This is a genomic window from Nocardia testacea NBRC 100365 (assembly GCF_000308775.1).
Classification (GTDB): Bacteria; Actinomycetota; Actinomycetes; order Mycobacteriales; family Mycobacteriaceae; genus Nocardia; species Nocardia testacea.
Genome location: NZ_BAGJ01000011.1, coordinates 1 through 113,339 on the forward strand (window position 1 = coordinate 1; position 113,339 = coordinate 113,339).

The following is a 113,339-nucleotide window of genomic DNA, read 5'->3' on the forward strand; positions in this document are numbered from 1 at the left end:
TCGCCGAGATACTGGAACTGCCGCTGCTGGCGGCGGTCCGGGCACAACCCGGCCTGGCCGCCCGGCTCGAACGCCGCGGTCTGCGGCTGCGGCGCGGCCCACTGCGGGATGCCTGCGACGCGGTACTGGCAGTGCTGAGCCCGCCCGACCCGCGGCGGGCCGGATGAGCGCCGAACACCCGGGTGTGGTCACGACCGAACTGCTGGAACGGGTGCGGGAACGGCTGGCCGGAGATCGCGCGGAGCCCGAGCCCGCGCGGGTCGCGGCGGCCATCCGGGCCGAAGCCGGCGGGATGCTGGGGGATACGGATCTGCTGCGCGCCCTACGGTTGCTGCAGACCGAACTCACCGGAGCGGGTGTGCTCGAACCGCTGTTGCACGATCCCGCGGTGGCCGACGTGCTGGTCACCGGCCCGGACGCGGTATGGATCGATCGGGGTCGCGGGGTCGAGCGGACCGCGACGACCTTTCCCGACGAAGCCGCCGTCCGGCGGCTCGCGCAGCGCCTGGCCCTTTCGGCGGGCCGTCGTCTCGACGATGCCCAGCCGTGGGTCGACGGGCAACTGTCCGGCCGGGAACTGGTGCTGGGACAGAGCTTCGGCGTCCGGCTGCACGCGGTGCTCGCTCCCATCTCTCGCGGTGGAACCTGTCTGTCGCTCCGGATCCTGCGTCCGGCGACCCAGGGCCTGGACGCGCTCGCCCGGTCCGGCGCGGTGGCCCCCGGTGCGAACGATCTTCTGCAGCAGATCGTTCGTGCGCGCCTGGCATTCCTCGTGGTCGGGGGTACCGGGGCGGGAAAGACCACATTGCTCTCCGCGTTGCTCGCCGAGGTGGACGAAGGGGAGCGCATCATCTGTGTCGAGGACGCGGCCGAACTCGCGCCGCCGCATCCGCATGTGGTCCGGCTGGTGGCGCGGCCGCCCAATATCGAAGGGGCGGGCGAGATCACCTTACGTGATCTGGTCCGGCAGGCGTTGCGGATGCGCCCCGACCGCATCGTGGTGGGCGAAGTACGCGGCGCGGAGGTTGTCGACCTGCTCACCGCATTGAACACCGGTCACGACGGCGGTGCCGGAACGATCCACGCCAACTCGATCCGGGAGGTGACCGCGCGGCTCGAGGCATTGGCGGGGCTGGGCGGAATGGACCGGCCGGCGCTACACAGCCAATTGGCCGCTGCCGTTCAGGTGGTCCTGCACGTCCGGCGGCGTGCCGACGGGTTTCGGTATCTCGCGGAAATCGGTGTGGTGCAGCGGGACAGCGCCGGTTGGGTCGAGATCCGGCCGGCATGGCGGGCGGCCGGCCCGGCGCCCGCCGCCGGGGTTCTGCAGGCTGTTCTCGCGGAACGGGCCGGATGATGTCCCCGGTCCCCACGGCGGTCGGCACTGTCGCGGCGGCACTGGGATGTACTGCTGCGGCGCTGCTGCTCACGCCGGAGCCCGCAGGCAGACGGCGATTCGGCAGGGTGTTCGAAGTCCGTACCGCGCGCGCCTTTCCGATGCGGTGGACGATACGAGGGGTTGCGGGTATCGGATGTGCGCTGGCGTTCACGCTGGGTAGCGGCAGTCTGATGGCCGCGCTGCTCGTCGCGGCCACTGTCGCGGTGCGGCTGCGCCGCTCCCGCCGGGCTCGTCTGCACCGCACCGAATGCGCTCACCTCCTCGACGGGCTCGAGGCCGTCATCTCCGAACTCCGAGTGGGCGCGCACCCGAGTGCCGCGGCCGCGGTCGCCGCCCGGGAGAGCGGCGGTATCGCGGCCGCGGCCTTCGCGGTCGGTTCGGCACGCAGCAGGCTGGGCGGGTCGGGCGCGGAGGGGTTGCTCCGTCCCGACTCGGTGATCGCCGCCGAGCTGGGCCGTGTGGCCGATGCCTGGCAGGTCGCCGAGCGACACGGTCTGGCTCTGGCCGAACTCCTGGCGGCGGCCCGCGCCGACCTCGTCGCGCGAATCAGGTTCCGGACCCGGACCGACGCTTCGCTGGCCGGTGCGCGCGCCACCGCGGCGATCTTGGCGGTACTCCCGTTGCTGGGTGTCGGGCTGGGGCAGTTGATGGGCGCCCGGCCGCTGCATGTGCTGTTCGTCTCCTCCGCCGGCCGGTTCCTCCTGCCGCTCGGCGCCGGCCTGGCTTGCGCAGGGTTGCTCTGGGCGGACGAGATCACCCGCCGGGTGGCCCCGCGGTGAACCCGAACACGCCCGCCGACCCGCTCCGATATGCCGTGCGCCTTCTGCCGGCGAACGCGGTATGCCCGGCGCCACCTCGGGCCGGCCGCCGGTCCCGGCACGCCGGCCGTGCGCCGGATCGGAATCGACCCGAGCGGCCCCCTCGACGAACGCCGAAAGGAAAATCGATGGTTGCTTACGCATGGCCGTTCGTTCTGCTGTCGGCAGCGATTCTGCTGGCCCCGGCCTCGGTGCCGGTGCTGGCCCGGTTACGCCCGAGCCCGGCTCACCGGCGGGTGGGGTCCCGGAAACCCGTCGCGGCCGCCGACCCGGTCGCGAGCGCGACGCTGTTCGATCTGCTGGCCGCCTGTCTGCGGGCCGGTTTGCCGACTGCTGCCGCACTGAGGGCCGTCGCGCCGGCCGCGACCGATTCGCTGTCGGATCGGCTGCTGCGGGTGGCCGATCTGCTCGCCCTGGGCGCCGATCCGGCCGTGGCCTGGGCTCCCACCGAATCCGGCGCCCGAGCGGCGCCGGAATTCGACGCGCTGGCCCGGCTGGCGCGGCGTTCGGCACGTTCGGGTTCGTCACTGGCCGCGGCCATCGGCGAACTCGCCGAGGAGCGTCGCACCCAGGTGGAGGAAGCGGCGACCGCGCGGGCCGAACGGGCCGGTGTCCTGATCGGCGGACCTCTGGGCCTGTGTTTCCTACCGGCGTTCCTCTGCCTCGGCATAGTGCCGGTGATCATCGGCCTGGCCGGCGGGGCCCTCGGCGGGGGACTGCTGTGACACCGCGGGTGGCGGATACCGAGATGTGCTCGTACGGAACGGCTGTACGAGCCGAGGAGAGAGGGGGTCGGGGTGCTGAAGAGCCGAACGATGACGTGGAGCGCACCGGAACCGCTGCGGGAAGTACAGCGAAGGGCGAACGCTCGGTTCTGGCGCGTGGTGTCGGAGGAAAAGGGGATGAGCACGGTCGAGTACGCGATCGGGACCATAGCCGCGGCCGCTTTCGGCGCGGTGCTGTACACCGTGGTGACCGGCGAGAGCATCCCCGATGCGCTGACCGGGATCATCGAGAAGGCGCTGAACACCGGCGTCTGAGGTGTATGGGCGGGTCGCCGGGCACCGGAGCCGCTGACGGCCGCGGAGCTGTCGGCGCGTTCCGGCGCCCGGTCACCGACGAGACCGGGTCGGTGACCGTCGAAGCGGCGATTGCACTCGCCGCGCTCGCCGCTACCGCCGCGTTGTGTGTGGGGGCGGTGCTGGCGGCGGTGACCCAGGTGCGGTGTGTGGATGCCGCCCGTGAGGCGGCTCGGCTGGCGGCCCGGGGTGATCGCGGGGCGGCGGAGGTCGCCGCGCGCCGGGTGGCACCGGAAGGAGCGGAGATCTCGGTGCGCTACGAGGGCGATCGGGTGATCGCTGTCGTGGCGTCCGATACCCCGCTGTTACCCGTTCTCCGGCTGCACGCCGAAGCGGTGGCGGCACCAGAGCCGGAGGTGAGCCCGTGAGAGGCCGCGGCAGGACGTCGCCTGCGGGTAGTCGCTGTCGGCGTGTGGTCCGTGCGGCTCGGCCCACCGGTCCGACCGGGCACCGGTCGCGGTATTCGGCGGGAGAGAAGGGCTCGGCGACGGTCGCCGCCTGTCTGGCGGCGGTGGGTTTGATCGTGGTGACGGTTCTGGTAGTCCAGTTCGGCGGAGTGGTCGTGGCGCGGCACCGGGCCCAGTCCGCGGCGGATCTCGCCGCCTTGGCGGCCGCGGGTGAACTGTGGAACGGCGCGGAAGCCGGATGTGCGGCAGCCGAAGCACTCGGACGTCGCATGGCGGCTCATGTCGCGCGGTGCGAGATAGACGGCTGGGATGCCGTGATCTCGATCGAAGAAAAAGTACCGTTGGGTCCGTTCGGGGCGCGGAGTATACGAGCGATTGCGCGAGCCGGGCCGGTCGGAGAAGCGCGGTGATCGCGCTATGCCGAATTTTGTTAACGACGAATACTGCATTCACTTAGCGACGGCAATTAATGGTCCGTTACTCGAATTAGCAATATGTTCGAAAATTGATACAAAGGCACCCTCTGTAGCTACCGACCGGTCCTTTAGCAACAATTCAGTTAATATGATGCTTATCCTCTTAAATCTGCCGACTGTGCGGCGTAGTGTGCCCGCTCCGGCTCACCCGGAAACGCCGCGACCACCGGATTGCTCCATAGCCGTGGGGTAGCGATGTGCCGGGCCGGTCAGCTCGGCGAGAATCGCGGACAACAACCGGATCGCCCCGGCTTTTTCGAGGGGATCGTTGCCGTTACCGCACTTGGGCGACTGCACGCATGACGGGCACCCGCTATGGCAGGAACATGCCTCGACCGCCGCGAGGGTGGCGGCGAGCCAGCGCCGCAACATCGTGTAGCCGCGCTCGGCGAACCCCGCCCCTCCGGGCTGCCCGTCGTACACGAAGACCGTGGGCAGGCCGGTGTCGGCGTGCTGAGCTGTGGAAACCCCGCCGATGTCCCATCGGTCGCAGGTCGCCACCAGCGGCAGCAGGCCGATCGCCGCGTGTTCGGCGGCATGCAGGGCACCGGGCACCGCGGCGACATCGATGCCGGCTCGTTCCAGCAGTTCCGGTGTCACGGTGTAGAGCACGGCGGTGGTGGGCAGGGTCTGCTCGGGCAGGTCGAGTTCGACCAGGTCGAGGACCTCCCCGGTGACCAGGGTGCGAAGGTAGCCCACCACCTGGCTGCGCACGGTCACGTCTGCGAAAGCCGCGGTGACTTCGCCGAAGGTCGTGCTTTCGCGCACCGTGTCCAGCGTGAGGGAGGTGATCTGCCGGGCACTTGTGGTCCACCCGGGCGCATCGGCACGGACCAGTGCGACACCGCCCTCGAGGTCCAGCTCATCTACCAGATAGCTCTCGCCCTGGTGCAGGTGGACCGCGCCTTCGTGCAGGGTCGCCGGAGCTCGCCCGGCGTCCGCCGTGCCCAGTAACCGCCCCGTCTCGGCGACCACGATCGCGACCTGGGTGCCGATACCGCCGCGGACATCGACATCGTCGTGCGGCTGCTCGGCGCCCGTATAGAACCAACTGCTGCCGCCCAGGGCTCCTCGGCGCCGAACCAGTCCCTGACCTGCTAATTCCCTGAGTATCCGAGGGGCGCCGAGGGTTTGTACCTCCGCCTCCGTGAGGGGTAGTTCCATGGCCGCGCAGAGCAGCTGCGGCCCGAGTACGTACGGGTTCGAGGGATCGATGATGCTGGCTTCCACCGGGCGGTCCAGCAATGCCTCGGGGTGGTGCACGAGATAGGTGTCCAGCGGGTCGTCGCGGGCCACCAGCAGGGCCAACGCTCCTTGTGTCCGGCGGCCGGCCCGGCCGATCTGCTGGCGGAACGAGGCGACCGTGCCGGGAAAGCCGGCCAGGACCACGGCGTCCAGCCCGGCGATGTCCACCCCGAGCTCCAGGGCATTCGTGGTCGCCGCGGCCAGTAGGGACCCGTTCGAGAGCCCGGCCTCCAGCGCCCGCCGGTCCTCGGGCAGGTAGCCGCCGCGGTAGGCGGCGACGCGTTCTGCCAGTTCGGGGTCGATTTCGGTGAGGCGCTGCCGGGCGTGGACGGCGATCAGCTCGGCCGCGCGGCGCGACCGCGCGAAGGTCAGCGTCCGCGCCCCCTCCACGACCAGGTCGGCGGTGATGCGGGCCGCCTCGGTGGTGGCGCCGAGCCGGACGGGCGCACCGTTCTCCCCGGTCACCGCGGTGAGCAGCGGCGGCTCCCAGAACGCGACCGTACGCGGCCCTTGCGGCGACCCGTCCTCGGTCACGGCCACGCAATCGGCGCCGATCAGCCTGGACGCCGCCGCGGCCGGATCGGCCGCCGTCGCGGAACAGAGAACGAATACCGGATCGGCGCCGTAGTGGGCCGCCAGCCGGCGCAGTCGGCGCAGGACCAGCGCCACATGGGAACCGAACAGTCCCCGATAGGCATGGCATTCGTCGACCACCACGTAGCGCAGCCGACGAAAGAACCGTGACCAGCTTCGATGCGAGCGCAGCAGGCTCAGATGCAACATATCCGGGTTGGTGAACAGCCAGCGGGTCTCCGCGCGCACCCACTGCCGGACCTCGGTGGGGGTGTCGCCGTCATAGGCGGCGACGGGGATCCGGCGGAGGGCGCCGTGCCGGGTCAGGTCACCGACCATGCGGAGCTGATCGGCGCCTAGCGCCTTGGTCGGGGCGAGGTACAGCGCGGTCGCTCGCTGGTCCTCGTGCAGCGCGGTGAGCACGGGAAGCTGGTAGCCGAGCGATTTTCCCGACGCCGTCCCGGTCGCCACCACCACGTGCCGGCCGCGGGCGGCGTGGTCGGCGGTGGCCGCCTGATGGCTCCACGGTGCTTCGATACCTTCCGCACGCAGCGCGTCCACTACCTCCGGAGCCGACCAGGACGGCCAATCGGTGGGTGCTGCGGGCCGGCCGGGTACTTCGGCGATATGGGTCAGGCGCGAATCAGTGCCCGGAATGCCGTCGAGGACACGATTCAGCAACGATCGCCCATAGGACTGATCGGGCCGGATCTCTCGAGTCATGGCTGGACGCCTTCCGGGTCTCCCAACAATGTGAAACACCGACGTCCGCCTCGTTCCACCTGCGGGTTCGATACCCAATAGCGATCTGGGTCACAGCTGGGTACGCGGTCCGGGCGCTGGTTATCGGAAGGCAAACATACCGGAAGTTCAGATTCGGGCGGACTATCCCTTACCCCTGCATTCGCGAGATCATTTTTTTTGCAAATTGTCGGTAACTCCGCTGTTGAATTTCCCAAAGACATGGTTCACTGGGTCTCGGTCGAAAGCTTCTGTGTTCGAGGGGCGGATGCAAAGTCCAAACCCTGGCAGGATCGATGTTGCGAACGGCATACGTTGGCCCCCATGGGAGTCAGAGTAGCGCCGACCGCAACAGGCCCGGTGGACGAAACCCAGTTGTCCGCCGTTCCCAGTAAGAAAAGAGAAGGAACAGAATGGCACAGGGAACTGTGAAGTGGTTCAACGCGGAGAAGGGCTTCGGCTTCATCGCGCCCGAGGACGGCTCTGCGGACGTCTTCGTCCACTATTCCGAGATCCAGGGTTCGGGTTTCCGTACCCTCGAAGAAAATCAGAAGGTCGAGTTCGAGGTTGGCCAGGGCACCAAGGGCCCCCAGGCCACCGGAGTTCGCGCGCTCAGCTGAGCGAGTCCACCTCCCAGTCCGTCCCTCGCGTCCCGTAACGGGAGCGAGGGACGAACTATATGTGGAGTATGCGAACCTCCGCATCCGCTCCGGCCATGCGTACTGCGCGTAACCGGGCGTCCGCCCCGGCGGTGTGCTCCGCGCGCACTCCGGCGCCTACACAGACCGTGCATACCCGGGTGTTCGCTTCGGCCGGTCGTTGCGGGCACAGCCCGGCATCTGATCCGGCCCCTTGCTCCCGGTCCGATCGGGTCGGTCCAGCCGGCATCGCACGGTCGACCCGGGTACGCGTGCCGGCCGCGCCCGCCGGGTTCGACCGGGCGTCCACCCCCGCCGTGCGCGCTGGGCGTAGCTCGAAGCGAGCGGTCCCGGCGTGCCGAGCCGGCCACCTCGCATGGGGGCTCGTGGGCATCTGCTCGCGCCGTGCGCTCGCGCGGCTCCGGGACAGACACCCCCGTCGAGAGTTCGGCCGCCTCCGGAGTGGACGCTTCGCAGGTGCGTCCATCGTATGGCGGTAGGCCCGCCATACGATCTCGGCATATCAGCGCGACCGGGCCGGCGAGATATCCGCACGGCGGACGCTCCGCCGAAATCACGCTTTCGCGCGCAGTGGTGCACGTGCTGTGGGCCGTCCGCGGAGCTCCGCAGCCCCTGCGGACGCGTGCTTTCCGGAATCGGCGCCCCCCGTGTGGTCGCCGGGTGTTCAGGAGGCGCCCGAGACCGGAGGATGGTGCGCGGCTCGGTGGCAGGGCGCCGCGATTACGTGTCGCTCGTCTCCGTCGAACGTGCTCCGCGCCACGCGCGGGCCGGAGGCGGATCGGCCTTCACGCACACCGGTCAGGTCGATACTGCGTGGATTCGTGACGCACCGTGCGTGCCGGCTGTCGGCGCGGCACTGCATACTGAACGGCATCGACGCGCTATCGCCCGATGGTCGCAACCGTCCGACCACGCGCGGCGTCGAGGTATAAACGTGACTGGTGGTGATGTAAGGCGTCACCATCTGCTCAATCAGCCGCGTCCTGCGTACCGAGCAGTGTTCAGCGGGTCGAGAAGGAAAGGGATTCGCCGGTGGCAACACGAGACCGAAACGCAGCCGAGGCGGGTCGTCCCGTGCGTCGTCTCGTCATCGTCGAATCCCCGACGAAGGCCCGCAAAATCGCGCCCTACCTGGGGCGGGACTATACGGTCGAGGCATCGGTCGGCCATATCCGGGATCTGCCGCGCGGTGCGGCCGATGTCCCGGCCAAGTACAAGGGCCAGGACTGGGCGCGGCTCGGGGTGGACGTCAACAACGACTTCGAGCCCATCTACGTCGTCAGCCCGGAGAAGAAGGGGAAGGTCACCGAACTCAAGGGTCTGCTGGCCGACGCCGACGAGTTGTATCTGGCCACCGACCCCGACCGCGAGGGCGAGGCCATCGCCTGGCATCTGCTGGAGACGCTGAAGCCGAAGGTCCCGGTCCGGCGGATGGTCTTCCACGAGATCACCGAGCCGGCGATCCGCGCGGCCGCCGCCGACACCCGCGACCTGGACAACGACCTGGTCGACGCACAGGAAACCCGGCGCATCCTGGACCGGCTGTACGGCTACGAGGTCAGTCCGGTGCTGTGGAAGAAGGTCATGCCGCGGTTGTCGGCGGGCCGGGTGCAGTCGGTGGCGACCCGCGTGATCGTGCAGCGCGAGCGGGAGCGGATGGCGTTCCGGTCGGCGGAGTACTGGGATATCGCCGCGAAACTCGATGCCGGCGGCGAGACCGACTCCGCCAATCCGCGGGTGTTCTCCGCCCGTCTCGTCGATGTGGACGGGTCCCGGGTCGCCACCGGGCGCGATTTCGGGTCCGACGGTCGGCTCAAGGCCGATTCCCGGGCGCTGGTCCTGGACGAGGCCCGGGCCCGCCGGCTGGCCGAAGCCCTGCACGGCGCGGATCTGGTGGTGACCTCCGCCGAGTCCAAGCCCTACACCCGCAAACCGTATGCGCCGTTCATGACCTCCACGTTGCAGCAGGAGGCCGGCCGCAAACTGCGGTTCACCTCGGAACGCACCATGCGTACCGCGCAGCGGCTGTACGAGAACGGTTACATCACCTATATGCGTACCGACTCGACCACGCTGTCGGAGTCGGCGATCAATGCCGCGCGCACCCAGGCCACCCAGCTCTACGGTGCCGAGTTCGTGCACCCCACCGCCCGGCAGTACACCCGGAAGGTGAAGAACGCGCAGGAAGCGCACGAGGCCATCCGTCCCGCGGGCGATACCTTCGCCACGCCGGGCCAGTTGCACGCGCGGCTGGACAACGACGAGTTCCGGCTCTACGAGCTGATCTGGCAGCGCACCGTCGCCTCGCAGATGGCGGACGCCAGGGGCACCACCCTCACCCTGCGGATCACCGGCACCGCCGGCACCGGCGAGGAATGTGTGTTCTCCGCCTCCGGCCGCACCATCACCTTTCCGGGCTTCCTGAAGGCCTATGTGGAAAGTGTCGACGAGGAGGCCGGCGGTCAGTCCGACGACGCCGAGACCCGGTTGCCGCAGCTCGCCGAGGGCGAAGGCGTCACCGCGGTCGAGTTGAACCCCGACGGGCACAGCACCAACCCGCCTGCCCGCTACACCGAAGCGTCGCTGATCAAAACGCTCGAGGAGCTCGGCATCGGGCGCCCCTCGACCTATTCGTCCATCATCAAAACCATTCTCGACCGCGGCTACATCTACAAACGCGGTAGCGCCCTGGTGCCGTCCTGGGTCGCCTTCTCGGTGACCGGGCTGCTGGAGCAATACTTCGGTCGCCTGGTCGATTTCGATTTCACCGCTGCCATGGAAGACGATCTGGATGCCATCGCCGGTGGCCGGGCGCAGCGCGGAAATTGGTTGTCCAGCTTCTATTTCGGTGGCGACGACGGCGCCGAGGGTTCGGTCGCGCGGTCCGGCGGCTTGAAGCGGATGGTCGGGGAGCGGCTCGACGATATCGACGCCCGCGTGATCAACTCCATCAAACTCTTCAGCGACGACGCGGGGCGCGATGTGGTGGTGCGGGTCGGCCGGTACGGGCCGTATCTGGAACGCATGGTCACCGACCCCGACAAGCCGGATGCCGAACCGACCTCCCAGCGCGCCAATCTTCCCGATGACCTGCCGCCCGACGAGCTCACCCCGGAGGTGGCGGAGAAACTCTTCTCCACTCCGCAGGAGGGCCGCACGCTGGGCAGCGACCCGGACACCGGTCACGAAATCGTCGTCAAGGAAGGGCGTTTCGGCCCCTACGTCACCGAGATCCTGCCGGAGACCGACGAGGATCAGGCGGCCAAGAAACCCGCGAAGAAGAACGCTCCGAAACCGCGGACCGGGTCGCTGTTCAAGTCGATGGACCCGGCCACGGTCACCCTCGAGGACGCGTTGAAGCTGCTGTCGTTGCCGCGTGTGGTCGGCGCCGACCCGGCCTCCGGGGAGGAGATCACCGCGCAGAACGGCCGGTACGGACCCTATCTGAAGAAGGGCACCGATTCGCGGTCGCTGGCCACCGAGGACCAGATCTTCACGGTGACCCTCGACGAGGCCCTCAAGCTCTATGCCGAACCCAAACGTAGAGGTAGACAGGCCGCGGCAGCCGCGCCGCTCCGGGAACTCGGCAACGATTCCGCCACCGGTAAGCCGATGGTCATCAAGGACGGGCGCTTCGGACCCTACGTGACCGACGGCGAGACCAACGCCAGCCTGCGCAAGGGCGACGAAGTGGAGTCCATCACCGACGAACGCGCCTCCGAACTGCTGGCCGACCGGCGGGCACGCGGCCCGGTGAAGAAGGCCGCCAAGAAGACCGTCAAGAAGGCTCCGGCCAAGAAGGCCGCCGCCAAGAAGACCACCACCGCCGCGAAAAAGACGACCACCGCGAAAGCGGCCGCGAAGAAGACGGCGGCCAAGAAGGCTCCCGCCAAGAAGGCCCCGGCGAAGCAGTCCGCGGGCCGGTCGTCTTCCCAGAACGAAGACTAGCGGGCGGTTGTCTGTCGGATCGTCGCAGTAATGTCGCGCGCGAAACCGTCCGACGACAAGGAGCGCCGATGCCCGGTAGCCGGGAACGCGAGGATCTCGTCCAACTGCTCGACGAACAGCGTGAGATGTTCCGGATAACGCTGCGGGGTATCGACGACGCGCAGGCGCGGCAGCGCACCACCGCCAGCGAACTGACTCTCGGCGGCCTGCTGCACCACATCGTCCGCTGTGAACGTGATTGGACGAAGGTACTGGTCGAGCGGGACGAGAACGCCGAAACGAAACTCGAGGACTACGAGGGCGAGTACCTCATCGCCGACGACGAGACGGTCGCCGGACTGCTCGCCGAATGGGAGCGTGTCGCCGCGAACACCGCCGAACTCGTGCGCTCGGTGGACGACCTGGACGCTTCGATTCCCACCCCCACCAACCCGTGGGTACCGGGCCGCGTGTGGTGGTCCGCGCGTTTCCTGATCCTGCACATCCTCCGTGAGATCGCCCACCACAGCGGGCACGCCGATATCATCCGCGAGCAGTTGGACGGAGCGAACACCACCGCGCAGCGCGCCGGGTAGCGCGGCCGGCGAGTTCCGGCGGTGGAAGCAAGACGGCGACGAACCGTACCGGGGGAATCTTCGTATCCGTTACGGCAGCGCCTCGGCCGGCACAGCTCGGCGATTCGCTCGCCTCGGCGCCGGTGGATCGTGTCCGGCGTCGGCCGTATCCGTCAGCGGGGCGCACCGGGGAGCATTCGGAATGGCGTGGGTCCCGGCGGCCGGTTGTGGTCGGTCGAGCGTATTAGGGTGTGAGCGTGGTGGGTGTCTTCGAGCGTCTCGTGGGTCAAGGGCCGGTGACCGCCGATCTGACCGCTGCCGCGGTCGCCGGCCGCTCCGGTGTCGCCGAGGGCGCCATGACGCATTCATGGCTGTTCACCGGCCCGCCGGGGTCCGGTCGCGAGGTGGCTGCGCTGTGCTTCGCGGCCGCCCTGCAGTGCACCGATTCCGAACAGCCCGGATGCGGCCGCTGCCACGCCTGCACCACGACGATGGCCGGCACCCACGGTGATGTGCGCCGGGTGATCCCCGAAGGCCTGAGCATCTCGACCAAGGAGATGCGCGGGATCGTGCAGATCGCGGCCCGGCGCCCCAGCACCGGTCGCTGGCAGGTGGTGGTGATCGAGGATGCCGATCGGCTCACCGAGGCCGCGGGCAACGTACTTCTCAAGGTGGTGGAAGAGCCGCCCGAGCGCACCGTGTTCCTGCTGTGCGCGCCCTCGGTGGATCCGGAGGACATCTCAGTCACCCTGCGCTCCCGCTGCCGGCACATCCACCTGACCACCCCGTCCGCTCCCGCGATAGCCCAGGTCCTGCGCGAACACGACGGCCTCGATCCGGAAACCGCCGACTGGGCGGCCGCTGTGAGCGGCGGCCATATCGGCCGCGCCCGCCGCCTCGCCACCGACGACGAGGCTCGCGCCCGCCGCCGCCGAGCCCTCGATGTGGTGACCGCGGTAGCCCGCGGCACCGCCTACCTCGCCGCCGACGAACTGGTGAAGGCCGCCGAAGACGAGGCGAAACAGCTCAGCACCGAACGTGACGAACGCGAACGCGAAGAACTCGCCACCGCCCTCGGCGCCGGCGGCACCGGCAAGGGAGCCGCGAGCGCCACCCGTGGCTCCGCCGGCGTCCTCAAGGATCTCGAACGCCGCCAGAAATCCCGCGCCACCCGCACCGGCCGCGACGCCCTCGACCGCGCCCTCCTCGATATAGCCGGCCTATACCGCGATGCCCTCGCCATCGCCTTCGGCGGCCCCGCCGGCCTCACCATGACCCACCCCGATATGGCCGACCGCGCCCGCGACCTGGCCGAGCGCGTCCGCCCCGAAGGCCTGCTCCGCTCCATCGACGCCGTCCTGGCCTGCCGCGAAGCCCTCGACCAGAACGTCAAGCCGCGTTTCGCGGTGGCCGCCATGGCCGCCACTCTCATCGCGCAAACCTCCTGACCAGCCGTTTTCGCGTTCCCAGGGCGGAGACGATAGACTCGCCACGCCGAAAGGCACGCCGCCTTAGCTCAGTCGGTAGAGCGCTTCACTCGTAATGAAAAGGTCAGGAGTTCGATTCTCCTAGGCGGCTCCAGGTCAGAGGACATTTCCGCTCTCCGCGAGGCGGTCCGGGCAAGTCAACTTGCCTAGAACTTGCCAACACGCGGGGAGCGGTTCTTATCTCAGCTGCACAGAGCGGTCCCCGCCGCCTTCAGGTCCTCCGGCTGCGCGTCGCTATAGATGGACAGTGATACCGCCGGGTCGTGGCCGTTCCAGGCCGCGACGATATGCACGGGGATACCGAGCGCGAGCATGAGGGACATCGAGGTGTTCCGCAACCCTTTCAACGGGATACGCCGCAGCCCGGCCCGCTTGCTGATCCGCTGAAACTCGTCGGAGTGCCACTCCGACCGGACTGCGTCGCTTCTCATCCACTGTGGTCAGCCGGTCGTCGGACCACGGGATACCCAGTGACAGAGCCTCAGCTTTCTGCGCGGTCTTCAGCGAGCGCAGCGCTTCGGCCAGATCGGCAGGCGGCGGGAGGGTGCGGCGGCTGCGCCGGGACTTCGGCAAGTTCTCCTTGGTCTCCGACCCGATCGCCACCCGGCCCCGGCGGACTCGCAACGCGGCGTCGTCGAACCGGGTCCACCGCGTTTCCTGCACTTCCGAGCGGCGCATGCCGTAGGTGGACATGAGCCGGCACGCATGGAGGCGGTGCGCCGCCGCAGCCTGCCGGAACTGCTGGACTTCGGCCACCGTCCAGGACTTCGCCGCTTCTGCTGCGTCATCGTCTTCGGGGATCTCGTCACCGGGCCGCTCCACCAGAGCGATTACGTTCCGGGGGAGCGCACCCTGGTCCACGTAGGACTGAACCATCGCGCTCAGCGCGGTCAGGGTGGAGCGGACCATGACCGGCTTGACTCCGGCGGTGACCGTGGCCAGCTCGCACGCGGTGCACACCGCCGGCCGGTCCGGGCGATCCGTCCGGCGCGCACCAGGGCCGACAGGGGAGTGTGAATCTGGGTGCCTGGGAACTCCGCCGCGATGTCGCGCGTCGAGATGCCCTCGGGGTGCTGCGCGATGAACTCCGCGATCCGGGAGGAGAGCGAATCAGGGCGGGTCGCGCGCCGCTGGTCCACACGGCCCTCGGTCAGCATCCACGCCACCAGGGCGTCACCATCGGCCTTCGTCACCTGCGCCAGCTTCTTGCCGCCCATGTAGCGCCAGACCGGCGCCGATATCCGAGGAGCTTGTGCAAGTGGACTTTCAGGCTGCGTAACGAGGTCAGCCAGCGGAGCGCTTCACAGAGGTGATCGAGTTCCTGAAGTCCAATGCCGGGCTCTACTCGCTGGCCTCCGTAGCGCTCGCGTTTCAACTATTGGGCGTCTATTTGGTGATCCGAGACCTGTTCAAGCACTACCGCATGGCCGGTCAGTTTGCGAAGAACATGACCGTCTCCGGGACACCCACAAGAAGCTGCAAGACGAGTCGTTCGACTTCTCATGAACGAACTCACCGATGGAACCGACGAGGGCTTTGCCCGTCTGATCCAACCAGGTGTGGAGACGAATTTTCTGGCATCGAAGGCCGATCTGGTCTCGACCCAGATCGCGTCTTACCTGCTCGCGACAGTCGCTGTTCCGACTCGGTGGAAAACCTGGTTCGGGCCCATCTAGCTCGGGCTGGGAATCGTGCTCGCCTACCTGGTGACGTTGTTCTCTATCCGGTGACTGCCCGCCTCAGCAGTCCCATCTCCGGACCGGCTGGGTTGCGGCCAGAACACTGCCCATAGCAGTACGGCCACGGGCAGACCGATCACGATGATGAACCCCAGCGCGATCACCGGCGGCGGTCCATATCGACCACCGGCCACCGGTACCCGCGCGGATACACCTGCATCGGGGTCGCCAGCGCTGCCCGCTCGGTGATCATGTTTCGCACCGGGTCTGCGTGCTCGAACGAGGGCACGATCACGGCCGTGGCGTTGTGCTCCAGCAGGGCGCCGGTCAGGATGAGAGCGGTCGCCAGCGGCCCGCAGTCCGCATAGACCGTCCACACCAGTCGATATCCGTAGCGCTGCGCTACCTGGTGGATATCCACTCCGTTGCCGTGCGCATCCTTGCGTACCAGGCCGATGGCCTTCGGTGAATCGCTCTGCATCGTGGGTCCCCTGCCGTATCCCCGGTTGGTGCGCACCCGCCGCCGGGGGCTCGACCTCCCGGCGGCGGGGCTATGCAGAGCGTCACACCGTGGCGAGTGAACCTTGTTCCGCTGGGGAACATCTGGGCCTGCTTCCGGTCGCCGCTCCGCCGCCCGAGACTTGAGGGACAATGCACGTAAGGCGTGGGTACTCGACAGGGAAAGCGCAGGTGCGCGGCATGACCGACGAACCGGATACCTTCATCGGGGAGCGGGTGCGCCAGATCCGCGCCCGGCGCGGCATCTCTCAGCAGGTCCTCGCAGACCGGGCAGGGCTGAGCAGGTCCGTGATTGCCAAGTACGAGACCGGGCTACGGCCGGTCGATTCTCGGCGCACGCTGCTCGCGCTGGCCGGTGCGCTCGGTTGCACCCTCGCGGACCTCACCGGCAGCGATGACCGGATAGACCCGGCCACCAGCGCGTTTCACCGATCGGTAGCCGATATCGAAACCGCGCTGTGGACACAGGGCAATGTCACCGACACCCGGCCGCGGCGCACCCTGGACGAATTGGCAGTGACCGTTGTACACGCATCCCGGCTGCGTCATGCCGGAGATTATGCGGCTCTGGGGCCCCTGCTGCCGGACCTGCTAACCGATGCCTACCGGCTTACCGAAGATGGCAGCGTGCAGTCGTGGGATCTGCTGGCAACCGCCGCCTACGGTGTGGCGTCAGCGCTGCGCCAGCGTGGCCACGACGCTCTGGCGTGGACGGCCGTGCAGGAGTCCGAGCGGGCGGCGGACCGGGCGGACTCACTCGCCCCGGTCGCTGCCGCCCAGTTCCTGAAGTCCCAGATTCTGGCCGCCCGTCCCGGTGCGCTCACGGCCGCGCTGAGCACAGCGACCGGGGCGGCTGACCGGCTGGCCTCCGACGCACGCACGCGCGGCGAGTTGGAGACGGTCGGTATGGCACGTCTACAGGCGGGCTTCGCGGAGACCCTGGCCGGAGGGGACGCGGCACCCCACATTGCGGAGGCGGCGGAACTGGCGGATCGGCTGTCGGAGGCACCGGTCGGGCACAGCTCCGCTCGCAACCGGACATTCGGACCGGCGAACGTGGCCCTCTGGCAGATGAGTTCAGCCGTGGAGCGGCGCGAGCCCGGTGAGGCGTTGCGGATCGCGGAGACACTGGACCCGACCGCCCTCCCGAACGGGGTGCGGCACGCCCAGTTCTTCGTCGAGCTGGGCCGCGCGCACGCGATGAAGCGTGACCACCGGGCGGCGCTGTACGCCCTGCTGCGCGGTGAGCACGCCGCACCTCAGCATGTGCGCGGGATGGCTCCGGTGCGCGAGCTGGTGGGCTCGATGCTGCGGCAGGCGCAGCGTGACCTCACGACGGGGGAGCTGGGACGGTTGGCGCAGCGGGTAGGCGTGGTGCCGTGAGCTTGGGCTGCGCGCAGAGGATCAGTCCCAGGGCGTGGTTTTGAAGCCTGCGGCTTTCATGTCCCGTTTCGCCTCTTCCATGTAGGCATCGACCTGCTGGCTCAGGGTGTCCATGAAGCTCATCGCATCGCGCTCAGCGTTGGACTGCTCATAGCGGCCTCGACCACACTCTTCGCGGAACTCGTTGGTGAAGGCGTTCAGCTCATCACCAGCCGCCTTCAGAGCCACAGGTTTCGCGAATGGCTCAGTGGTGGTGCGGAGCACGGTCAACACAGCCGCGCTCACCCCGTGTAGCTATTCGCTCATTGCTTCGAATCCCTTTTTTTATCTCTTCCGTATCGTGGTAATACTTTCGCAATTTCTTCGGTCAGGAAAGCGTCGAGTTCGGTATCGGAAAGTTCGCCAGTCCCGTCCATCCACCATCCCCCGATGCATTGAACGGCCGGGTAGGGTAGGTTGAATGCATTCTGCATCAATTCCATCAAGTCGAGCGTCGAAACATCTGGGTACAGTGTCAACATCTCTCGGAGTATCCGAGAGGGAACCCATCCTTCTCGATATTTTGAGGCCACCAGCGCGGCGGCGCCTTCGTCGAACTTCGGCTCGTAATAGTTCATCGGGTAAACTCCACCATTACCCTGGTGTACTCTCCGGGGCTACCCTCGACATTCACAATTTCCACCCTTTCGAACCCCGCTTTAGCAGCTTGTTTTCCAGTCCATGTCCTCGCTGCCGCGGCCTCCAGCGACAATCCCTTAGCAGTGAGCTCGTTCAAGCCGGCAAGGTTCGATCCGAATTGCCAATTTCCTGATATCGAGGTGAACTTGCCTTCGAAGAATTTCAGAATTGTTTGGAACTGTTCCGCACCGCTCAGCAGAGTCGACCGTTGTCCGTTTTCCAGTTTAGTTCTGAGGCTCACGAAGAGAGTGCTACCCAAAACCTTACCCTCGGCGTGGAGCCGTGGGTTCGCCGTATCCTGTTTGTAGTATCGCTGACCTGGGATGGACCGATCGATCAGGCGCGGTGGTGAATGGACATTATCTTCGTGTGGGGTCGCTCCCGTGTGTTCGGGGCTCCGTCCCTCGCTTGCTTTTTCGATCTCGCGGGCGCCGTGCTCGGAGGCACCGCCAATTGTTCTGCGCGCCGCGCGGACCTCATCGGCCACGTCGCCCAACGTGTCGTGCAGGTGGGGACCGGTCCGGCGGCTGAGCAGTTCGATCATGTCGTCCGCCATCCGCTGCAACTGTTGCCTTAGCTCACCGGGCACGTCCTTCATCGTTTGCCGCCGCCGCTGACGCGCGCATCGGGCCTGGTCGCGGATCTCATCTGTTGATCACCGGCCTGCTCGCCGCCGTGCGGCGGGGTCGCTGTCGGCTTGATACCGCCGTAGCCCGTCGTCGGAGACCCGCGCGTATTTGGCGAGGCTGCGTACGGAGGTATGCCCCGACAGTTTCATCAGCACCGGTGTCGAGGCCCCTTCCTCGGCGGCGTGGGTCAGCCGCGAATGCCGCAACTGGTACAGCGTGTACGGGCCGTTGTCGAAACGTTCGGTGTAAGTCTCGAACAACTCCGCCGCACGCCGATACGACAGGCGCGCCCGCCCGGTCGACGGGTCGATATCGTTGCGGGCCACCGAAGGCCGCGCTCTGCGGTCGGTCAGAAACAACGGACCGGATTTGCGGCCGGCCAGCATCCGCGGCAACAACCGCGCCGCGCCGGTCTGCCACGCGATGACCTCCCGCGCCCCGCCCTTACGGGTCACCACCGCGCATCGGTTCGCCGTATCCAGGTCGGGTACATCGAGCATCAGCACCTCCTCGGCACGCGCCGATGACTCGTACAGCATGTGCCACAACACCCGTTCCCGCAGCGCCGCATCCGATCCCAGGATCTCGGCGACGCGCTCCCGGCTCAGTGCCTTACTGGTATCCGGTGGTGCGGGCCGGGCCCGCAACCGCACCAACGGATCACCGGCCAGCCACTGCTGTTCGCGCCAATACCCGCACGCCGCCGCGAGCGCGGTCAACCGGATGTTGAACGTCTTGGGGGCCTTGCTGCCCCACACGAAGGTGAACCAGCCACTGACCCGGTCCGGTTCCTGATCCAGCAGCGCCACATTCGTGTCCGCGCCGAAATCTGCCACCAACTTCTCCAGCGCCGCCGCATAGGTTGCACGCGTGTTGGACACCGTGATCGTGGCCAGGTAGATCCGCACCGCGTCGGCCAATCGCACATCATTCACCGGCGTCGGCAGCATCCGAACCCGTCCCATCGACCAACCTCCCACCAGTACCGCAGATAGTTTCCCGAGCCGCCGCCGCGTGAAAAGGACATCGCGCAGGACGACTGCGACACTACCGCACATAGTGAGCTGCTATGTGCGGTAACTGCTAAGCGCCGGATTTCTCAACGATATTCCTCGACCCTCGAGAAGAAATCGCCCTTCGACTCGGCGGGAACGCGCTGCTCGCGGCACGTCGGCACGGAACCTGGATAGGAGACAACGCCGACACACTCCGGTATCTGATCGATCGCGAAATTGCCGCCGATCGAACCTCCATCACTGGCGGAACAGCATCGTTCACGAGCCGCCTACCGATCTACCGGCCAAACAGTAAGAGATTCCCGCAGTATGTGCCGGATCCAGGCGAAATGGAAGTCGCCGGCCACCGCTTGGTGCGTAACCACGAACTGACGGATCAACTGCCACGATCCTCCAACGATGTGCTCGTGATGGTCGACGACCAAGAGCGCCTGCATATCGTCAAGCCGATCGCCGGGGAGAACCTCACCCGGGAATGGTTCACCGAGCGGCCGGGTGAGCTCGCAGTACGCGAACTCGGCGGTTATCGAATCATCAACGGCATGTTCCCTGCCATGGAACTCGTACCGCCCAGCGCCCTGACGGTAGTCGACCAGCAGGGGCCTGCATTCGTGCAGCAGTTCCTCGATCTCAAACCTGACGTCCCAGTCGGCGAGTACCGGCCGAAACAGCAGCAAGCCGCCGCCGCCGGACATTTCGTCATCGGCAGCTACGACGGGCATTACAAGAACGCACGACCCCGCATCATGGCCAGGCCGAGTGACGAGCCCGGGGCAGATATGGCTCTTTTCGACAACGGCTTCAGTTTCCCGACCAGGTCCGATGATCCCAGCGACCAGACAAGAGAATTCCGCATTATTTCATCATTTACCAAAGAGTGGTCAGGGCAGCGCATGGACGACGATATCCTGCAATCGGTCGAATCGTTCGGAAGCGCGAGGATCGGCAGTGCCCTCCAGGACCTACTGGGTGATGACGCGATCGAGTTGACACTGGCGCGACGCGAGCAATTGCTGAACCATGAGGGAATCCCCCCGAGTATGCTACATCCGAAACATCGATAGTCGCGCAAAGGTCCACACCGCTGACAGCGAACTCTCGATTTCAGCCGATCTGTTCGGCCAGTCCGACGATGATGTTCTCGGGGCCACGGATGTAGCAGAGCCGGTAGATGTTCTCGTACTGCACCACCTCGCCGACGAGTTCGGCGCCGTGGCCGCGCAGGCGGGCGATGGCATCGTCGATATCGTCGACGGCGAACATGACGCGACGAATGCCCAGCGTATTCGCCGGTGCGTCTTTCGGTTCGGGGGTGATGGCCTTCGGCCTGTGGAACTTCGCCAGCTCGATCCGGCCGTGGCCGTCCGGGATTCGCAGCATGGCGACATCCTGGCGGACGTCGTCGAGGCCGATGACGCGCTCGGCTCCAGGCCAGTCGAGTGGCCCTTTACCCTCCAGCTCCATACCCAGTTCGACGAAGAACGCGATAACAGCGTCCAGGTCGTCGACGACGATCAGGACATTGTCCATCCGTTGAATTGCCATGTCGGGTCTCCTTCGGTGAAGTACGGCCACGTTGTCCGCATCTGCAGGGAGACGGAGCCGACATGCCATTATCGACATCCCGGGCCGCACCACTTCGGTAATGACGAGTTTTGCCGTCGGCACGGTGGAGCGGGCCAGTACGACGACGCGTACCCACGCCGTGGTGATCGGGTGTGGATGTTCCGCCTGGCACTGAAGCGACCCGGTGACACCCGGCCGGTATCAGGCGGGGTGTCACCGGGCCGTGGACTCTCTTCACTCGGCGAGGCGGAAACCTGCTTTCTCGACGGCTTCGGCGACCGCGTCTCGCGGGATCGGCCGCGTGGCGGTGATGGTGAGCAGGCCGGCGGTCACATCCACGTCGATGGTTCGGACGTCCGCGATCGCGCCGACGTGGTCGCGAACCTTGCCGGCGCAGCAGCCGCAGGTCATCCCGGTGACATCGAACGTTGTCGTGTTCATCTCGTTCGTCCCTCTGTTCTTCGGTGTTCGGTGGTCGTGCCGGAGCGGTCAGCTCGCCTGATCGGTCCGGCGTATGGTCGCCGCGGCGATGCCGGCTCCGGCGAGAGCGATGACGGCCGCGCCGACGAATGCCGCCGAGAATCCGTTGGTGAGATCCGGCTGGCTGTCGGTGCGGTCGGCGCCGAAGGAGGCGGCGACCGCGGTCATGGCCGCCAGTCCCAGCGCGGAGCCGACCTGGTAGCTCACGTTGACGATGCCGGAGGCCAGTCCGCCCTCTTCGGGGCGTGCCGCGGAGATGGCGGTGCCCAGCGAGGGCACGAAGGCCAGTGACATCCCGGCGGCCGCGACCAAGGAGGCCGGCAGGACATCGACCCAGAAGTTCCCGGTCGGACGCACCAGCGACATGATCGCCAAGCCGAGCCCGAGCACGGTCAGCCCGGCCACGATCATCGGCCGGGCGCCGAACCGTTGCATGGCGCGGGGCGCCAGCACGATCATGCCGAGCATGATCAGGGTGGTCATCGGCAGCAGGGCCGAACCGGCGGGGAAGGCGCTGTAGCCGAGTACCTGCTGCAGGTACAGGTTCAGGAAGAACCACATCGGCACCCAGGCCGCGCCGAGCAACAGCTGAGCGATATTGGCCGCGGCGAGATTCGGTGCGGCGAAGATGCCGAGCCGCATCAGCGGCTGCCGGCGCCGAGCCTGGATCACTACGAAGGCGGCCAGCAGTGCGGCGGCGGCGCCCAGGGCAGCCCACGTCGGACCCGATGTCCAGCCCGCCTCGGGAGCCCGGACGATGCCGTATACGGCCGCGGCGAGGCCGGCGGTGACGGTCACCGAGCCGAGCAGATCGACGGAGCCGGAACGGGCCGGGGCGGCGGGCATGAGCGCGGGGACCGCGAGCAAGGCCAGGAGCGCGATCGGGATATTGATGTAGAAGACCCAGGGCCAGCTGATGTATTCGGTGATGACGCCACCGAGGAAGACACCTGCGGTGCCACCCGCGGGGGCGGCCGCGCCGTAGACGGCCAGCGCTTTGGTCAGTTCGCCCGGCGTCGAGCCGAATAGCGTCATCAGCAGGGTCAGCGCCGCGGGGGCGATGAGGGCGGCACCGCCACCCTGGATCGCGCGCCCGGTCAGTTCGATCGCGACATTGCCCGCGGCGCCCGCGATGACCGAACCCGCGAGCAGGATCGCCCATCCGGCGGCGAACACCCGCCGTGCCCCGAGCAGGTCCGACAATCGTCCGCCGAGCAGCAGCAACCCGCCGAAGGCGATGACATAGGCATTGAACACCCAGGTGAGATTCTCCTGGGAGAACCCGAGGTCGGTCTGCATCTTCGGCAGAGCGATTCCGATGATCGATGTGTCCATGATGACCATGAACTGGGCGGCGGCGATGACCGCCAGTGCCCACCACTTCCGCGTGGCGGGCCGCGTCTGCGTACTCATGACATTTCCGTCCTCTCGAAAGCCAACGAGGCGGCTACCATACCCCCCTACGGTATGCATTGGTCAACAGGCGATTTCGGCCGGCGGGTGTATTCGGCCACCGTTCTGGACCGAATTGCAGTGCGTAGCAGGGGTGGGCATCAACTTCGGGCGCTGCATGGGGTGTCCGGGTGAAGCAGGTCACCGATCGGGGACTTGCATATACCCCCTGGGGGTATTATCTTCGCTGATGTCCCGCACAGCACGATCGGAAGGCCGCGAACAATGACCACTCGGACTCACCCCCAGCACCATGGCGAGCACGCCGCTCATGCCGGTCATGCCGAGCACGCCGGTCACGCCGCTCATGCCGGTCATGCCGAGCACGCCGGTCACGCCGCTCATGCCGGTCACGCCGCTCATGCCGGTCACGCCCACAACGCCGACCACATCGCACACGACGTTGTGCCGGGTGGCCTCCAGATCACCCAGGACGGGTACACCTTGGAATTGGCGGAACCGATCATCGACCCGGGTGAGACCGACTTCCGGTTCCGCATCCTGGGGCCGGACGGGGAACCTGTCACCGACTACTCCGCCGTCCACGACCGGGATCTGCACCTCATCGTCGTCCGGCGCGAACTGACCGATTTCTGGCATGTGCACCCCGAACTGGGCGCCGATGGCGTCTGGTCGGTGCGGCTGAACCTTCCGGAGGCGGGGTCCTACCGGGTATTCGCCGATATCGCGCCGCGCGCGCTCGGCAAGACCCTCACCCTCGGCGCGGATCTGGCGGTGGCGGGCCGGTATGCGCCGCGGCCGGTACCGGCGGCCACCCGCACCGCGGTGGTGGACGGCTACGAGGTCCGTCTCGACGGCGATCTCGTGCCCGGCGCAGGTCGCCTGCTCACGCTTTCCGTGCGCAAGGACGGCGAACCGGTCACGGATCTGCAGCCCTACCTCGCCGCCTACGGGCATCTGGTGATCCTGCGCGCCGGTGACCTGGCCTATATCCACGTGCACCCGAACGGTGAACCGGGCGACGGGGTGACCGCGCCCGGCCCGGACGTCGCCTTCCACACCGCCGTCCCCGGACCCGGTACCTACCGCCTGTTCCTGGATTTCCGGCACGGCGATGTCGTGCGCACCGCCGCCTTCACCCTGCCCACCGTCACCCACTGATCACGCCGGGGCGGACGCCGGCGCGCCCGCCCCGGCGGCGAAGGAGCCCGATATGTGCGAGTGCTGTTGTCGGAGCACCCGTGGCCCACCCCTACTCGTTCGAGGAAGTATTCGCGATGCGCTCAGCGCCCACGCCCCGCTCACCGTTCCGCAACCACGACTACCTGCGCCTGTTCGCCGCCCAATCGATCGGCCTGTTCGGCACCGGGCTGACCACGGTCGCTTTGGGATTGCTCGCTTACGAACTCGCCGGGGCGGCCGCTGCCGCCGTCCTCGGCGCCGCACTGACCATCAAAATGGTGGTCTATGTGACGGTCGCCCCGATCGTGGGCGCCTATGCCGACCGCTTCCCCCGCCGGCCGTTCCTGGTGTCCCTGCATCTGGTCCGGGCCGCCGTCGTGCTCGCCTTGCCGTTCATCGATCAGATCTGGCAGATCTATGTGCTGATCGCCGTCCTGCAAACCGCTTCGGCCGCATACACCCCGACCTATCAGGCCGTGATTCCCGACATCCTCCCGGATGAGCGCGAATACACCCGGGCGCTGTCGGCGGCTCAGCTGGCCGCGACCATGGAGACCCTGCTGAGTCCGATGCTGGCCGCGATCGCACTGACCGTAACGAGTTTCCACTGGCTGTTCGTCGGTACCGCGATGGGCTTCGTTCTCTCGGCCGTGCTGGTGATCACCACTCGCATCCCGAACGTGACCGCCGCGGTCGACGGTTCGTTCCGAGAGCGGATCACGGTCGGTCTGCGTATTTTCGCCGGCACGCCGCGACTGCGCGGCCTGCTCGGGTTGAATCTCGTCGTCGCGGCCGCCGGATCCGTGGTGATGGTCAATACGGTCAACTATGTCCGCGATGTCCTCGGTGGCACCCAAACCGGTGTCGCGATGTTACTGGCGGCCAACGGGTTCGGGACCATGCTCGTCGCTCTGTCCCTTCCCCGGGTTCTCGATCGTCTCGGCGCCCGGCCGGTCATGCTCACCGGCGCGGTCGCCCTGCTCGCCGCCCTCGGATCGGCCATCGGCCTCTCGTTCGCCGAATCCGGTGACTGGCGCCGATTTGCGGCGATCGCGGTATGGGCGACGATCGGCGCGGGCACGGCGGCGATACTGACACCCACCGGACAGGTGCTGCGCCGCTCGTCCCGGCCGGCCGACCGTCCCGCGCTGTTCGCGGCCCAGTTCTCGCTCTCGCACGTGGCGTGGCTGCTCACCTACCCGATCGCCGGATGGCTCACCACCACAACGGGTTTCACCACGACCTGGATGGTCCTGGCGGTCCTCGGCGCCACCGGGATCGTCGCGGTACTGCGGTTGTGGCCGCGCCACGACCCTGAGGTCCTGACCCACCTGCACGAGGCCGGCGCCATCGACCCGGCTCGGCTCGGCGACGCCGTGCGCGTGGGCGACCGCTACTACCGGCACACGCACGCCTACGTCATCGACGCCGAACACCCACGCTGGCCGACCGCGGGACGGCGGCTCGTCGCGTCCTGAACGCACAACCGAACCGCGTCATCCGGCGGGCACCCGAATTCCGGTGCCCGCCGATGCGTCGTTCCGCTCAGGGGTGCGAGCAACCGGTGCCGAGGGTGGCAGTGCCCTGAGGGCGGGAGGAGGAATACGCGCCGACCTGGCGGTTCCCGGGTCCACAGGCCGGGGTGGTCCGTGGACTAGTGTCGGTGCTCATGCTCATTGCTATCGCAGTGTTCGCGGCGCTTTCGGCGCTACTCCATGTCTACATCTGGTACTTGGAGTCGTTCGCGTGGACCGGCGCGGCGCGGGGTGTGTTCGGTACCAGCGCCGAGGAAGCGGCGGCGACCCGGGAACTGGCCTTCAATCAGGGCTTCTACAACCTTTTCCTGGCGATCATCGCGGTGGTGGGGATTGTGGTCGCGACAGCCTGGGATCGAGGTATCGGGGTGGCGCTGGTCTTCGCCGGGACCGGGGCGATGCTGGGTGCCGCGCTGGTGCTGCTGCTCTCGTCGCCGGACAAGCGCGCGTCGGCGGTAAAGCAGGGGGCGGCGCCGCTGACGACCGTTGCGCTCGGCGTGGTCTGGGCGCTCATCGGGTGAGCGGACGGTCGCGGCGGGTCACGAGTCCTGTGTGGAGCCGGCCTGCTCCAATAGCCGGCTGAGGATTTCCAGCCGGTTTTCGCGCAGCCCCGGGCGTAGGCGTTGGCCGCGTTCCAGGGTGGCCAGGCCGTGCAATGCGCTCCAGCCGGTTTCGGTGAAGGTTTCCACATCGTGCTCGCCGGCAAAGGGTGCCAGGGCCGCGACCAGCTCGGCGAACGCGTCGCGCAGGACTTGGGTGGCTTCGGGGCCGAACTTCAGATCGGTGGACATGGCGAACATGGCGTCGTAGACCGCGGGATGCTCGGTGGCGAATTCGATGTAGGCGCGGGCGAGGGCCGCCAATGCGGCGGATTCCGATTCGGCGCTGGCCCGGGCGCGGTGCAGGGCCGCGGCGAGTTCGGCGATCCCGTCCTCGGCGACGGCTGTGACGATGGCGCGTTTTCCGGCGAAATGGCTGTAGAGGACGGGTTGGCTGTATTCGATCCGGTCGGCCAGTTTGCGGACGGTCACCGCGTCCCAGCCCTCGGTCTCCGCCAGTTCGCGCGCGGTATCGATGATCAGCCGGTGGCGTTCCGCCCGCTCCCGTTCCCGTCTCTTCTGAATACTCATGCTCGAAACTCTAGCACCGCTAGACAAGAGAGTCGGGCTGAGTTAATGTTGCTCCATCGAATAGCACTGCTAGATTTCGGAGCAATCATGATCACCACTCGCCGTATCGCCACCGCACTGTCGCTGATCGGGGCGGCGTTCATCCTCTACATCGGGATCAACTACCTGATCACTCCCGAGTCGATCGCCACCGGATTCGGGCTGCCCGAGTGGCCGACCGGTGACGCCGCGGCATTCATGAATCTGAAGGGCGTACGCGACACGGTCTGCGGGATCCTCCTCCTCGCGCTGCTGGCGCTCGGGCAGCGCTTCGCGCTGGGGGTCGTCATGCTCGTCGTCGCGCTGATCCCGATCGGTGATATGGCGACCGTGCTGGCCTACGACGGCTCCGCGGCAGCCGCCTTCGGGATCCACGGCCTCACGGCACTCCTTGTGGGCATCACCGGGCTGCTTCTCCTCCGCGAGTCCGCGGCATCCGCACCTGCTCCGGCATAACTGCCGAACATCGACCACTGCCAGCCGAAATTCGTAAGACTCAGGAGTTCGCCATGTCCGTTTCCATTCAGATCCTCGCCGCCGTCGCGGTTCTCGCCAATGCCGTCGTCTACGGCACCGATGTACTGGGCGCGCTGGTCATGCGGTCGGTCTATCGCCGGCTCGACGACGCCACCATGACGCTCAGCGCGGGCTGGGGGCATTACTACGCGGATTCGCGTATGCCGCCGGTCGGCGTCACCGGAGTGGTGGCGGCGTTGGGGGCAGCGGTCGTCGCCGCCCTGGCCGACGCTACCGGCGCCGCTGTTTCCGCCGGGCTCGCGGTCCTCGCCCTCGCTATTTGGCTCGTCCTCTATGTGCGGATCGCCAAGCCGATCAACGAGGCGCAGAAGGCCGCCGCTCGCTCCGGCGTGATCCCGCCGAATGCGCGTGCGCTGCAGGATCGGTGGGACAGCATTCTCTACCCCCGGGTGATCCTGCAGGCTCTTGCTCTGGTCGGGTTGCTCGCCACCTTGATCATTGCTTGAGTGCGACGTTTCCGGGTGGCCGGGCGGGACGGATGTCCGCCCGGCCACCGCGCCGGCAGGTGGGAGGTTCGCCCGGACCGGTCACTCGCCCGCCGGCACGATCCGCTCTGGTGCCGGCTCGACAAATTCCCGCATTGGAATAGCCTGCGCGGTGCACAGCGCGTATAGCTGCTGCATATCCGGTGAGTGCGCGCCGTTTCGCACCGTTGATCAGTGCTGATGGCGAGGCCGGTCGCGAGCTTCGGGGCGCCGGTGTCAGAGCACGATGACGTTCTTGCCGCGGGTATGGCCCGACTGGCCCGCGGCGAAGGCGTCGGCGACTTCCTCCAGGGAGAAGGTCGCCGTGACCGGGACCACGAGGTCGCCCTTGGCGGCGAGGTCGGCCAAGCGCTGTGTCTGGGTGCCGTCCGGGCGGACCCAGACCGCGTGGCCGCCGTGGTCGGTGACCGAGCCGTCGGCGATCGACGCGTGCCGGCCGTTCTCGGCGAGGACGGCCAGGGTGGTGTCGAGCTGGCCGCCGACGAAATCGGCCACTGCCTGCACGCCGTCGGGGGCCAGCGCGCGGATACGTTCGACCACGCCTTCGCCGTAGGCCACCGGTTCGGCACCGAGTTCGCGCAGGAAATCGTGGTTGCGTTCGGAGGCGGTCCCCAGGACGCGGGCGCCGCGCGCCCGGGCGATCTGGACGCCCAGGCTGCCCACCCCGCCGGCCGCGGCGTGGATGAGCACGGTGTCCTCACCGGTGACCCCGAGGAGATCGAGGGTGCGCAGGGCGGTACCGCCGGCCAGGGGCAGCGCCCCGGCCTGCTCCCAGGGCAGGTCCGCCGGTTTGCGGGCCACACGGGCCGCCGGGACGGCGACCAGTTCGGCGAAGGTGCCGTCTTGCAGGACGTCTTTTCGGGCGTAGGCCAGTACTTCGTCACCGACCTCGAACTCCGGGGTGTCGGTGCCCTTCTCGACCACGATCCCGGCGACATCCCAGCCCGGGATCACCGGGAAGATCGCATCGATCAGGCCGTCCAGCGCACCCGACATGAGCTTCCAGTCGACCGGATTCACCCCGGCCGCGCGCACCTCGATCAGTACCGACCCGGGAAAGACCTTGGGTTTCGGCAGGTCACGTACCCGGATATCGCTGTTGTCGGTGGTGTACCGGTCGTAGGTCGCTGCGCGCATAGTCCAGTCCTATCGGTTGCGGTCGTCATTGCGTGCAACGACGCGCCGCAAGCGATATTCCGGGGTCCGCGCGGCGGCGACCGGCCGGTGCGGAGGGTCCGCCGAGCCGGGCGACGCTGACCGGACTCGGGGACTTCCCGCTCAGCCCGCGGCCGCCGACCGGGGGCTGGTGCGGTTCAGGATGGCGGTCAGTTCATTGTTGAAATGGTCGATCCGCTCGATATTGCCCAGGTGGCCGGTGGGCCAGACCTGATAGTCGGGCCGGTGACCGGCCTCGACCATGGTGTCGGCGATGAGGCGCGACATCCGTTCGGGAAGCAGGCGGTCGTAACGGCCGGCGATGATCGTGGTGGGCACGGTCAGATTCGCCGCGGCCGCACCCAACTGCAGATCCGCCAGGATCGCGGCATGCCGGCCGCGGGCCAGCGGACGGCACGAACGCACGATGTTCAGGGCGAATTCGGCCTGCTCGGTGGTGGCGCCGCGGGCCATGATGCGTTCTTTCAGAATCTCGCGGGCCGCCCAGCCGCCGGGCAACGGGAGGGGGGTGGTGAGCAGGGACTCCGCGACGATCATCGGCAGCCGGATCGGCGAACCGAGCAGGCTCAACGGCTGTTTTCCCAGGCTGATCGGCTTGTTCAGCAGCGGCAGCAGATCGGTGTCGTAGCGGATATTGCCCGAGGTGGTGTTGGCCAGCACGACCGCCCGGGCCCGCCGTTGGACCTGCTGCGGATGGCGGGCGGCCCAGGCCTGGAGGGTGATACCGCCCATGCTGTGCCCTACCAGCAGGGCCTGCTGCCCCGGCCGCAGGGTCGCGTCCAGGACAGCGGCGAGATCGTCGGCGAGGGTGCGGTCGCCCAGCGGGGACCGGCCGAGGGTGCTGTCGCCGTGGCCGCGCTGGTCGTAGGCGATCACGCGGTAGCGATCGGCGAAGGCGTTGATCTGGGGGTGCCAGTACTCGATACAACAGCTCCAGCCGTGGATGAGCACGATCGGCTCGGCATCGGCGGGACCGTAGGAGTGCACGCGCAGGCGGGCGCCGTCGACAGTGGTGACGGGAACGATCTCGGGATGGGCGGCCGGCGCGTTGTAGTGGGCCGTTCGGAATCGGCGCGCGCGCAACGCTGCTCGGTACGGGGCGGTCAGAGCGCCTTGATGCGCCTGCGACAGCGCGGTTATCGATTTCACCAGCATCAGAACACTCCTTTGTGCCTGCTGACACGGTAACTCTGCAAGCTGGGTGCTTACAAGAGCAAGCGCCGTTCCGGTTCTCCTCATCCGGGATGTTGTCGATGTCCCGAATATCGGTGCGGCGCGGGGCACTGTTAGCTACATACTGCCCATTCGGCGGGGGTTCTATGCCTGTTCGATGCAGCCGCCGCCGGTTTCGATGCAACCGGAGCAAGCACCTCCGGTGGTTGTGGCGTCAACCTGCGAACCGCGACTACCGTGAAGGTCGTGAACGACTCGGACGCAGCCGGCCCGCGTGAGCTGATGGGCCCAGGGGTTCCGGAAGCGGCCGGGCCCGACAATGGTGCCGGGTTGTCCGGGTGGCGTGGACTGTTGCTGCCCGGCGCGGCGGCGGCCGCCGCCGCGGCGGCGGTGCTGTTGCTGCACGTCCGCGACCCGCATATCGAGGGCTCGTACGGGCTGTGCCCGGTCTATGCCCTGTTCGGTGTGTACTGCCCGGGTTGCGGGGGTATGCGCGCAGTACACAACCTGACCGAGGGACATATCGTCGATTCCCTGCACAGCAACCTGCTGGCGCTGCCGGTGCTGACGCTCTACGCGTTGTGGGTGGGTGATTGGGCGATCCGCGGGTGGCGCGGCGATGGACCGCGGCTGCCGGGGATCAGCAGCCTCACTATGTGGGTGCTGCTCGGCTCGATCGCCGTCTACACGGTGGTGCGCAATACCCCCTGGGGCACCTGGCTGACGCCGGTCTGACAGGACGAGGTTCGAATGCACGATTCACTCAAGGACCGGGTCCGCGACAAACTGCGGCGACAACTGACCGAGGACGGCCCGGAGGGTGCCGAACCGGAGGACCCACGGCTCATCTCGGTGGTCTCCGACCTCGAGGCATTGAACAGCGTCGCCGAGGACGATCCGCTCGTCGAACAGCTCGCGGGCCGCTACCTCGTATTCTGACCCGCGCTCCCGCCGAACGGCGGCAGCTGCGGTAGCGGTTCGGCATAGAGCCATTCCTGCCACAGTGGCTGCAGGGGCGTCACGCTGTAGTGGCCGACCAGATCGGTGAACTCCTCGGTGGAGACCGAACCGTGCCGGTGGCGGGCGGTCCAGTCGCGGATGAGCCGGAAGAACGCGGTATCACCCAACTCCAGCCGCAGTGCGTGGAGAGTGAGGGCGCCGCGTTTGTAGACCCGGTCGTCGAACATCAGCTCGGGCCCCGGATCACCGACCACGATGTTCTGCGGTTCCCGGCGCAGGGTGTGCCAGGCCGCGCGGGCGAGCTGGTCGGCGCTGGGCCCGTGCGCGGCCTCCGACCAGATCCACTCCGCGTAGCAGGCGAAACCCTCGTGCAACCAGATATCGCACCAATGCTGGATGGTGAGGCTGTTGCCGAACCACTGATGGGCGAGCTCGTGCGCGACCAGGCGTTCGGCGCCGCGGCGACCGTCGCAGTGATTGGCGCCGAAGACGGAGATGCCCTGGGCCTCGATCGGGATCTCGAGTTCGTCCTCGGTGACCACGACCGAATAGCTCCGGAACGGATACGGGCCGAACAGCTCGCTGAACACCGACATCATCTCGGGTTGCCGGGCGAAATCGTGGTCGAAGGCCGCGCGTAGCGATGTCGGGATCACGGCATGGATCGGGACGGGCGTGCGCCGGTCGGTGAGCTGATGTCTGCGGTAGCGTCCGATCTGCACGGTGGCCAGATAGCTCGCCATCGGCTCGGTCTGTTCGTAGACCCACGTGGTCTGACCGGCTTTGACCTGCTTACCGACCAGCTCGCCGTTGGCGAGGGTGAAGTACGGGGTGTCGGTGGTGATCGAGATCCGGTAGCTCGCCTTGGAGCTGGGATGGTCGTCGCAGGGGAACCAGGACGCGGCGCCGTTGGGCTGGCTGGCCACCAGCGACCCCTCGGTCAGTTCCTCCCAGCCGACCTCGCCCCAGGGCCCGCGCACCGGTTTCGGGGCGCCCGCGTACTGCACGACCAGTTGCAGGATCCCGCCTGCCGGTATCCGCTCGCGCGGGGTGACGGTGAGTTTGCCGCGCTGATGGGTGTACTTACCGGCTTTGCCGCCGTTTACCAGTACCTTCGACACCGCCAGGGCCTGGGACAGGTCGAGGGAGAAGCGGGGGCGTTCGGCGGTGGTGACGGCGGTGATGACCGCTCGCCCGGCGAGCCGGTTACTGGCCACCTTGTAATTCAGGTCCAGTTCGTATCGCGATACCCGATAGCCCCGGTTCCCGTTCTGAGGGAGGTAGTCGTCGATGGGGGCGTCATAGAACCTGCTCCCCATCAGCTGTCCGCGTCCTCGTCGGCCGGATCGGATTCGAGGTCGGTCGCCGGGCCGGCCCAGGGGGCGATGGGGTTCCCCCACCATCTGGTGGAGGCCGGGACGGTGTCGCCGCGCATCACCAGCGAGGCCGGGCCGATGGTGGCGCCCGCGCCGAGGGTCGCGGCGGGCAGGGCGACGCAGTGCGGCCCGAGGGTGGCGCCGGCCTCCAGAGTCACGGTGTCCATGGCCATGATGCGGTCGTGGAACAGGTGGGTCTGCACCACGCAGCCGCGTTCCACGGTCGCGCCGTCACCGAGTGTCACCAGGTCCGCCTCCGGAAGCCAATAGGATTCGCACCATACCCCGGTGCCGATCTTCGCGCCGAGCGCGCGCAGCCAGAGATTCAGTACGGGCGTACCGGTTGCCGCACGGGCGAACCAGGGCGCCGCGACGGTCTCCACGAACGCGTCCGACACCTCGTTACGCCAGACGAACGAACTCCACAGCGGATGCTCATCGGCCCGGATCCGCCCGACCAGCACCCATTTCGCGGTGACCGCGCTCGCGCAGGCCACCGCGCCCGCGACCATGAGCACCACCCCGGACAGCAGCGCCGCCACCGGATAGCCGAAACGATCGGCCAGCCGGGCCAGCACCAACAGGACTCCGAGACCGATGGCGAAGGTCACCACGACCGCGGCGAGCCGGCAGGTCTCGAAGGCGCCCCGGAACACGCGCAGCCGCAGCGGCGGGTCGAAGGTGCGGTCGGTATCGGCGGTCCCCGCGGCCCGGCGCAACCGGACCGGCGGGCTGCCCAGCCACGACGAGCCGGCCTTCGCCTTGGTCGGCGCCGCCGACAGCACCGCGACCAGTCCGTTCTTCGGAACCCGCCGGCCGGGTGCGGCCATTCCGGAGTTGCCGAGGAACGCGCGTTTGCCCACCTTCGCCTCGCCGATGTGCAGCCAGCCGCCACCGAGCTCGTAACCGGCGACCATGGTGTCGTCGGCGAGGAAGGCGCCGTCGGCGACGGTGGTGAACTTGGGTAGCAGCAGCACCGTGGAGGCTTCGACCCGTTTGCCCACTTTCGCGCCCAGCAGCCGTAACCAGATCGGGGTGAGCAGCGAGGCGTAGAGGGGGAACAGGAAGGTGCGGGCCGAGTCCAGCAGGCGTTCGGTGGCCCAGACCTGCCAGCCGACCCGGCTGCGCACCGGATGGTAACCCTCGGTGAGTCCGATACTGAGCAGCCGGACCGCGACGACCGTCGCGACCGCATAGACCACCAGGCTGAAGCCGGTGGCGACCGGTAGCCACAGGAAGGCGGGCAGCAGGGCGTCCGCGAAATCCGCGGTGTCCCGAATACCCCAGGCGATCACGGCCAGACCCGCCGCGAGCCCGAACAGCGGCAGTGCCCCCAGCCCCAGCGAACCGACGCCGAAGGCCAGCACCCAGTGCACCGCCCGCTCCGGTGTCTCCGCGGGCCAGCGGTGCCGGGCCTTCCCGACCTTCACCGCCGGTGAACCCGCCCATTCCTGACCGGCCTTCACCTTGCCGGACACCGCCGAGCCCGCCGCGATCACCGCGTCGCGGCCGATCCGCGTACCGGGCAGCAGCACCGACCGGGCGCCCACCACCGCGCCCCGGCCGACCACGACCGAGCCGATGTGCACGGTATCGCCGTCGATCCAGTACCCGGACAGGTCGACCTCGGGTTCGACACTGCAGCCGTCACGTAGTTCGAGCATGCCGGTCACCGGCGGCAGCGTGTGCAGATCCACGCCTCTGCCCACCTTCGCGCCGAGGGCGCGCGCGAACGGCACCATCCACGGTGCTCCGGAAAGGTTCTCCGCCCCGCTGGCCTCCGACAGCCGCACCGCGGCCCACAGCCGCAGGTGTACCGAACCGCCGCGTGGGTAGCTGCCCGGTCGCACTCCCGCCAGCAGGGTCCGGGCGCCCATCACGCAGATCGCCATCCGGCCGAGCGGGGTGATGAAGACCAGGAACAACAGTGCGGTCCACCACCACGACAGGCGCGGCAGCCAGGGCAGCACCTCGAACCATCCCGCCACTCCGGAGGCCACGGCCAGCCAGGTGACCCATTGCAGGCCGGTCAGCGTCGTCAGGGCGATGGTGGCCAGCACCTGGATCCCCTGCGCGGCCGGCGGGGTGGGGCGGACCTCGCGTGCCTCGGTGACAGCGGCCGGGCCGCTCTGCTCGAGTAGCTCGGTGAGCGCGCCGAGGCGGGGGTGGTCGTACACATCGGCCACCGTGACCCGCGGGTATCGCGCCCGCAGTCCGGTGACCAGCTGCGCCGCCGACAGCGAACCACCGCCGAGTGCGAAGAAATCGGCATCGGCGCCGGTGATCTCGGCGCCGAGTACGTCGGTCCACAGTTGCGCGACCCAGGCTGCGGTGCCGGTGAGCCCGTGATCGGTTCCACCGGCGGCGTCGGCGAGAGGCCAGGGCAGCGCGTCCCGGTCGACCTTGCCCGAGGTGCGGGTCGGCAATTCCGGGACGACCACCAGCCGGGGGATCAGCGGCGCCGGGAGCTGTCCGGCGAGCCGGGCGCGCGCGGCGGTGAGGTCGTAGTCCTCGGTGACACCGGTGAGGTATCCGATCAGCACCTGCGCACCGGTCGCCGTGGCCCGGACCGCGGCGGCCGCGCCGCCGACTCCCGGCAGGTGCTGGAGCGCGTTGTCGATCTCGCCGAGTTCGATCCGGCGGCCGCCGATCTTGACCTGGTCGTCGGCCCGGCCGAGGAAGATCAGCCCGGCCTCTTCGTTGCGCACCAGGTCGCCGCTGCGGTAGGCGCGGTCCCAGCCCAGCGTGGGCAGGGGCGCGTACTTCTCGGCATCCTTCGCTGGGTCGAGGTAGCGGGCCAGCCCGACCCCGCCGATCACCAGTTCCCCGGTCTCGCCTTCGCCGACCGGTTCGCCGTCGGCGTCGACCACCGCCAGATCCCAGCCGTCCAGCGGGAGACCGATCCGTACCGGCCCGGTGCTGTCGAGCAGTGCGGCACAGGCGACCACGGTGGCCTCGGTGGGGCCGTAGGTGTTCCACACCTCGCGGTCGGGGTCGGCGAGACGTTCGGCCAGCTCCGGCGGCACCGCCTCACCGCCGAAGATGAACAACCGGACCGATTCCAGGGCCTCGGCGGGCCAGGTCGCGGCCAGGGTCGGGACGGTGGACACCACGGTGATGCCCTGCCGGACCAGCCACGGGCCGAGATCGGCGCCGGTGCGCACCAGCGCACGCGGCGCGGGGACCAGGCAGGCGCCGTGCCGCCAGGCCAGCCACATCTCCTCGCAGGACGCGTCGAAAGCGACCGAGAGGCCCGCCAGCACGCGGTCGCCGGGACCCAGCGGCGCGTCCCGGAGGAACATGCGGGCCTCGGCGTCGACGAAAGCGGCCGCGTTGCGGTGGGTCACCGCGACACCCTTGGGTGTACCCGTGGAACCCGAGGTGAAAATGATCCAGGCATCGTCGTCCACCGTGGGCGCCGGGTCGGGTCGCCCGTCGACGGCTGCCGCGACGTCCGAACGCTCGCCGACCGGCTGGATGCCGTCCGCCGTCACCACGGCCGTCACCCGGGCCTCGGTGAACACCAGCTCCGCCCGCTCGTCGGGATCGTCGGCGTCCACCGGGACGTAGGCCGCGCCGGCGTGCAGCACCGCCAGGATCGTGAGGTAGAGCTCCCAGGTGCCCGAGGGCATCCGCACGCCCACCCGGTCACCGCGACCCACCCCGGCGGCGGCCAGTTCGCGGACCGAGCTCTCGAGTTCGGTGCGCAACTCCGCGTAGGTGAGGGTGCGGTCCGCCGTGGCGATCGCGGGCGCGTCGGGATGTCGCGCGGCCGTCGCGGCGACGATATCGACCAGGGTGCGCGCCGGGGGCGCGGCCTCGGCCCGCCGTAGCGCGCTCTCCGCATGCACCTGCGCCCGCATCTGTCCGGCCCACCTTCCATCGCCCAGCCGACGGACTGGTTCTCTCATACGAGGGTTACCGCACGGCAAACAGCGGTCGACCGGGTGAACAGACTACTCGGCGACGGGTAACACCCGATGTCGGCGGGCGGGGGGAGGGCGGTTACTCCACGTCGTCGGCGAGCAGGGTCGGGCGGTAGTACCGGCCGTTGTAATAGAGCAGCGGGGCCGCGGACGCTTCGTCGCCGGTGTCGTCATGCACACGGACCACCCGGCCGACCACGAAGGTGTGATCGCCGATCGGGATGAGCTGCTCCACGGTGGTGCGCAGCCACAGCGGGGTCCCGTGCAGGACCGGTTCGCCGGTGTCCAGGGCGCTCCACAGGGCGGGGTCGCTGAACCGGTGTGCGGCGGTACGGGCGAAACGCTGGGCCAGGTGACGCTGGTGCTCGCCGAGGAAATGGATCACCACGGACTCTGCCGCGGTCAATGCCTCCAGGCTGGAGGATGTGTGACTGATATTGAACGAGACCAGCGGTGGGTCCAGGGACAGCGAGGCGAACGAGGTCGCCGTGAAACCCACCGGACCGGCTGCCGAGTCGAGCGTCACGATGGTGACGCCGGACGGGTAGTGGCGCATCGACGCGCGGTACTGCTCGGCGGTGATACCGCTGAGGTCGTCGGGGATCCGGATTCCGGTCTCGGGCCGTGGTGCTTCGGTCACCTCGCCGACGCTACGCCCGGAACGGCCCGTCGCGGCGGCCCGGTCCACTGTCCGGGAGGCTGGTGACCGGGGTCAGTCCACGTCGAGAGACAGGCCCGCGGTGATCCGCAGCAGCTCGGTGTAGGAGGTGCGGAAGACTGTTCCCGGACTGCCACCGGCGGCCCACAGTTCGCGATGACCCGCCAGTCGCGAATCCACCCAGGTGGGCAGATTCGCCGGATGGCCGATGGGCGCCACACTGCCCGGCAGCTGCCCGGTATAGCGCACCACCAGATGCGGTGGGGCGGGAATCAGCGCGCCCTCGAGGCGCGCGCCGGTTCGTTCCGGATCCACCTGGTGCGCCGCCGAGACGAGCAGCAGGATCGGCTCGTCGCCGAGTAGGAAGACCTCCGAATGCACGAGCGCCCCGAGCTCCACCTCCATCGCCTCGGCGGTCTCCGCGGGACCGGTCGCCGATTCCGGCGCGGTGACGATCAACCCGTGGTGACCACGGGCGATCAAAGTATCCGAGACCCGGCAGGTTATCTGTGGAAGCGACCTGCGCATGGGCACAGGGTAGAGCGATACACGGTGTCCCGCGCGGCTTTCCCCACTCACCGGACGAGGTCTTCTCGCTCCCCCGGCCGGGCCGGTGAGCCGCGGGCGGTCCGGTACCCGGCGCCCGACGCGCCCCTTAGGCTGGGCAGATGACAGATTGGCAGGCTTTCACCGTCGAAACCGACGATCACGTCGCCCGGGTGACCCTCACCGGGCCGGGTAAAGGTAATGCGATGGGCCCGGATTTCTGGCGGGAGCTGCCGGAGATCTTCCACGGCCTCGACGCCGACCCCGAGGTCCGGGCGATCGTGCTCACCGGTTCCGGGAAGCACTTCTCCTACGGCCTGGATCTGCCCGCCATGAGCGGCACCTTCGGTCCGCTGATGGCCGACCGCGCGCTGGCCGCCCCGCGGACCGATTTCCTCGCCGATATCCGGCGCCTGCAGGCCTCGATCACCGCCGTCGCCGAATGCCGCAAACCGGTGATCGCCGCGGTCTCCGGCTGGTGCATCGGCGGCGGCCTGGATCTGATCGCCGCCGCCGATATCCGCTACGCCAGCGCGGAAGCGAAATTCAGCCTGCGCGAGGCGAAGGTCGCCATCGTGGCCGACGTGGGTTCGCTACAGCGGCTGCCTGGGATCATCTCGGAGGGCCACCTGCGGGAACTGGCCTTCACGGCCAAGGACATCGACGCGGCCCGGGCAGAGAAGATCGGTCTGGTCAACGATGTCTTCGCCGACCAGGAGGCGGTAATGGAGGCCGCCCATGCCACCGCCCGCGAGATCGCCGCGAACCCGCCGCTCGTGGTCCAAGGCGTGAAAGACGTACTGGGACAGCGTAATTCCGCAGCGGTAGCCGAAGGCCTGCGCTACGTCTCGGCCTGGAACGCCGCCTTCCTGCCCTCCGAGGACCTGACCGAAGCCATCCAGGCGGTCTTCGAGAAGCGCACCCCGGAATACAAGGGCCGCTGAACTGTGTTTATTCTGCGGCGCCTGCGGCGCCGCGGGGTCGAGGCCCCCTTGGTGGCCTCGACCCTTTGTGGGCCTCGCCGAACTCGGCACCGAAAGAGTCCACCTGTTCGTGAAGGTGTCCAGACCCCAGGGCGCCGGTGCGGTCGAGTCGGCATCCAACCCGGACATCGGATGCCGACGCAACCGCATGTGTCGAGTTTTGCGAGACACCTGAAAGGGTTGAGGCCCGTCTCGCCGTTTCGGCCTCGAAGCGCATGCGCCGCAGGCGCGAGTCTCGAGGCCGAAACGGCGAGACACAAGGGGGCCTCGACCCCGCGCGCGCCAGCGCGCCAAAAACACAGCACCTTCGCGAGCAAGCTCGGCTTCCCCGCCTTCGCGAGTGAGCCGGCCTCCAGCCGTCACGGGCAGTCCGCCCTCGCCAGGGATGCGCCACCTCGCCTTTCGCGGGTGAGCGTGCCACCCCCACCCCTACTGGGGCGTGCATGCTCACCCGTCGGCAGAACCCCTGTGCCGGCAAGGCATCACCGACTTCATGAACCAAGCCGGCTCGCAGGAGTTCCGCCCGCCGGGCCTCAGTGCCCTTGTTCTTCCAAGCGCTTGAAGGACGCCTGGATCTCGGCTTCGGCGTCCGCCCGGCCCACCCATTCCGAGCCCTTGACGAACTTGCCGGGCTCGAGGTCCTTGTACCGCTCGAAGAAGTGCTTGATGGCGGCCAGTTCGAATTCCGGGACGTCGCCGAGGTCCTGGATGTGGTCCCACCGGGGGTCACCGGCGGGAACGCAGAGGATCTTGTCGTCGCCGCCGGCCTCGTCGGTCATTTTGTACATGGCGACGGGACGCGCCTCGACGATGACGCCCGGGAAGACCGAATCGGGCAGCAGGACGAGGGCGTCCAGGGGGTCGCCGTCCTCTCCGAGCGTGTTCTCGATGTAGCCGTAGTCGGCCGGGTAGGCCATGGAGGTGAACAGGAACCGGTCGAGGCGCACGCGCCCGGTTTCGTGATCGACCTCGTATTTGTTGCGTGAACCCTTGGGGATCTCGATGGTGACGTCGAATTCCACGCCAGCTCCTTTCGCTGCTTGCACGATGCGCCGTGGTGGCCGGCCTCGCCGACGCACCCGGTTGTTCGCCGAGAACGGTAGCCGAACACCGATATTGTTGTCGGCGGGCACATGGGTTCAGCGGGGGCTCGGGTGTGATAGTCGGGGACAAGGGAGAAGACGGGCGACGTGGTGGTGCAGGGCGGCAGCGGTAGGTATGGTTCGGCCTCGCGCCGGCGCCGCGGCGTACGGACATGGCTGATCATCGTGCTGGTGGTGCTGGCCGGGGCGGTGGCGGTGGCCGCGGTGATCCTGAAACCGTGGACGCCGGAGTTCCGGCACGGGGGGCTCACCATCGCCGCGCCACCCGCGCCGGCCACCGTGTCCCCGGAGGTGGCCCCGGCTCCCGATACCGCGCCCGCGCCGAGCGCTGCGGGTGTCGCGGCGGCGCTGGGTCCCGTGGTCGCCAGTCCCGATCTCGGTGGTTTCGCCGGGTCGGTCACCGATGCCGCCAGTGGCACGGTGTTGTGGAGTGAGCGCGCCGACGAGCCGCGGGTGCCCTCGTCGACCGCCAAGATCATGACCACCGCGGCGGCGTTGCTCACCCTGCCCGCCGATCAGCGCGTGCACACCAAGGTCGTTGCGGGTTCGGCGCCCAATGAGATCGTGCTGGTGGCCGCGGGAGATCCCACGCTCACCGCCCAGCCGGGCGGACAGGGTTACTACCCGGGCGCGGCCAGTCTGCTGGATCTGGCCGCCCAGGTGCGCAACGCGGATATCCGGGCCGACACGATCCTGGTGGACACCTCCGTCTATTCGGGCGAGACCATGGCCCGCGGCTGGGATCCGATCGATATCCCCGGCGGTTCCATCGCACCGCTGGAATCGGTGATGCTCGACGGCGGCCGGCTCGATCCGGCGGGCGAGTACTCGCCGCGGTCGGGGACTCCGGCACTGGATGTGGGCCGGCGGCTGGCCACCGAACTCGGTCTCGACCCGGCCAGGGTGCGCGTGGGCACGGCACCGCAGGGCACCAAACGGCTGGGCGAGGTCGCTTCGGCGCCGCTGCGCGACCGGCTGCGCGACATGATGGTGTATTCGGACAATGTGCTGGCCGAGACCATCGGCCGGGAGGTCGCCCAGGCCACCGGGCGGCCGATGTCGTTCGAGGGGGCGGCGGCCGCGGTGGCGGCGGTGCTGGCCGAGCACGGTTTCGATATGACCGGTGTGACGATGTTCGACTGCAGTGGGCTCTCGGTGGACGACCGGATCCCGGCCCGGCTGCTGAACCAGATCATCAATACCGCGGCCGGTCCGGAACCGGACGCCGAGCCCACCACCTCCGCGCCCGCCCCGCTGGCGCCGCCGCTGGGTGCCGGCGCGGGCCGGCAGCAGCAGCCGGAACCGACCGCGGCCACGCTCACGAGCCGTTTGGTGCCGATGCTGGACTACCTGCCGGTCGCGGGTGGTACCGGCTCGTTGAGCAGCCGATATGTCACGCAGAATCAGGGCGGCGCCGGCTGGGTGCGCGCCAAGACCGGAACATTGTCGGTGGCCAGTACGTTGGCTGGTTACGTGCTGGATCGTGACGGCCGGGTCCTGACTTTCACTCTGATGTCGAGCGATCGGCCCCCGGAGATCAGTCGGCCCGCTCTGGACGCCGTCGCGACCACATTGCGCAACTGTGGATGTTCCTGACGGCTGGAGGGCGCATGACGATTCGACAAGGTCCCGATGGGCCCGGCGCCCGGACAGTGGCCGAGAACGGCTCCGGGGCGAAGCGACGCACTTTCTCGGGCTCGGTGGACTGGCGCTGGGCGGCCCGTACCGGGGCCGCGCTGGTACCGGCCGGGCCCCGTGCCTCCCGGCCCTTCGCGGAGCAGGCGGTGGCAGAGCTCGGCGAGGCGTCGGTGCTGGCCGAGGCTCCCGTGCGAGCGGTGACCGGCCTGCTCGACGATCAGCCGGTGCCCGCGGCCCGGATCGTGGACCGGCCCGGCTGGATCGGGGCCGCGGCCGATTCCATGGCCCAGCTGACCGGTACCGGGACCACCGATCGGTCCGGCCTGTTCACCGGTAAACCGGCCGGGGTGCAGGTGGGCGCCATGCTGGCGTTCCTGTCCACCGCCATCCTGGGCCAGTACGACCCGTTCACCGGTCCGGACGGCACCTTGCTGCTGGTGGCTCCGAATATCGTGGGCGTCGAGCGTGCGCTCGCGGTGCCGCCGGCCGATTTCCGGCTGTGGGTCTGCCTGCACGAGGTGTGCCATCGGGTCCAGTTCTCGGCGTCGCCGTGGCTGGCCGGGTACATGCGCGACAACGTCGAGGTACTCGGCGAGATCGGTGACGAGGCGACTTCGGAGATGCTGTCCCGGTTGCTCACGGAGGTGAAGCTGCGGCGTAGCGGTCAGGCCTCCGACGACCCCGCATCGCGCGGCGTGGTGGGCCTGCTGCGGGCCACGCAGCCGCCGGAGCAGCGGGCGGCATTGGACCGGCTGCTGCTGCTCGGCACCCTGCTGGAGGGGCACGCCGATCATGTGATGGACGCGGTGGGCCCGAGTGTGGTGCCTTCGGTCGAGCAGATCCGGACGGCGTTCGACAAACGCCGTACCCGGCCCGCGAACCCGGTGCAGCGGCTGCTGCGCGCACTGCTCGGTATCGACGCGAAGGTGGCGCAGTACGTGCGCGGGAAGGCCTTCGTCGACGAGGTGGTGAACACGGTGGGGATGGAACGGTTCAACGTGGTGTGGACAGACGCCGATACGCTGCCGCGCACCGACGAGATCGACGAACCGCGGCGCTGGATCGCCCGCGTCCTGGACTGAGCGGTGCCCTACGCCGAACAGCGGCCGATCCGGTTACCGGAGACTCCCGCGGTGCTGGACGTGCGGCATGCGGTTCGGGCGTGGCTGGCCGAGTTCGGCCCGGAGCCGCGGTGTGTGGCCGTCGCGCTGTCGGGCGGCGCCGATTCCCTCGCGCTCACCGCGGCCGCTCTCGCCGAATCCGCGGACGTGCACGCCCTGATCGTGGATCACCGGTTGCAGGCGGGCTCGGATGTGGTGGCGGCGACGGCCGCGGCGACCGCGCGTTCGCTGGGCTGCCGATCGGCGCGGGTGCTGCCGGTGGAGGTCGTGGGGCCCGGCGGAATGGAGGCTGCGGCGCGGCAGGCGCGCTATGCGGCATTGGACGAGGCCCGGTCGGGACTGCCGGTGCTTCTGGGACACACCCTCGATGATCAGGCCGAAACTGTCCTGCTGGGACTCGGGCGGGGTTCGGGCGCCCGTTCCATCCAGGGTATGGCCGCCGCCGACGGCCCGTGGGGCCGGCCGCTGCTGGGGGTCCGCCGGGCGTCGACCCGGCAGTTCTGCGCCGACCTCGCGTTGACGCCCTACGAAGATCCGCACAACCACGCCCCCGAGTTCACCCGCGTGCGGCTGCGCACCGAGGTGCTGCCGCTGCTCGAGGAGGTACTCGGCGGCGCGGTGGCGCCGGCCCTGGCCCGGACCGCCGGCCAACTGCGCGAGGACAATGCCGCCCTGGACGAGTTCGCCGGCGAACTGTTGTCGCGGGCCGGCGCCGGCTCGCCGGAGTGCGCGGTGCTCGCGGAGGCCGCCACCGCGGTACGCCGCCGGGCGGTGCGGGCCTGGCTGCTGTCGCACGGGGTGCCGGGAGTGACCGCAACACATCTCCGAGGTATCGACGACCTGGTGATGGCCTGGCGAGGGCAGGGCGGGGTCGCGGTGGGGGGCGGTGAGCGGGGGACCCGGTTGGTCGTGGTTCGTGAGCATGGCAGGCTGACACTTGCCCGCACCGATCGGGAACGCCGAGACCGAAGGGAAACCAGTTGACGTGTACGGGGACGATATCGATTCGGTCCTGATCACCGAGGAAGAAATCGCGGCGAAGGTCAGCGAGCTGGCCGAACTGATCGCCAAGCGGTACCCGGCCGACGCACCGGAGGGCGATCTGCTGCTGATCGGTGTGCTCAAGGGCGCGATCTTCTTCATGACGGATCTGGCCAAAGCCCTGCCGATGCCGACGCAGATGGAGTTCATGGCCGTATCGTCCTACGGATCGTCCACGTCGTCGTCCGGCGTGGTGCGCATCATGAAGGACCTGGACAAGGACATCGCCGGCCGTAATGTGCTCATCGTCGAGGACATCATCGACTCGGGTCTGACCCTGTCGTGGCTGATGCGTAATCTCTCCACCCGCAACCCCGCCTCGCTGGAAGTGGTGACGCTGTTGCGTAAACCCGATGCGCTGCGCACCCAGGTCGAGGTCGCCCATGTGGGATTCGACATTCCGAACGAATTCGTCGTCGGATACGGCCTCGACTACGCCGAGCGCTACCGGGATCTGCCCTATATCGGCACGCTGCATCCACGGGTCTACGGCGGCGACCAGGCATGAACGACGAACGGGTAGGCGGGACACACCCGGCCTACCCGTTCGGTTCGCTCGTATCAGGCCGGGATGGCGGGCGGTGCCGCGAAACCACCGGAAACAGCCCGCTGGCCGAATTCCAGAATGGTCGGACGGGTGTCGTCGGCGCGCCAGGCGACCGCGAGCTCGCACGGCGGCAGGCCGGTGACCGGACGGGCGGTCAGCCCGGGCCAGCGGTACATGGGCACATTGTTCTCGGCGAGCAGGCACAGGCCCAGACCGAGCCCGACGGCCTCGAGCCGGTCTTCGGGGGTGGCCGCTTCCGCGCCGATGGTGGCGGGGCGCCCGTTGCGGGCGTCGTTGCCGAGCCAGAAATCGCGGACGGCACCGGCCTCGGCGGGTAGTGCGATGAACCGCTCGTCGAGCAGATCGGCGAAATCGATCATTTCCTGATTGGCGCGGGGGTGGTTCTCCGGTAGGAGTACCCAGCGGCGTTCGGTGCGAAGTATCTGCCACCGATATCGATTCGGGTCGGGTAGCGGAAGCCAGACCAGCGCCAGATCGGCCTGGCGGCCGGCGAGGCCGCTGGACGGGTCGGTCCAGGCGGCGGCGTGCAGGGCGAGGCGATGGCCGCTGGCGCTCTCCAGGTCGTGCAGCAGCCCACGGCCGAGCGTCGACTGCAGGCCTACCCGCAGGACTTCACCCGCCTCCTGCAGCGAGCTGTTGGTGGTCTCCCAGAGTTCCAGGATCTTGCGGGCGCCACTGAGCAGTTCCTTGCCGGCAACCGTGAGCGCGACACTGCGCTGGTTGCGATCGAACAGGACCACATCGAGCTGACGTTCCAGCTGCCGGATCTGACGCGACAGGGTCGGTTGAGCGATGTGCAGCCGCTGGGCGGCGTTGGTGAAGTGCAGTTCCTCGGCGACGGCGACGAAATACCGCAGATCGCGCAAATGCGGGTCCATAGCACCTTGCTATCAGAATCGTTGCTGAATTTCCAGCCCTAATTTGTTCAGCGGGTCCGCATATCGGGTCCGAAACAGTCAGCAGGTTTGTTAGCGACAGCTTATGGGGTGGCGCGGTGATGTGCATCATGAGTTCTTCGTATCGCCGACGGCCGGGCGTCGGCGGGCGATACGACGTAAAATATGCCGCGTTTGCGGTGGTAGAGCTGTTGGTCCAGTGCGTGCTGTCACCTCGGCCTATGGAACTCCGGTGCGGTCGGGAACCGGTCGAGCGAAAGGATTTCGCGCCACCGTGTCATCGACTTTGCGCGTCAAGTGATGTTGATCACAATAGGGTTTCGACGGGGCCTCGATGGACCCGAAGGGACGCGCCGCGGCCCGTCCGGAGACGGACCGCGGCGCGGTGGAACCACCCGGGTCAGCTACCTCGGACCCGCTCCTCGTAGGCCTTGCGCTCGTCAGCGTTCACATCGTCGAGGAATGTCCGGGCCGACCCCATCGACCGGCCCAGCGCATCGCCCACCGACTGCGGCAGCAAATTCACCAACACCGACATGGCACCCGCCGCGCGGGTCACCCGCGCCTTGGCCCGGGGTTTGGCGATCAGCCGGACCACCGCGGCGGCGATATCCTCCGGTTCGGCCGCGGGCAGGCCTTTCGGTGCCGCCACCCCGGAGCCGAGCTCGGTCCGGGTCAGCGTCGGCAGTACCGACGAGAACGCCACTCCGGTTCCCCGGTACTCCTCGCGCAGCGTGTCCGTGAAACCGAGCACCGCGTGTTTGGAGGCGTTGTAGGTGGCCAGGCCCGGAATATGGGTCTCGCCGGCCAGCGAGGCGATATTGATGATGTGGCCGCTGCCGCGGGCCAGCATGCGGGTCAGCGCGATCTTGGACCCCAGGATCACGCCGTAGACGTTGATATCCAGGATCCGGCGGGTGATCTGGTCGGCTTCCTCGACCAGCCGCCCGGTGGGCATGATGCCCGCATTGTTGATCAGGACATCGATCGGCCCGACCTCCCGTTCCACATCGTCGAGAAATGTGGTGAAGGACTGGATATCGGTGACGTCGAGCCGGCCGTAGTAATCGAAATCGTGGTCGGTGCCCGATTCCTTGACGGTTTTCTCGTCGATATCGCCGATCGCGATCTTGGCGCCCAGCTTGTCCAGGGCGACCGCGGTGGCCAGGCCGATACCGCGGGCGCCGCCCGTGATGACCACGACCTTGCCGCGGATGGTTCCGGTCTTGCTCAACGGTTCTCTCCTTTGAGGCGCAGTAGCGCGGGAATATCGATCCGGCGCATACCGCGTGCACCGGCCGCGCGCATGGCGCCCAGTCCGATCAGGATCTTGTTGAGGTCGTAGGGCATCCAGGTGAGCTCGCGTTCCTGGGTGGGCAGTATCGGCGTGGTGATCGCCTTGGCCCGGCAGTACTTGCGAACCCCGTTCGGGCCGCCCCACCGGGCGCCGACGCCGGAATCGCCCCAGCCGCCCATCGGCAGCGCGAAATTGAACAGGTTGGCGAAAACGTCGTTGATATTGACCGCGCCCGCGTGCAGCGCCCGGGCGATCCGTTCGCCGCGTGCCTTGTCACCCGTCCACACCGTCGCGGACAGCCCGTACACGGAGTCGTTGGCCAGCCGGATGGCCTCGGCCTCGTCGGCCACCTTCATGACCGGCAGTGTCGGTCCGAAGGTTTCCTCGGTGATACACGACATGCTGTGGTCGACGTCCACCAGCACGGTGGGCTCGAAGAAGGTGCCCACGCCCGTTCGCTTGCCGCCGGTCAAGACCTTCGCGCCGGCGGCGACCGCTTCGTCGATATGGCGCTGCACGATGCCGACCTGGCTCTCGTTGGCCATGGCGCCCACATCGTTGCGGGGCGTGCGGTCGTCGCGACCCTGTCGCAGGGACTTGACGTTGGCAGTCAGTTTGGCGACGAATTCGTCGTAGACCGGCGCCTCCACATAGACCCGCTCGACGGAGATGCAGACCTGCCCCGAGTTGAACATGCCGCCGAAGGCGATGCCGTGGGCGGCGCGATCGAGGTCGGCGTCGGCCAGCACGATCGCCGGGTCCTTGCCGCCCAGCTCCAGGCTGTAGGGGATCATCCGCGCCGCGCAGGCCGCGGCGATCCGGCGGCCGGTCGCGGTGGAACCGGTGAACTGGATGTAGTCGGCGTGTTCGACCACCGCCGCACCCGTGGCACCCGCTCCGGTGACGACGGAGAGCACCGGGGGAGCGCCGATCTCGGCCCAGCCGCGGGCGAGCTCGAGGGCGGAGAGGGGAGTCACCTCGGAGGGTTTCAAGATCACCGCGGCGCCGGCGGCGAGCGCCGGGATCACATCGAGCAGCGGCATGGCCAGCGGGAAGTTCCACGGCGTGATCACACCGACCACCGGATACGGTTCGAATACCGTGGTCAGCCGTTTCACCCGGGCCAGCGGGCTGTGCGGGGCGGGGTGCTCGTCGGCGAGGAATTTGGCGGCGCGGCGCGCGTAATAGCCGATGAGATCGCTGCCGAAGATCGGGTCGATGAGCGAATCGACCCGCGGTTTACCTGTCTCGGACTGTAGGACATCGGCCAGCACCTCGGTGTTGTCGATGATCCAGTCCTGTAGTTTGAGCAGCCATTCCTTGCGCTCGTCGGCGCCGATGGCCTGCCATGCGCGCTGGTGCTCGCGCAATTCGGCGATGGCCGCGACGACCTGCTCGGCCGGCATATCCGGTACCGAGCCGACCACCTCGCCGGTGGCGGGATTCAGGACTCGGATCTCCGAGTCCGGAGGCGGGTCCACGGTTTTCGCCGTGGCGCCGGGTTGTTCCGATTCGGTTTTGGTCACTGCGTTCTCCCACTGCGTCGTGCTCGGAACCGCTGGGGCCGATCACTGTGAATCAGCTCACCGGATCGATCGTGACACACTGTGCGAGACACCGCGCCCGGTCGCGGTGTCCGATGCCGGGATCTACTGGGATTCGCGAGCCAACCGGCGCAGTGGCGGCTCGGTTGCCGGGGGCACCCGGCGGTCGGGTAATTCGGCGAGCAGTTCGGTGGTGGCCGCGGCGACGGCGGCGACGGCCTTGTCCACGGCGGGTTTGGTGGCCGAACTCAGCCCGGACAGGCCACCGACTTTTCGCACGTACTGCAATGCGGCGGCATAGATCTCCTGCTCGGTAGCGGCGGGCTCCAGACCTCGCAAGACGGTGATGTTTCTACACATGGATGCACATTAGCGCTGCAACACAGCCCGTGACAGGGCAAGGAACAAATGTGAAAACCCGTTGCCCGGGCCGGTCGCGGCCCGCGCGTCCTAGACTCACGGTATGGCTGCTGCCGGATTGCCCACGCCGACCCCGTTTCCCTATCCGGAGCTCGACAAGCGCGAGGAGGACCACTGGTCCGGCGCGCAGATCGACGACGACCGCCTGCGCGCGTTGTCATTGGGCGCCTTCTACTCGGCGCGCTGGGACGCCTTCCACGACGCGCTGCTGCTGGGCCCCGAACGTGACCACCCGCTCGGCGACCGGCGTGAGCTGGCCATCGACACCCTCACCGGGGCCTGGGGTATCACCGACGGCACCGAGGCGCGCGCGTCCATGGAGCAGCTGCTCGAAGGTATGCACGCCCCGCTGTACGCCCTGGTGCATCCGCTGGTCACCGCATCGCTGAATGCCAGCGAACGCGACCGGTTCGGGGAACGCGCCGACCGGCACCGGGCCTTCCTGCGGCAGGTCGCCTCGTTTCGCGGTATCGACAATTCCGAGGCGCTGGTCCGCGACTACGACATCTGGTCCCAGGCGATCAAAATCGGTTTCACCGATCATCTGTCGCGCCCGCTGCCGGCCGATATCCACGCCTGGGATCTGGCCCGGGTGGTCGCGGTGGCGCGTATGTCCTACACCGCCGGCTATATCGAAGACGATGTCGCGTGGGATTACCTGGCCCGGGCGCTGCCGCTGGCCCAGCGCAAATACCGCAACTGGCGGCAGTTCGGCGACGCCTACCTCGCCGGTTGGACCTATTGGCAGGCCTGCGAGGACCTCGCCGAGCTGAAGGACGGTGGCGTGGACCGCCGGCTCGAACTGATGCGTCTGTGGCTCCGGCCGACCAGCCCCTGGCGCCGTATCGGTCTGGCGTAGACGAACGGCCCGCCCGCTCCGGCCACCGCCGCGAGCGCGGATCAGGCGGCAGCATCCGGGGAAACGGCCGGCCGGTTGCCGGACGCCACCGTGAGAATTCAACCCTGTGCGGCCAGCCACTGCTCGAAGGTGGTCGGGGCGATCCGCGCGTTCTCGGCCGGCAGCAACGCGTTCCCGGCCATTTCCGGCCCGAAAAGTGAGGACCAGGTCGGCACCAGCCGCACCGAGCGGCCCCGCGCGTCGTTGGTGCGGCGGGCCATATCGACCAGGTCCTGCGGTTCGGGTCCGGCGATATCGCGATAGCGGCCCTGCGGCGCCCCGGCCGCGATTTCGGCGAGGATATCGGCGACATCGGCCGGTGCGATCGGCTGAATGAGCAGCGGGGCGAGGGTCGCGACACCGTCCTGTTCGGTCCAGCCGGTGACCATGGCGGCGAAATCGTGGAACTGAGTCGCCGGGACGATCGTCCACGGGACTTTCCCCTGTTCCACCAGGCGTTCCTGCTCCCGCTTCCCGGCATAGTGCGCGTTGCCCTCCACCCGGCCGACGCCGGCGATGGACAGCAGGACGTGGTGGCCCACCCCGGCGTGCTGTTCGGCCGCCAGCAGGTTGCCGGTGGCGCTCCCGAAATAGTCGACGACCTCGGCGCGGTCGGTGCTCTCGACGCTGGTGACGTCCACCACGGCGTGGACGCCGGTGAGTGCTGCGTCCAGTCCCGCGCCGGTGCGCAGGTCGACACCGAGTGAGCGGCTGATGCGGACGACCTCGTGGCCGGCGGCTCGCAGCGCCTCGACGGTGAGAGTTCCGATATTGCCGGTGGCGCCGGCGACGGCGATACGCATAACCATGGGCTTCCTCCTGGAGAGCGGCTTCCTTACTGACGGAAGAGTATCTCGGACTAAATAGATCTGCAATATCTTGGATAGAATCACCATCATGAAGTTGCCGGTGAGTACCGAATGGCTGTTGCACTGCGCCACCTCGCTGGCGCAGCTCGAACCGGGAACGACCGCGTCGGCGGCGCAGCTGGCGACATATTTCGATCTGCCGGCGCCCTACCTCGCCAAACAGCTGCAGGCCCTCGTCCGTGCCGGTGTGCTCAGCGCGACCACGGGCCCGCGCGGCGGGTTCCGGCTGGCCCGGCCCGCCGGGGAGATCACGCTGCTGGAGATCGTCGAAGCGGTGGACGGCGGCGCCTCGCCCTATGAATGCCGTGAGATACGTCAGCAGGGCCGCGGTGGATTGCCGTCGGAAGAATGCCGCGAGCCGTGCATCCTCGCCGTGAAGATGGCCGAGGCCCACGAGGCATGGCGGGCGAGCCTGGCCGCCACCTCACTGGCCGGTCTCGTGGCCGAGTTACCGGAGTGGGCCCCGGAACGGACCCGCCGGCGCCTGGCGGGGACCCAGTAGCCCGCACCGCTTCAGCCGGTCTATCCGGCTGGTGGGGTTCGGCGTGCCGATCCGGCCCGGGCGGCGCGCGGCGTTGAGGCAGCCCGCCGGAGCCGCCCGCCGTGATCGGCCGTCGGCAGGGCCGCCGGAATCGGCCGGCCACGAGCGCGGCGATCGGTTTCGCGCGTTCGCCGGGAGTCGGCACCGCGTACGCCGGTGCAGCCCCGTGGTGGTCCTCCGGGATCCGTGAGCGCTCGCCCGCCCCGGTGCTGTCCGGGCCGGGCGTGGTTCAGATGCCCGGAAGAGAGCGAAGAATCCCGCGGCCGTAGCGCTGGAACTGGGTGTCGTCGACCATCCCCAGCGAATGCCGCTCCACCAGCAGCTCCCACTCCGAGTACAGATGGGCGACGCTGGGATCGGCCGGACCGGCCGCGCCGTCCACGGCGACCAGCCGGACCGCGAAGTTGATCGCGGTGGCCAGCCGCTCGGAATCGGCGCGATCCAGCGCGGTGAACGACATCGTCGTATTGCCGTCGTGCACTTCCACCAGGGGACGGCGGTCACGCACCCGGATGTCGTTCACCACCGAGACCGCCTCCTCGGTGGCGCGGGCACGCATGATGACGGGAATCGGCAGCTCGTGGGCATACGCCTCGCCGGTGCCGAGCGAGACCAGCAGCAACCGCGCCGTGGTCACGGTGAGCAGGCACGGATCATCGTCGCCCACCGGCGGGTGGGCGATCACGCTCGCGGTTTCCAGCACATATTCGTCGGGAGTGACGTACCCGGCCAGATCGGCCACCGCGGCCTCGCCCCGCCCGGTCGCCGACATCCGGCGTACGGCGCGCTCCACATCGGCGCGTACCGGCCCGTGCTCGGTCTGTTCGGTCGGCGGCGCGATCAGTTCGGGAGCCGCGATATCGATCCGCTGTGCGGCCAGGATCTGGTCGTTGATGCGGGCGACGATCCCGGCGGCCGCCGGCACGTCGTGTTCGGCTATCAGTACGGGCAGCGGGGTGCGGTCGGCCGGAACGCCGACCAGTACGGGGGTCGGATAGCGCAGATATATCTCGATGACCACCGCGTCGTCGGCTCGCCGGCTGAGTCGCACCTCCAGTAGGTCGGTCACCGCGACGTCGAGAACTCGCTCGCCGTCGCTCTCGGATTCGCCGTCGGCACCGGGACGCAGGACGACCAATCGCCCTTCGCCGTGCCGCACGATTGCTGTGGGTGTCCGTAACTCGACTATGTCCATACCCCCTGCGCTCGGGTCGTACGCGATCATCATCGGTCCTAGCTGCGTGCCATGATTGTGATCACTACGAGATATCACAGACCACGACCCCGGGAACCACCGTGGTTTTCCGGCCGTTTACCTCTTGAACTGCATCACCAGCCGAACTACTGGCTTGCGACGAGTCAGGAAGCGCGATGTATCGACTAGACCGTACGCGGTAACGTGGCATGTCCGCACCCGAATCCGCCCACCGGGCGGTAAGGATGTGGGTTGCGCCGCCCGAGATCGACGCATCGCTAGGCAAGAACGCGGAGACGCCTGAAAGGACTGGCCGCCCGGCCGACGCTCTATGAACCGCAAGACAGTGTTTCGTACCCTGGCGATAATCGCGGGCATTCTGCTCGTGATCTATCTGTTCAGTTACTTCGGCAACGACACCCGCGGCTGGCAGAGCGTCGATACGTCGGTGGCCATCAGCCAGCTCGCCGACAAGGAGAACGTCGCCCACGTTCAGATCGACGACCGCGAACAGCAATTGCGGATCGAACTGAAGAACGGGAACGACGCCACCCAGGGCGCCGACAAGATCATCGCAAAATACCCCGGTGGTAGCGATACCTCGGCACAGATATTCAAGGCCGTACAGGATTCGGGTGCCCCGTACAACACGGTGGTCAAACAGGAGAGCTGGCTGACCCAGATCCTGCTCTTCGTACTGCCCATGGTGATCCTGCTCGGCCTGTTCATCTTCGTGATGTCGCGCATGCAGGGCGGCGGTCGCGGCGGCATGATGGGCTTCGGGAAATCCAAGGCCAAACAGCTGTCGAAGGATATGCCCAAGACCACGTTCGCCGATGTGGCCGGCGCCGACGAGGCAGTCGAAGAGCTCTACGAGATCAAGGACTTCCTGCAGAATCCGGTGCGCTACCAGGCGCTGGGCGCCAAGATCCCGAAGGGCGTCCTGCTCTACGGCCCGCCCGGTACCGGTAAGACGCTGCTCGCGCGCGCCGTCGCCGGCGAGGCGGGCGTCCCGTTCTTCACCATCTCCGGCTCCGATTTCGTGGAGATGTTCGTCGGTGTCGGTGCCTCCCGCGTCCGGGACCTCTTCGAGCAGGCCAAGCAGAACAGCCCCTGCATCATCTTCGTCGACGAGATCGACGCGGTCGGCCGCCAGCGCGGCGCCGGGCTCGGCGGCGGCCACGACGAACGTGAACAGACGCTCAACCAGCTGCTGGTCGAGATGGACGGCTTCGGCGATCGCACCGGCATCATCCTGATCGCCGCGACCAACCGTCCCGATATTCTCGACCCCGCCCTGCTGCGCCCCGGCCGGTTCGACCGGCAGATCCCGGTCAGCAATCCCGACCTGGCCGGCCGGCGCGCCATCCTGCGGGTCCACTCGCAGGGCAAACCGATCTCCCCGGAAGCCGATCTCGACGGTCTGGCCAAGCGCACCGTCGGTATGTCGGGCGCCGACCTGGCCAATGTCATCAACGAGGCCGCCCTGCTCACCGCGCGGGAGAACGGTTCCACCATCACCGGCGACGCACTCGAGGAATCGGTCGACCGGGTGATCGGCGGTCCGCGCCGCAAGAGCCGGATCATCAGCGAACACGAGAAGAAGATCACCGCCTACCACGAGGGCGGTCACGCGCTGGCCGCCTGGGCGATGCCCGATATCGAACCGGTCTACAAGGTGACGATCCTGGCCCGCGGTCGCACCGGCGGCCACGCGATGACCGTGCCCGAGGACGACAAAGGCCTGATGACCCGCTCGGAGATGATCGCCCGGCTGGTCATGGCCATGGGTGGTCGCGCCGCGGAGGAACTGGTCTTCCACGAGCCCACCACCGGGGCCTCCTCCGATATCGACCAGGCGACCAAGATCTCCCGCGCGATGGTCACCGAATACGGTATGAGCGCCCGGCTCGGCGCTGTGCGGTACGGCCAGGAACAGGGCGATCCCTTCCTCGGCCGTTCCATGGGCACCTCCTCGGATTATTCACACGAGGTCGCCGGAGCCATCGACGTCGAGGTGCGCAACCTCATCGAGGCCGCGCACACCGAAGCGTGGGCGATCCTCAGCGAGTACCGCGATGTGCTCGACGACCTGGCGACCGCGCTGCTCGAACGTGAGACGCTGCACCGCAAGGATCTGGAAACCATCCTCGGCGCGGTGCAGAAACGGCCCCGGATCACCGCGTTCAACGATTTCGGTGATCGCGTGCCGTCGGACAAACCACCGGTCAAGACCCCGGGCGAGCTCGCCGCCGAGCGCGGCGAACCGTGGCCTCCGCAACCCACCGTCCCCGCCGGTGTGGGCCCGCGCGACGCGGTGCCCGGCAGCGTTCCGCAGCCCGCGGGTTTCCCCGGTGGCGCGGTGCAGCAGCCCGGTTACGGTCAGCCGCCCAGCGGCTACCCGGCGCCGGCGCAGCCCGCTACCGGTTACCCCCGCGGTGCCACCCACGGCTCCCGGCCCGACTACGGCGCCCCCGCCGGATGGTCGGCGCCCGGGTGGCCGCCGCGCGAGGAACCGCAGGCCCCGCCTGCCGACCGCGGCTACGACGGCGGGCAGGAACAGCCCCGGTACTCGCATCCCGACCAGAACCCCGGGTACGACCGCGGGCCCGGCGAATCCGGTTACGGCTCCGGTGAGGATTCCGGCCGTGGTGGCCCACACTCCTGGGACAGCCCGAACGGTCGGCAGTAAACCGGCGCCGATTACGCTCGGAGGGGTTCGGCGCTCGGTGTGCATTGCCGGGCCCGAGATGTGGAGGTGTCCTCGAATGTCGACCGATCAGCAGACCAACGGCTACACGGCCGATATCCCTGCCGAGCTGGGAGAGAGCGGCCGGCCGGCCGCGGAGCTGGTCGCGCTGCACACCGGTAGACGCTTCGATCAGCCGCGGGCCGAGGCGGCGGTGCGCGAGCTGCTCCTCGCGGTCGGCGAGAACCCGGACCGCCCGGGCCTGCTCGATACGCCCGCCCGGGTGGCCCGCGCCTATCGGGAAATGTTCGCCGGGTTGTACGTCGAGCCGGACGCGGTCCTCAACACCACCTTCGACGAGGAACACCAGGAACTCGTTCTGGTGCGGGATATCCCGATGTACTCGACCTGCGAACACCACCTCGTGTCGTTCCACGGTGTCGCCCATGTCGGATACATCCCGGGCCCGCACGGCCGGGTGACCGGGCTGTCCAAACTGGCGCGGCTGGTCGATCTCTACGCCAAACGCCCCCAGGTGCAGGAACGGCTCACCAGCCAGATCGCCGACGCGGTCATGCGGAAGCTGGATCCGCGCGGCGCGATCGTCGTGGTCGAGGCCGAACATCTGTGCATGGCCATGCGCGGTATCCGGAAACCCGGCGCCAGCACGACCACCTCGGCCGTCCGCGGGCTCTTGCAGACCAGCTCGGCCTCCCGTGCCGAGGCCCTCGACTTGATCCTGCGCAAGTGACTGACCCGCGCACGGCCGTCGCCGTACCGACTCTCACCGGAGTGCGGCCGCGCCCCGGCGTGGAGCCGCGCCCCGGCCGCTCCTGCGTCGTGATGGGCGTGGTCAACGTGACCAGCGATTCCTTCTCCGACGGGGGCCGCTACCTCGATCCCCAGCGTGCGATCGAACACGGTATCCGGCTCTACGAGATGGGCGCCGACATCATCGATGTCGGCGGTGAGTCGACCCGGCCCGGCGCCGTGCGGGTCGAGGTGGAGACCGAGGTCGACCGGGTGGTCCCGGTGCTGCGCGGGCTGGTTGCCGCCGGGATACCGACCAGCGTCGACACCATGCGGGCCCAGGTCGCCGAAGCAGCCGTCGCCGCCGGCGTGACGGTGATCAACGATGTGTCCGGCGGCCGCGCCGATCCGGCGATGGCCGGGGTCGTCGCCGCCGCCGATATCCCGTGGATCCTCATGCACTGGCGGGCCGCGTCGGACCACCGGCACACCGGCCCGGCCGACCATTACGACGATGTGGTCGCCGAGGTCCGTGCCGAGCTGGGGGTACAGGTGCGGCACGCGATCGACGCGGGCGTCGATCCCGCCCGGATCATCTTGGATCCCGGTCTCGGCTTCGCGAAGAACGCGGAGCACAACTGGGCACTGCTGGGCGCCCTGGACAAATTCGTCGCCGACGGGTTCCCGGTGCTCATCGGCGCCTCGCGGAAACGGTTCCTGGGGTCGTTGCTGGCCGACGGTGCCGGCCCGCGCCCGCCGGCCGGCCGGGAGACCGCCACCGCCACCGTTTCCGCACTCGCCGCCTGGCACGGCGCCTGGGGTGTCCGGGTCCACGATGTGCGCGGTACCCAGGATGCCCTTGCCGTGACCGACGCCTGGCGGCGCGCGCAGCAGCCGGGAACGCCGCGGTGAGCGCACCGGCGCCCGGCCCGGACCGGATCGAGTTGCGCGGCCTGCGGGTCTTCGGCCGGCACGGAGTTTTCGAGCACGAACGCCGCGACGGGCAGGAATTCGTGGTGGACCTCACCGTCTGGACGGATTTCGGCGCCGCGGCGGCCGCCGACGATCTCACCCGCACCGTCGACTACGGCGCGCTCGCGGAGCTGGCCGTGCGAATCGTGGCAGGCCCGCCCCGGAATCTGATCGAAACCGTCGCCACCGAGATCGCCGGCCGGGTGCGTGAAGTGCCCGGCGTCGCCGATGTCGAGGTGGTACTGCACAAACCGGCCGCCCCCATCCCGCACAACTTCGCCGATGTGCGGGTCGTCACCGCGGGGCGCCGGGGGCAGGGGGCCCCGTGACGCGCGCCGTGCTCTCGATCGGTTCGAATATGGGGGATCGGCTAACACTTTTGCGCAGTGTCGTCACCGGGCTCGGTGCCCGGGTGCGCGCCGCATCACCGGTGTACACCACCGCACCCTGGGGTGGGGTGGAGCAGGACGATTTCCTCAATGCCGTGGTGGTGGCCGAGGACCCGGCCTACGACTGCCGGGATTGGTTGCGGCACGGACAGCGGTTGGAGCAGGCGGCCGGGCGGGAGCGGGCGGTGCGCTGGGGCGCCCGGACTCTCGACGTGGATATCGTCTCCTGCGCCGAGCGGGCCGGGGGGCGGCCGCGTGCGCTGCGCAGTGCCGAGCCCGATCTCACGCTCCCGCATCCGCAGGCGCACAATCGCGCGTTCGTCCTGATTCCCTGGCTCGATGTGGAACCCGACGCGTCCTTGGCCGTCGAGGGGACCGAACGCAGCGTGCGCGACCTCCTGGCGGAGCTGGACCCCGCCGAACGCGCCGGGGTGCGACGCACGGAACTCACACTTCTACCCGCCGCGAGGACGGTGCCATGATGCGATACCTCCGCCTTCGCCAGGGTCTCCGCGGGCCGTATGGATCCGCTGCGAGGGGCGTTCGATGACTCTCGGGGGCAGCGATATGAACACCGGCGGCGGTCCCGGCGACGACGACGGCGGCATGAAGCTGAAGCCCACCCGCGTGCGGGAGTTGCTGGCCAATGTGCTGATCGCGGGGGTGATCGCGTGGGTGGCCACCCGCTTGGCCTATGCGAATTTCCCGCCCATCTCCACCATTGCCGGCGCTTCCCTGTATCCGGTGGCGCTGCTGGAGGCCGCCCTCGGTTTCTATATCCGGACCAGGGTGAGCAACCGCCAGATCGGCGCGGATTCGCGCCAGCTGCATCCGATCACCGTCGCACGCGCCCTCGCGCTGGCGAAGGCGTCGGCGCAGGTGGGATCGCTGGTGGGCGGAGTGTGGCTCGGATTCCTGCTGTGGATCTTCCCGCAGCGCGGTGACCTGCGGGCCGCCGACGCGGACTATCCCGGCGCGCTCATCGGATTCGGTGCCGGTATCGCCCTGGCCGTGGCCGCCCTGTGGCTCGAATACTGCTGCCGGGCCCCCGATGATCCGAGCGATGATCCGGCGCCGTCGTAGGCCCGACGCCCGTGATCGATCCCGCCCTTTCCGACCTGGGCGATGACGAATATCGCGGCTACCCTTGCGGTCATGGTTTCACCGTCCCGCAGTAGTACTTCCGCGCGCGGCCGGGAAGATGTGGGCAAGCTCTTCCTCGGTGCACTCGTCCTACTGGGTCTGGTGGCCAGCGTATTCCTTGTGCTGAGCGACAGCCTGCAATTCATCCGGGTGGGGTTGGTGGTCGCGTTGTGGGCGGCGGTTCTGGGTGCCTGGGCAGTCGGCCGGTACCAGGCGAAGATGCGTGATCTGCGCCGCATCTACGAATTGGAACTCGAGCGCGAGATCAGCGCCCGCCGCGAACACGAACTCGGAGTCGAAGCGCGTGTGCGGTCGGAACTGGGTGCCGACGCGACCGAGATGGCGGCGCTGCGCGCCGAGCTCACGGTGCTGCGGCGACAGCTGGAGCGCCTCTTCGACGGCGACCTGCCGGCCGAGCGGCCCGCCCTGCGGGCGTCCGCGTTCCGGGTCCACGAGTTGCCCGGTGCCCAGGACCGGCCGGGGCTCGCGCCGGGCTGGCAGGGGCCCGACGAAGGTGAGCGGCGCGCCGTGGACGCCTGGGCCGATGTCGCGGCGAGCTGGTCGCACGCCGCCGACGGCTGGGCCGGCACCGAAGCCGAGGCCGCCGAACCGGCGACCGGCACCGGGGAACGTAATGCCGCGACCCCCGTCTACGAAACCGACCATCCGGACCGGCCGCGGTTCGCCGGCCCGGACGACGCGCCGGTCACCGCGGAAACGGCGATCGTCCGGTTCGACGACGATCCGCCCTACCGGCCGACCTCCGAGATCTCCGGGCCGAGCTGGGCGGACGCCTTCACCGAGGTGTACGACGAACCGGATGCCGGCGACGACCGCTACGGCCCGCTGCTGCGCGACGAGCCCTTCCACGGTCCGCCCGCTCCGGACAGCGAGGCCCCGGATTCCCGTCCACCGGTGCCGCAGGCGTCCGCTACCGCCGCCGAACCGGCCGGGCCGAGGGCCGACGGCGCATCCGGCAACGGAAAAACCCACGCACCCGCCCCGGCGGGCAAGCTGTTCCCGCGATCGGCGAACTCCCGGCGCCGGCGCACCCAGGCCGACGCGGCCGGGAACCGGCGGCTGTCGGTCGCCGAGATCATGGCCAACCTGCGTCAGGAAGAGGAGCAGCGCAGCTCCTGAAGTGCGGCATATATCACCCGGGCGCCCATGGCGCAGTTGCGGGAGCCCGCCCTATCCTCGATTCGTAACGTCCGGTACCCGCAGCGCGGGACTGGAACGACTTCGAGAGGACACTGTTGACCTCGCCACGCGTGACTCCTGGCAACCCGGCCGCGAGTGGTGATCCGGCGCCCGCACGACTGACGGTAGGCATCGTCTCGGCGGGACGTGTGGGATCAGCCCTCGGCGCCGCGCTCGAGCGCGCCGGACATGTGGTGTTCGGCGTCGCCGCGATATCCGACGCTTCGGTGCGCCGGGCACAGTCCCGGCTGCCCGATTCGCAGATTCTTCCGGTCGAGGAAGTCGCTGCCCGCAGCGAGCTGCTGATTCTGGCCGTCCCGGACGCCGAGCTGGCCGGTCTGGTGCGGGGCCTGGCGAGTTCGGGCACAGTACGTCCCGGCACGATCGTGGCCCACACTTCCGGAGCGAACGGCATCGGTGTGCTGGCCCCGCTGCGGGAGGCCGGTGCGCGACCGCTCGCCGTGCATCCCGCGATGACCTTCACCGGTCACGACGAAGACCTCTCCCGCCTGGCCAACGCCTGTTTCGGGATCACCGCCGCCGACGAGATCGGCTATGCCATCGCTCAGTCCCTGGTGATCGAGATGGGCGGCGAACCGGTCCGGGTGGCCGAGGAACACCGCACGCTCTACCACGCCGCGCTCGCGCACGGCAGCAACCACCTGGTCACACTGGTACTGGACGCGGTGGAGGCGCTGCGCCAGGCGCTGGCCGGACCGGGTCTGCTGGGTCAGCAGACCGTCGACGACCAGCCGGGCGGTTTGCCCGAGCGCCTGCTCGCTCCGCTGGCCTCCGCTGCCCTGGACAATGCGCTGCGCCGCGGCCAGGCCGCACTCACCGGCCCGGTGGCCCGGGGTGACACCGCGGCCGTCGCCGCGCACCTCGAAGCGCTGACGGCGGCCGATCCCGAGATCGCCGCCGGTTACCGGGCCCTGTCGCGGCGGACCGCCGAACGGGCGCAGGCCCCCGCCGAACTTCGTGAGCTGCTGGAGGACCGCCGATGATGCGCTACCGCGGCCGGCGAGCAACAGGATCGAGGAGTGTGGCATGACGGACTCGACCCTGCGCGGCGCGTACCGCGCCGGCGAACTCACCGTGCAGCACGATCCGGCGGTGCTGGGCAAGATCGTCCGCGCACTGCGCGGCACCGGACGCACCGTCGGCTTCGTGCCCACCATGGGCGCCCTGCACGAAGGCCATCTCGAACTGGTACGCCGCGCCAAGCGGACCAACCAGATCGTGGTGGTGTCCGTCTTCGTCAACCCACTGCAGTTCGGCGCCGGTGAGGACCTGGACAGCTACCCGCGCACGCTCGACGCCGACGTGGAGCTGCTGCGCGGCGAAGGGGTGGCCCTGGTTTTCGCGCCGAGTGCGGCGGATATGTATCCCGAGGGCCCGCGGACAACCGTCCAGCCCGGCCCGGCCGGCGCCGATCTGGAGGGCGCCTCCCGGCCCACTCATTTCGCCGGGATGCTCACCGTGGTGGCCAAACTGCTGCAGATCGTGCACCCGCACGAGGCGTTCTTCGGCGAGAAGGATTACCAGCAGCTCACACTGATCCGCCAGATGGTCCGCGACCTGAACTTCGACGTGAGGATCGTGGCTGTACCGACCGTGCGGGAATCCGACGGCCTGGCTCTCTCCTCCCGCAACCGCTACCTCGACCCCGTCCAGCGCGAACTCGCGACCACACTGTCGGCCGCCCTACTGGCCGGCGCGCGCTCCGGCGAGGCCGGCGCGGATGCCGTCCTGGAGGCCGCGCACGCGGTCCTGGCCGCCGTCCCCGAGATCGAACTCGACTATCTCGAACTACGTGCCGCCGACCTGGGCCCCGCCCCCGAGTCCGGCAACGCCCGGCTGCTGATCGCGGCCCGCGTCGGCACCACCCGGCTGATCGACAATGCCCCCGTCCAGTTGGGAGTCCGGCTGGACGGCCACCCCGACGCCGACCTCATGACCCCCGGAACCCGGCAACTCGAGCCGAGCAGCTCCGACGGGACAAAACCTCGGTGAACGCGCAATCTATTGCCCCCCGGCGGACTGCCGGTCACATCAACCGCAGTGGCCCGCTTCCATCTGCCTCGGATAGTCCACCCCTGAGGACGTGGCCCGCCCCCGGCTCTGGAGCGTGTGCAGTCGGCCGTCCAGAGGGTGGCGACCATTGAGCACTTACAGAGTCGTGAACCTACTCAGGCTGGTCGGGGCGCACGCCCGGACGTATCCCATGGCTTCTCCGGATGGTCTGCCATAAACACAGAAAGGCGACGATGATGTTGCGCACCATGATGAAGTCGAAGATCCACCGGGCGACCGTGACCCACGCTGATCTGCACTATGTCGGGTCGGTGACGATCGATCAGGATCTGCTCGACGCGGCCGATCTGCTCGAGGGTGAGCAGGTCTGCATTGTCGACATCGATAACGGGGCCCGGCTCGAGACCTATGTGATCGCGGGCGAGCGCGGGTCTGGGGTGATCGGTATCAACGGTGCCGCGGCTCATCTGGTCAACCCCGGTGACCTGGTCATTCTCATCGCCTACGGCATGATGGACGAGGTCGAGCTGCGCGAGTACGACCCGAAGGTGGTATTCGTCGACGACCGTAACCGCCCGGTCGAACTGGGCTCGGATCCGGCGCACGCGCCGGAGGGCTCGGATTTGATCAGCCCGCGCAATCTGACCTTCGTCTGAGCGGCGGCGGTGACCGGATGCTCTTGACCATCGACGTCCGCACGACCAGCACGGTGGTCGGGCTCACCGCGGGTTCCGGATCGCAGGCCGAGTTGGTCAGGCATTGGCGGATCCACACCAACCCGCTGCATACCGCCGACGAGTTCGCGATGAGTCTGCGGGGACTGGTGGGCCCGGATCTCGACGCGGTGACCGGGGTGGCCGGTTTGTCGACCGTGCCGCCGGTACTGCGTGAATTGCGGTTCATGCTGGATCGCTACTGGCAGCATGTGCCGCATGTGCTGGTCGAGCCCGGCGTCCGGACCGGTATTCCGCTGCTGGTGGACAATCCGAAGGAGGTCGGTGCGGACCGGATCGTCAACAGCCTCGCCGCCCATCATCAGTTCGGTGGTGCCGCGATCGTGGTGGATTTCGGTGTGTCTATCTGTGTCGATCTCGTATCGGCCAAGGGGGAGTTCCTCGGCGGCGTGATCGCGCCGGGGGTGGAGACCGCGACCGAGGCGCTCACGGAGCGGACCGCGTTGCGCCGGGTGGAGCTGAGCAGACCCCGGTCGGTGGTGGGGAAGAACAGCGTCGAATGCATCCAGTCCGGTGCGATCTTCGGTTTCGCCGGTCTGGTGGACGGGCTGGTGGACCGTATCCGCGACGATATCGACGGTTTCGCCGGTGACGGGGTGGCGGTGGTGGCCACCGGTGCGGTGGCTCCGCTGATCATCGATGAATCCGAGACCATCGAGCACCACGAGCCGCATCTGACGATCACGGGGCTGCGGCTGGTCTTCGAGCGCAATCAGCGCCGCGCCCGCGGTTGATGCCGCTACCCGCGGCTGTGATGTATTCCGCCGATTCGAATGTGGCCGCGCTGCCGTCTGCTTGCTAAGCTCACCGTGTGCTGAACCGCATGCGTACCCAGGAGTGTTGTCGAGGCTGATTCGCCTCGACCGTTCGAGGCATTCTGCAGTCCTCGACCGTTTTTTACTTCCTGGAGATGCGCTCATGCATTCGCCTGTTCTCTCGTCCGTAGTGCGCCGGTCGGCCCGTGATAATTCCGCCGCGGCCGCGAATCCGATTCCCGACCGTCCCATCGCCCCGGCTCTGCCGACGCGGCTGCGCCCGGCGGATCTGCTCCGCCTGACCGACGAGACCGGTGAGGACGTGCTCTCCGGACGGTACGACCATCTACTTCCCGCGGACGGTCTGTGGCCGGCGGTCGATCGCTGGGCCACCCGGCTGGTCTCCGACGACGAGGTCGATGTCTGGCTGATCAGCTGGACTCCGGACAAATCCACGAAACTGCACGATCATGCCGGTTCGCTCGGGGCGCTCACCGTGCTCAGCGGGGCACTGGCCGAATACCGCTGGAACGGTACCGAACTGCGTCACCGGGTGCTGTCCGCCGGTGATCAGGCCGCGTTCCCGATCGGCTGGGTGCACGACGTCGTGCGCGCCCCCGACCGGATCGCGGTCGCGGGCTCGTCCGGCACCGGACCGCTGGACCCCACCTTGAGCGTGCACGCCTACTCGCCGCCGCTCACTGCCATGTCCTATTACGAAGTGACCGGCCACGGCAGCCTGCGGCGTACCCACACCGTTCTCACCGACCAGCCCGAAGGTGACCTCTGATGTCGCGACTGACCATTGATCAGATGCTCGACCAGGCCCGCGCGCAGTTGCGCCGGATCCATCCCGTAGAACTGCCCGCCGCGCTCGCCCGCGGGGCGATTCTGGTGGATATCCGCCCCGCGGCGCAGCGGGCCAGGGAAGGGGCGCTGCCCGGAGCCCTGGTCATCGAACGGAATGTGCTCGAGTGGCGGCTCGATCCCAGCAGTTCGGCCCGCCTGGCGCTGGCCACCGACCACGATGTCGAATGGGTAGTGGTCTGCTCGGAGGGATACACCTCCAGCCTCGCGGCGGCGTCGTTGCGCCAATTGGGACTGCATCGCGCGACCGATCTGGTCGGCGGGTACAAGGCGCTGGAGGCCGCCGGTATGCGATCGGTGGCCACCGGTGCCGCGCACTTCACCAGGGAAGTTCGTTCGCTCGCCGTTCTCTGAATTGTTGTCCTCGGTCGAATGCGGCCGGACGACAATACATTTCCGCCGCGTGGCGGATCCCCGGGAAAATTCTAAGCAACCAAATGGTCTATTTCTTCCGGGGCGCCCCGCCGTGCCTTCCGCGAGTGATTCCTTATCGCACGGTTGGGCCGGGCGGATGACGAATCGGTTTGCGGTGCACGCTAGGGTGGTTCGCTGTGAGCAACCCGAACATCTCGTCATCCGGCGGCTCCGCGGGCGTTGTTCCCGCGGGGCGATCCAGCCGCTCTGTGGAGGTCGACGACGTCCCCGAGCAGATGCGGATCCGCCGGGAGAAGCGGGAGCGGCTGCTCGGGTCGGGCGGGGAGGCCTATCCCGTTTCGGTGCCGCGCACCCATAGCCTGGCCGGAATCCGCGCCGCCTATCCGGATCTCGCGGCCGATACCGCGACCGGCCGGCTCGTCGGTGTGGCCGGCCGGGTCATCTTCATGCGGAATACCGGCAAATTGTGCTTCGCTCAGCTACAGGAGGGCGACGGCACCACATTGCAGGCCATGGTGAGCCTCAACGGTGTCGGTGCGGACGCGCTGGCGGCGTGGAAGTCCGATGTGGATCTCGGCGATATGGTTTTCGTGCACGGTGAGGTCATCTCGTCGCGTACGGGTGAATTGAGCGTCATGGCCGATTCCTGGTCCATGGCCGCGAAGGCGCTGCGTCCGCTCCCGGTAGCGCACAAGGAGATGGGCGAGGAGGCGCGGGTCCGGCAGCGTTATGTCGATCTGATCGTGCGCCCGGAGGCGCGCCGGACGGCCCGTACCCGCGTCGCGGTGGTCCGCGCGCTGCGCAATGCCCTGGAACGCCGGGATTTCCTCGAAGTCGAAACACCGATGCTGCAGACGCTGCACGGCGGGGCCGCCGCACGGCCCTTCCGCACCCACTCCAATGCGCTCGATATGGATCTCTACCTGCGCATTGCTCCGGAGTTGTTTCTGAAGCGCTGCGTGGTCGGAGGAATCGAGCGGGTCTTCGAGATCAATCGAAACTTCCGTAACGAAGGCGCCGATTCCACCCATTCGCCCGAGTTCGCGATGCTCGAGACTTATCAGGCGTACGGCACCTACGATGACTCCGCGCGGATGATCCGGGAATTGATCCAGGAAGTCGCCCAAGAAGCGCTGGGAACTCAGGTCGTCACCCTGGCCGACGGTTCGGAATACGACTTGAGCGGGGAGTGGACGACGGTCGAGATGTACCCGTCGTTGTCGGAGTCGACGGGGGTGGAGGTCACGCCGGAAACAACTGTTCCGGAATTGCTCGAGCTCGCCGATCGGGTCGGACTGGAAATTCCCGAAGGGAAGGGCTACGGCCACGGAAAACTGGTGGAGGAGCTGTGGGAGCACACCTACGGCGACAAGCTGTACGTGCCGACTTTCGTCCGTGATTTCCCGGTCGAGACCTCCCCGCTGACCAGGCAGCATCGGTCGCGGGCCGGGGTTACCGAGAAGTGGGACCTGTATGTCCGCGGCTTCGAGTTGGCCACCGGCTATTCGGAGTTGGTGGATCCGGTGATCCAACGCGAGCGCTTCGTCGATCAAGCTCGCCTCGCCGCGGCCGGTGACGACGAGGCAATGGTGCTCGATGAAGACTTCCTGGCCGCGATGGAACACGGGATGCCACCGACCACCGGAACGGGTATGGGAATCGATAGGTTGTTGATGGCGCTCACCGGATTGGGAATCCGGGAAACGATACTGTTCCCAATAGTGCGGCCGGTCGGCCGTTGAGCGAACGGTTTGCATAGCAGGCCGCTCGTCTTGGAATTTTCCGAATTCGAGGTATTCTTGCCTCGGGTAATCGGCCTGATTTTGCAGGTCGCACGATTTCGAGAGGACGTTCATCTCATGGCAAAGAAGGTCACCGTTAGCCTGATCGACGATGTCGACGGTGAGTCCATCGCGGACGAGACCATCGAGTTCGCAATCGATGGGGTGTCGTACGAGATCGACCTGTCGTCGACGAATGCGGCGAAGCTTCGGGACGAGTTGGAGCAGTGGGTGACCAGTGCCCGCCGGGTGAGCGGCCGGCGTCGGGTGAAGTCCGCTGTCGCGGCCTCCGGGAACACCAAGGCCCGCGCCACCATGGACCGCGAACAAAGCGCGGCTATTCGGGAGTGGGCGCGCCGGAATGGTCACAAGGTTTCCGCGCGGGGTCGTATCTCCGCCGATATCACCGACGCGTACAACAAGGCCGCGAAGGGATAGTTCTTCTTTCAACCGTCGCGCGTGCGGGTTATTCACGGAACACGCCGACGGCTGGTCTTCTCGATAGCTATTTGGAATTACCGCTGGCCCCGGCGTCGATCGCCGGGGCCGCTGCGCCCGGCGGCGTTCCATCTTGCCCGAGCGGCCGACTGCCCGGCACCATAGATGTGATCGGCCGGGCCCGGTGCGCCGCAGTGCAGGAGGTCCGCAGTGTTCGGCAGTTGCTGCCGATATGGAGAGGTGAGGTATCGGCGCAGTGTCCGGATCCGTCGGTTCGTTCCTTCGATTCACCGATGACGAAGGCCGCAGGCGCGAGGTGATGTTGAGTCCCGATCGGCAGCGGATCACCATCGGCCGCTCCGCGGGGGCCGATCTGTCGCTGCGCTGGGACGCCGAGGTGTCACGGTTGCACGCCGCGATCGAATACCTCGCCGCGCACTGGACCATCGTGGACGACGGCCTTTCCCGTAACGGCACGTTCGTCAACGGCGAACGCATCAACGGCCGCCGCCGTCTCATGCCCGGGGACCGTATCCGGGTCGGCACCTCACTGGTGTCCTTCCACGACTTCAACGGCGTCGCCGACGACGCCACCCGCGCCTCCGGCGCCAGTATGCCCACGGTGCGCTCGCTGACCGAGGCGCAGCGGGGGGTGCTCGTCGCGTTGTGCCGCCCATTCAAAGGGGATACCGGGTTCGCCGCCCCCGCCACGAACCAGCAGATCGCCGACGAGCTGTTCCTGAGCGTGGACGCCGTCAAGACCCATCTGCGTGCCCTGTTCGCCAAGTTCGGCGTGGAGGACCTACCCCAGAATCAGAAGCGGGTCCGGCTGGCAGCGCTGGCCATGCGCAGCGGGCTCATCACCGATCGCGATCTCTGAGGGTCTGCGCGCCGATCTCCCCAGCTCTGGGAGTCATTCTGTTCGCTCTGGGCAAAACCGGAGTGGGAAACCAATCGGTGGGTAAGGGCGTTATGAGTGAATAGGTCTGCCGTCGGGCCCACATCATTAGGGTGGAGCGGCGGCGGCGTAATCCCCTGCCAACTAGAGTGGGAGGCGGGGGCCGCAACCCCTGGCCTTCATGGCAGGCTGAAGCCGACGGTTGTCCACGACACACCACGGCGTCAGCCGGCCATAGAGTCCGGAGCAGGAGAGTGAGGGAGCGATGTTCGAGAGGTTCACCGACCGCGCGAGGCGTGTCGTCGTCCTGGCCCAAGAAGAGGCCCGGATGCTCAACCACAACTACATCGGCACCGAGCACATCCTGCTGGGTCTTATCCACGAGGGTGAGGGTGTCGCGGCCAAGTCCCTGGAGTCGCTCGGCATCTCGCTGGAGGGCGTGCGCAGCCAGGTCGAAGAGATCATCGGTCAGGGCCAGCAGGCCCCGTCCGGTCATATCCCGTTCACCCCCCGCGCCAAGAAGGTGCTGGAACTGAGCCTGCGCGAGGCGCTACAGCTCGGCCACAACTACATCGGCACCGAGCACATCCTGCTCGGCCTGATCCGCGAGGGCGAGGGCGTCGCGGCCCAGGTGCTGGTCAAACTCGGCGCCGACCTCAACCGGGTCCGCCAGCAGGTCATCCAGCTGCTGTCCGGGTACCAGGGTAAGGAGCCGGTGGAATCCGGCGCCCGGGGCGAGACGGGTACCCCGTCCACCTCGCTGGTGCTCGACCAGTTCGGCCGCAACCTCACCCAGGCGGCCCTGGAGGGCAAACTCGACCCCGTCATCGGCCGCTCGAAGGAGATCGAGCGGGTCATGCAGGTGCTGAGCCGCCGTACCAAGAACAACCCGGTCCTGATCGGCGAGCCCGGCGTCGGTAAGACCGCCGTCGTCGAGGGCCTGGCCCAGGCCATCGTCAACGGCGAGGTGCCCGAGACGCTGAAGGACAAGCAGCTCTACACCCTCGACCTGGGTTCCCTGGTCGCCGGCAGCCGCTACCGCGGTGATTTCGAGGAGCGCCTGAAGAAGGTGCTCAAGGAGATCAACACCCGCGGCGACATCATCCTGTTCATCGACGAGCTGCACACGCTGGTCGGTGCGGGCGCCGCCGAGGGCGCGATCGACGCGGCCTCCATCCTGAAGCCGAAGCTGGCCCGCGGTGAGCTGCAGACCATCGGCGCCACCACCCTCGACGAGTACCGCAAGTACATCGAGAAGGACGCCGCCCTGGAGCGCCGGTTCCAGCCGGTGCAGGTGGGTGAGCCGACGGTCGAGCACACCATCAACATCCTCAAGGGCCTGCGCGACCGCTACGAGGCGCACCACCGGGTGTCCATCACCGATGGCGCCCTGGTCGCCGCGGCCACCCTGGCCGACCGCTACATCAACGACCGGTTCCTGCCGGACAAGGCGATCGACCTGATCGACGAGGCCGGCGCCCGGATGCGTATCCGCCGGATGACCGCGCCGCCGGACCTGCGCGAATTCGACGACAAGATCGCCGACGCGCGCCGGGAGAAGGAATCGGCGATCGACGCGCAGGACTTCGAGAAGGCCGCGCGGCTGCGCGACAAGGAGAAGCAGCTCGTCGCCAAGCGGGCCGAGCGCGAGAAGCAGTGGCGCTCCGGTGACCTGGACGTCGTGGCCGAGGTCGACGACGAGCAGATCGCCGAGGTCCTGGCGAACTGGACCGGTATCCCTGTGTTCAAGCTCACCGAGGAGGAGACCACCCGTCTGCTCCGCATGGAGGACGAGCTGCACAAGCGGATCATCGGCCAGGAGGACGCGGTCAAGGCCGTATCCAAGGCCATCCGCCGCACCCGCGCCGGTCTGAAGGATCCGAAGCGTCCGTCCGGCTCGTTCATCTTCGCCGGCCCGTCCGGTGTCGGTAAGACCGAGCTGTCCAAGGCGCTGGCGAACTTCCTGTTCGGCGACGACGACGCGCTCATCCAGATCGATATGGGCGAGTTCCACGACCGCTTCACCGCCTCGCGGCTGTTCGGTGCCCCTCCCGGGTACGTCGGCTATGAAGAGGGCGGCCAGCTCACCGAGAAGGTGCGCCGCAAGCCGTTCTCGGTTGTGCTGTTCGACGAGATCGAAAAGGCCCACCAGGAGATCTACAACACCCTGTTGCAGGTCCTGGAGGACGGCCGCCTCACCGACGGCCAGGGCCGGACCGTGGACTTCAAGAACACGGTGCTGATCTTCACCTCGAACCTCGGTACCTCCGATATCTCGAAGGCCGTGGGGCTGGGCTTCTCGCAGAGCAACGCGGAGGGGTCGAACTACGAGCGGATGAAGCTCAAGGTCAACGACGAGCTGAAGAAGCATTTCCGGCCGGAGTTCCTCAACCGTATCGACGATGTGATCGTCTTCCACCAGCTCACCACCGAGCAGATCGTGGAGATGGTGGATCTGATGATCGCCCGCGTCGAGCGGCAGCTGAAGAACAAGGATATGGCGATCACGCTCACCGAGAACGCCAAGGGCCTGCTGGCCAAGCGTGGCTTCGACCCAGTGCTCGGTGCCCGGCCGCTGCGCCGCACCATCCAGCGCGAGATCGAGGACCAGCTCTCGGAGAAGATCCTCTTCGGCGAGATCGGTCCCGGCCAGACCGTCCAGGTCGATGTCGAGGGCTGGGACGGCGAAGGCTCCGGCGAGGACGCCCGCTTCACCTTCACCCCGAAGGCCAAGCTCACCAAGGAAGACGGCGAGAAGAAGCCCGAGGTCGTGCTCACCGGCGCGTCCGAGGGTTCCACCGAAGCCGCTTCGGGCGAGTAGCCGACAGCGCAGCAAAGGGCCTGCCCACCGGTACCACACCGGTGGGCAGGCCCTTTTCCTGCGTGTGAGGGCCGGCGGTCGGTGCGAGGTGCCGGTCGGTGTGCGGGCGTACGGTGGGGGCAGTTCATTCGATACGAATCGGGGGTATCACCATGACGAATCCGGATCTCACCACCATCGCGGTTCTGCTCGACCGTTCCGGCTCCATGCAGACCATCAAGTCCGATACCGAAGGAGGCCTGGCCGCCTACTTCGAGGAACAGCGGCAGGTGGAGAAAGCCGTGCGGGTCACCCTCGCGCAATTCGACACCGAGTACGAATGCGTCTATTCGAACGTCCCCATCGATGAGGTGCCGCCGCCGGTGTTGCAGCCGCGTGGGGGTACCGCGCTCTACGACGCCATCGGCAGGCTGGTCACCGATCTGGGCGCGGAGCTGGCGGCGCGGCCGGAGGACGAACGGCCCGGCACCGTGATCGTCGTCGTCCTCACCGACGGGCACGAGAATTCGAGCCGCGAATGGACGCATGCCGCCGTACGGTCATTGATCGAACAGCAGCAGAACGTCTACAGCTGGGATTTCCTGTTCCTCGGCGCCAATATGGACGCGGTCGAGATCGGCAGCGGTCTCGGCTTCGCCCCGCAGCAGTCCATCACCTACGGGGCGGCTCCGGCGGGTGTCGCCGGGGTGTTCCGTGCGGCCGGAGCGTACTCACGGCGTCTGCAGGCACCGGCGGGCGCACCGGGCTCCGCGCGTGCGGCCGGGTTCACCGAGCAGGAGCGCCGGGAGGCGAACCCGGGCTGAACCGGGGCGTTCACTCGGGCGCGGCGGGCCCCGGGTCGGCCGGGCCGCCGGCGCTGCCGGGTGGCTCGGCGGTCACCGCGACCGGGGCAGCCGGTTCACGAGAAGCATTGTCGCCGAGTTGTTTCCGGGCCGGGGGTCGCGCATCGGGGTCGATGGCGATCCGCAGTGGGCGGCTCGGTAGCCGCGCCGCGACCCGGTAGCCGCCGCTGGGTTTGGGACCGGCGGTCAACGCGCCACCGAGCGCGTGGGTGCGCTCTCGCATGGCGATGATCCCCATTCCGCGAGTGGGGCCGGCGTGTTCGGGCCTACCGGTGGGACGGGTGTTGTCGACGGTGAGATCCACGGAATCGGCGGAGTAACGCACCGTCACGGTGGCCTCGGCGCCCGGGGCGTGGCGTACGACATTGGCCAGGGATTCCTGGACGATCTGAGTGGCCGCGTCGTCGATGGCCGCGGGCAGGGAATCGGGGGTCCCGAGGACACGGGTGTGCACCGTCAGCCCCGCGAGCCGGGGTTTACGCAGCAGTTCGTCCAGGTCGGACATGGTGGGATCGGGTTCGCGAGCCGGCGGGGGCGGTGCTTGCGCCGCGGCCGGTGGGCGGCCGCCGACCGTTCCGTTACTGTGCGACCGGTCGTTACCGGGCCGGTCGCGCCGACCGAAACCACCCCGGCGGGAACGCTTCGCACGCTCGCGCGCGCCGATCTCCTCGGCGTCGGTGGGGTCGTGGTGGTGCTGTGCCGGTGCGCCGGACGCGGGCTCCACCGCCTGGATCGCGTGGCGCAGCGCCTGCACATCCTCGAGCGCGTTGCGGCTGGTGGTCTTGATCTCGGCGACCGTACCCGCCGCTTTCGCGGATTTGTTCTCCACCTGCTGGAGAGCCATACCGGCCTGCACATTGATGAGCGAGAGATTGTGGCCCACCACGTCGTGCAGTTCCCGGGCGATCAGTAAGCGTTCCGTGCCGATCTCGAGTTCGCGCCGCTGCCGCGCTGCCGTGCGTTCGGCGGTCGCCAGGACCTGCCGGGTCCGTGCGAGCAGGCGGCGGTGCCGCAGCACTTCGAACAGCGCCGCGGCCAGCGCGACCCAGCCCAGTAGCCCGACCATCTGCCAGCCCGTCATCGCGAACTCTCCACCTGCACCACCCTATTCGCCTGCTGTGCTCGGTCGTCGGCGCACACCCGGATTTCCGGTGCCGCAATGGTATTCCGGACCGGAACGCGCCGGTTCCGGGCGGGCCGCTCGGTAGCGGCGCGTGATCACCGCATCTGCGGCAGTACCCGCGCCCGCGCGGGTATGGTCCAGTGATGGTCGACCAGCAAGTGCGTGTACCGGACCTGTCCACACGGCCGTTCGAACTCACCGTGGAGCGGGTGATGACCGCTTCACCCGCCCTCCTGTACTTGGCGTGGACCCAGGGCTTCGATATCTGGCTCGCGGAACCGTCCTCGGTGCGGATGCGGCCCGAGGTGAACGAGCCGTTCTATTTCGAGACCCGGGAGGAGGACGGGAAATCCCGGCCGCATTACGGCCGCTTTCTCCGTCTGGAACCGGGCCGGCTCATCGAATTGACCTGGGTGACCGGCGCCGGAGGCACCGAGGGCGCGGAAACGGTGGTGCGGGTGGAGTTCGTCAAACAGCCCCGTGGCATCCGATTGCGATTGCGGCACAGTGGGTTTGCCGACGAAGCGGCCCGCGACCGGCACCGGGAGGCCTGGCCGGCGGTGCTGGCCCGCCTCGACGAACGGACTGCGACGAGCTGAGGGTACGAGTAGGTTCGAGTCCGACTCGCAACGAATCGTCTTCGAAAGGATCGTGATGCCCACACGTACCGCGCGCACCGCATGGACCGGAGGTCTGCAGGACGGCTCCGGCCAGGTCGAGCTGGTCAGCTCGGGGGTCGGCAAGTACGAGGTGTCGTTCCCGAAGCGGTCGGCCGATGACGCCGACGGCACGACCAGCCCGGAGGAGCTGATCGCCGGGGCGCATTCGTCCTGCTACGCGATGGCGCTGTCGAACGAGATCGCCCAGGCCGGCGGCACCCCGCAGAGTCTGGACGTCTCGGCCGCGGTGACCCTGGGCCCCGACCCGGCGGGCGGTTTCCGGATCAGCCGGATCGCCCTGACGGTACGCGGCCGGGTGGCGGGGCTCGACGAGGCGGGCTTCGCGGCGGCGGCTGCCGCGGCCAAGGCCGGATGCCCGGTCAGCAAGGCGCTGGGCGGAGTGGACGACATCACCCTCGACGCCGCACTGGAATCCTGAACGCCTGTCCCGGGCCCCGAGGCGGGGCCCGGGACAGCGAACGGCTCCTACCCGGGCTCAGGGCTGTCGTGACCGCCCCGGAACCATGCCCGGGCGCTCGGGGTGTGCATGGCGGGGATCGCGACGAACACCGCGCAGATATGGCCGGCACGAATAGATACCAGGAGTACGGTCGCGACGCTCATATCGGCGAATATGCCGGTACCTCCGGCTGCGAGCAGTCGAACCGGCTCCACCACGAGCGAAGCCGTACCGAGCACACCGATCCCGACGGTGAGCAGATATACGGCCCAGCGCTCGCCCCGCAGCATTCGCCACGCGACAACGAGAACGCCGAGGTATATCCCGGTGCGCAGCAACCAACCACCGGTGAACGCGCCGATATCCGCCTCGTCCGGCAGCAGCGCGCCACGGACCGCGGTTTCGGTGATACCGCAGCCCACGGCCGCCACGAGCGCGACGAAGGCGGTGGTGACGGCCGTGGGCCGCGGACCGGGTGGGCTGTCCCGGTGGGCGAGTGCGGTGTCGTTCATACACCGACCCTGCCCGGCCACGACCGCTACCGGGATCAGTCCGCTGTAGCAGCTGCCTCCGCTACCCGGGTACCACCGCGGTGACTCCACTCGGTGAGCGCGGCGAAGGCCAGACCGATACCCACCCACAGCGTGGTCGATACGGCCAGTGACGCGGCGCGGAACTCCCACAGCAGCGAGGCCGGGAACTCGGCCCCCACTTCGTTCACCCCGGGCAGCAGCACGTAACCGAGGGTGACGACCAGGACGAATCCGGCCACGCCCGCGACGAGCCGCAGGGATTCGGGTCGTGGTCGCAGGGCATTCCAGAGGGACACCCCGGCTGCGACGGCCACCAGACCCAGTAGGACCGCGGCCACCCAGAGCAGCGTGCGTTCGTCGATCGTCTCCGGGTCACCGACCGCGGGTGGGTTGGCCGGATACTTGAAGAACGGTACGGCCACCACGGCGACCCAGCCGGCCAGACCGAGTCCGAGAACCAGCCGGTGGCCGGGCAACGCGGTGAACCGCCGGGCGTAATGCGCCGCGGTCGCGACGATCGCTCCGAACGCCATCCCGGCCAGGGCATCGGCCAGGAACTGCCCGAATTTCTGCCACGGCCTGCTCACCTGGGCCTCGTCCCCGTGCGTGTGTGCTGTCTCCCCGTGGGTATGTCCGGTGCCGGAATCATGGGCATGTCCGGGCGCGGGAGCCGCCGCCTCCTCGATGGCGATGGCAGCATCGACCTTCGGTTCGCCGACGAAATTACCGACGACACCCGCGAGGAGACCGGCGATCAGACCGGCGAGCAGACCACGGAGCAGCAGGGCACCGAAAGATCCGCTCAATGGCACGGCACACCCAGCAGGTGCCGCCCGTCGTGCATCAGTTCGTGCATGAACATGCCGCTGCGCGATATGGCGCCCTGGTCGAAGCCGACCAGGTAGAGCGTCAGCAGTGCCAGCGCAACGACGCCGACGGTGACGAGCACGGTCGCCGCCGTGTCGGCCGCGCGGCTCGGGACATGGGTGATGGCCATGGTGAATCCTCCTCATCCGGATGGTCGCGTCCGGTTCGCGAGTTCGCGCAGGTGCGGGTGTCTGACTCTGCCCACCCGGACGGGTGGACATCACAGTGGCGCGACCGTTCCGGGTTCTCACCGGATTACCGCATCACCTCCGCTTTCACTTGAAACTGTGACACCGGCTGTTACCGGTCGTCAATACGCCGCGAACGAGCACTGGCCACGCCGCCGGCAATCGGAGGCGTGGCCAGTGTGCGGAACGGGTCAGGAGGCGGGCTTACCCGCTACATCGAGCACGACCTCGAACTCCAGCAACGAGGCGCCGGTGGCGACAGGCTTGTTCTGCTGTCCGGCATGCGCCTCCTTGGCGGGGCCGTCGCGCCACGCCGCGAAGGACTCCTCGGAATCCCACTGGGTGACCACGAAATACCGGTTCTCGCCGGCCGTGGGCCGCAACAATTGGAAGCCGAGAAACCCGGGGGAGTTCTCGACCGCGTGCGCGCGATGGGCGAACCGCTTCTCCAGCTCGGGTCCCGCGCCCTCGGGGACCTCGATCGCATTGATCTTCACAACAGCCATACCCCGAGCTTAGGTACAGCGGGACCGGGTGGGACAGTGCCGCACGCCACAGCGTGGCCGGCGCGCGGGAGGGCCGGGCGCGCCGGTAGCGCCGCGCCGGCCTGTGGAGGATTGTGAATAAACTCGTCCCGGTGTTGCACGACGAAGGTGGGACCGGGGTTCCGATACTGCTGCTGCACGGGTTGATGGGCAGCGCCCGTACCTGGCGAAGCCAGGTACGGTGGTTGCGCGACCACGGCCGGGTCTTCACCTTCGACGCCGCCGGACACGGGCGCCCCGCCCCCGCCGAGCTCACCACCGACGCTTTCGTTGCCGACCTGGCCGAAGCCACCGCGCGGATCACCGAGCCGATGATCGTGATCGGGCATTCGATGGGCGGCCTGCACGGCTGGATGTTCGCCGCCGCGCACCCGGACCGGGTGCGCGGGCTGGTCGTCGAGGATATGGCGGCCGATTTCACCGGCCGTACCGCCGCCCACTGGGCCGCGATGGTCGAGGCCTGGCCACAGCCTTTCGCGGACGAGGCCGCCCTGATGGCCTATTTCGGCCCGGTCGCCGGTCGCTACTTCCGCGATTCGTTCCGGCGGGGGCCGGACGGCTACCGGTTGCACGGCGAGGTGGCCACCTTCCGGGACATCTCGCAGGAGTGGGGTGTCCGGTCGTTCTGGGCCGAGTGGGGCAGGCTCACCGTGCCCACGCTGCTGATCGAGGGTGAACACACCATCACGCCGCCCGGGCAGATGCGCCGGATGGCCGAACTGCGTCCCGCCGCCGAACATGTCCTGGTACCCGACGCCGGTCACCTGGTGCACGATGATCAGCCGGAGCGCTACCGGGCCGAGGTCGAGCGTTTCCTCACCCACGTGCTGCGCGCGGCGCCCGGAACCGCCGCCGAGGTCTGAGCATCCGGCCCGCAGGATCACGCGTCGGCGCCCACGGCGAACCGGATCGCGCAGCGTTCGGGCGCCGGGCTTCAGCCCTCTCCGGCCAGGGCGAAGCGTCCGTCGTCGGTCTGTTCGATCAAACCGTCCACCAGCAGTGAATCCAGTGCGCGGTCGCGCTGGCCGGGGTCCCGGGTCCAGGCGAGATCCAGCCGGACGCGTTCCACCGGCGCGTGCGCCGCCCGCAACACATCGAGCAGACGTCCCCGTGCCTGCCGGTCGGTGCCCTCGTACTTCTGGGTCCGGCGCGTCGACTCGGCCACCGGCCGGCCCGCCGTGACCCACGCGCAGCGCGGCAGCGGGCAGCGGGTGCAATCCGGGGTCCGCGCGGTGCATACCGTCGCGCCGAGCTCCATCAGCGCCGCCGAGAACACCGCCGCCCGGTCGATCCGGCCGGGCAGCAGCGCCTCGGTCTCGCGTAGGTCGCGCGCGGCCGGGTTACCGGCCTCCCGTCCGTGCACTGCACGGGCCACCACTCGGCGAACATTGGTGTCCACCACCGGAACTCGCTGTCCGTAGGCGAAACAGGCGACCGCCCGCGCGGTGTAGGCGCCGATCCCGGGCAGTCCGAGCAGCACCTCGACATCGTCGGGTACCCGATCCCCGTGCTCGGCCGCCAGGACCCGCGCGCATTCGTGCAAACGCAGGGCACGGCGCGGGTAGCCGAGTTTGCCCCATGCCCGCAGCACCTCGCCCGCGCTCGCCGCCGCCATTGCCGAGGGGACCGGCCAACGCCGGACCCATTCCCGCCAGATCGGTTCCACCCGCGACACCGGGGTCTGCTGCAACATGATCTCGCTCATCAGGATCTGCCAGGCGCTCACCCCGGGCCGTCGCCACGGCAGATCCCGGGCCGTGCGGGCATACCAGTCGATCAGGGTGTCGGAGTCGATAGCACCGGGTTCGATCGAGACGGCACCACGTCCGCCCGTACCCGGTTTGCCGATACCTGCGCTGCTCACCCGACCCGCTCCGTTCACCTCACCGTGCAGTTCCACCGGTTCGGCGTGGATGGACGCCGCGCTGTAACGGGACGGAAGCAAGCGCGCACGTCGAATCGTGCAGAATGGACACCATGCCTCAGTCCAACCCGGTAAGTGCCTGGAAGTCGCTGCGCGAGGGAAACGAGCGCTTCGTGAACGGCACGCTGCTGCATCCTAGCCAGGGAGCCGCCGATCGAGCCAAGCTCGTCGCCGGCCAGCATCCCACCGCCGTGCTGTTCGGGTGCGGAGATTCCCGAGTCGCCGCGGAACTGATCTTCGATCAGGGTCTCGGCGATATGTTCGTGGTGCGCACCGCGGGCCATGTCATCGACGCGGCGGTACTGGGATCCATCGAATACGGTGTGGGTGTCCTCGATGTACCGCTGATCGTGGTGCTCGGGCACGACAGTTGCGGCGCGGTCAAGGCGACCCTGGATGCCCTGGACGGTGGCGAGGTGCCCGGCGGCTTCGTCCGCAGCATCGTCGAGAAGGTGACGCCGTCGATGCTGATCGGGCGCCGCGAAGGACTCGAATCGGTGGACGAACTCGAAGCCCGCCATGTGGTGGAGACCAGCCGCCTGCTGATGGAGCGGTCGATGATCGTGTCCGAGCGGGTGGAAGCCGGTAAGTGCGCGATCGCGTGCGTCACCTACAAACTGGTCGACGGCCGGGCGAAGCTGCACCGGGTGGTCGGCAATATCGGGGAGACCGTCTGACCGGTGGCCGGCTGTCGGCGCCACCTTCTGGTGTGCCGTTGACGACCGCTGCCGCCCGCTGCGCTTACCGTTGACACGTGTTGGAACCGACAGGACCGTTACCGCCGGAGATCTACTGGCGGCGTCGTGTGTTCGCCATCGGCGCGCTCGTGGTCGCGCTCGCTGTGGTGATCTGGCTGGCCGTCACCGTCTCCCGCGGGGGTGACGCGCCCGATGCCGCCGCGGCGGCATCGACCTCCGAGACCACCGAGCCGGCCCCGAGTTCGACCTCGTCGTCCACCACGGCGACCAGCACTCGCACGTCCGGGACGGCATCCGGTACACGCAGTACCGAAGCCGCCCCGGCGGCCTCCGGTCAATGCGCCGACCAGTCACTGGCCATCAAGGTGTCGGTGGGGCAGCCCACCTACCAGATCGGCGAGGAGCCGGTGTTCGGGATCGTGATCACCAATATCTCCGGTGCGCCCTGCACCCGGGACATGGGATCCGGGTTGCAGCGCGTCTCCGTGCACTCGCTCGACGGCGGGCGGCAACTGTGGGCGAGTACGGACTGTTTCCCCGACGGCGATCCGGACGTGCGCACCCTCGACCGTGGTGAACAGGCCGCGTTCACGGTCACCTGGACGGGCGCGACCTCGCAGCCGGAATGCGCGGGGGAGCGGGTGCAGGTACCCGCCGGCGCCTACAACGTGGTGGCGCAGATGGGTTCGGTGCGCAGCGCGCCCGAACCCTTCAACATCGCCTGAGCGGGGGTCATTTCTTCGTCAGGCCGGCCAACCGGAGCGCGCCGCGCAGGCCGGTCACCTCGTGCAGGGTCATCGGCGTGGTCTTACCGTCGGTGCCCGGCGGCACCACCGCGGTGGTGAACCCGAGTCGTTCGGCCTCGGCGAGCCGGCGGGTCACCGAGGTGATCCGCCGGACCTCCCCGGCCAGCCCGACCTCACCGAGGATCACCCAACCGGGCGGTAGCGCCGTATCGCGGGCCGCGCCGGCGATGGCGAGTGCGACGGCGAGGTCCGCGGCCGGCTCCGTGAGCCGCATACCGCCCACGGTGGCCGCGTAGACGTCCTGTTTACCGACATAGACACCGCACCGGCTCTGCAGCACCGCCAGCACCATGGCCACGCGGTTGTAGTCCAGTCCGCTGACGGCCCGGCGGGGCGCCGGCGCCTGCGTGTCCACCGTGAGCCCCTGCACCTCGCCGACCAGCGGCCGCTTCCCGTCCATCGCGACGGTGACCGCCGTTCCCGGCACCGAATCCGCACGATGGTGCAGGAACAGCCCGGAAGGGTCGGTCACACAGGCGATTCCGTCGTCGTGGAGTTCGAAACAGCCCACTTCGTCCGCGCTGCCGAATCGGTTCTTGATTCCGCGCACCATCCGCAACGTGGTGTTCTTGTCGCCCTCGAACTGCAACACCACATCGACCAGGTGTTCCAGCGTGCGCGGCCCGGCGACCGCGCCGTCCTTGGTGACATGTCCCACCAGCAGTACGGCGATACCGCTCGCCTTCGCCAGCGACGTCAGCGCCGCGGTTACGGCACGAACCTGGGTGACACCCCCGATCACACCGTCGGTATCGGCGGCCAGCATCGTCTGTACCGAATCGACCACCAGCAGTGTGGGTTTCACCTGATCGACATGCCCGAGGACCACCGAGAGATCGGATTCGGCGGCCAGATACACCCGGTCGTGCACCGCACCCGTCCGGTCGGCGCGCAAGCGCACCTGCCCCGCCGATTCCTCCGCGGTGACGTAGAGCGCCCGCTCGTCGCGCTGCCGCGCCCAGCGATGCGCCACCTCGAGCAGCAGGGTCGATTTGCCCACCCCCGGCTCGCCGGACAGCAACACCACCGACCCCGCGACGATCCCGCCGCCCAGCACCCGGTCGAGCTCGGAAACCCCCGTCGGCCGCGCCGTGGTCGTCTGCGAATCGATCCGGGAGATCGGCGCCGCGGCGGTAGTCGGGAGCATCGCCTTGCGCCCCGGCCCCGCCGCCGCGGCGGCCACCGGCATCGCCTCGTCCACGGTCCCCCAAGACCCGCAGCCGGGACACTTACCGACCCATTTGGCGACCTCGTGCGCGCACTCCGAACACCGATAGACGGCTCTGCTCTTGGTCACTGCCACAGCCGCACCCTACGCAGGCCCGCCGACAGGGTTTATTGGCGGCGCCTTCGGCGCCGCGGGGTCGAGGCCCCCTCGGTCCCGCCGTTCAGGCCTCGAGACTTGCGCTTCGCGCGGGCGCTTTCGAGGCCTGAACGGCGGGACGGGCCTCGACCCTTTCAGGGCCTCGTAAAAACTCGGCACCGAGCAGGTGCCCTGTTCCTGAAGGCGATCAGATGGCCAGGCCGGCGCTGTGGTCCAGTCGGCATCCGATTCGAGCGAGTCGGCATCCGACCCGGACATCGAATGCCGACGCAACCCGTATGTGTCGAGTATTGCGAGACACCTCAAAGGGTTGAGGCCCGTCTCGCCGTTTCGGCCTCGAAAGCGCCCGCGCGAAGCGCAAGTCTCGAGGCCGAAACGGCGAGACACAAGGGGGCCTCAACCCCGCGCGCGCCAGCGCGCCAAAAACACAGCACCTTCGCGAGCAGGCCTACGTCTCCCGTCTTCGCGAGCAGGCCCACGTCCCCCACCTTCGCGAGCAAGCCCGTCCCGTGGAGCGCGCCTCCTCGATTCGGTCGGCGCCGGAAGCCGTGACCCGACTCCGGGAGGCCGGCGCCGGCGCCCAGAAACTCAGTGCCCGCCGGCGGAGCCCGTGGTGCTCTTGGAGAGTTCCGATTCGTAACGGGGCGCGTCTACGCCGGCGTCCACCGGCACCTGGACCAGGACGCTGCCGTTGTTCTTGAAATTGAAGGTGACGTCGTAGGTGAGGCCGGGGGTGATGTTCTGGGTGAGGCCGGTGATCTCGATGCGGGCGGGGGTGGTCTCGCCGCCCTCGGTTTTGATCGTCTCGTCGCCGGTGTGGGTTTCCGCGCCCGCCTGCGGGGTGGAGACGACGACCGTTTCGGAGGGGGCGATCTCGAGTTTGCCGCCTTCGCTGGGGGTGATCTCGACCTTCCCGAGGTCGGTGGTGACGCCGGTGAGTTCGTCGGTGCCCACCGCGCCGGTGTTCACGATCGACAGCGCGAGCGCGGCCTTGCCGCCGGTGGTGTGGGTGGCGGTGCCGTTGCCCGGGAACACGATGTGCACATTGCGCAGGGCGATATCGCCGGCGTTGGCCGTATTGCCGTTGATGGCGGCGACCTGCGTGGCGGTCTGCGAGATCTGGCCGGCGCCGCAGCCGGACAGGATGAGCGCCGCACCGGCGGCGAGCGCGGCGGCCGCCACCATGCGGCGCCGCCGGGTCGGGACCGGGCCAGCGGCAGTCACAGCAGTCAGGGCAGTCACGGGTTGTCCTCCATGTCCGAGTGGGCGCACTCCAACTAGGCACTGTAGTAGTTGGGTCGGGGCCCGGCGCGCACCGGGCGGTGTCAGGGGGGATTGCATGCTACGGGGTGTGTGATTTGTCGCACGTCACGGCGTGTCCGGTGGGTCGCGGATCGTAGTCTCGGCACCACCCCTTTGTGCGTCCTGGAACGGCGCACCGACCGGGTGTCGCGGCTGTCCCGGGGCGTCGCGCTGACCGGTAACGATCGGGCCTCCGCGACCCACTTGCGCCGCCGCGCGGAGTGGGCTTTTATATGCCCTCGGAGAGTGCGTGCCCGACACCCGTTCGGGCACAACGTGATGCACACCAAACTCGTCCTGTCAAGCCCTAGTACCTGGTCGTTGTGGCCCTGACCTGCGCAGTTGATCGCGCCGTTATCGAGTCGCGTGTTAAACTGTGAACATCGAAAGGGGCACGGGACACATGATTTTTAAGGTCGGAGATACCGTCGTTTATCCCCATCATGGGGCGGCTTTGATCGAAGCTATCGAGACCCGCACCATCAAGGGTGAGCAGAAAGAGTATCTGGTCCTGAAGGTCGCACAGGGTGACCTCACTGTTCGGGTTCCCGCGGAAAACGCGGAATATGTCGGCGTCCGCGATGTAGTGGGCCAGGAAGGCCTGGATCGGGTCTTCCAGGTGCTGCGTGCGCCACACACGGAAGAGCCCACCAACTGGTCCCGCCGTTACAAGGCCAACCTCGAGAAACTCGCTTCCGGCGATGTGAACAAGGTGGCCGAGGTCGTTCGCGACCTGTGGCGCCGGGAACAGGATCGTGGCCTGTCCGCGGGCGAGAAGCGGATGCTGGCCAAGGCTCGGCAGATCCTCGTCGGGGAGCTCGCGCTCGCCGAGGGCACCGACGACGGCAAGGCCGAGACGCTTCTCGACGAGGTTCTCGCCGCGGCTTCCTGATCGTGCACAGAACAGACGGACCCGGCCGTGGCGCCGGTCCCGTCACCGCACTGGTTCCTGCCGCCGGTCGTGGCGTGCGCTTGGGTGCAGATGAACCCAAAGCGTTCGTCCCGATCGGCGGCATACCCATGCTCACACTGGCCGTGAAGGGGCTGGTGGCGGCCGCGGTCGTCGACGAGATCATTGTGATGGTGCCCGCCGAACACGTCGACCGGACGGCAGCTCTCCTACCCCCCGATGCTCCGGTGCGGATCGTTCTCGGCGGCGCCGAGCGCACCGATTCGGTACGCGCCGGTCTCGCCGCCGCCGGTGATACCGCGTACTTCCTGGTGCACGACGCGGCCCGCGCGCTCACTCCGCCCGCCCTGATCGCCCGGGTGGTGGACGAGCTGCGCGCCGGTCATCCCGCGGTCGTGCCCGCACTGCCGGTGGTGGATACCGTGAAGACCGTCGATCACGGCGGGAATGTCACCGGTACACCGGATCGTGGCGCGCTGCGTGCCATCCAGACTCCGCAGGGGTTCACCGCGCAGGCATTGCGCGCCGCGTACGCCGACGCGGGTTCGGCGACCGACGACGCCGGCCTGGTCGAGCGGCTGGGCGTCGCGGTGCGTACCGTCGCCGGCGACCCGCTGGCCTTCAAGATCACCACACCGCTCGATCTGCGCCTGGCCGAATCCCTGCTCACCGCGGATCCGGCGGTGACGCCGTGCTGAACATGCGGGTTGGGATCGGCACCGATGTGCATCCGATCGAGCCGGGCCGTCCCTGCTGGATGGCCGGGTTGCTGTTCGACGGTGAGGACGGTTGCGCGGGCCACTCCGACGGTGACGTCGCCGCGCACGCCCTCTGCGACGCCCTGCTGTCCGCGGCGGGCCTGGGCGACGTGGGATCGGTCTTCGGCACCGGCCGGCCGGAATGGGCCGGAGTCTCCGGGGCGGCCATGCTGAAAGAAGTGCGGCGGCTGCTCGACGACGGCGGATACGAGGTCGTCAACGCCGCCGTCCAGGTGATCGGTAACCGGCCGCGGATCGGCCCGCGCCGCGCGGAGGCCCAGCAGGTGCTGGGTGATCTGCTGGACGCGCCCGTATCGGTTTCCGGCACGACCAGCGACGGTCTGGGGCTCACCGGGCGCGGTGAGGGGATCGCCGCGGTCGCCACCGCGCTGCTGCACTGTCCGGGGCGGCCGAGCGGACAGTCCGGAGACGGTGGCGAGGTGCGACCGGCATAGGGCCCGCGAGGCCGCCCGCTCAGTCCTGTGGTCCGCGCCGGACTCGATCGGCGTCGCTGTGATCGATCCGGGTCGGTGGGCCCGCCCACCGCGACAACTGTCGAGCGTGTGCCTGCGGCGGTGGAATGCCGGAGTCGCCACGCGCGGCCGAGCCGACTGCTCGCGCAGCCGACCGCACCGCTACCCTGCCCATATCCCCCTGCACCAAATCCGAGTGCAATCCATACACGAAACTAGGATCGACTGCCGTGACGCTGCGCCTGTTCGACACCGAGACACGGACCCTGCGTGATTTCACGCCGCTGGTACCCGGCCACGCCTCGGTGTACCTGTGTGGGGCGACCGTGCAGGGGCTACCCCACATCGGTCATGTGCGCAGCGGAGTCGCCTTCGATATTCTGCGTCGCTGGCTGACGGCCAACGGCTCCGATGTCGCGTTCATCCGCAATGTCACCGATATCGAGGACAAGATCCTCACCAAGGCGGCCGCGGCCGGCCGGCCCTGGTGGGAATGGGCGGCGACGCACGAACGCGCCTTCGACCAGGCCTATCGGCAACTCGGCGTGCTGCCGCCCTCCGCCGAACCGCGTGCGACCGGCCATATCACCCAGATGGTCGAATTGATGCAGCGCCTGATCGACCGGGGCCACGCCTACGCCTCCGCGGGCAATGTGTATTTCGATGTCCGGAGCTACCCGGATTACGGGCATCTGTCCGGGCACCGGCTCGAAGATGTGCACCAAGGCGAGAGCGCCGGGCTCGGTAAACGAGACCCCCGTGATTTCACGCTGTGGAAAGCCGCCAAACCGGGAGAGCCGACCTGGCCGTCGCCCTGGGGTCCCGGCCGGCCCGGCTGGCATCTGGAATGCTCGGCCATGGCCGAGTTCTATCTCGGGCCGGAGTTCGATATTCATTGCGGTGGAATGGACCTGGTGTTCCCGCACCACGAGAACGAAATCGCGCAGTCCAAGGCGGCCGGGGACGGTTTCGCGCGGTACTGGCTGCACAACGGCTGGGTCACGATGGGCGGCGAGAAGATGTCGAAATCGCTCGGCAATGTGCTGTCCATTCCGAATGTGCTGAAATCGGTCCGTGCGGTGGAATTGCGCTTCTACCTGGGTAGTGCGCACTACCGGTCGATGCTGGAATATTCGGACAAGGCGCTCAACGACGCCGCCCAGTCCTATCAGCGGATCGAAGCGTTCGTGCAGCGAGTGGCCGAACGCGGCGGGGATATTCCGATGGGTAAATGGACAGACGGATTCGCTGCCGCGCTCGACGACGATCTCGGCGTGCCGAAGGCACTCGCCGAGATCCATCACGGCGTGCACGAGGGCAACCGCGCCCTGGACGCGGGCGTGCTCGACACCGCCCGCGAACACGCCGGGCAGATCCGGGCCATGCTCGATGTCCTCGGCGTGGACCCCCTTGATCCGCACTGGCACGGCGCCGCCGATCATTCGGCCGCCGACGCCGCCCTGGACGTGCTGGTGGGCGCCGAACTGGAACGGCGGCAGCGGGCCCGGGCCGCCAAGGACTGGGCGACCGCCGACGCCGTCCGCGACCGGCTGCAGGCGGCCGGAATCGAAGTAACCGATACACCCAACGGTGCCGAATGGTCGCTGGGCGCACCTATCCCTGGAAAGGCGGGCTGATGGCCGGCAATTCACAACGTCGCGGTGCGATCCGTAAAGGCGGCACCAAGAAGGGGGCTGTCGTCGGATCCGGCGGGCAGCGCCGCCGCGGGCTGGAGGGCCGCGGGCCGACACCGCCGGCCGAACAGCGCACGAAACATCCCGCGGCGCGTCGCTCGGCGGCGAAAGCCAAAGCCGCGCAGAACAATCCGCCCGGTCGCGGCCGGCCGGCCGGGCGGCGCAGCGAGGACGGCCCCGAACTGGTGCTCGGCCGCAATCCCGTGGTGGAGTGTCTGCGGGCCGGCGTGCCGGCCAGCGCACTGTATGTGGCGGTGGGTACCGAGAACGACGAGCGGCTCACCGAGAGCGTCCGTCTCGCCGCCGATACCGGAATCTCCATTCTCGAGGTGCCGCGCACCGATCTGGACCGGATGAGCTCCAACGGTCTGCACCAGGGCCTGGCGCTACAGGTGCCGCCCTACCGGTACGCCCACCCCGACGATCTGTTGGCCCGGGCGAAGGAATCCGCCGAGCCGGCGCTGCTGGTGGCGCTGGACAATATCTCCGATCCGCGCAACCTCGGCGCCGTCGTCCGCTCCGTCGCGGCCTTCGGCGGTCACGGTGTGGTGATCCCGCAGCGCCGCAGTGCCAGCGTCACCGCTGTCGCGTGGCGTACCAGCGCCGGCGCCGCCGCCCGGCTGCCGGTCGCTCGCGCCACCAATCTCACTCGCACTCTGAAGGATTGGGCCGCCACCGGTGTCCAGATCGTGGGTCTGGACGCCGGCGGCGATCTGTCCCTCGACGATTTCGACGCCACCGCGCCGACGGTGATCGTCGTCGGATCGGAGGGCAAGGGGTTGTCCCGGCTGGTCCGGGAGACCTGCGATGCGGTCCTGAGTATCCCGATGGCGGGTCCGGTGGAATCGCTGAACGCTTCCGTCGCCGCGGGCGTGGTGCTGGCCGAAACCGCCCGGCAACGCCGCGCCTGAACGCCCCGCCCCGTCCGGCCCGGTCGACGGGCCGGCGGCCGCCGCCGCGACGCGGCGATCGGGCGTGTCGCGGCGGCGGTCAGCGCGCGGTTCGGGAGTGAATCCGCCGCGCCCGGACCGCAAATCCGGGACAGCACCGTAGAATTCGTCATGTGGTGATACCCAATGCGCCCATCGGTAAGCCGGTAGAGCACCCGCATGCGACAGCGGTGCTGTTCCTCGGTGCGCTCAGCGTGCTGTGTTGCGGGCTGACCGGGCCGGTGGCCTGGGCACTGGGCAAACGCGCACTCGATCAGATCGAGGAGTCCGGTGGCGCGTACGGTGGCCACACGCAGGTCGTCGTCGGCTTCATCCTGGGCGTGATCGGCACCGTCCTCATGATCGTGATGGCGGTGCTGTTCCTGGTGGTACTGCTCGGCGGCGGCTGAACGTATCAGTCCAGGCTCTGCTGCCCGGACCATTTCGTGCGCGCCCAGCTCGGCCATTCGTCATTGATCGAGCCGGACCACGAGGGCTGGCGACGCTCCCGGAAGGCCGCCATCGCCTCGCCGGCATCCCGGCCCTCGGCGATGTGCTCGTTCAGATCGCCCTCCAGCCGCGCGACCACATCGGGTTCCAGCCCGACCCCCTCCCACAGCAGCCGTTTGGACAGCGCGGCGCTCAAGGGGGCCGAACCCCCCGCGATATCGTGGGCCACCGCCATCGCGGTCGGCACCACCTCCGCCGCCGGCAGGCAGGCATTGGCCAGGCCCATGGCCCGGGCTTCCGCCCCGTCGAAGGTACGGCCGGTGAGCAGGATATCGGCGGCATTGGCCAGCCCGGCCAGCCGCGGCAGCGTCCAGTGCGCATAACCGTCGGCCAGTACTCCGCGCCGGACCTGGCTCAGCGCGTAGACCGCGTCGTCGGCCATGTAGCGCAGATCGCACTGCAACGCCAGCGCCAGCCCGGCCCCCACGGCGTGCCCGTTGACCGCCGCGATCACCGGCTTACGTACCCGGAACGGCGGTGGATCGATACTCGCGCTCACCTCGCCCACCCGGTCGGAGAGATCGGCGCCCGCACAGAAAGCGGGCGGGGTACCGGTGATCACCACGACCCGGATGGCGTCCTCGGCGTCGCACCGCTTCAGCGCTGCACCCAGCGCCTCGGTCATGGCAGGGTTGAACGCGTTCTGTTTCGCCGGCCGATTCAACGTGAGGACGGCGATGCCCGCTGAGACATCGACGAGCAATTCCGAACTCATGGCTCGGATGGTAGCTGGGTTTATGGCGCGGCGGCGCGCGCGGGGGTTGGGGGGTGTGGGGTGGAAGGGTGGAAGGCGGGAGTCGCGGGCTTGCTGTTGGAGGCGCTGAGTTCGGGGCGCCGGCCGCGGGATCGAGGGGTGGGCTGGTTCGTGAGGGTGGGGGTGGGCTGGTTCGTGAAGGTGCTGTGTTTTTTGGCGGCGCCTGCGGCGCCGCGGGGTTGAGGCCCCCTTGGTCTCGCCGTTTCGGCCTCGAGACTTGCGCTTCGCGCGGGCGCTTTCGAGGCCGAAACGGCGAGACGGGCCTCAACCCTTTCAGGTGTCTCGTAAAACTCGACGCATGCGGGTTGCGTGAGCCTTCGAGGTCTGGGTCGGAGGTCGACTCGACCGCTCGGGTCGGTTTGCGGTGACGTCGGCATGGCGAGGTCCGGGTCGGATGTCGACTCGACCGCCCCGGCCGACCTGGCGTCTGATCGCGTTCACGAACAGCAGCGCTTTCTCGGTGCCGAGTTCGGCGAGGCCCACAAAGGGTCGAGGCCCGTCCCGCCGTTCAGGCCTCGAAAGCGCCCGCAAGTCTCGAGGCCTGAACGGCGGGACCTCCGGGGGCCTCGACCCCGCGGCGCCGGAGGCGCCGCAAATAAACACAGCGCCCCCGACGAGCAGGCGCACCGAAAATTATCGGAGGACTTTGCGGCTGATCGCGTATTTGTGGACCTCGGTGGGGCCGTCGTAGAGGCGGAAGGGGCGCATATCGCGGAAGATCATCTCGACCACCGTCTCGTCGCTTACGCCGATGCCGCCCAGGATCTGGACGCAGCGGTCGGCGACCTTGAACAGTTCCTCGGAGACGAACGATTTGGCCATCGAACTCTCGTGGCGGGCCTTCTCTCCCTGATCCATGAGCCAGCAGGTGTGCCAGATGGTCAGCCGGCACTGGTGCAACGCGATCTCGTTGTCGGCGATCATGAAGGAGACGCCCTGGTGTTCGCCGAGGGTTTTTCCGAAGGCGGTGCGGGTCTTGGCGTGGTCGATGGCAATGCTCTGGGCGCGTTCGGCGGCGCCGAGCCAGCGCATGCAGTGGGTGAGGCGGGCGGGGGCCAGGCGGAGCTGGGCGTAGCGCAGGGCCTGCCCGGCTTCGCCGAGCAGCGCCGACTTCGGCAGGGTGAGGTTGTCGAAGCGGACCACGCAGTGCCCGGCCACGTAGTTGCGGTCCATGGTGTTCATGGTGCGTTCGATGACGATGCCGGGCTGGTCGCCGTCGGTGAGGAAGAGGGTGGGGCCGGCGGGGAGGTGCGGGTTGTCGCCGAGCAACGCCATGATGATCCAGGTCTTGGCGCCGTTGGCGCCCGTGATCAGCCATTTGCGGCCTTCGATGACGAAGTTCTCGCCGTCGAAGGTGGCGGTGGTGGCGAGCTGGCCGGGATCGGAGCCGGCGCCGTCGGGTTCGGTCATGGCGAACACCGAGCGCTGGTGCCCGTCGACGACCGGCCGCAGGTAGCGCTCGGTCTGCTCCGGGTTCGCGATCTTGGATAACAGGAACATATTGCCCTCGTCGGGGGCGGCGCAGTTCATGGCGACCGGACCCAGGGTCGACCAGCCGGCGGCTTCGTAGAGCACGGCCTGCTCCACATGGGTGAGGCCGCGGCCGCCGAGGGCGGTGGGTGCCTGGATGGTCAGCAGCTTCTCGGCACGGGCGAGTTCCACGAGTTCCTGGCGGAGTTCGTCGGTGGGGCCGTGGGAGGTGAGCCGTGGGTCGCGCTCGTAGGGCACGATCTTGTCTGCGACGAATGCGCGGACCCGGTCACGTTCGGCGGCGAGCTCGGCGGGAATCGTGAAGTCGATCATGTGGTCACCTTCGTCCGGGGGCGTTGAGCACGAGCATACGAAACTTCGCTGCCCAGACTGAAGGCACCTGCCCGCAGGTGTTCAGCGCACTCGGGCGACCTGTCGTTGCCGCGCTCCGATCACCCGGCAGACCAGGTAGATCACGAACGAGATCGTGGTGACGAAGGTGGAGACCGGCGCGCCCGGCGCCAGCGACAGCAGGATGCCGCCCACCGCGGCGATCTCGGCGAAGATCACCGCCAGCACGGTGGCCCGCACCGGGTCGGCGGTCAGCTGCGCCGCCGCGGCCGCCGGGGTGATCAGCAGGGCGAGCACCAAGAGGGCGCCGACGATCTGGACTCCGAAGGCCGCGGTGATCCCGAGCATCACCGCGAAAAGAATGGACAGCGCCCGCACCGGTACACCCCGGGCCACCGCGACCTCCGGGTCGGTGCTGGCGAAAAGCAGCGGGCGGTACACCACGGCCAGTACGGCGAGCACCGCGGCGGTGCAGGTGGCCAGCAGCGTCAGCCCACCGAAACCGACACTCACGACCTGTCCGGTCAGCAGCGAGAATTTCGACCCCGCGCGTTCGGGACCGAGCCACAGGAACAGCACCGACAGGCCGAGCCCGAACGACAGCACCACCGCGATCACCGAATCGCGTTCCCTGGCCCGGGTGCCGAGCACCCCGAAGAGTACGGCGGCCACCACCGAACCGGCGATCGCCCCGAGCCCGACCCCCGCGCCGACCAGCAGCGCGGCGGCCGCACCGGTCAGCGAGAGTTCGCTGGTGCCGTGGACCGCGAACGACATCTGCCGGCTGATGATCAGCGGGCCGATGACCCCGGCGAGCAGGCCGAGCAGTGCCGCCGCGATAACGGCCTGCTGTACGAAGTCGTAGCCGAGCAGATGTGCGGTTGTCTGGATGTCGAAGACCTCACCCAGCACCTCGGAGAGTTTGTCCATCTATCCGTTCGCCTGTCCCGATCGCTGGGTGAGTTCGGCCAGGGGGTCACCGGCGTGCGGGGTTCCCGGCTCGCCGTGGCAGTGTGCACCGGCCGTGCCGAGGGCGTCCATGGTGTCGCCGGTGCCGACCACGACGAGCCGGCCCCGGACCCGCAGCACGTCGACCTCGGTCTGGTACAGCTCCGAGAGGACCGCGGAGGTCATGACCTCGTCCGGGGTGCCGATCCGGAATTTCCCGCCGACCAGGTAGAGAACGCGGTCCACCAGCGGCAGGATCGGGTTGATCTCGTGGGTGACGAACAGTACCGAGGTGCCGTGCCGGCGCCGCCGGGCATCGATCAGCCCGGAGACCAGCTGCTGACTGGCCAGGTCGAGACTCAGCAGTGGTTCGTCGCAGAGCAGAACCGCGGGGTCGCCGACCAGCGCCTGCGCCACCCGCAACCGCTGCTGTTCGCCGCCGGACATGCTCTCCAGCGGGGCCTTGGCGAACCTCTCCGCCCCGACATCGGCGATCGCGGCGGCGACCTTGCGGCGGCGCTCGGCGCGCGCCCGCAGGCCCAGGCCCCAGCGGTGTCCGTCCACGCCGAGGCCGACGAGATCCACACCGCGCAATTGCACGCCCGCGTCGATGGTGCGCTGCTGCGGGATGTAACCGATATCCGGGTGGCCGGCGCGCGGCGCGGCGCCGGCGATCCGGGCACTGCCCGAGCTCAGGGCGAGCTGGCCCAGCAGTACCCGGAGCAGAGATGTCTTTCCGGAGCCGTTGGGCCCGAGGACCGCGATGAACTCGCCCCGGGCGACGCTGAGGTCCAGCTCCCGCCACAGGACGCGGTCGCCGAATGTCAGGGTGGCCGATTCGAGCCGTACGGCGGGTTCCGGCGTGGGCCGAGTGGAGTCGTCGAAGCGCTCGGCCGCGACGCTGCCGTCACCGGCCGTCGTGGCACGGTGCGCTGTCGAGGCGATATCGCTGCTCATATCGATCCATCCGTTCCTCGGGTGCCGTCAGCCGATGGCGTCGGCCAGCGCCTGGGCGTTCTGCGTCTGCCACGTTACGAAATCCGTTCCGGACGGCAGGGTTTCGGTCACCTCTACCACCGGAATACCGGCGGCGCCGGCGGCAGCGCGCAGCTCCCGGCCCACCTTGTCCTCGGTCTGCACGTTGTAGACCAGGACCGCGACCTGCTTGCCGGTGATCAGATCGCGGGTAGCGGCGACCGCGGCGGGCGACGGATCGGTCTCCTGCTCGATCGCCTCCTGGTAGTCCCGGGGCGTCCGGTCGACGGTACCGGCATCCTGCAGCAGGTAGTACGCCAGCGGCTCGGTCTGCAAGACCGGAGTGCCGGGGTGGGCGGCGGCGATCGCGTCGGTGCTCGCGCCGACCTGTGCGAGCCGGTCGGCGAACTGCGCCGCCCGGTCGGTGTAGTCCTGGGCGTGCGCGGGATCGATCTCGGCGAGCTGTTCGCCGATCTGTCCGGCGACCAGCGCGACGGTTTGCATGTCGTACCAGACGTGCTCGTTCGAATCGTTTCGGATCGCCTCGTCCCGGGCCGCGACCGCCTCGACGGTGCGCTTATCGCGACCCTCGATCGCCTTCGTGACGAACTCGTCGTAGTGGCCCCCGTTGTACACGACCAGATCGGCATCGCTGAGCTGCGCGGATTCCGATGCCGAGGTTTCGTGCGAATGCGGATCGGCGGAGGGGTCGGAAATGATGGCGGCGACCTCGGCATCGGGTCCGGCGATGGTGCTCGCGATATCGGCCCAGACATTGGTCGAGGCGACCACCGAGGGTTTGCCGGAATCGGAGCCGGCCCCGCCGCAGGCGGTGAGCGCCGCGGCCGCCGCCACCCCCACGGCGATGATCAGAGCGCGACGAGCATAGTGAGGTGACACGGCAATACCTACCAGGGTTAATGGAAATCGTTTCCGTTTTACTTTAGCAGCCCTGGTGGGAGGGTCTGAACCGACCGCCCAGTTCTAACACCCCCCGGGCCGTCGACGCATTCCACGCGGCTGCACACACCCCAGGCGGACCATTCACCGACGCCAGACATGCGGGACACCCTTCGCGAAGGTGCTGTGTTTTTGGCGCCGCCTGCGGCGGCGCGGGGTTGAGGCCCCCTTGGTCTCGCCGTTTCGGCCTCGAGACTTGCGCTTCGCGCGGGCGCTTTCGAGGCCGAAACGGCGAGACGGGCCTCAACCCTTCGAGGTGTCTCGTAGAACTCGACACATGGGGTTGCGTCGGGGTCGGTGTCCAGGTCTCCTCTTCAGGAGAGGGACTGCATGGTCATGCGCCGGCGAGCAACTCCCACCCGCCTCCCCGGGTCGCGTATGTTCGACCCACTCCGATCACCCCGCACCTACGAAAACGGCGGGCCGCAGAGTGCGCCCCGCCGTCCTCGCTCATAGAGCGATCGACTCTACTTCCCGAGCAACTGCGCACACCGCAGCAGACCCAGGTGGCTGTAGGCCTGAGGATGATTACCCAGGGACCGTTCGGCGACCGGGTCGTATTCCTCGCTGAGCAGCCCGGTGGGTCCGGCCACATCCACCAGCTGCGCGAACAGCGCCTCGGCATCGGAGCGCTTGCCGATCAGCAGGTAGGCCTCGACCAGCCAGGCGGCGCACAGGTGGAATCCGCCTTCGCCGCCGGGCAGGCCGTCGTCGTGGTGGTAGCGGTACACCGTGGATCCGCTGCGCAGTTCCGCTTCGGTGGCCACCACCGTCGCGGCGAACCGCGGGTCGCTGGGATCGATGAGGCCGCTGAGCCCGATGTGCAGGGTCGCCGCGTCGAGGTCGGTGCCGTCGTAGGCGGCGGTGTAGGACTGGACCTCGTCGTTCCAGCCCTTGGCCTTGACCTCCGCGGCGATGGTTTCGCGCAGTGGTGCCCAGTCGCTGTCGACCGGCCGGTCGAACTTCTCCGCGAGGGTCAGCGCCCGGTCGACCGTGAGCCAGCCCATCACCTTCGAATAGACGTGGTGGCGGGGGTTGCCGCGGATCTCCCAGATGCCGTGGTCGGGTTCGGTCCAGCGGCGCTGTACCGCCGAGACCATGGCGTGCACGAGCTCCCAGTCGGCATCGGGGAGCACCTTGCGCGGATCGGTGGTGCCCTGCTTCTCCCGGGCGTGGGCCAGGCTGGTGATGAGATCCACGATCGGGCCGAAGACGTCCAGCTGGACCTGCATATTGGCCGCGTTGCCGACCCGCACCGGCCGCGATCCGGCGTAGCCGGGCAGCTGGTCGATCACGGCCTCCGGCGGCAGGGTTTCGCCGTAGATGGTGTACAGCGGATGCAGGCGTTCGGGGCCGGGCAGGGTTTCCAGCACCCGGTGCACCCATTCCAGATACTGTTCCGCCTCACCCAGCGACCCCAGCGAGACCAGGGCGCTGGCGGTCAGGGCGGCGTCGCGCAGCCAGCAGTAGCGGTAGTCCCAGTTGCGGACGCCGCCGATGTCCTCGGGCAGCGAGGTGGTGGCCGCGGCCAGGATCGATCCGGAGGGCGCGTGCACCAGCCCGCGCAGAGTGAGCGCGGACCGTTTCATCAGATCGGGTTTGAGGGCGGGCAGATCCAGCGTCGCCGCCCACTCTTTCCAGTACAGTTCGGCGATCCGCCGCCGCTCGGCCTCACCGGTGGCGGCGGGGGTCAGATCGTGTGTGCCACAGCGCAGTTCCAGGACGATGGGGCCGTCGGTGGGGTCCACGACCGCCGTGGCCGAATCGTGGGCGCCGTCGCTGTGGATCTGCCACTGCACGCCGGGGGCGCGCAGGACGACCGGGTCGTTGGTACCCCAGACCCGCAGGCCGTCGGTTTCCACCTGGATGGACACCGGGACCTGGCCGAATTCCGGGCGCGGGGCGAAGGTGATCTCGGCGGGAGCCGTACCGGTGATCACCCGGGTGAGATCGGTGCGGTCGGGGTCCACGTCGTGCGGAAGATAGTCGGTGACCTGCAGTTTCGCCCATCGTGTCTCGACCGTCATGGTGCCGTCGACGTACCGCTGGGACAGCGGCAGGCCCGGCCGCTGCGGGGTGATGGAGAAGTGCCCGGCGTCCATACCGCCCAGCAGGTGGGCGAACACGGCGGCCGAATCCGGTTCCGGGTGGCAGAACCAGGTGACGGTGGCATCGGGGGTGACCAGTGCGACCGAGCGCGGGCTGGCCATCATGGTCAGCCGTTCGATCCGGGGCGCGCTGGCACCGGCCAGCCAGGTGCGGCGTTCCTCCAGCAGGAAGGCCAGTGCGTGCGAGACGGCCTCGGTGCTGTCGACCCGGTATTTGGCCAGCGATTCGCCCTCGCCGACCTTGATGCCGATATCGGGACCGGTCAGTGCGCGAAACGCTTTCTCATCGGTGACGTCGTCGCCGAAGAACACCGCGGCCGACGCGCTCTCCTGGTGGCGGACCGTGCTGAGGGCCGAACCCTTGTCGGTCGGCACCACGGCGAGTTCGATTACGGCCTTACCCTCGGTGACCTGCACACCGACCCAGCAGGCCGGACCCTGGCGGGCCTGGCCGAGGGCCCGGCGGCCGATCTCGGGGGTGGCGTTGCGCACGTGCAGGGCGACGCTGGCGGGTTTGACCTCCACCGTGACACCCGGATGGTCCGCGGCGATCTTGTTGAGGGCGGTCACCACCTCCCGCAGCAACTGCCTGGCGTCGCTGTCGATGGCGTGCACGAAGCCCACATCGAATTCCGAGCCGTGGCTGCCGATCAGCTGCACTTCGACCGGTAGCCGGGAGAGTGCGGCGAGGTCACGCAGCGCTCTGCCGGATATGACCGCGGCCGTGGTGCCGGACAGACCGGCCAGCGCGCGTAATGCCCGCACGGATTCCCCGTGCGGGTACGCCTTGGCCGGATCGGAGACGATGGGAGCGAGTGTCCCGTCGTAGTCCGATGCGACGAGCAGCCGAGGTACGCGCGCGACCGTCGACAGCGCTCGGCGGAGTTCCAGTGGCAGATCCTGTGCGCTCACACATCCAACCTATTGATCGGAGTTTTCGTTAAGAGGGGGCGCGCATGACAATACTGTGTCATGTCCGCTGATCCGATTCGGCGGGAAGTGTGGGCGGGTGCCCCCGGCTCGACGTGCGGGTGAACGCGCGCCCGGTGTCGTTCCGACGCGAAATCCGCAGGGCGAGCTCACCGCCGCCGGTGGGGGATTGCGAGGTTTTTCCGGCTCGCGCGACCCCGCAGCGAACGCTCGGATACCGCCGCGCCCCATCGCTGTCGGTGAGGCACCGGCGGCGGCCACCGGGCGTGGCGGCGCGGGTTTCAGGAGCGCTGACCGAGCAGGAGATCGACGGTCAGTTCGAGCCGTTCGGAGACGTCGGTCGCGGAGGCGCGGCGGGTGAGCCAGGCGACCAGATTCGACAGCCACACATCGCTGATGACACGGGCGATGGCGAGCTGGCGGTCGGTGGGTTCGCCGTCGTTCATGGCCCGGGCGAAAACCCGGTCCATCACCTTGCCGACCCGGTCCACCTCGGCGGCGGCCGAGGCGTCGGCGAACATGAACGCACGGGTCATGGCCTCGGTGAGCAGCGGGTCGCGTTGCATCATCCGGGTGATCTGGGAGAGCAGGGCGTGCATCCGCTCCTCCGGCGACTGACCCGCCAGCGGTTTGCGTTTGCCCTCGAATTGCTCGAACTCCCGGGCCAGTGCCGAAACCAGCAGGTGCACCTTGGACGGGAAGTACCGGTACAGCGTGCCGACCGCGACATCGGCGCGTTCGGCGACCGCGCGCATCTGCACCGCGTCGTAGCCGCCCTTGGAGGCGAGCGCGAGGGTGGCGTCCAGGATCCGCTTGCGGCGTTCGCGTTGTGCCGCCGAGCTCAGTTCGTCCTCCCGCAGCGTGGTGACGGGGGCGGCTGTCGCCGCACCCGGATCGCCGGGCTGGGAACGGGAGGGGCTGGCCATGGAGTGGACTTCCTTTCCGTGACGTATCGCGGACGTGAGCGCGTGCGGCGATGCGGTGGGAGCGTCTCTTGACTTCCGCCCGCCGTGGATATTAGAACATGTTCTAGGTGTGGGAGTCACGCCGGAAAGGCGGTATGGACTGTGACCATCGCCACCACTGACGAGCATAAAGCCGTTCAACAGTCGATGAGCGGGTGGGCAGCAGCGGCGCAACCGATTGCAACAATGCGGGCCGACGCGACCGGCTTCTGGCGTACATATTGGCCAACGCTGACCGATCTCGGAATCTTCCGGGTGGCGGTGACCGAGGAGGCGGGCGGCGCGGGCGGATCGGTCTCCGATCTGGCCGTATTCATCGAACAGGCAGCACACGATATGGTCGGCGGCCCGCTGCTGACCACGGCGGTCGCCGGTCTGGTGACCGCCGGACGGCTGCCCGAGGAGCAACCCTGCGGAATCGCACTGGACACGGTCGCCGGGGATGGGACCGCGACCGACGGCGGTGCGGCGGTAGTCCTCGACGACGCCGGATCGCTCAGCGGTACCTGGGAATCGGTACTCGGTGCCGCGCCCGGCACCGCGGTGCTGCTGCCGGTGGACACCGCGGAGGGCCGGCGCTGGTGCCTGCTCGACCCGGAGACGCCCGGACTGCAGCTCGAAGCCCTGGAACCGCTCGACCTGACCACCCCGCTGGCCCGGGTCCGCTGCGTCGAGGTCCGGGTCGACCCGGAAGCGGTGTTCACCCCCGAATACGCGGTGGAAGACCTGCTGGTCGCACTGCTCGTGGCCGAGCTCGCCGGTGTGACCGGCTGGTGCCTGAGCACCGCCGTGGAATACGCGAAGGTCCGCGAGCAGTTCGGGCGGCAGATCGGGTCGTTCCAGGCGGTCAAACATATCTGCGCGTGGATGCTGTGCCGCACCGAACTCATCCGGTCCGTGGCCGCCGACGCGGCCGCCGCGGTGGATTCCGGCGGCGCCGAACTGCCCATCGCGGCCGCGATCGCCGCCGCCATCAGCCTGGACGCCGCGGTGGACACCGCCAAGGACTGTATCCAGGTGCTCGGCGGGATCGGCTTCACCTGGGAACACGACGCGCACCTGTATCTGCGCCGGGCGACCGCACTGCGTCAGTTGCTGGGCGGCGCCGCGTACTGGCGAACCCGCGTCACCGAGCTCACCCGGGCCGGTAAACGCCGCACCACCGGCGCCGACCGGGTCTTCGCCGACGCGGCGCTGGCCGGTGGGGAGACCGATACCGAGGTGGCCACCGACGAACTCGCCGCCGAGGTCGCGCGTATCGCCGCGCTCCCGGCCGCCGAGCAGCGTGGTGCGCTGGCCGACGCGGGCCTGATCATGCCGCACTGGCCGCAGCCCTACGGTCGCGGCGCCGACCCGATGACCGGGTTGGTGATCTCCGAGGAACTGCGCCGGGCCGGGCTGACCGTCCCGGACCTCACCATCGGCGGCTGGGCGATCCCGACCCTGCTGCAGCACGGCACCCCCGAGCAGATCGAACGGTTCGCCTGGCCGACCCTGCACGGTGAGGTGGTGTGGTGCCAGCTGTTCAGCGAACCGGGGGCCGGCTCGGATCTGGCGGCGCTGCGCACCACCGCCGAACGGACCGAGGGCGGCTGGGTGCTGAACGGCCAGAAGGTGTGGACGTCGCTGGCCAAGGAGGCGAACTGGGCCATCTGCCTGGCGCGCACCGACGCGAGTGCGCCCAAGCACAAGGGGATCAGCTACTTCCTGGTCGACATGCGTAGCGCCGGGATCGATATCCGGCCGCTGGTGCAGATCACCGGCGAGGCCCGGTTCAGTGAGGTGTTCCTCGACGGGGTCTTCGTGCCTGACGACTGCGTGGTCGGCGCGCTGGGCAACGGCTGGAAGATCGCCCGCTCCACGCTGTCGGCCGAACGGGTCGCCATGAGCGGCAACGGGATCGGGCCGGCGCTCGAGGAGCTGATCGCGAAACTGCCGGCGACCGGCCGCGGGACGGAGCTGCTGAACGACCGGCTGGGCGGTTTCGTCGCCGATGCCATCGCCGGGCTGCTGCTGGAACAGCGCGCGGCGGTCCGGATCCTGGCCGGCGCCGACCCCGGCGCGCAGAGCAGTGTGCGCAAACTCGTGGGTGTGCGGCACCGGCAGGCGGTGGCCGAGTTCGCCGTCGAGGTGGCCGGTCCGGCCGGCGCGCGGACCACCGAGGACACCTCGGAATTCCTGCTCACCCGTTGTCTGTCGATCGCGGGGGGAACCGAGCAGATCCTGTTGACCGTGGCTGCCGAGCGGATTCTGGGACTACCCCGCGACGCGGCCGGCTAGTTCGTGCGACGACTGGAGAGCAGAACGTGGACTTCACCCGAGACGAGGCTCAAGAGGCGGTGGCCGAGGTCGTCGTCGGACTACTGGAGCGGGAGTCGGCGCGCGACGCCGGACTCTGGCCCAAGATAGCGGCCACCGGCCTGCTGTCGGTAGCGCTACCGGAACGGTTCGGCGGTGACGATATGGGCATCGACGCCGTATCGGTGCTGCTGACCGAGCTGGCCACCGACGCCGTGGCCGCCCCGGCGCTGCCCACTCTGGGTTTCGGCGTGCTGCCGCTGCTGGCGGCGGTGCCCGAGGCGGTGGCCGCGGAGGTGTTTCCGGCGGTCGCCGAGGGCGCGGTGCTCACCGCTGCCGTCAGCGAACCCGGTGCGCCGCTGACCACCGAGCCCACCACCAAGGCCGAAGTGACCGGCGACAAAGTGCGGATCACCGGATACAAAGTGGCGGTGCCGTGCGCCGATCAGGCGCGCTGGCTGCTGGTGACCACGGATTCCGGGGTCGCCGTGGTCGATTCGGACGCCGCGGGGTTGTCGCTGGTCCCCTCGGCCGTATCCGGCGAACTCGCCGAGTTCTCGGTGAAACTGGACGGCGTCGAGGTGCCCGCCGACCGGCTGCTGCCGGACGCGGGCCCGCGGCTGCACCGGTTCGTGCTCGCCGCCATCGGCGCGGTGGCCGACGGTCTGCTCTCGGGTGCGGTGAAATTGACCGCCGCTCACGTGGGCACGCGGCAGCAGTTCAACCGGCCACTCGCCGAATTCCAGGCGGTGGCCCAGCAGATCGCCGACCTCTATGTGGTGTCCCGGACGCTGCACGTGGCCGCGGTCTCGGCCAATTGGGCTCTCGGGCAGGATGATTCGAGTCCGGAGCGGCAGCGGCGGATCGACGACGATCTGAACGTGCTCGCCTACACTGTGGCCGCGGAACTTCCGCGTGCCATGCAGAAATGTCACCACCTGCACGGCGGTATCGGAGTGGATGTCACCCACTCCATGCATCGCTACTACTCACAGTCCAAGGACCTCGCCCGCTGGCTGGGCGGCGCCGCACTGCGGCTCGAACGATTGGGGGCAGGGTGTTCATCGATCTGACCAGCGAACAGCGCAAACTTCGCGACGACCTGCGCGCCTACTTCGCCCGCCTCGTCACGCCGGAAGAGGCCGCCGCGATGGCGGTCAACCGGCATGGTGACGCCTACCGCGAGGTGGTGCGCCGGATGGGCCGCGACGGCTGGCTGGGTGTCGGCTGGCCCAAGGAATACGGCGGCCAGGGTTTCGGCCCGGTCGAACAGCAGATCTTCTACAACGAGGCGTCCCGGGCCGACGTCCCGTTGCCGCTGGTCACCCTGCTGACCGTGGGTCCGACGCTGCAACAGTTCGGTACCCAGGAGCAGAAAGAGAAGTTCCTGCCCGGAATACTGGCCGGGGATATCCATTTCGCCATCGGATACTCCGAGCCCGAAGCGGGCACCGATCTGGCCGCGCTGCGGACCAGCGCGACCAAGGACGAGTCGGGCGACTGGATCGTCAACGGCCAGAAGATCTTCACCACCGGCGCGCACGAGGCCGACTACATCTGGCTGGCCTGCCGCACCGGCCCGGTGGCCGACCGGCACCGCGCGATCACCATCCTGATCGCGGATACGAAGGACCCGGGCTATTCCTGGACGCCGATCATCACCGCCGACGGCGCCCATCACACCAACGCCACCTATTTCGACAGCGTCAGGGTCCCGGCGAACATGCTGGTCGGCGAGGAGAACAAGGGCTGGCGCCTGATCACCACCCAGCTCAATCACGAACGGGTGAGCCTGGGTCCGTCGGGCAAGATCGAACAGCTCTACGACCGGGTCGAGGGCTGGGCACGGCCGCGCGGCGTGCTCGACCATCCCGACGCGCGCGCCTCGCTCGGCCGCATCCATGCCATGACCCGGCTCAACGAACTGCTGAACTGGCAGGTGGCGGCCACGGCCGACGATCCGGATATCGATCCGTCGCAGGTCATCGCGGACGCTTCGGCGACCAAGATCTTCTCCACCGAATCGCTGCAGGAGGCGGGCCGGCTGGCCGAGGAGATCATCGGCCGCTTCGGCGACCCGGCCGACCCCGCGACCGCCGAACTGATGACCTGGCTCGACCGGCGGACGAAGCAGAACCTGGTGGTGACCTTCGGCGGCGGTGTCAACGAGGTGATGCGCGAACTCGTCGCCTCGGCGGGCCTGAAACTGCCGCGCGTGCCGCGCTGACGTCGCGGTCGGCCGTCCAGGACCGGGAGCCCGTCGAGCCTTGCAGTGCCGGGACCTGTCCCGGACCGGTCGCGACGTAGTTCCACGACGAACCATCGGGCGGCGCCGCTCGGTCGGGGCCCGCCCGGCCGGGGAGCGACGGCGCGAAGTGGCACAGCGACGAGTAGCGGAGTGAAGACCCCGGGTCGACAGGGCCTCGACCCCGCCCCGGGGGCGGGGCGAACAGACAAGGAGCAGTGCGTGCCGGACACAAGTACTCCGGAAGCGATCATCGCCGCCGCGGAGCAGATCCGGGCGGCCGGGGCCAGCGCGCCCCGGCCCGGCCGCGACCCGGTGAACCAGCCGATGATCAACAACTGGGTGGAGGCGCTGGGCGACCGCAACCCCGTCTATGTCGACGAGGCCGCCGCGAAGGCCGCCGGTTTCGACGGAATCGTGGCGCCGCCCGCCATGGCGCAGGTGTGGACCATGCTGGGGCTGGGTGGCCGCCGTCCGTCCGACGATCCGATGGAGGCCACCAACGCGCTGCTCGACTCCGCCGGGTACACCTCGGTGGTCGGCACCAACTGCGAGCAGATCTACCACCGGTATCTGCGGCCCGGCGAAGAGGTGAGCATCACCAGCGCGCTGGACAGCATCAAGGGCCCGAAACGCACCGGACTGGGCGAGGGTTTCTTCCTGACCTACCGCACCAGCTGGTACGTCGGCGACGAACTCGTCACCGAGATGCTGTTCCGCATCCTGAAGTTCGCGCCGGGCACCGGGGCCGCCCCGAAACCGGCGCCCGCCGAGCGGGTGCGGCCCCTGGTCTCCCACGACACCGAATTCTTCTGGGAGGGGACGAAAGCCGGCGAGCTGCGGATCCAGAAGCTGCCCGACGGAAGCCTGCGCCATCCCCCGATCCCGGCCATCTGGCAGGACAAGACCGAACCGGTCGACTACGTGGTGTCCGCCGGGAAGGGCACGGTGTTCAGCTACGTCGTGCACCACGCGCCGAAGGTGCCGGGCCGTGACCTGCCGTTCGTGGTCGCGCTGGTGGAACTCGACGAGGGGGTGCGGATGCTGGGCGAACTGCGCGGTATCGAACCCGAGAAGGTCGAGGTCGGGCTGGCGGTCGTGGCCGATTTCGAGAAGCTCGACGACGATACGGTGCTGCCGTTCTGGAAGGTGAACCCATGACCGCCACATTCGATCCCGCCGTGGTCCGGGTCGGGACCGAACTGCCCGAACTGTCGATCCACGCCGATCCGACGTTCGTGATCAGCACCGCCCTGGCCACCCGCGATTTCCAGGACGTGCACCACGATCGGGACAAGGCGATCGAACGCGGTTCGAAGGATATCTTCGTCAACATCCTCACCGACACGGGACTGGTGCAGCGGTTCGTGACCGACTGGTCGGGGCCGAGCACCGTGGTGAAGTCCATCGCGCTACGCCTCGGGGTGCCGCTGTACGCCTACGACACCCTGACCCTCACCGGCAAGGTCGTCGAACTCGACGGCGAGGACGTCCGGCTGGAGGTCGTCGGCAAGGACAGCCTGGGCGATCACATCGTCGCGACGGTGGTCGCGACCGTACCGGGTGCCGGAGGCGGAGCGTGAGCGCATCCACGACCCCGAGTCCTGCCCAGCCCGCGGAATGAGGAACGTATGAGTACTTCGCAACATCCCCTGTCCGGCCGGGCCGCCATCGCCGGGATCGGCGCCACCGATTTCTCCAAGGAATCCGGTCGCAGCGAACTGCGGCTGGCCGCCGAGGCGGTGACCGCGGCGCTGGCCGACGCGGGGCTCACCCCGGCCGACGTCGACGGCCTGACCACCTTCACGATGGATACCAACCTGCAGGTCGCGGTCGCGCGGGCGGTCGGTATCCCGCAGCTGAAGTTCTTCAGCCATATCGGATACGGCGGCGGTGCGGCGTGCGCGACCGTGCAGCAGGCGGCGATGGCCGTGGCGACCGGGGTCGCCGATGTGGTCGTGGCCTACCGGGCATTCAACGAGCGGTCGGTGTCGCGGTTCGGGCAGTTCTCCACCTCGCTGGCGGCCGCGCCCACGTCCTCGGGTATCGACGCCGGCTGGTCCTATCCGCACGGCCTGGGTACGCCCGCCGCGCAGGTGGCGATGGTGGCCCGGCGGTACATGCACGTCTACGGCGCGACGTCCGCCGATTTCGGCCGGGTCGCGGTGGCCGACCGCAGGCACGCCGCGGTGAACCCGAACGCGTTCTTCTACAACAAGCCGATAACCCTGGAAGATCACCAGAATTCGCGCTGGATCGCCGAACCGCTGCATCTGCTGGACTGCTGTCAGGAGTCCGACGGCGGCGTGGCGATCGTGGTGACCAGTGTGGAGCGGGCGCGGGACCTGCCGAACCCGGCGGCCGTGATCACCGCCGCGGCGCAGGGCAGCGGCGCGGATCAGTACGTGATGACGAGCTACTACCGCGACGCCCTGACCGGGCTGCCGGAAATGGGTCTGGTCGGCGACCAGTTGTGGGAGCAGAGCGGGTTGCGGCCCGCCGATATGCAGGCCGCAATTCTGTACGACCACTTCACCCCGTTCGTACTCATGCAGCTGGAGGAACTCGGTTTCTGCCCGCGCGGTGAGGCGAAGGATTTCATTGCCGACGGAGCCATCGAAATCGGCGGGAAACTCCCGATCAATACCCATGGCGGGCAGTTGGGAGAGGCGTATATCCACGGCATGAACGGCATCGCCGAGGGGGTGCGGCAGTTGCGTGGAACGTCGGTCAATCAGGTCGAGGAGATGGAGAACATACTCGTCACCGCAGGTACCGGCGTCCCGACTTCGGGCCTGGTGCTCAGCGCGGATAGGTAGCGCAGGCGAGCCCACCTCGATATCCCGGCGGCCGGGATGCGTTGCCGGGTAGGGCTTCTGCCCGCCTCCGGCGGCTGTTGCGGCAGGTGCTCGCGACTGGCAAGGTTCGACGATGCCGACGAGTGATCGGGTGTCCCAACTTGTCCTGGGGGCCAAGCAGGCTATAGAAGATGCGTTGCTTGCGTTCGGTCGAATGGCGAGTGGACGTGTGCGGAATACGGCTGGGACAGTGGAGGCGGGGGCCGAAGTATTCGATGCCCGGGGTCGGCAGGCAGCGGACATGGCCGCGTTCGAAAGGATGCTGCGCGATGCCGGGCGTGCCGAGAATTCGGTCGGCCGGCACGATGGCCTTCGTCTGGACAAAAACAGCGGTGCGTTGTGGAATCCGATGCGTCCGGAACCACCGTACGAACTGGTGGAACGCTATCGGGAATTGTGGGACAAGGCGATCAAGACGCCGGATAGAGATAGACCGAAGGTGCTGGCAGAAATGCAAGAGGAGCTCCGGGGCTACCCGGTCGATTTTCATGTATTCGACAGTCTCCACCGTAACCTCGGCGAACTGGCCGAACAGCTCGGCGCTCGGCCCCAGGAATTACGTACCGTCATGGAGCACCGGCTGCGCGAACTGTTCGCAGGCAAAGATATCGCTATCCGTATTACTCCCGATGGCCTTGCCGGAGTGCTGGAAAGAGGCCGCTTCGTGACGGCCGTAGATATTTCACACCCGGACAGTAATGTAGTTCGGTCGCGAATCGCTCTGCACAAGGATTGCTTCGGGTACGACCGCGAATACCCGCCTGAGTTGCGTCCGGTTTCCGGGTATGTGCGAATACTGGGCGAACAGGCATCCGGGGTGGGCGGCAAGGATGCGCTCTCGCGTTACGGCGATATCCAGGTGGTTTTGAAGTCCGACGTGGTCGGACGCACGACCGCCTGCGTCGGCGATGCTGTGACGGACAGGATGCGCACTCGCCCATCGCCACTGCTCGATCCCAGTGCGTGGTCGTTCGGAATTGTCCCGCACGGTCGTGCGGACACGGAGTTCGGGTATATTCGGTCACTCGGCGCCCTGACCGGAATCGATCGGAAGTACGATTCGCCCGAATTCCTCGGCTCACAATATGTGGAGGCGCAGGTGCACGGTGGGGTCAAGGTTTCCGATATAGATCATGTAATATTCCCGAGTGAGCCTTCGAGTGAACTGATAGAGAAACTCGCCTCGGCATATGAAGGTGGAATACCGTGGAAGGTCCTACCTTTGCAGTCCACGTAAAGGGATGTATCGCATGCATCGTCTGCAACACGCGGTGCCGGTCGATCACAGCCGGAGGTCATCTGATGCGGGTCGGCCGGCTCGGCATCGGTTGCCTCGTCGACCGGCGGCGGTAGTCGCCGCGTGATGTTCAGGCGCCGACGCGGTGCGGTGTCGGTGCGAACTCGGGCCGAGCGGGTGGAACGGACATACCGAGGTCGCGGGCTCGTGACACGGTTGTGAGTCATCACGATGAAGAACAAGATGTAACTGTCGATCCCGCAATGGGCACCAGGTTTGCCGGCAAGGGGCTGATAAACGTGAAAAACTCGTCATTTCATATTGCCGATTCGCTCCCGGACCCGCCGTCCGGCATGTAAGCATGTGGCTGTTCTTGGCAGTGAGCAGGTAGGTATCGGGTTGGCCGGGTCGCGGGCGCTGATCGCGCGCATTGTGGCGGTGTTCGCGCTGTTGTTCTGCGCTGTCATCGCGCTGCGCGGACATATCCCCGGTATGCCGGACAGCGGCGGTTCGGTGGGTAGACCGCCCTCGGCTCTCACCGTGGCCCTGATGCCGGTGCTGCTCACCGTCTCGATCGTGGTGCTGCTGGCCGGGGTGATCGCCTCCCAGCATCGGCTTCCGCTGGCCCTGCCCGACCTCGACTCCGAAACCGAGTCGCACTGGCGGCTGGGCCGCCTCGGCTTGGCCGTGCTGTTCCTGCTGGCGCTCGTTGGTGTCCTCGCGGCGATCGTGTTCGCCGTCTACTTCATCGGGCTCCAGCGCGTCGCCGAACCGGTTCCGGCCGTGCCGCCCGGTTCCCCCGCCCCGCAGCCCACCGCGGTGCCGCCCGGAACCGAGGAGGACCAGCCGGTCCTGACCGGAACGGGGTTGCTCCTGGCCACAGCGGCCGCGAGCACGCTGGTGGCGGTGGCCGTGACCGGTCTGGTCGTCGTCACCGTGAACACCCAGCGGCGCGAGCGTGCCGAGGATCCCGGCGACGACCTGCCGGCCGCCGGGGATCCGCTCATCACCGATACCGAAACCCTGGTCAAAGCCGCCGAAATGGGGTTGGCCGCCATGAACGCGGCCGGTCAGGATCCGCGCGCCGCCATCATCGCCTGCTACCTGGCGATGGAACGCGGCCTGGTCTACGCGCGCGGTCTGGCCCCGCTGGCCTCCGACACCCCGATGGAAGTGCTGGCGCGCGCGTTCGAGCACGGGGCCCTGCACGAGGCCTCCGCCCGGGAACTGGTCGCGCTGTTCGAAGAGGCCCGGTTCAGCCCGCATTCCATGCTGTCCTGGCAGCGGATGCGGGCCGAACAGTTGCTGCGGGTGGCGCTCTCCGACCTGCAGAGCACGCCGGACCCGGCGGTATCGGCCGCCCCGGATCCCGGCGGCTATCCACCCGCGCTACCGCCGCACACCGGTGTGCCGAGCGGGGTGGGGCCCAGATGAGCAGACCCTGGGTCGTCGTCGCCGCGATCGTCGCCGTCGCGGGACTCGAGGTGGCCGCCGTCCTGCGGGCCCGGGAATTCGTACTGATCGCGGCCGGAGTGCCGGTCGCGATCGCACTGTGCTGCTTCGTCTGGGTGCTGCTGCGCCCGGAGAAGAGAGAAAAAGAACTCGCCGACGAGATGGAGAACGGGCCCGCCGAAATGCTGCGCCACTGGCATGCCCGTGCCGAGATGCTCGTCGACCGCGCCGACGGCAGCCGCGCCGACTGGGATCGGCATCTGCGGCCGCTGCTGGCCAAGGAGTTCCAACTGTCCGCCGGTCTGCGGGTCAGCAAGAACCGGCGGGCGCTGGAAAGTGCCGGGATCCATCTGTTCGGCGCCGAACTGTGGCGCTGGGTGGACCCGGCCGATTCGGCGCTGCGTGACCAGAACACGCCCGCGCCGGGCCGCGCGGCTCTGGACGAGATCCTGAGCCGCCTTCAGAGAATGTGAACGGGTCGACCCATTGCGAGAAAACACATGACGATGCCCTTGGACGCGACCGTCCAACGCACCGAAGCCGTGCTCCGGGAGGTTTCCCGGGTGGTGGTCGGCAAACGCGAAGAGCTACAGCTCATCATGATCGCGATCCTGTCCGGCGGGCATGTACTCATCGAGGACCTGCCCGGACTGGGCAAGACATTGATCGCGCGGTCGTTCGCGGCCGCCCTCGGCCTGGACTTCACCCGGGTGCAGTTCACGCCGGACCTGCTGCCCGCGGATCTGCTCGGCTCCACGATCTACGACATGTCCACCGGGCGGTTCACGTTCCGCCGGGGGCCGGTGTTCACCCATATGTTGCTCGCCGACGAGGTGAACCGCACCCCGCCGAAAACCCAGGCGGCGTTGCTGGAGGCGATGGCCGAGGGACAGGTCAGCATCGACGGCGAGACCTTCCCGCTGCCCCAGCCGTTCATCGTGCTCGCCACCGACAATCCCATCGAATACGAGGGCACCTACCCGCTGCCCGAAGCGCAGCTGGATCGGTTCGCCATCCAGTTGCGCCTGGGCTACCTGTCCGAACAGGACGAGACCCAGATGATCCGCCGCCGGCTCGAACGCGGTGCGGCCGAGCCCCGGGTGAACCAGGTGATCGACGCGAAGGGCCTGCTGGAAATGCGGCACGCGGTGGAGTTCGTCTCGGTGCATCCGGACGTGGTGGGCTATGTGGTGGCGCTGGCCAGCGCTACCCGGGCCCATGCGCAGGTCGAGGTCGGCGCGAGTCCGCGCTCGGAACTGGATCTGGTGCAGATGGCCCGTGCCCGGGCCCTGCTCAATGGCCGTGACTTCGTGGTCCCCGAAGATGTGAAAGCTCTGGCGATCCCGGCCATGGCGCACCGGATCACCCTGCGGCCGGAGATGTGGGTGCGGCGCATCCGCGGCGAGGATGTGATCAGCGAGCTGCTGCGCCGCCTGCCGGTTCCCCGCGCCGCCACGCCATGAGACATCGCGACGCCGGTGCCACGGTGGAGGCCCGCCTCCGCTGGCGTCCCGCCCCGCTGACCTACCTGCTGGCCATCGCCTCGGCCGTCGCGCTGCTGGTCGCGGTGGTCGCGGGCAGCTGGCAGCTGGTGGTGTTCGCCTCGCCCATGCTCGGTGTGCTGGCCAGTGCGCCCTGGCAGGTGTCGCGCACCCGGATCCAGGTGGACGGCGGCGGTACCCAGCGGTGCTTCGAGAACGAGGAGGTCACCGTTACCATCGCCGCCTTCGTCGATCAGGGGCACGCGCTGCTGCGCTGTAAGCCGGTCGTGGTGGAGGGGATGACGGTGACCGTGGAGGAATCCGCGGATTCCGGGGTGGCCCCGGCCGGGCTGCGATTGACCGTATCGGCGGCGCGCTGGGGCAGGTATCCGATAAAAGTGCGGGTGAAGGCATTGAGCCCGGCCGGGATGGCACTGGCCACCGCGACCCTGCCCGCCGGGGAGATCTACGTCTACCCGATCACCGATCCGCAGCGGATGCGATTGCCCCGCACCGAACTTCCCGAACGGCTCGGCGTACACCTCACCCGCCGGCACGGTCCGGGCGTGGAATACGCCGATATCCGCGCCTACGCCCCCGGCGATCAGCTGCGCATCGTGAACTGGCCGGTGAGCGCCCGCCGCGGCCGCCTGTACGTGACCGAACGCCTGACCAACCGTTCCGCCGACGTCGTCGTCCTGGTGGACACCTCACAGCAGGCGCCCGGACCCGCCAGCGACGCACTGGAACTGTCGGTACGCGGCGCGGCGCAGGTGGTGCAGTCCACGCTGCAGGCCGGCGACCGCACCGCTGTCGTCTGCCTGGGTCAGTCGCCGCGCTGGCTGCGTCCCGATATCGGCCGGCGGCAGTTCTATCGCATCGTCGACACCGTGCTCGATGTCGGCGACGAGTACATCCCCACCACCGGCACCCTGGCGCCCTACGCCGCGGTCCCGCTCGGCGCGGTCATCGTCGCCTTCACCACCCTGCTGGACACCCAGTTCGCTCTCGCACTGATCGACCTGCGCAAACGCGGACACGTGGTGGTGGCGGTGGATGTGTTGCGCGGCAGCCCGTTCGCCGGCGACCTGGACCCCACCATGGAGAAGATGTGGCAGCTCGAACGGATGTCGATGTACCGCGATATGAGCACGATCGGGGTCGACGTCGTCCCGTGGGCCGCTGACACCCGCCTCGACCAGACCATGCGCCTGCTGCCGCAGCACCGCCGGATGGTCCGGGTGCGCCGATGATCAAATTCCTGGCCCATCTGTCCGGCACGCTGCTGGTTCTGCTGGTCGCCCTGATCCAGCCGTGGGCGGCTCCGGCCGCGATCGTGCTGGTGGTGGTCGGCTGGTGGTGGCGGTGGGCGGCGATCGGCGCGGTGCTGTTGGTGATCGGGGTGCTCGCGTTCTCCGACACCGGCCTGGTCGCGGCGGCCGCGGCCGGTCTGGTGGCGACCACCTATCTGCTCAATATCGCAACGGTCACCGCGCCGCGCGGCGTCGTCCCGACCACCCTGCCCTCGGTGGTGGGCGCGGTTTTGTGGACGGCGGCGGCGGGCGGGGCGGCCCTGCTGCCGGTCGAACTGGAATGGGCGCCGGTGGTCGCTCCCGTGCTGGTGATCCTGCTGTCGTCGATCCTCACCTACAGCATCACCACCGCCCGCCGACGGCCGCCGGCTGCGGCGCAGCCCGGGGCTGTCGCGAAAGATACGCCGACAGCCGCCGCGGATTCGTGAAGTGATCTCGACCCCCGCCCCTTTCAAGGTATAGCCGACCCGGGGGCTTGCGGCAAGGCCCGGGTGGTGCCGCATACTCGCTGGCCGAGCCCACAAGCGTGGGACAGGAAGGGTTTGCGAGGTGCGAGTGCAGTCGTCGGCGAATGGACACGAGGGCGGAGCCGCGGAGCGGCGGCCGGAGGTGGAGGCCGAGGTCGTCATCGTGGGCGCGGGCCCGACCGGCCTGCTGCTTGCCGCCGAACTGAGTCTGGCGGGGGTGCGCCCGCTGCTCCTGGAGAAGTACCCGCAGCCCAGGACCACGCAGAAGGCCCAGGGCCTGGGCGGGCAGATCCTGCAACTGCTGCACTACCGGGGATTGCTCGAGCGGGTCGAAGCGGCTGTGACCGCGCCCGAGCCGCCGCCCCGCTACCCATTCGGCGGTGTGCACGTCGATCTCACCGGCATGGTGGACCCGCCTTTGCGCGGGCTGCCGCTGCCGCAGACACGGCTGGAGGAATTGCTCACCGAGCGGGTGGGTGAACTCGGCGTGGATATCCGCCGCGGCCACGAGGTGGTCGCGGTGCGTCAGGACGACACCTCGGTGACGGCGGAGGTGTCCGGGCCCGACGGTCCGTACCGGATCACCGCGCGCTACCTGGTCGGCTGCGACGGCGGACGCAGCCGGGTCCGGGAGATGGCCGGTATCGCGTTCACCGGTACCACCTATCCCGAGGTGAACCGGGTGTGCCAGGTGACCGTGCCGGATTCGGTGACCCGCCTCGACAACGGCGACCTCGAAGTCCCGGGCATCGGCCGGATCACCACCGGTTTCACCCGCACCGCACACGGTGTCTTCGGATACGGGTCGCCGACCCCGGAAATGCTGATGTTCTCGACCACCGAGGACGAGTCCACCGATATCGCCGACGACGAGCCCATGACCCTGACCGAATTCCGGGACAGCGTGCGTCGGGTACTCGGCACGGAGATCCCGTTGGGCGAACCGCTGCGCTTGGCGCGCTTCACCTTCAAGGACCGCCACGCCGAAACCTATCGGGCCGGCCGGATCCTGGTGGCGGGCGACGCCGCCCACCTGCTGCCCGCGACCGGGTCGGGCCTCAACACCGGCCTGCTCGACGCGGTGAACCTCGGCTGGAAACTCGCCGCCGACATCCACGGCTGGGCCCCACCCCGACTGATCGACAGCTACCACACCGAACGTCATTACGCGGGGGCTCGTGCCCTGCGGCAGACCCGCGCCCAGGTGGCGTTGCGGCGCGGACTCGACCCGGCCGCGGACGCGCTGCGGGAAGTGGTCCAGGAATTGCTCGGCGACGAGCAGGCGGCCCGCCGGGTAGCCGGTTTCATCGCGGGTGCCGATGTGCGTTACGACCTGCCCAACCCGAACAACCAGCCGCTGACCGGAACGTTCGCCCCGGACCTGGCCTTGTCCAGTGATACCGGGGAGACCACCGTCGCCGACCTCCTGCACTCCGCACGACCGGTCCTGCTGGATCTCGCCGACCGCGCCGAGATACGCGAGGTCGTCCGGGAGTGGCAGGACCGCGTCGATATCCGCACAGTCACCACCGACGAGCGTCCGGCCGACGCGCTACTGATCCGCCCGGACGCCCACATCGCCTGGGCCGCGGCTGTCGGCGAACCGGCCGATATCGCGGCGGACGGGCTTCGTGCGGCGCTGACCGGCTGGTTCGGTGCGCCGAGTCGGTCGCCGGCCCTCGCCCCGGAGCCAGGAGTTCGACACAGGTAGGGGCCCGCACCCGCCTCGTAAGGTCGGCGGGTGCGGAGCACGATCCACCACTACGAATGGCCGATACGACCCTGCCGCGGGCAGTGTTCCGATGTCATCGCCCGGCTACGGCGGATCGACCTCGACGTAGTCCGATTCCTCGACCGGCCCGGTGTGTACGTCTCGGCGCAATGGACTACGCATCACTGCGGCGGTAGTGGCCCACGCGTGCAGGGTCTCTCGCAGTGGGCCGGGATCTCCGGAAATCACCGTGAGCACCACGGCGGCCCGAATTTCGGCAAGCGCTTCGGCTCGATCGTCGGGCTCGAATTCCGCCGGCCAGCCCGGCCCGCCCCACCGGGTCGGTGCGACGGTTCGGGCGAGCGCCACCGCGAGAGAACCTGCTGCTCAAAGGATCGGCGGATGCGGGCCCCGGTCGATCACCGAGACCCCCACCCATGGGCATGTCCCGGCATGCGGGCCGATCCGCCCCTGCACCAAGCGGACGATCTCCCGGCAGCCGCTGCCCGGGCAACCGACCGAGCGGATCATCCCGTTCGGCCGGTAGTCCACGCGCAGGACGATCCGCAACTGCCTGGTTGTGATGGTGGGCCCGCATTCGCAACCGGGCGCGGAATCCCCCACTCGCACGCCGATCCACGGGCAGAGACCCGAGACGTTGCGCTCGTGATCACCGATATGCCCGCCCACGACCGGTGCCCCTCTGAGGCAGAAGAGAGATTCCGGGCAACGCACCCAGCGGTCTGGCCGCGTGCTGCGTTTCCAGTCCAGCAGGCCGGCCGTGATCCACGGGACCGCGTGGTCGGCGCACTGCGGCCACACCGGGCCGCCTTCAGCGGACACGGCCGTGGGTCGCTCGATACCGGGCAATTATCCGATCGATATCGCGCTGCGGATGGAACTCGTCCGAGTACTCGGGTGCGCGCAGGCCGGCCGCGACCCGTTCCAGTAGCGCTCGGTCGGTGCCGTGATCAGCGTGCCAGAGCGACCGAGCGATCGCGATGGCCTGATTGCTGATCGGCCCTCTCATCGGTAGGGCCGAACCCGATTCGTTCGGACGCTCTTTCATGGTCGCTCGCTCCCCTCGGACTCGATTCGTCTCGCGTCTTGCCTGTTCGAGGAAACTCGGAGCCTGGTCGGGACGGAAGGTAGCAAGTCACCGAAAAGGCGGGTTGCCATACAGGGCGCTAAGTCAGAATGAACACATGAGCAGGAGGGGAATTCGATGACCGGCCGTATCGTGGTACCGGCCGTGGGCCGGGCGGCCCTCGCCGATGAATTGGCTCGGGAGATCAAGAGACTCAGAACAGAAGCCGGTATGAGCCAGCGAGTACTCGCCGGCAGAATCGGTTACTCCCGCCAATACGTCTCGATGGCGGAGTGGGAGGATGCCAATCTGCCGTCGCGAGAACTTGTCGCTGCTGTGGACTCGGAGCTCGCAGCAAATGGTGCTCTCAATGCCCTGCGCGCTCGAGCGGACGCGGCAACGAGGGCCTCCCGTTTCGAAGTAGCGTATGGGGAGAGCGCCGGATCGACGGGTTCCGATACGTTCGGAGACCAGGCGATCGGAGGCGAGTTTCCGGCTGCCGGTCGGAGCAGTGACGAACTGCTCGAGGTGCTGAGAAGGATCCATAGAATCACCGCGGCTGTCGATCGGGAGATCGTGGAACGATTGGCATCCAGGGTCCACGCGGTGATCGAGGATTATGAATTTCTGGATGGCGCGAAGCTTGTCGATGGTCTGGTGGAGCAGCGGCAGTTGATCGATACGCTGACAGAGGATTGTGGGGATATCCGTGAGCGGCGCCGGCTGTACGAGATCGCAGCGAAGACTTCAGGACTGCTCGGTTTCGTCAACGTAGGCTTCGGGAACTTCGAGCTGTCACGCGCATACTGCTATGAGGCGTTCCAACTCGGCAGTGTAGTGCAGTCGCCGGATCTCCAGGCTTGGGCGCGCGGTATGCAGAGCTACTGTGAGTACTATTCCGGCTACTATCGCGAGGCTCTGCAGTTCGCAGAGGATGGGTTGAACTATGCGGCGTCTGGTCCGCAGCAGGTCCGATTGAAGATCAATGGCGTAGCCAGGGCACTGGGGAAACTGGGTGATCGTCGTGGTGTCGATCGAGCGGTCGAAGAGGCCTATGAGTTGGTGGGTGAGGGCGGTATGGAGAATCACTCGCGTTCTAGCATCTCCATCAGCGGATACAGCCGCGCGCAGGTAGCCGGCAATGCCGCTACAGCGTATCTTTCACTCGGAATGCCGGACCGGGTCGAAGCGCACGTGAAGGATGCTCTTGCCGAGATGGATCCAGCCGAGTGTCCATGGGGGCGTTCGCTGGCAAAAATCGATCTGGCGCGGGCACAGCTCAGTTCCCGCAAAGGCGATTTGGACTACGCGAGCTCGCTGATCATCGAAGCACTCGAAAGTACGCCCGCAGACCCAACAGTACCGGTGCGAGCGCGTGCTGCCGAATTCGCGCGGGACCTCATGGCACGCGGGGGTTCTGCGTCACAGTTGGCGACAGTTCGTGAGGCGATGGCGGCACATCGGAGCACCGATGCCGAATAGGAAGAATGTGGCCGCAACAGAAGCGGCGGTCGTCGGCAGCCAGTTGAGAAACCACTGGACAAAGCCCTTGGGAGTAGTCGGATACTACTGGTTTCTGACGTTCGAGGACTCGGCGCCGTTGCGCAATGCGGTCCGTGAGTGCCAGAGCCGACTCGCCTTTCCACAATACGATCCAGCGCCATTGGAAAGCCTGCATCTCACCGTCGGCCGTATTGGCAAATCGGGCGAGGTGTCTCCCGGTCGACTTCATGCGATACAGGCCGGTGTCCG

The 113,339-nt window shown here is 68.3% G+C and carries 114 protein-coding genes, 1 tRNA gene and 1 riboswitch (1 of these 116 running past the window's edge); of the genes, 72 read left to right on the forward strand and 43 right to left on the reverse strand.

All coding sequences use genetic code 11. The features are described from left to right. Window positions 1-163: 163 nt before the first annotated feature. From ON38_RS01430 to ON38_RS01455, 6 genes are all read left to right on the forward strand, one after another. A complete protein-coding gene (locus tag ON38_RS01430; protein ID WP_039821716.1) occupies window positions 164-1,357 on the forward strand; it encodes a TadA family conjugal transfer-associated ATPase in 1,194 nt (397 codons plus the stop codon). Then, entirely contained in the window at window positions 1,354-2,178 is an 825-nt protein-coding gene (locus ON38_RS01435; protein ID WP_306306644.1) for a type II secretion system F family protein, read from the forward strand. Before ON38_RS01430 ends, ON38_RS01435 begins: the two co-directional genes overlap by 4 nt. A gap of 167 nt (window positions 2,179-2,345) precedes the next feature. Beyond that, a complete protein-coding gene (locus ON38_RS01440; protein ID WP_039821718.1) occupies window positions 2,346-2,942 on the forward strand; it encodes a type II secretion system F family protein in 597 nt (198 codons plus the stop codon). A gap of 90 nt (window positions 2,943-3,032) precedes the next feature. Continuing rightward, window positions 3,033-3,257, forward strand: a complete 225-nt coding sequence (locus ON38_RS01445; RefSeq protein ID WP_039821719.1) for a DUF4244 domain-containing protein — start codon at window positions 3,033-3,035, stop codon at window positions 3,255-3,257. Between the two features lie 92 nt (window positions 3,258-3,349). Beyond that, window positions 3,350-3,664, forward strand: coding sequence for a TadE family type IV pilus minor pilin (locus ON38_RS01450; protein ID WP_039821954.1), 315 nt, complete (start codon window positions 3,350-3,352; stop codon window positions 3,662-3,664). A gap of 44 nt (window positions 3,665-3,708) precedes the next feature. Continuing rightward, entirely contained in the window at window positions 3,709-4,113 is a 405-nt protein-coding gene (locus ON38_RS01455; protein WP_051164254.1) for an Rv3654c family TadE-like protein, read from the forward strand. A 210-nt stretch (window positions 4,114-4,323) separates the two neighbouring features. Here ON38_RS01455 and sftH read toward each other — a convergent pair whose 3' ends face one another. After that, a complete protein-coding gene (gene sftH, locus ON38_RS01460) occupies window positions 4,324-6,720 on the reverse strand; it encodes a DEAD/DEAH box helicase (protein ID WP_051164255.1) in 2,397 nt (798 codons plus the stop codon). A gap of 431 nt (window positions 6,721-7,151) precedes the next feature. Between sftH and ON38_RS01465 the strand changes: the two genes are divergently transcribed. The 5 genes from ON38_RS01465 (at window position 7,152) to ON38_RS01485 (ending at window position 13,480) form a co-directional block, all read left to right on the forward strand. Beyond that, a complete protein-coding gene (locus ON38_RS01465; protein WP_011206895.1) occupies window positions 7,152-7,358 on the forward strand; it encodes a cold-shock protein in 207 nt (68 codons plus the stop codon). A gap of 1,071 nt (window positions 7,359-8,429) precedes the next feature. Beyond that, complete coding sequence (topA, locus tag ON38_RS01470) at window positions 8,430-11,345, forward strand: type I DNA topoisomerase (RefSeq protein WP_039821720.1); 2,916 nt, start codon at window positions 8,430-8,432, stop codon at window positions 11,343-11,345. Window positions 11,346-11,413: 68 nt separating this feature from the next. Next, a complete protein-coding gene (locus tag ON38_RS01475) occupies window positions 11,414-11,920 on the forward strand; it encodes a DinB family protein (RefSeq protein ID WP_039821722.1) in 507 nt (168 codons plus the stop codon). Window positions 11,921-12,156: 236 nt separating this feature from the next. Further along, window positions 12,157-13,347, forward strand: coding sequence for a DNA polymerase III subunit delta' (locus ON38_RS01480; RefSeq protein ID WP_039821958.1), 1,191 nt, complete (start codon window positions 12,157-12,159; stop codon window positions 13,345-13,347). A gap of 57 nt (window positions 13,348-13,404) precedes the next feature. After that, window positions 13,405-13,480: transfer RNA gene (locus ON38_RS01485), tRNA-Thr, on the forward strand. 88 nt (window positions 13,481-13,568) lie between these two features. Here the strand turns inward: ON38_RS01485 and ON38_RS37315 are convergent. Together ON38_RS37315 and ON38_RS01495 are read right to left on the reverse strand one after the other, a co-directional pair. Further along, a complete protein-coding gene (locus ON38_RS37315; protein ID WP_051164256.1) occupies window positions 13,569-13,817 on the reverse strand; it encodes a site-specific integrase in 249 nt (82 codons plus the stop codon). Window positions 13,818-14,276: 459 nt separating this feature from the next. Next, window positions 14,277-14,603, reverse strand: coding sequence for a hypothetical protein (locus tag ON38_RS01495; protein ID WP_039821723.1), 327 nt, complete (start codon window positions 14,601-14,603; stop codon window positions 14,277-14,279). 285 nt (window positions 14,604-14,888) lie between these two features. Between ON38_RS01495 and ON38_RS35780 the strand changes: the two genes are divergently transcribed. Next, a complete protein-coding gene (locus ON38_RS35780; protein ID WP_157181633.1) occupies window positions 14,889-15,062 on the forward strand; it encodes a hypothetical protein in 174 nt (57 codons plus the stop codon). A 163-nt stretch (window positions 15,063-15,225) separates the two neighbouring features. Here ON38_RS35780 and ON38_RS01500 read toward each other — a convergent pair whose 3' ends face one another. Continuing rightward, complete coding sequence (locus ON38_RS01500; protein ID WP_039821728.1) at window positions 15,226-15,546, reverse strand: hypothetical protein; 321 nt, start codon at window positions 15,544-15,546, stop codon at window positions 15,226-15,228. A 218-nt stretch (window positions 15,547-15,764) separates the two neighbouring features. On the opposite strand from ON38_RS01500, the gene ON38_RS33870 reads away from it, so the two are divergent. Continuing rightward, entirely contained in the window at window positions 15,765-16,967 is a 1,203-nt protein-coding gene (locus ON38_RS33870; RefSeq protein ID WP_051164257.1) for a helix-turn-helix domain-containing protein, read from the forward strand. A gap of 21 nt (window positions 16,968-16,988) precedes the next feature. On the opposite strand, the gene ON38_RS01510 is transcribed toward ON38_RS33870, so the two are convergent. Genes ON38_RS01510 through ON38_RS01520 form a run of 4 tightly spaced genes read right to left on the reverse strand, consistent with a single transcriptional unit; the run spans window position 16,989 to window position 19,239 of the window. Continuing rightward, complete coding sequence (locus tag ON38_RS01510) at window positions 16,989-17,252, reverse strand: hypothetical protein (protein ID WP_039821729.1); 264 nt, start codon at window positions 17,250-17,252, stop codon at window positions 16,989-16,991. Between the two features lie 17 nt (window positions 17,253-17,269). Then, the gene (locus tag ON38_RS35785) at window positions 17,270-17,584 is read right to left on the reverse strand and encodes a hypothetical protein (RefSeq protein ID WP_157181634.1); all 315 of its coding nucleotides are present in this window, start codon (window positions 17,582-17,584) and stop codon (window positions 17,270-17,272) included. Next, entirely contained in the window at window positions 17,581-18,243 is a 663-nt protein-coding gene (locus ON38_RS35790) for a hypothetical protein (protein WP_157181635.1), read from the reverse strand. The genes ON38_RS35785 and ON38_RS35790 overlap by 4 nt, the downstream gene beginning before the upstream one ends. 57 nt (window positions 18,244-18,300) lie before the next feature. Continuing rightward, entirely contained in the window at window positions 18,301-19,239 is a 939-nt protein-coding gene (locus tag ON38_RS01520) for a tyrosine-type recombinase/integrase (RefSeq protein WP_245563844.1), read from the reverse strand. A gap of 380 nt (window positions 19,240-19,619) precedes the next feature. Between ON38_RS01520 and ON38_RS01525 the strand changes: the two genes are divergently transcribed. Continuing rightward, a complete protein-coding gene (locus ON38_RS01525) occupies window positions 19,620-20,354 on the forward strand; it encodes a hypothetical protein (protein ID WP_039821732.1) in 735 nt (244 codons plus the stop codon). Window positions 20,355-20,394: 40 nt separating this feature from the next. Here ON38_RS01525 and ON38_RS01530 read toward each other — a convergent pair whose 3' ends face one another. From ON38_RS01530 to ON38_RS01540, 3 genes are all read right to left on the reverse strand, one after another. Then, a complete protein-coding gene (locus tag ON38_RS01530) occupies window positions 20,395-20,835 on the reverse strand; it encodes a VOC family protein (RefSeq protein ID WP_039821733.1) in 441 nt (146 codons plus the stop codon). A gap of 255 nt (window positions 20,836-21,090) precedes the next feature. Next, window positions 21,091-21,297: a heavy-metal-associated domain-containing protein gene (locus ON38_RS01535; protein ID WP_039821735.1), complete on the reverse strand. Its 207-nt coding sequence runs from the start codon at window positions 21,295-21,297 to the stop codon at window positions 21,091-21,093. A 48-nt stretch (window positions 21,298-21,345) separates the two neighbouring features. Continuing rightward, window positions 21,346-22,749 carry an MFS transporter gene (locus ON38_RS01540; protein WP_039821736.1) on the reverse strand — a complete coding sequence of 468 codons (1,404 nt, stop codon included), beginning with the start codon at window positions 22,747-22,749 and terminating at the stop codon, window positions 21,346-21,348. A gap of 264 nt (window positions 22,750-23,013) precedes the next feature. On the opposite strand from ON38_RS01540, the gene ON38_RS01545 reads away from it, so the two are divergent. The 3 genes from ON38_RS01545 to ON38_RS01555 all read left to right on the forward strand — a co-directional run bounded on the left by ON38_RS01545 (window position 23,014) and on the right by ON38_RS01555 (window position 25,987). Then, window positions 23,014-23,910, forward strand: a complete 897-nt coding sequence (locus ON38_RS01545; protein ID WP_039821737.1) for a DUF8832 domain-containing protein — start codon at window positions 23,014-23,016, stop codon at window positions 23,908-23,910. Between the two features lie 116 nt (window positions 23,911-24,026). Next, the gene (locus ON38_RS01550; protein ID WP_039821962.1) at window positions 24,027-25,409 is read left to right on the forward strand and encodes an MFS transporter; all 1,383 of its coding nucleotides are present in this window, start codon (window positions 24,027-24,029) and stop codon (window positions 25,407-25,409) included. 191 nt (window positions 25,410-25,600) lie between these two features. After that, on the forward strand, window positions 25,601-25,987 hold the full coding sequence (locus tag ON38_RS01555) for a DUF1304 domain-containing protein (RefSeq protein ID WP_039821963.1): 387 nt from the start codon (window positions 25,601-25,603) through the stop codon (window positions 25,985-25,987). Window positions 25,988-26,005: 18 nt separating this feature from the next. Here ON38_RS01555 and ON38_RS01560 read toward each other — a convergent pair whose 3' ends face one another. Beyond that, complete coding sequence (locus ON38_RS01560) at window positions 26,006-26,596, reverse strand: TetR/AcrR family transcriptional regulator (RefSeq protein ID WP_039821738.1); 591 nt, start codon at window positions 26,594-26,596, stop codon at window positions 26,006-26,008. Window positions 26,597-26,683: 87 nt separating this feature from the next. Here ON38_RS01560 and ON38_RS01565 point away from each other — a divergent pair, with 87 nt between their 5' ends. After that, window positions 26,684-27,091: a DUF4267 domain-containing protein gene (locus ON38_RS01565; protein ID WP_245563845.1), complete on the forward strand. Its 408-nt coding sequence runs from the start codon at window positions 26,684-26,686 to the stop codon at window positions 27,089-27,091. 53 nt (window positions 27,092-27,144) lie between these two features. Further along, window positions 27,145-27,618, forward strand: coding sequence for a hypothetical protein (locus ON38_RS01570; RefSeq protein WP_039821740.1), 474 nt, complete (start codon window positions 27,145-27,147; stop codon window positions 27,616-27,618). Between the two features lie 255 nt (window positions 27,619-27,873). Here the strand turns inward: ON38_RS01570 and ON38_RS01575 are convergent, their stop codons facing one another. After that, complete coding sequence (locus ON38_RS01575) at window positions 27,874-28,794, reverse strand: NADP-dependent oxidoreductase (RefSeq protein WP_039821741.1); 921 nt, start codon at window positions 28,792-28,794, stop codon at window positions 27,874-27,876. Between the two features lie 141 nt (window positions 28,795-28,935). Next, window positions 28,936-29,988: an alpha/beta fold hydrolase gene (locus ON38_RS01580; RefSeq protein ID WP_039821743.1), complete on the reverse strand. Its 1,053-nt coding sequence runs from the start codon at window positions 29,986-29,988 to the stop codon at window positions 28,936-28,938. Window positions 29,989-30,252: 264 nt separating this feature from the next. Here ON38_RS01580 and ON38_RS01585 point away from each other — a divergent pair, with 264 nt between their 5' ends. Then, window positions 30,253-30,741 (forward strand): DUF2752 domain-containing protein, encoded by a 489-nt coding sequence (locus tag ON38_RS01585; RefSeq protein ID WP_245563849.1) that lies wholly within the window; start codon window positions 30,253-30,255, stop codon window positions 30,739-30,741. Between the two features lie 15 nt (window positions 30,742-30,756). Beyond that, complete coding sequence (locus ON38_RS01590) at window positions 30,757-30,945, forward strand: hypothetical protein (RefSeq protein WP_039821744.1); 189 nt, start codon at window positions 30,757-30,759, stop codon at window positions 30,943-30,945. On the opposite strand, the gene ON38_RS01595 is transcribed toward ON38_RS01590, so the two are convergent. The 4 genes from ON38_RS01595 to ON38_RS01610 all read right to left on the reverse strand — a co-directional run bounded on the left by ON38_RS01595 (window position 30,930) and on the right by ON38_RS01610 (window position 37,454). Continuing rightward, entirely contained in the window at window positions 30,930-32,285 is a 1,356-nt protein-coding gene (locus ON38_RS01595; RefSeq protein ID WP_039821746.1) for a M1 family metallopeptidase, read from the reverse strand. The two genes, ON38_RS01590 and ON38_RS01595, sit on opposite strands and share 16 nt — an antisense overlap. After that, a complete protein-coding gene (locus tag ON38_RS01600) occupies window positions 32,285-36,205 on the reverse strand; it encodes a Pls/PosA family non-ribosomal peptide synthetase (RefSeq protein ID WP_039821748.1) in 3,921 nt (1,306 codons plus the stop codon). The genes ON38_RS01595 and ON38_RS01600 overlap by 1 nt, the downstream gene beginning before the upstream one ends. 142 nt (window positions 36,206-36,347) lie before the next feature. Next, on the reverse strand, window positions 36,348-36,908 hold the full coding sequence (locus ON38_RS01605) for a flavin reductase family protein (protein WP_039821966.1): 561 nt from the start codon (window positions 36,906-36,908) through the stop codon (window positions 36,348-36,350). 72 nt (window positions 36,909-36,980) lie between these two features. Next, window positions 36,981-37,454: a YbaK/EbsC family protein gene (locus ON38_RS01610; RefSeq protein WP_039821750.1), complete on the reverse strand. Its 474-nt coding sequence runs from the start codon at window positions 37,452-37,454 to the stop codon at window positions 36,981-36,983. 140 nt (window positions 37,455-37,594) lie between these two features. Between ON38_RS01610 and ON38_RS01615 the strand changes: the two genes are divergently transcribed. Further along, window positions 37,595-38,416, forward strand: coding sequence for a crotonase/enoyl-CoA hydratase family protein (locus ON38_RS01615; protein ID WP_039821752.1), 822 nt, complete (start codon window positions 37,595-37,597; stop codon window positions 38,414-38,416). A gap of 572 nt (window positions 38,417-38,988) precedes the next feature. On the opposite strand, the gene ON38_RS01620 is transcribed toward ON38_RS01615, so the two are convergent. After that, window positions 38,989-39,477: an inorganic diphosphatase gene (locus ON38_RS01620; RefSeq protein ID WP_039821754.1), complete on the reverse strand. Its 489-nt coding sequence runs from the start codon at window positions 39,475-39,477 to the stop codon at window positions 38,989-38,991. Between the two features lie 171 nt (window positions 39,478-39,648). Here ON38_RS01620 and ON38_RS01625 point away from each other — a divergent pair, with 171 nt between their 5' ends. Genes ON38_RS01625 through hpt form a run of 4 tightly spaced genes read left to right on the forward strand, consistent with a single transcriptional unit; the run spans window position 39,649 to window position 43,866 of the window. After that, the gene (locus ON38_RS01625) at window positions 39,649-41,154 is read left to right on the forward strand and encodes a D-alanyl-D-alanine carboxypeptidase/D-alanyl-D-alanine-endopeptidase (RefSeq protein WP_039821967.1); all 1,506 of its coding nucleotides are present in this window, start codon (window positions 39,649-39,651) and stop codon (window positions 41,152-41,154) included. A gap of 14 nt (window positions 41,155-41,168) precedes the next feature. Continuing rightward, window positions 41,169-42,278 carry an Rv3626c family coenzyme F420 biosynthesis-associated protein gene (locus tag ON38_RS01630; protein ID WP_083872099.1) on the forward strand — a complete coding sequence of 370 codons (1,110 nt, stop codon included), beginning with the start codon at window positions 41,169-41,171 and terminating at the stop codon, window positions 42,276-42,278. A 3-nt stretch (window positions 42,279-42,281) separates the two neighbouring features. Beyond that, window positions 42,282-43,301: a tRNA lysidine(34) synthetase TilS gene (gene tilS, locus ON38_RS01635; protein WP_373281181.1), complete on the forward strand. Its 1,020-nt coding sequence runs from the start codon at window positions 42,282-42,284 to the stop codon at window positions 43,299-43,301. 1 nt (window position 43,302) lies between these two features. Then, on the forward strand, window positions 43,303-43,866 hold the full coding sequence (gene hpt / locus ON38_RS01640; RefSeq protein ID WP_039821756.1) for a hypoxanthine phosphoribosyltransferase: 564 nt from the start codon (window positions 43,303-43,305) through the stop codon (window positions 43,864-43,866). Window positions 43,867-43,919: 53 nt separating this feature from the next. Here the strand turns inward: hpt and ON38_RS01645 are convergent, their stop codons facing one another. The 4 genes from ON38_RS01645 to ON38_RS01660 all read right to left on the reverse strand — a co-directional run bounded on the left by ON38_RS01645 (window position 43,920) and on the right by ON38_RS01660 (window position 48,023). Continuing rightward, window positions 43,920-44,804: a LysR family transcriptional regulator gene (locus ON38_RS01645; RefSeq protein ID WP_039821757.1), complete on the reverse strand. Its 885-nt coding sequence runs from the start codon at window positions 44,802-44,804 to the stop codon at window positions 43,920-43,922. Window positions 44,805-45,222: 418 nt separating this feature from the next. Next, window positions 45,223-46,056: an SDR family oxidoreductase gene (locus tag ON38_RS01650; protein WP_039821759.1), complete on the reverse strand. Its 834-nt coding sequence runs from the start codon at window positions 46,054-46,056 to the stop codon at window positions 45,223-45,225. Further along, window positions 46,053-47,645, reverse strand: a complete 1,593-nt coding sequence (locus ON38_RS01655) for an aldehyde dehydrogenase family protein (protein ID WP_083872101.1) — start codon at window positions 47,643-47,645, stop codon at window positions 46,053-46,055. The genes ON38_RS01650 and ON38_RS01655 overlap by 4 nt, the downstream gene beginning before the upstream one ends. Window positions 47,646-47,768: 123 nt before the next feature. Continuing rightward, window positions 47,769-48,023, reverse strand: coding sequence for a DUF2277 domain-containing protein (locus ON38_RS01660; protein ID WP_030524159.1), 255 nt, complete (start codon window positions 48,021-48,023; stop codon window positions 47,769-47,771). Between the two features lie 103 nt (window positions 48,024-48,126). Between ON38_RS01660 and ON38_RS01665 the strand changes: the two genes are divergently transcribed. Next, a complete protein-coding gene (locus ON38_RS01665; protein WP_039821760.1) occupies window positions 48,127-48,942 on the forward strand; it encodes a DUF1266 domain-containing protein in 816 nt (271 codons plus the stop codon). A gap of 98 nt (window positions 48,943-49,040) precedes the next feature. Here ON38_RS01665 and ON38_RS01670 read toward each other — a convergent pair whose 3' ends face one another. Continuing rightward, the gene (locus ON38_RS01670; protein ID WP_245563852.1) at window positions 49,041-49,790 is read right to left on the reverse strand and encodes an SDR family oxidoreductase; all 750 of its coding nucleotides are present in this window, start codon (window positions 49,788-49,790) and stop codon (window positions 49,041-49,043) included. Window positions 49,791-49,878: 88 nt separating this feature from the next. Between ON38_RS01670 and ON38_RS01675 the strand changes: the two genes are divergently transcribed. Then, window positions 49,879-50,352: an RrF2 family transcriptional regulator gene (locus tag ON38_RS01675; RefSeq protein ID WP_039821971.1), complete on the forward strand. Its 474-nt coding sequence runs from the start codon at window positions 49,879-49,881 to the stop codon at window positions 50,350-50,352. A 268-nt stretch (window positions 50,353-50,620) separates the two neighbouring features. On the opposite strand, the gene ON38_RS01680 is transcribed toward ON38_RS01675, so the two are convergent. Continuing rightward, window positions 50,621-51,619: a hypothetical protein gene (locus ON38_RS01680; protein WP_245563853.1), complete on the reverse strand. Its 999-nt coding sequence runs from the start codon at window positions 51,617-51,619 to the stop codon at window positions 50,621-50,623. A gap of 298 nt (window positions 51,620-51,917) precedes the next feature. On the opposite strand from ON38_RS01680, the gene ftsH reads away from it, so the two are divergent. The 18 genes from ftsH (at window position 51,918) to ON38_RS01770 (ending at window position 70,235) form a co-directional block, all read left to right on the forward strand. Continuing rightward, entirely contained in the window at window positions 51,918-54,278 is a 2,361-nt protein-coding gene (gene ftsH / locus ON38_RS01685) for an ATP-dependent zinc metalloprotease FtsH (RefSeq protein WP_039821766.1), read from the forward strand. A gap of 76 nt (window positions 54,279-54,354) precedes the next feature. After that, entirely contained in the window at window positions 54,355-55,026 is a 672-nt protein-coding gene (folE, locus tag ON38_RS01690) for a GTP cyclohydrolase I FolE (RefSeq protein ID WP_051164259.1), read from the forward strand. Window positions 55,027-55,118: 92 nt separating this feature from the next. Then, a complete protein-coding gene (gene folP / locus ON38_RS01695; RefSeq protein ID WP_051164280.1) occupies window positions 55,119-55,937 on the forward strand; it encodes a dihydropteroate synthase in 819 nt (272 codons plus the stop codon). Continuing rightward, entirely contained in the window at window positions 55,934-56,326 is a 393-nt protein-coding gene (gene folB / locus ON38_RS01700) for a dihydroneopterin aldolase (protein ID WP_039821768.1), read from the forward strand. Before folP ends, folB begins: the two co-directional genes overlap by 4 nt. Next, the gene (folK, locus tag ON38_RS01705) at window positions 56,323-56,868 is read left to right on the forward strand and encodes a 2-amino-4-hydroxy-6-hydroxymethyldihydropteridine diphosphokinase (protein ID WP_039821770.1); all 546 of its coding nucleotides are present in this window, start codon (window positions 56,323-56,325) and stop codon (window positions 56,866-56,868) included. The genes folB and folK overlap by 4 nt, the downstream gene beginning before the upstream one ends. 124 nt (window positions 56,869-56,992) lie before the next feature. Then, on the forward strand, window positions 56,993-57,469 hold the full coding sequence (locus ON38_RS01710) for a DUF3180 domain-containing protein (protein WP_039821976.1): 477 nt from the start codon (window positions 56,993-56,995) through the stop codon (window positions 57,467-57,469). A gap of 72 nt (window positions 57,470-57,541) precedes the next feature. Beyond that, on the forward strand, window positions 57,542-58,669 hold the full coding sequence (locus ON38_RS33875) for a DUF6779 domain-containing protein (RefSeq protein ID WP_157181636.1): 1,128 nt from the start codon (window positions 57,542-57,544) through the stop codon (window positions 58,667-58,669). Between the two features lie 116 nt (window positions 58,670-58,785). Next, window positions 58,786-59,733: a Rossmann-like and DUF2520 domain-containing protein gene (locus ON38_RS01720; protein ID WP_373281182.1), complete on the forward strand. Its 948-nt coding sequence runs from the start codon at window positions 58,786-58,788 to the stop codon at window positions 59,731-59,733. Window positions 59,734-59,776: 43 nt separating this feature from the next. Then, entirely contained in the window at window positions 59,777-60,742 is a 966-nt protein-coding gene (panC, locus tag ON38_RS01725) for a pantoate--beta-alanine ligase (protein WP_051164261.1), read from the forward strand. A gap of 257 nt (window positions 60,743-60,999) precedes the next feature. Further along, the gene (gene panD, locus ON38_RS01730; RefSeq protein ID WP_039821982.1) at window positions 61,000-61,419 is read left to right on the forward strand and encodes an aspartate 1-decarboxylase; all 420 of its coding nucleotides are present in this window, start codon (window positions 61,000-61,002) and stop codon (window positions 61,417-61,419) included. Between the two features lie 17 nt (window positions 61,420-61,436). After that, window positions 61,437-62,231, forward strand: coding sequence for a type III pantothenate kinase (locus ON38_RS01735; protein ID WP_039821772.1), 795 nt, complete (start codon window positions 61,437-61,439; stop codon window positions 62,229-62,231). A 184-nt stretch (window positions 62,232-62,415) separates the two neighbouring features. Then, a complete protein-coding gene (locus ON38_RS01740) occupies window positions 62,416-63,042 on the forward strand; it encodes a cupin domain-containing protein (RefSeq protein ID WP_083872103.1) in 627 nt (208 codons plus the stop codon). An 8-nt stretch (window positions 63,043-63,050) separates the two neighbouring features. After that, on the forward strand, window positions 63,051-63,473 hold the full coding sequence (locus tag ON38_RS01745; RefSeq protein ID WP_030524142.1) for a rhodanese-like domain-containing protein: 423 nt from the start codon (window positions 63,051-63,053) through the stop codon (window positions 63,471-63,473). Between the two features lie 296 nt (window positions 63,474-63,769). After that, window positions 63,770-65,236: a lysine--tRNA ligase gene (gene lysS, locus ON38_RS01750; protein WP_051164281.1), complete on the forward strand. Its 1,467-nt coding sequence runs from the start codon at window positions 63,770-63,772 to the stop codon at window positions 65,234-65,236. 117 nt (window positions 65,237-65,353) lie between these two features. Then, a complete protein-coding gene (locus tag ON38_RS01755) occupies window positions 65,354-65,713 on the forward strand; it encodes a histone-like nucleoid-structuring protein Lsr2 (protein WP_039821776.1) in 360 nt (119 codons plus the stop codon). A 319-nt stretch (window positions 65,714-66,032) separates the two neighbouring features. After that, window positions 66,033-66,593, forward strand: a complete 561-nt coding sequence (locus ON38_RS01760; protein ID WP_083872141.1) for an FHA domain-containing protein — start codon at window positions 66,033-66,035, stop codon at window positions 66,591-66,593. 283 nt (window positions 66,594-66,876) lie between these two features. Continuing rightward, window positions 66,877-69,432, forward strand: coding sequence for an ATP-dependent Clp protease ATP-binding subunit (locus ON38_RS01765; protein ID WP_039821778.1), 2,556 nt, complete (start codon window positions 66,877-66,879; stop codon window positions 69,430-69,432). 152 nt (window positions 69,433-69,584) lie between these two features. Beyond that, window positions 69,585-70,235: a vWA domain-containing protein gene (locus tag ON38_RS01770; protein ID WP_085995323.1), complete on the forward strand. Its 651-nt coding sequence runs from the start codon at window positions 69,585-69,587 to the stop codon at window positions 70,233-70,235. A 10-nt stretch (window positions 70,236-70,245) separates the two neighbouring features. Here the strand turns inward: ON38_RS01770 and ON38_RS01775 are convergent, their stop codons facing one another. Next, the gene (locus tag ON38_RS01775) at window positions 70,246-71,355 is read right to left on the reverse strand and encodes a sensor histidine kinase (protein WP_051164262.1); all 1,110 of its coding nucleotides are present in this window, start codon (window positions 71,353-71,355) and stop codon (window positions 70,246-70,248) included. Between the two features lie 185 nt (window positions 71,356-71,540). Between ON38_RS01775 and ON38_RS01780 the strand changes: the two genes are divergently transcribed. Both ON38_RS01780 and ON38_RS01785 read left to right on the forward strand, forming a co-directional pair. Beyond that, window positions 71,541-71,996, forward strand: a complete 456-nt coding sequence (locus ON38_RS01780) for an SRPBCC family protein (protein WP_039821780.1) — start codon at window positions 71,541-71,543, stop codon at window positions 71,994-71,996. A gap of 55 nt (window positions 71,997-72,051) precedes the next feature. Then, window positions 72,052-72,495 (forward strand): OsmC family peroxiredoxin, encoded by a 444-nt coding sequence (locus tag ON38_RS01785; protein WP_039821782.1) that lies wholly within the window; start codon window positions 72,052-72,054, stop codon window positions 72,493-72,495. Between the two features lie 47 nt (window positions 72,496-72,542). Here the strand turns inward: ON38_RS01785 and ON38_RS33880 are convergent, their stop codons facing one another. The 4 genes from ON38_RS33880 to mhuD all read right to left on the reverse strand — a co-directional run bounded on the left by ON38_RS33880 (window position 72,543) and on the right by mhuD (window position 74,610). After that, entirely contained in the window at window positions 72,543-73,028 is a 486-nt protein-coding gene (locus ON38_RS33880) for a hypothetical protein (RefSeq protein WP_051164263.1), read from the reverse strand. 35 nt (window positions 73,029-73,063) lie between these two features. Further along, a complete protein-coding gene (locus ON38_RS01795; protein ID WP_039821784.1) occupies window positions 73,064-73,861 on the reverse strand; it encodes a CbtA family protein in 798 nt (265 codons plus the stop codon). Then, a complete protein-coding gene (locus ON38_RS01800) occupies window positions 73,852-74,046 on the reverse strand; it encodes a CbtB domain-containing protein (protein ID WP_039821785.1) in 195 nt (64 codons plus the stop codon). Before ON38_RS01800 ends, ON38_RS01795 begins: the two co-directional genes overlap by 10 nt. Window positions 74,047-74,081: 35 nt before the next feature. Beyond that, window positions 74,082-74,227, reverse strand: a riboswitch (cobalamin riboswitch). Window positions 74,228-74,295: 68 nt separating this feature from the next. Beyond that, entirely contained in the window at window positions 74,296-74,610 is a 315-nt protein-coding gene (gene mhuD, locus ON38_RS01805) for a mycobilin-forming heme oxygenase MhuD (protein ID WP_039821787.1), read from the reverse strand. A gap of 131 nt (window positions 74,611-74,741) precedes the next feature. On the opposite strand from mhuD, the gene ON38_RS01810 reads away from it, so the two are divergent. Next, complete coding sequence (locus tag ON38_RS01810; RefSeq protein ID WP_039821989.1) at window positions 74,742-75,512, forward strand: alpha/beta fold hydrolase; 771 nt, start codon at window positions 74,742-74,744, stop codon at window positions 75,510-75,512. A gap of 71 nt (window positions 75,513-75,583) precedes the next feature. Here the strand turns inward: ON38_RS01810 and ON38_RS01815 are convergent, their stop codons facing one another. Further along, window positions 75,584-76,459: an HhH-GPD family protein gene (locus ON38_RS01815; protein ID WP_039821991.1), complete on the reverse strand. Its 876-nt coding sequence runs from the start codon at window positions 76,457-76,459 to the stop codon at window positions 75,584-75,586. Between the two features lie 167 nt (window positions 76,460-76,626). Here ON38_RS01815 and ON38_RS01820 point away from each other — a divergent pair, with 167 nt between their 5' ends. Both ON38_RS01820 and ON38_RS01825 read left to right on the forward strand, forming a co-directional pair. Then, window positions 76,627-77,250, forward strand: coding sequence for a carbonic anhydrase (locus ON38_RS01820; RefSeq protein ID WP_039821992.1), 624 nt, complete (start codon window positions 76,627-76,629; stop codon window positions 77,248-77,250). 77 nt (window positions 77,251-77,327) lie between these two features. After that, entirely contained in the window at window positions 77,328-77,996 is a 669-nt protein-coding gene (locus ON38_RS01825) for a hypothetical protein (RefSeq protein ID WP_039821789.1), read from the forward strand. A 7-nt stretch (window positions 77,997-78,003) separates the two neighbouring features. Here the strand turns inward: ON38_RS01825 and radA are convergent, their stop codons facing one another. Further along, window positions 78,004-79,374, reverse strand: coding sequence for a DNA repair protein RadA (gene radA / locus ON38_RS01830; RefSeq protein ID WP_051164264.1), 1,371 nt, complete (start codon window positions 79,372-79,374; stop codon window positions 78,004-78,006). A 615-nt stretch (window positions 79,375-79,989) separates the two neighbouring features. Beyond that, window positions 79,990-80,625: a copper chaperone PCu(A)C domain-containing protein gene (locus tag ON38_RS01840; RefSeq protein WP_306306646.1), complete on the reverse strand. Its 636-nt coding sequence runs from the start codon at window positions 80,623-80,625 to the stop codon at window positions 79,990-79,992. A gap of 481 nt (window positions 80,626-81,106) precedes the next feature. Here ON38_RS01840 and carD point away from each other — a divergent pair, with 481 nt between their 5' ends. From carD to ON38_RS01870, 6 genes are all read left to right on the forward strand, one after another. Beyond that, on the forward strand, window positions 81,107-81,595 hold the full coding sequence (gene carD, locus ON38_RS01845) for an RNA polymerase-binding transcription factor CarD (protein WP_011206964.1): 489 nt from the start codon (window positions 81,107-81,109) through the stop codon (window positions 81,593-81,595). Window positions 81,596-81,597: 2 nt separating this feature from the next. After that, window positions 81,598-82,311 carry a 2-C-methyl-D-erythritol 4-phosphate cytidylyltransferase gene (ispD, locus tag ON38_RS01850; RefSeq protein WP_083872105.1) on the forward strand — a complete coding sequence of 238 codons (714 nt, stop codon included), beginning with the start codon at window positions 81,598-81,600 and terminating at the stop codon, window positions 82,309-82,311. Between the two features lie 2 nt (window positions 82,312-82,313). Beyond that, window positions 82,314-82,826 carry a 2-C-methyl-D-erythritol 2,4-cyclodiphosphate synthase gene (gene ispF, locus ON38_RS01855; protein WP_051164283.1) on the forward strand — a complete coding sequence of 171 codons (513 nt, stop codon included), beginning with the start codon at window positions 82,314-82,316 and terminating at the stop codon, window positions 82,824-82,826. 248 nt (window positions 82,827-83,074) lie between these two features. Then, entirely contained in the window at window positions 83,075-84,481 is a 1,407-nt protein-coding gene (gene cysS / locus ON38_RS01860; RefSeq protein WP_039821794.1) for a cysteine--tRNA ligase, read from the forward strand. Continuing rightward, a complete protein-coding gene (gene rlmB / locus ON38_RS01865; protein ID WP_039821997.1) occupies window positions 84,481-85,449 on the forward strand; it encodes a 23S rRNA (guanosine(2251)-2'-O)-methyltransferase RlmB in 969 nt (322 codons plus the stop codon). Before cysS ends, rlmB begins: the two co-directional genes overlap by 1 nt. Window positions 85,450-85,601: 152 nt before the next feature. Continuing rightward, on the forward strand, window positions 85,602-85,877 hold the full coding sequence (locus ON38_RS01870) for a DUF4190 domain-containing protein (protein ID WP_039821795.1): 276 nt from the start codon (window positions 85,602-85,604) through the stop codon (window positions 85,875-85,877). Between the two features lie 5 nt (window positions 85,878-85,882). Here ON38_RS01870 and ON38_RS01875 read toward each other — a convergent pair whose 3' ends face one another. The 7 genes from ON38_RS01875 to kstR form a co-directional block, all read right to left on the reverse strand. Further along, a complete protein-coding gene (locus ON38_RS01875; RefSeq protein ID WP_039821796.1) occupies window positions 85,883-86,692 on the reverse strand; it encodes an enoyl-CoA hydratase/isomerase family protein in 810 nt (269 codons plus the stop codon). A gap of 672 nt (window positions 86,693-87,364) precedes the next feature. After that, window positions 87,365-88,534: an acyl-CoA dehydrogenase family protein gene (locus ON38_RS01880; RefSeq protein WP_039821797.1), complete on the reverse strand. Its 1,170-nt coding sequence runs from the start codon at window positions 88,532-88,534 to the stop codon at window positions 87,365-87,367. A gap of 81 nt (window positions 88,535-88,615) precedes the next feature. Further along, window positions 88,616-89,482, reverse strand: coding sequence for a metal ABC transporter permease (locus ON38_RS01885; protein ID WP_039821799.1), 867 nt, complete (start codon window positions 89,480-89,482; stop codon window positions 88,616-88,618). Beyond that, entirely contained in the window at window positions 89,483-90,457 is a 975-nt protein-coding gene (locus tag ON38_RS01890; protein ID WP_083872107.1) for a metal ABC transporter ATP-binding protein, read from the reverse strand. It lies immediately after the preceding gene. 27 nt (window positions 90,458-90,484) lie between these two features. Further along, a complete protein-coding gene (locus ON38_RS01895; protein ID WP_373281186.1) occupies window positions 90,485-91,381 on the reverse strand; it encodes a metal ABC transporter solute-binding protein, Zn/Mn family in 897 nt (298 codons plus the stop codon). A 521-nt stretch (window positions 91,382-91,902) separates the two neighbouring features. Continuing rightward, a complete protein-coding gene (otsB, locus tag ON38_RS01900) occupies window positions 91,903-94,455 on the reverse strand; it encodes a trehalose-phosphatase (RefSeq protein WP_039821802.1) in 2,553 nt (850 codons plus the stop codon). Window positions 94,456-94,754: 299 nt separating this feature from the next. Continuing rightward, window positions 94,755-95,399 (reverse strand): cholesterol catabolism transcriptional regulator KstR, encoded by a 645-nt coding sequence (gene kstR / locus ON38_RS01905; protein ID WP_030524112.1) that lies wholly within the window; start codon window positions 95,397-95,399, stop codon window positions 94,755-94,757. Between the two features lie 141 nt (window positions 95,400-95,540). Between kstR and ON38_RS01910 the strand changes: the two genes are divergently transcribed. The 13 genes from ON38_RS01910 to ON38_RS01970 all read left to right on the forward strand — a co-directional run bounded on the left by ON38_RS01910 (window position 95,541) and on the right by ON38_RS01970 (window position 110,500). After that, the gene (locus ON38_RS01910; protein ID WP_039821804.1) at window positions 95,541-97,718 is read left to right on the forward strand and encodes an acyl-CoA dehydrogenase family protein; all 2,178 of its coding nucleotides are present in this window, start codon (window positions 95,541-95,543) and stop codon (window positions 97,716-97,718) included. A 26-nt stretch (window positions 97,719-97,744) separates the two neighbouring features. After that, on the forward strand, window positions 97,745-98,809 hold the full coding sequence (locus ON38_RS01915) for an acyl-CoA dehydrogenase family protein (RefSeq protein ID WP_039821806.1): 1,065 nt from the start codon (window positions 97,745-97,747) through the stop codon (window positions 98,807-98,809). Then, on the forward strand, window positions 98,794-99,963 hold the full coding sequence (locus tag ON38_RS01920) for an acyl-CoA dehydrogenase family protein (RefSeq protein ID WP_039821808.1): 1,170 nt from the start codon (window positions 98,794-98,796) through the stop codon (window positions 99,961-99,963). The genes ON38_RS01915 and ON38_RS01920 overlap by 16 nt, the downstream gene beginning before the upstream one ends. Window positions 99,964-100,203: 240 nt before the next feature. After that, window positions 100,204-101,142, forward strand: coding sequence for a bifunctional MaoC family dehydratase N-terminal/OB-fold nucleic acid binding domain-containing protein (locus ON38_RS01925; protein WP_051164266.1), 939 nt, complete (start codon window positions 100,204-100,206; stop codon window positions 101,140-101,142). After that, window positions 101,139-101,564: a MaoC family dehydratase gene (locus ON38_RS01930; protein WP_039821810.1), complete on the forward strand. Its 426-nt coding sequence runs from the start codon at window positions 101,139-101,141 to the stop codon at window positions 101,562-101,564. The genes ON38_RS01925 and ON38_RS01930 overlap by 4 nt, the downstream gene beginning before the upstream one ends. Window positions 101,565-101,612: 48 nt before the next feature. Next, window positions 101,613-102,800 (forward strand): lipid-transfer protein, encoded by a 1,188-nt coding sequence (locus ON38_RS01935; RefSeq protein WP_039821811.1) that lies wholly within the window; start codon window positions 101,613-101,615, stop codon window positions 102,798-102,800. 112 nt (window positions 102,801-102,912) lie between these two features. Further along, the gene (locus ON38_RS01940; RefSeq protein WP_157181637.1) at window positions 102,913-104,076 is read left to right on the forward strand and encodes a hypothetical protein; all 1,164 of its coding nucleotides are present in this window, start codon (window positions 102,913-102,915) and stop codon (window positions 104,074-104,076) included. A gap of 363 nt (window positions 104,077-104,439) precedes the next feature. Continuing rightward, window positions 104,440-105,510, forward strand: a complete 1,071-nt coding sequence (locus ON38_RS01945) for a DUF4129 domain-containing protein (protein WP_218000726.1) — start codon at window positions 104,440-104,442, stop codon at window positions 105,508-105,510. After that, window positions 105,507-106,001, forward strand: coding sequence for a hypothetical protein (locus tag ON38_RS01950; protein ID WP_039821814.1), 495 nt, complete (start codon window positions 105,507-105,509; stop codon window positions 105,999-106,001). Before ON38_RS01945 ends, ON38_RS01950 begins: the two co-directional genes overlap by 4 nt. A 27-nt stretch (window positions 106,002-106,028) precedes the next feature. Further along, entirely contained in the window at window positions 106,029-106,991 is a 963-nt protein-coding gene (locus ON38_RS01955; protein ID WP_039821815.1) for an AAA family ATPase, read from the forward strand. Continuing rightward, window positions 106,988-108,262, forward strand: a complete 1,275-nt coding sequence (locus ON38_RS01960; RefSeq protein ID WP_039821817.1) for a DUF58 domain-containing protein — start codon at window positions 106,988-106,990, stop codon at window positions 108,260-108,262. The genes ON38_RS01955 and ON38_RS01960 overlap by 4 nt, the downstream gene beginning before the upstream one ends. Continuing rightward, window positions 108,259-108,750, forward strand: coding sequence for a hypothetical protein (locus ON38_RS01965; protein ID WP_051164267.1), 492 nt, complete (start codon window positions 108,259-108,261; stop codon window positions 108,748-108,750). The genes ON38_RS01960 and ON38_RS01965 overlap by 4 nt, the downstream gene beginning before the upstream one ends. Window positions 108,751-108,871: 121 nt before the next feature. After that, on the forward strand, window positions 108,872-110,500 hold the full coding sequence (locus ON38_RS01970; protein ID WP_245563855.1) for an FAD-dependent monooxygenase: 1,629 nt from the start codon (window positions 108,872-108,874) through the stop codon (window positions 110,498-110,500). A 105-nt stretch (window positions 110,501-110,605) separates the two neighbouring features. Here ON38_RS01970 and ON38_RS01975 read toward each other — a convergent pair whose 3' ends face one another. The 3 genes from ON38_RS01975 to ON38_RS01985 all read right to left on the reverse strand — a co-directional run bounded on the left by ON38_RS01975 (window position 110,606) and on the right by ON38_RS01985 (window position 111,569). After that, the gene (locus ON38_RS01975) at window positions 110,606-110,869 is read right to left on the reverse strand and encodes a hypothetical protein (RefSeq protein ID WP_039821820.1); all 264 of its coding nucleotides are present in this window, start codon (window positions 110,867-110,869) and stop codon (window positions 110,606-110,608) included. A gap of 18 nt (window positions 110,870-110,887) precedes the next feature. Then, the gene (locus ON38_RS01980; protein ID WP_157181638.1) at window positions 110,888-111,190 is read right to left on the reverse strand and encodes a hypothetical protein; all 303 of its coding nucleotides are present in this window, start codon (window positions 111,188-111,190) and stop codon (window positions 110,888-110,890) included. A 142-nt stretch (window positions 111,191-111,332) separates the two neighbouring features. Beyond that, window positions 111,333-111,569 (reverse strand): hypothetical protein, encoded by a 237-nt coding sequence (locus ON38_RS01985; RefSeq protein ID WP_039821823.1) that lies wholly within the window; start codon window positions 111,567-111,569, stop codon window positions 111,333-111,335. Window positions 111,570-111,725: 156 nt separating this feature from the next. On the opposite strand from ON38_RS01985, the gene ON38_RS01990 reads away from it, so the two are divergent. Both ON38_RS01990 and ON38_RS34605 read left to right on the forward strand, forming a co-directional pair. After that, entirely contained in the window at window positions 111,726-113,069 is a 1,344-nt protein-coding gene (locus ON38_RS01990) for a helix-turn-helix transcriptional regulator (protein WP_083872112.1), read from the forward strand. A 7-nt stretch (window positions 113,070-113,076) separates the two neighbouring features. Further along, a protein-coding gene (locus ON38_RS34605; protein WP_157181639.1) for a 2'-5' RNA ligase family protein crosses the window boundary here: on the forward strand, window positions 113,077-113,339 show its 5' portion. Its footprint extends 376 nt past the window's final position; only the first 263 of its 639 coding nucleotides appear in the window; it begins with the start codon at window positions 113,077-113,079; the stop codon falls past the right edge of the window.

Excerpts from the sequence above, each read along its gene's own strand:
- ON38_RS01430 (WP_039821716.1), top strand. The coding sequence starts at position 164 with ATGAGCGCCGAACACCCGGGTGTGGTCACGACCGAACTGCTGGAACGG.
- ON38_RS01435 (WP_306306644.1), top strand. The coding sequence starts at position 1,354 with ATGATGTCCCCGGTCCCCACGGCGGTCGGCACTGTCGCGGCGGCACTG.
- ON38_RS01440 (WP_039821718.1), top strand. The coding sequence starts at position 2,346 with ATGGTTGCTTACGCATGGCCGTTCGTTCTGCTGTCGGCAGCGATTCTG.
- ON38_RS01445 (WP_039821719.1), top strand. The coding sequence starts at position 3,033 with ATGACGTGGAGCGCACCGGAACCGCTGCGGGAAGTACAGCGAAGGGCG.
- sftH (WP_051164255.1), bottom strand. The coding sequence starts at position 6,720 with ATGACTCGAGAGATCCGGCCCGATCAGTCCTATGGGCGATCGTTGCTG.
- ON38_RS01465 (WP_011206895.1), top strand. The coding sequence starts at position 7,152 with ATGGCACAGGGAACTGTGAAGTGGTTCAACGCGGAGAAGGGCTTCGGC.
- ON38_RS01475 (WP_039821722.1), top strand. The coding sequence starts at position 11,414 with ATGCCCGGTAGCCGGGAACGCGAGGATCTCGTCCAACTGCTCGACGAA.
- ON38_RS37315 (WP_051164256.1), bottom strand. The coding sequence starts at position 13,817 with ATGAGAAGCGACGCAGTCCGGTCGGAGTGGCACTCCGACGAGTTTCAG.
- ON38_RS01495 (WP_039821723.1), bottom strand. The coding sequence starts at position 14,603 with ATGGGCGGCAAGAAGCTGGCGCAGGTGACGAAGGCCGATGGTGACGCC.
- ON38_RS35780 (WP_157181633.1), top strand. The coding sequence starts at position 14,889 with ATGAACGAACTCACCGATGGAACCGACGAGGGCTTTGCCCGTCTGATC.
- ON38_RS01500 (WP_039821728.1), bottom strand. The coding sequence starts at position 15,546 with ATGCAGAGCGATTCACCGAAGGCCATCGGCCTGGTACGCAAGGATGCG.
- ON38_RS33870 (WP_051164257.1), top strand. The coding sequence starts at position 15,765 with ATGACCGACGAACCGGATACCTTCATCGGGGAGCGGGTGCGCCAGATC.
- ON38_RS35785 (WP_157181634.1), bottom strand. The coding sequence starts at position 17,584 with ATGAACTATTACGAGCCGAAGTTCGACGAAGGCGCCGCCGCGCTGGTG.
- ON38_RS35790 (WP_157181635.1), bottom strand. The coding sequence starts at position 18,243 with ATGAAGGACGTGCCCGGTGAGCTAAGGCAACAGTTGCAGCGGATGGCG.
- ON38_RS01520 (WP_245563844.1), bottom strand. The coding sequence starts at position 19,239 with ATGGGACGGGTTCGGATGCTGCCGACGCCGGTGAATGATGTGCGATTG.
- ON38_RS01525 (WP_039821732.1), top strand. The coding sequence starts at position 19,620 with ATGGAAGTCGCCGGCCACCGCTTGGTGCGTAACCACGAACTGACGGAT.
- ON38_RS01530 (WP_039821733.1), bottom strand. The coding sequence starts at position 20,835 with ATGGCAATTCAACGGATGGACAATGTCCTGATCGTCGTCGACGACCTG.
- ON38_RS01535 (WP_039821735.1), bottom strand. The coding sequence starts at position 21,297 with ATGAACACGACAACGTTCGATGTCACCGGGATGACCTGCGGCTGCTGC.
- ON38_RS01540 (WP_039821736.1), bottom strand. The coding sequence starts at position 22,749 with ATGAGTACGCAGACGCGGCCCGCCACGCGGAAGTGGTGGGCACTGGCG.
- ON38_RS01545 (WP_039821737.1), top strand. The coding sequence starts at position 23,014 with ATGACCACTCGGACTCACCCCCAGCACCATGGCGAGCACGCCGCTCAT.
- ON38_RS01550 (WP_039821962.1), top strand. The coding sequence starts at position 24,027 with ATGCGCTCAGCGCCCACGCCCCGCTCACCGTTCCGCAACCACGACTAC.
- ON38_RS01555 (WP_039821963.1), top strand. The coding sequence starts at position 25,601 with ATGCTCATTGCTATCGCAGTGTTCGCGGCGCTTTCGGCGCTACTCCAT.
- ON38_RS01560 (WP_039821738.1), bottom strand. The coding sequence starts at position 26,596 with ATGAGTATTCAGAAGAGACGGGAACGGGAGCGGGCGGAACGCCACCGG.
- ON38_RS01565 (WP_245563845.1), top strand. The coding sequence starts at position 26,684 with ATGATCACCACTCGCCGTATCGCCACCGCACTGTCGCTGATCGGGGCG.
- ON38_RS01570 (WP_039821740.1), top strand. The coding sequence starts at position 27,145 with ATGTCCGTTTCCATTCAGATCCTCGCCGCCGTCGCGGTTCTCGCCAAT.
- ON38_RS01575 (WP_039821741.1), bottom strand. The coding sequence starts at position 28,794 with ATGCGCGCAGCGACCTACGACCGGTACACCACCGACAACAGCGATATC.
- ON38_RS01580 (WP_039821743.1), bottom strand. The coding sequence starts at position 29,988 with ATGCTGGTGAAATCGATAACCGCGCTGTCGCAGGCGCATCAAGGCGCT.
- ON38_RS01590 (WP_039821744.1), top strand. The coding sequence starts at position 30,757 with ATGCACGATTCACTCAAGGACCGGGTCCGCGACAAACTGCGGCGACAA.
- ON38_RS01595 (WP_039821746.1), bottom strand. The coding sequence starts at position 32,285 with ATGGGGAGCAGGTTCTATGACGCCCCCATCGACGACTACCTCCCTCAG.
- ON38_RS01600 (WP_039821748.1), bottom strand. The coding sequence starts at position 36,205 with ATGCGGGCGCAGGTGCATGCGGAGAGCGCGCTACGGCGGGCCGAGGCC.
- ON38_RS01610 (WP_039821750.1), bottom strand. The coding sequence starts at position 37,454 with ATGCGCAGGTCGCTTCCACAGATAACCTGCCGGGTCTCGGATACTTTG.
- ON38_RS01615 (WP_039821752.1), top strand. The coding sequence starts at position 37,595 with ATGACAGATTGGCAGGCTTTCACCGTCGAAACCGACGATCACGTCGCC.
- ON38_RS01630 (WP_083872099.1), top strand. The coding sequence starts at position 41,169 with ATGACGATTCGACAAGGTCCCGATGGGCCCGGCGCCCGGACAGTGGCC.
- ON38_RS01645 (WP_039821757.1), bottom strand. The coding sequence starts at position 44,804 with ATGGACCCGCATTTGCGCGATCTGCGGTATTTCGTCGCCGTCGCCGAG.
- ON38_RS01660 (WP_030524159.1), bottom strand. The coding sequence starts at position 48,023 with ATGTGTAGAAACATCACCGTCTTGCGAGGTCTGGAGCCCGCCGCTACC.
- ON38_RS01665 (WP_039821760.1), top strand. The coding sequence starts at position 48,127 with ATGGCTGCTGCCGGATTGCCCACGCCGACCCCGTTTCCCTATCCGGAG.
- ON38_RS01670 (WP_245563852.1), bottom strand. The coding sequence starts at position 49,790 with ATGGTTATGCGTATCGCCGTCGCCGGCGCCACCGGCAATATCGGAACT.
- ON38_RS01675 (WP_039821971.1), top strand. The coding sequence starts at position 49,879 with ATGAAGTTGCCGGTGAGTACCGAATGGCTGTTGCACTGCGCCACCTCG.
- ON38_RS01680 (WP_245563853.1), bottom strand. The coding sequence starts at position 51,619 with ATGATGATCGCGTACGACCCGAGCGCAGGGGGTATGGACATAGTCGAG.
- ftsH (WP_039821766.1), top strand. The coding sequence starts at position 51,918 with ATGAACCGCAAGACAGTGTTTCGTACCCTGGCGATAATCGCGGGCATT.
- folE (WP_051164259.1), top strand. The coding sequence starts at position 54,355 with ATGTCGACCGATCAGCAGACCAACGGCTACACGGCCGATATCCCTGCC.
- folP (WP_051164280.1), top strand. The coding sequence starts at position 55,119 with ATGGGCGTGGTCAACGTGACCAGCGATTCCTTCTCCGACGGGGGCCGC.
- ON38_RS01710 (WP_039821976.1), top strand. The coding sequence starts at position 56,993 with ATGAAGCTGAAGCCCACCCGCGTGCGGGAGTTGCTGGCCAATGTGCTG.
- ON38_RS33875 (WP_157181636.1), top strand. The coding sequence starts at position 57,542 with ATGGTTTCACCGTCCCGCAGTAGTACTTCCGCGCGCGGCCGGGAAGAT.
- panC (WP_051164261.1), top strand. The coding sequence starts at position 59,777 with ATGACGGACTCGACCCTGCGCGGCGCGTACCGCGCCGGCGAACTCACC.
- panD (WP_039821982.1), top strand. The coding sequence starts at position 61,000 with ATGTTGCGCACCATGATGAAGTCGAAGATCCACCGGGCGACCGTGACC.
- ON38_RS01735 (WP_039821772.1), top strand. The coding sequence starts at position 61,437 with ATGCTCTTGACCATCGACGTCCGCACGACCAGCACGGTGGTCGGGCTC.
- ON38_RS01740 (WP_083872103.1), top strand. The coding sequence starts at position 62,416 with ATGCATTCGCCTGTTCTCTCGTCCGTAGTGCGCCGGTCGGCCCGTGAT.
- lysS (WP_051164281.1), top strand. The coding sequence starts at position 63,770 with ATGCGGATCCGCCGGGAGAAGCGGGAGCGGCTGCTCGGGTCGGGCGGG.
- ON38_RS01755 (WP_039821776.1), top strand. The coding sequence starts at position 65,354 with ATGGCAAAGAAGGTCACCGTTAGCCTGATCGACGATGTCGACGGTGAG.
- ON38_RS01760 (WP_083872141.1), top strand. The coding sequence starts at position 66,033 with ATGTTGAGTCCCGATCGGCAGCGGATCACCATCGGCCGCTCCGCGGGG.
- ON38_RS01765 (WP_039821778.1), top strand. The coding sequence starts at position 66,877 with ATGTTCGAGAGGTTCACCGACCGCGCGAGGCGTGTCGTCGTCCTGGCC.
- ON38_RS01770 (WP_085995323.1), top strand. The coding sequence starts at position 69,585 with ATGACGAATCCGGATCTCACCACCATCGCGGTTCTGCTCGACCGTTCC.
- ON38_RS01775 (WP_051164262.1), bottom strand. The coding sequence starts at position 71,355 with ATGACGGGCTGGCAGATGGTCGGGCTACTGGGCTGGGTCGCGCTGGCC.
- ON38_RS01780 (WP_039821780.1), top strand. The coding sequence starts at position 71,541 with ATGGTCGACCAGCAAGTGCGTGTACCGGACCTGTCCACACGGCCGTTC.
- ON38_RS01785 (WP_039821782.1), top strand. The coding sequence starts at position 72,052 with ATGCCCACACGTACCGCGCGCACCGCATGGACCGGAGGTCTGCAGGAC.
- ON38_RS33880 (WP_051164263.1), bottom strand. The coding sequence starts at position 73,028 with ATGAACGACACCGCACTCGCCCACCGGGACAGCCCACCCGGTCCGCGG.
- ON38_RS01800 (WP_039821785.1), bottom strand. The coding sequence starts at position 74,046 with ATGGCCATCACCCATGTCCCGAGCCGCGCGGCCGACACGGCGGCGACC.
- mhuD (WP_039821787.1), bottom strand. The coding sequence starts at position 74,610 with ATGGCTGTTGTGAAGATCAATGCGATCGAGGTCCCCGAGGGCGCGGGA.
- ON38_RS01820 (WP_039821992.1), top strand. The coding sequence starts at position 76,627 with ATGCCTCAGTCCAACCCGGTAAGTGCCTGGAAGTCGCTGCGCGAGGGA.
- carD (WP_011206964.1), top strand. The coding sequence starts at position 81,107 with ATGATTTTTAAGGTCGGAGATACCGTCGTTTATCCCCATCATGGGGCG.
- ispF (WP_051164283.1), top strand. The coding sequence starts at position 82,314 with ATGCGGGTTGGGATCGGCACCGATGTGCATCCGATCGAGCCGGGCCGT.
- rlmB (WP_039821997.1), top strand. The coding sequence starts at position 84,481 with ATGGCCGGCAATTCACAACGTCGCGGTGCGATCCGTAAAGGCGGCACC.
- ON38_RS01875 (WP_039821796.1), bottom strand. The coding sequence starts at position 86,692 with ATGAGTTCGGAATTGCTCGTCGATGTCTCAGCGGGCATCGCCGTCCTC.
- ON38_RS01880 (WP_039821797.1), bottom strand. The coding sequence starts at position 88,534 with ATGATCGACTTCACGATTCCCGCCGAGCTCGCCGCCGAACGTGACCGG.
- ON38_RS01885 (WP_039821799.1), bottom strand. The coding sequence starts at position 89,482 with ATGGACAAACTCTCCGAGGTGCTGGGTGAGGTCTTCGACATCCAGACA.
- ON38_RS01890 (WP_083872107.1), bottom strand. The coding sequence starts at position 90,457 with ATGAGCAGCGATATCGCCTCGACAGCGCACCGTGCCACGACGGCCGGT.
- kstR (WP_030524112.1), bottom strand. The coding sequence starts at position 95,399 with ATGGCCAGCCCCTCCCGTTCCCAGCCCGGCGATCCGGGTGCGGCGACA.
- ON38_RS01930 (WP_039821810.1), top strand. The coding sequence starts at position 101,139 with ATGACCGCCACATTCGATCCCGCCGTGGTCCGGGTCGGGACCGAACTG.
- ON38_RS01935 (WP_039821811.1), top strand. The coding sequence starts at position 101,613 with ATGAGTACTTCGCAACATCCCCTGTCCGGCCGGGCCGCCATCGCCGGG.
- ON38_RS01940 (WP_157181637.1), top strand. The coding sequence starts at position 102,913 with ATGCCGACGAGTGATCGGGTGTCCCAACTTGTCCTGGGGGCCAAGCAG.
- ON38_RS01950 (WP_039821814.1), top strand. The coding sequence starts at position 105,507 with ATGAGCAGACCCTGGGTCGTCGTCGCCGCGATCGTCGCCGTCGCGGGA.
- ON38_RS01955 (WP_039821815.1), top strand. The coding sequence starts at position 106,029 with ATGACGATGCCCTTGGACGCGACCGTCCAACGCACCGAAGCCGTGCTC.
- ON38_RS01960 (WP_039821817.1), top strand. The coding sequence starts at position 106,988 with ATGAGACATCGCGACGCCGGTGCCACGGTGGAGGCCCGCCTCCGCTGG.
- ON38_RS01965 (WP_051164267.1), top strand. The coding sequence starts at position 108,259 with ATGATCAAATTCCTGGCCCATCTGTCCGGCACGCTGCTGGTTCTGCTG.
- ON38_RS01985 (WP_039821823.1), bottom strand. The coding sequence starts at position 111,569 with ATGAAAGAGCGTCCGAACGAATCGGGTTCGGCCCTACCGATGAGAGGG.
- ON38_RS01990 (WP_083872112.1), top strand. The coding sequence starts at position 111,726 with ATGACCGGCCGTATCGTGGTACCGGCCGTGGGCCGGGCGGCCCTCGCC.